Raw genomic sequence first — 115,343 nt, 5'->3', positions numbered from 1 at the left:
TATTGGTTTTGGGAATATCGTTTCTGCCAATAAAATTGTTGCCATTGTATCACCAGAATCAGCACCAATCAAAAGAATCATTCAGGAAGCCAGAGAACGTGGGATGCTGATTGATGCAACCTACGGCAGAAGAACCAGAGCAGTGATTGTGACGGATTCAGACCATATTATCCTGTCTGCTGTTCAACCAGAGACTGTCGCCCATAGACTTGAAACCAAAGAAGACGTGATTGATGAGGTAGGTATTGATGAGTAGAGGACTTCTCCTGGTGATATCAGGACCCTCAGGTGCAGGGAAAGGCACTGTTTGTGACGCATATAAAAAGCACTGTCAGAATCATGTATGGAATTCTGTGTCCATGACGACACGGGCACCGCGTGTAGGGGAAGTGCATGGGGAGAGCTATTTCTTTGTCTCCAAGGAAGAATTTCTAAAGAGAATTGAAGAGGATGCTTTTCTTGAATATGCTGAGGTATATGGCAATTATTACGGAACACCAAGAAAAGAAGTGGAGGAGAAGCTGGCAGAAGGATTTGATGTCATTCTTGAGATTGATATTCAGGGAGCACTGAATGTTCAGGAAAACACATCAGAAGGAATTTTTATTTTTATCCTGCCCCCTTCCATGAATGAACTGAAAAAGAGAATCATCGGAAGAGGCAGCGAAACTCCTGATTCTTTGCTTACAAGGTTCAAGTCTGCCTACAACGAGATCAACTATGTTTCCAAGTACAACTATGCCATCACCAATCACACGGTGGAACAGGCATACAGCGACCTCATGTGCATTGTTCGCGCAGAACGTTGCCGAGTTACCCGAGTAACCAATGAAATTTTAACCTTAAAGGAGGAAGAATTATAATGAGCTCATTAATTGAACCATCCGTAACAGAACTGCTGGAAAAGGTGGAGAACAGGTATAGACTTGTCACCCTAACATCCAAAAGAGCAAGACAGATCATCGATGGACAGGAACCACTGATTCCTGTGACCAGCGTGAATCCCCTTACTGTGGCTGTCAATGAAGTCAATGCGGGACTGATAGAATATGAAACCCTTAAAGACGGTGTGAAATAGTCATGAAAAATGTAGTGGTGGGTGTAACTGGTGGTATCGCCGCTTATAAAGCATTGGAGCTGGTCTCTTTGCTTCGTAAGCAAAACATCAATGTGGATGTGGCGATGACAAAATCCGCACAGGAGTTTGTCACACCTCTGTCTTTTCAGAGTCTCAGTCAGAATCCAGTCATCACAGATATGTTTGATGAACCAAAGGCATATGAAATTGCTCATATTTCTTTAGCAAAAAAAGCAGATGTGTTTGCTGTGGTTCCCGCTACAGCGAATATCATCGGTAAACTGGCCCATGGCATTTCAGATGATTTTATTTCCACATCTGTCATGGCTACCCGGGCAAAGGTTCTGATTGCACCAGCAATGAATACAAATATGTACAGCAATCCTATGGTTGTTGAAAATATGAACAAACTGAAATCTCTGGGCTACACTTTTGTCAGTCCAGGTCAGGGAAGGCTCGCATGCGGTGATGTGGGAGAAGGAAAACTCGCATTGGTTCAGGATATTTTCATGGAAATCATGGCGCTGCTGTATCCAAGGAAAGATTTCGCTGGGAAACGTGTGCTGGTGACCGCAGGCGGCACAGAAGCGCCACTGGACCCTGTGAGAGTTCTTACAAACAGATCCTCTGGGAAAATGGGGATTGCAATAGCAGAGGCCCTTCTTGAAAGAGGAGCGGAAGTCACTCTGATCCATGGTCATGTGACTGAGGAGCTGCCCCGAGGAGTTCAGTCTATAAAAGCACTGACAAATGAAGCCATGGCCAAGGCTCTTCAGGAAAGGTTTTCTGGTGCTGATGCTGTGATTATGGCGGCAGCGGTCTCAGATTACAAAGTGAAGCAATACGCTACAGAAAAGATCAAAAAATCTGGAGAAACGCTTCATCTTGAACTTATCAAGGATCTTGATATTCTGAAGAGTCTAGGAGAGCAGAAAGCTCAGCAGATTCTTGTTGGATTTGCAGCGGAATCTGAAGATATAGAAAAGAATGCTCTGGAAAAACTGAAGAAGAAGAATCTGGATCTTATCTGCGCCAATGATATTTCTCATGGAAAAGTATTTGGAGAAGATCAGAATGAGGTGACCCTTTACCATAAATCTGGCGATATTATCCCATTGGGAAAACTATCCAAAAGAGAGACCGCCGATCAGATTCTCGATGAGGTTCAAAAACTGTTTCACTAAATATCCGTGGAGCTGGAAAGCCTCATGGCAGCATACAGATGAAAGTATATGCTTTATATTAAAACACCCTCTGATTGAAAATCAATCAGAGGGTGTTTTTTATCCGCCCAAGTATGCTTTCCGGATTTCATCCATAGCCAGAAGATCTTTAGAAAACCCTTCCGTCTCTACGGTGCCAGTTTTTATGATATAGCTTCGTTTGGATATTTTTAGCGCAAGATTTGCATTTTGTTCTACCAAAAGAATGGTGGTGCCTTCCTCATTGATATTTTTGATAATCTCGAAGATCTCATGAACAATGATTGGGGCGAGACCCATGGATGGTTCGTCCAGAATGAGCAGCTGAGGTTTTGAGAGGAGGCCTCTTGCGATGGCGAGCATCTGCTGTTCTCCGCCTGAAAGAGTTCCTGCTATCTGGTGTTTTCTTTCGCGAAGTCTTGGAAACAGCAGATAAGCTTTTTCAAAATCCTTTTGAACCTGAATTTTATCTTTTCGTGTGATGGCTCCCAGTTCCAGGTTTTCTTCCACGGTCATTTTAGGGAAGACACGTCTTCCCTCAGGGATATGGGAGATGCCCTTTCGAACGATGGCAGAGGAAGATACTTTGGAAAGATCTTCGCCCAGAAGGAGGATATTTCCGGACGTCTTTTTTTCGAGGCCGGATATGGTCCGAAGAGTAGTGGTTTTCCCTGCACCGTTGGCACCGATGAGAGAAACGATTTCTCCTTTGTGGACTTCAAGAGACAGATTTTTCAGTGCTTCTATGGCACCATAATGCACAGAAAGATTTTCCAGCTTAAGCAATATTCTCACCTCCAAGATAGGCTTTGATCACTTCAGGATGGACCTGTATTTCAGCAGGTGTCCCTTGAGCAATGAGATTCCCATAGTCAAAAACAAACAGATCATCACAAAGATTCATCACAAGTGACATGTCATGCTCTATGAGGATGACAGAGAGCTGGAAGGTTTCCTTCACCCATTTGATGAGCTCGGTGAGTTCTTTTGTTTCTTGAGGGTTCATGCCTGCAGCAGGTTCGTCTAGAAGCAAAAGACTTGGTTTTGAAGCCATGGCACGTGCGATTTCCAGTCTTCTCTGATCTCCATAGGGAAGATTTTTAGCTTTTTCATCACATTTGTCTGCCAAGTTGAAAATTTTAAGAAGAGCCATTGCTTCTTCTACAGCTTTTTCTTCACCCGTGAAAAAAGGAGTAAGCCTGAAGAGGGCAGAAAAAACACTGTAGTTCAAGTTGGGATGGTTGCCAAGAAGAACATTCTCGAGAACTGTCATCTCCTTAAAAAGTCTGATGTTCTGAAATGTCCTTGCAATCCCGTGAGAAGGCATCTTCTGTGGTTGGATGGATTTCCCGGTAACAGTATCCTTCAGATGATATATAATCTTTCCGGAGGAGGGGGTGTAGATTCCTGTAAGCAGATTGAAAAAAGTGGTTTTTCCTGCACCATTCGGCCCGATGATTCCAGTAATGCTGTCTTTTCGGACGGAAAGGTTCACATCCTTTACGGCCTTGATGCCGCCAAATTCTTTTGTAAGACCTTGTACTTCCAAAATTTTCATTTTATGCCTCCTTCCATACTTTTCGAAACAGATTTTTCAGGATGTTCTGAGGTTTGTACACCATCATAATAAACAGAATCACGGCATATATCACCATTCTGAGTTCTGGGATTCCTTGTAAGGACAAGGAAAGAAGTGATAAAACCACAGCGCTGATCACGGAGCCTTTGATGCTGCCAAGACCCCCTAATACAACAATGACGAGAATATCAATAGACTTCATAAAGCCAAAAGAGTCGGGTCTGATGAAATAGAAATAATTTGCGTAAAGTGCTCCAGCAATGCCTGCGAAGAAAGCACCCATGGAAAATACAAGAATCTTATAACGGCTTACCGGAACGCCCATGGCAGTGGATGCCAGTTCATCTTCTTTGATCGAGAGGACAGCACGGCCGTGATAGGAATGGATGAAGTTGTGAATCACAAGGATGGTGAAAAGAACCATACTGTAGAGCCAGGGCCAGTTGGTATACCTTGGGATGTCATTGAGACCCATGGCACCTCCGATATATTTTGAATTTAGTCCCACAATACGCACAATTTCTCCGAATCCTAGAGTGGCGATGGCCAGATAGTCGCCTTTCAGCCGTAGAGTTGGTATGCCGATGAAAAGTCCTGCCGCAGCTGCTGATAAAGCTGCTCCAAGGATTCCCAGGGAAAAAGGCAAGTCAAACTTTACAGTAAGAATTCCAGATGCGTAGGCACCTATAGACATGAATGCAGCATGGCCCAGTGAGAACTGACCTGTGAATCCTGTGATGAGGTTCAAACTCACCGCAAGGATGATGTTGAGTCCAATACTGACAAGGTTCAGGAAAATATAGGAGTCAATGATTCCTGCTTTCATCAAAAGATCCACCAGAAGATATCCTGCGGCTATGAATGCTGCTGTGACCATATTTTTTTTCGTCATAATTTTTCTCATGTTATCACCTATACTTTCTCTTGTGTGTTTTTGCCAAGAAGCCCTGAGGGTTTTACCAACAAGAAAACAATAAGAATGAAGAAAGCCACAGCATCCTTGTACAAGGAACCTCCGAAAGCGCTCACTGCCGTCTCAACAATACCGAGGAAAAAACCTCCAAATACCGCTCCAGGAATAATGCCGATTCCGCCGATTACAGCAGATACAAAGGCTTTCAGCCCAGGAGTGGCTCCCATGAGGGGATTGATGGTACTGTAATATACACCAATGAGAACACCGGCAGCTCCTGCCAGAGAGGAACCGATGAAAAAAGTGTAGGAAATGGTCTGGTTCACATTAATGCCCATCAGTTCAGCTGCATCCCGATCCTGAGATAGAGCACGCATGGATTTTCCCATCTTTGTGAACTTCGTCAGGTACATCAGCAAAAGCATCATGATGAGGGTGATGAAGATGATGTAAAAACTCTTGATATCAATAAGGGCTCCTGTGGAGAAAAGATCGATTTGCTTCGATGGGAGGAGATCTTTATAGGTTCTGCTTTCAGGACCCACAAAATACATCATGCCATACTGCATAAACAGGGATACAGCAATGGCTGTAATGAGTGCTGAAATCCTTGTTCCGTTTCGCAATGGTTTGTAGGCAACCTTTTCAATGACCATACCCAGCACACCACTTAAGACCATTGCCAATAGAAGAGCTGGCAAAAAGGGAAGACCCAATACACTGGTGAGATAGAGGCCGATATACGCGCCGACCATGAGCACTTCACCATGAGCGAAGTTGATCAGGTTGATGACTCCATAGACCATGGTGTATCCTAATGCGATGAGCGCATAGATACTGCCAAGAGAAATGCCGTTGACTGCCTGTTGTAGTAATTGTTCCAAAATATTTCCCCCTTAGTGAAAAGACGCAAGCTGCCTAAAAAGGCAGCTTCAGCATCTGAATGTTTTTTATGGTTCCTGTTTCATCAAATAGGTTGGGACGCCATCTTTGACTTCAAGGATTGTAACTGCTTTGATTGGGTTATGGAACTCATCCATGCTGAGTGTACCAGTGATGCCTTTGAAGTCCTTTGTAGAAGCCAAAGCAGCTGTAAGTTTCTCACGGTCTGCCTCTCCAGCTCTTTCCAGTGCATCTGCTACCATATAGGCCATGTCATATCCAAGGGCATTGAATGCATCAGGATCTTTGCTGAATTCTTTGTTGAAGGCATTCTTGAATGTTACGACTTCTGGAGAGGTGTCACTAGAAGAGTAATGGTTTGAATAATAGGTTCCATTTAAGTTCTCTGCACCAGCAATTTCAACAAGCTTTGGTGAGTCAAAACCATCTGCGCCAAGCACAGGCACATCAAGACCCAATTCTCGAGCTTGTTTGATGATCAGACCTACTTCTTCATAATATCCTGGAACAAAAAGGACATCCGGATTTGCAGCTTTGATGTTGGTGAGCAGTGATTTAAAATCAGTTTCTTTCGCCTGGTAAGCTTCTTCTATCAGAATCTCTCCACCTAAGGCACTATAGGTATTGCTGAAAGCATCGGTGAGACCTTGGCTGTAATCGGAGGTATTGTCTCTTAATACAGCGGCCTTCAATAGACCCAGTTCTTTCGCAGCGAAGTTTGCCATAGTAACTCCCTGGAAGGAGTCGCTGAAACATGTTTTAAACACATACTGTCGCACACCGCCTTCTGCATTCAGTGTCACATCATCTGCGGTAGAAGAGGCAGAGATGAGTGGCACTTTGTTTTCTTCTGCGGCAGGCAGCGCTGATTTCACATTACCTGAAGTGGCAGGTCCCAGAATAGCTACAACCTTATCACGGGTGGCAAGTCTGGAAGAGACATTGGCAGCTTCTTCCCCTGAAGACTTGTTGTCTGCTTTTACCAGCTCAATTTGCTTTCCAAGGACTCCGCCATTGGCGTTGATTTCCTTCACGGCAAATTCGATTCCCTCCACAAGGCTTGTTCCATAGGTGGATACATTACCAGAGAGTTCATAGTTAAGACCTAGTTTAACGGTGTCGCCATCACTGGATGATCCACTGGCGGCACAGCCGGATAAGAATAATACGGATAAGAGCGATGCGGTAAATAACTTCAGTTCTTTTTTCATTTGTTTCCCTCCGAAATCATAATAAATTGTATAAAAAAACCTCTATCATGTCCTTTGACATAATAAAGGTGCTTTAGCACGGTACCACTTTACTTTTGCAGATTCCTCGCAGAGTCTGCCTCATCAGGTTCAAATAAACCCTAACCCTTTAACGCTGGTATGCGTCATTACTTAATAAGCTTACTGTTCGGTAATGAAATTCAGAAGTGATAAGCTGCTATAGAGGTTTGTATCGGCTTTCAGCATCCCCGACTCTCTGTGACAATTTCTATAGTGCAGTCTTCCTCAATATTTTTAAATTATTGATTTTTTTGTGAACTTGTAAGGATATTAACATTCTGATAACAACAAGTCAAATATAATTTCAAATTTTTTAAAGAACCAGAGGATTATTAACGATATAATGATGTTGAGTGTAATCGATTTGCATTCCAAAACAGAGAGTACAAACCTTTTCATTTTTCTGCAAATTAAAAACAATTTAAAATTATGAATGAAATATTAATAATGTCACATTTTTCGTTGAACCTGTTGTTTAGCTTCGCAACAAAGCAGCGAAATGGCTGTCGGTTTGGTGAAAAACTGGCATGACACTTTGAAACGCGCTGAGGAGGTGTGAGTTTCATGACTCGAAATCAGTCTCTTGAGAAGTTCTTCTATCAAGCAAAAAAACTCTCTAAAGATGCCCATGGGCTGCTCCTTCTGTGTCTGGAAGGAGATCAGTGGACGGAAGATGAGGATAAAATCCATGATTTAAGGGTGATTCTAAGGCAGCTCTTATCCATTCATGAATTCTATGAACCGATGCTTCGCTTAAAAGGCAATCAGAAAATAAAGAAAAACTACCAGCTTTTACTGAGGTCACTTGGACCCCGAAGAAAAGCAGATGTATTTACGAAGCTCTTTTGCGAATTTGAAGTGTACTGCGAAGAAAGCGGCAAGAAAATGGGAGATGAAGGAGAGAAGGAGAGAATACTTCTTTCTGTTTTACAGAACGCTCGAAAGAAGAAAGAACTTTATGAGGATACATTTCAGTTCAGAATGTTTTTCTACAGAACGGTCTCAGGGTATTACCTTAATTCACAGTCCATCGTGAAAAATAATAAAGGATCCATGGAGGACCGAGAGAAGGAGTTTATTGTGAAGCGTTTTGATCATCTTCTGAAAAAACAAAAAAAGCTTGAAAAACAAGCCAGAACAGGAGAAGATGAAAAAATCCATAAATTGAGATTAAATGGGAAGATCATCTCTTATAATATGATTTTTTACAAAGAGCTTCTTCCGCCAGAGAGGTTGAAGGAAGCGGACAGATTGAAAAAACTTCATGATGTCACAGGAAAACTCCACGACTTGGAAGAAATCCGTTTGGTGACAAATAAGATAAGGAAGAATAGAGGAAATCGGAAATACTTGGTGCAAATGCTGCGGTTCTACGAAGGAGAAAAAGAGAAGTATTTCATAAAATTCCTGAAACTACTAGAGAATTAAAAGTCCTGGTTTCCCAGGGCTTTGTCAATAAGAATCCGGATCCACAAGGATGATAGAGCTTGAAGTACCCTGTAAAGGGTAACTTTCACGGATGGGACCCGTGAAGACGACAAAAACGCGGTCGCCGCTTTTCAGTAGACCAGTATTGCTCTCCAGACCAAAGGGATAGTAGGAGCCCTCTGGAACTGAAACAAGGATTTCTGTATCCTGACCGTACCCTGGCAGATTGCCTTTGAGGTGGACTGTTCTGGTGATACCCTGACCTTGATCAAGAACGCCGATTACTTCAGCTTCCATGTTTAGAGGGAGATTTTGAGTATCCAGAACTCTGACTTTCAGCGCAGTACCTTGGGCAGGATAACTGGTTCTGATTTCGGGGCTGCTCTCAATTTCCACATACATGCCTCTCTGCAGTTCCGTGGGTTCGATCACTTGATCATTTTTTAGAATGCGAAGGTCTTTCGCTAGAGAGAATGCTGTCACAGCAGAGGACGACTCTTGTGATCGTTCAAACTGCCCATCCACCAGAAGTGTCATGAGTCCGTCATGGTGTGTATGGATGACAATCCCTCTATATATGATGGAATCATCAGGCCCCATCGCTCTAGAAACAGAATACAGTGTACCAAGGAGGAGAAGCAGAGAAAGAAGCATGTATTTTTTTGTGGCCTTTTTCATAATAACACTCCTCGTATCCTATATTTGACCCCATAGTGATCGATTCATAGTTCAATAGGGACATCCTGATGATTTCAGATGGTACTTCATTATACTCATAAAAATGCCAGGATGGAGTAACAGATTCTTTACAGACAGGAGAGAAGCAGAGGCGTTCTTAGAATCTTGGAACCATGAAGTGAAAGGTGTTATAATAGATGGGTTGAACAAGGGGGTGGGAAGTTGAAAGTAGCAGGAATTATCATCAATCATGAGGCGTTGGCTACAGATCGGATCTATACATACGGTATACCTGAAAAGGTGAATTTGAAAATCGGTCAGAAAGTGCGTATTCCCTTTGGGCTAGGCAATAGGAAACTGGAAGGCTTCGTTGTATCACTCAATGATGATGAAGATTTGGCATATGACAAGACAAAAATGAAAGAAATTTTTTCCGCAGAACCTGAGGTGTACTTTGAGGAAGAAGATCTTCAGATTATGGATGAAATCAGGAAGAACTATATGGCTACCTATCTGGATGTGATCAAACTGATGATTCCCCGAGGAATCCTTCAGGGGATGAAGCATAAAATGAGTGAGAATCTTTATACAATCTCCCCTTTGGGACCTAAATATCAAAAAAGTCCTTATATGGAGATTTATGCTGAAGTGGATAAACAGCCAGGGAAGTTTATAAAAGCGGATCTGGTTCGGCAAGGGTTCTCCTTGAGTTCCGTGAATACTCTGATCCGTCATGGTTATATGGCCGTTCTGAGTGAAAAAGACTACCGCTATAACGTAGAGGAATATGAGAATTATGAAGAACGAACCCTTAATGAAGAACAGAGGGTTGCTGTGGAGACCATAGATAAAAAAGAGGGAACCTACCTTCTTCATGGCATCACTGGATCTGGTAAAACAGAAGTGTTTATGGAGCTCATCCGAAGGTGTCTACTAAGAGGAGAGGATTCCATTGTTTTACTGCCGGAAATCAGTCTGACACCTCAAATGATAGAAAGATTCAAGGGGAGATTCGGAAAAGAGATTACCATCTTTCATTCCAGACTGAGTGATGGTGAACGATATGATGAATGGCACCGGGTGAGGGCTGGAAAGGTGAAAATCGCCATTGGAGCAAGATCTGCGCTGTTTCTTCCCTTCCGGAATCTCAAAATGGTTATTGTGGATGAAGAACATGAAACCACTTATAAATCTGAGATGAGTCCCAAGTATAATGCGAAAGAAGTAGCGAAACTCATGATGGAGAAGAAGGAAGGGCGGCTTGTACTGGCATCAGCCACACCTTCTGTGGAATCTTATTATCAGGCAAAAGAAAATAAACTGACTCTCATATCACTGACCAGACGCGCAACAGAAGGGGAGCTTCCAAAGATGGAAGTTGTGGATATGCGTGAAGAGCTTCTCAGTGGCAATCGGACTATTTTTTCCCGTACACTTACGAAAAAAATGGAAGAGGTTCTGGAGAGAAAGGAGCAAATGATTCTTTTCCTCAACCGAAGAGGATTCTCTACCTTTGTGTCCTGCAGATCCTGTGGGTATGTGTTCAAGTGCGGCAGCTGTGATATCAGCATGACCTATCACAAAGACAACTCTCTCATCTGCCATCAGTGCGGTGCCAGAAAGTATCTTCCTAAAACATGTCCCAGCTGTCAGTCCAAGTACATCAAGCAGTTTGGCACAGGTACTGAAAAAGTCGAGGAAGCCATTAGAAAAATGTTCCCAGAGGCCAAGGTGCTGAGAATGGACAGGGATACCACAAAACACAAAGCAGCCTATGAGAATATGTACCAGAATTTTAAAAACAATGATTGTGATATCCTCATTGGTACTCAGATGATCAGTAAAGGACTGGACTTTAAGGATGTGACCCTTGTGGGAATACTGGCAGCAGACCTTTCGCTGAATCTTCCTGATTTCCGCTCCTCGGAGAAAACTTTCCAGCTGATTACACAAGTGGCGGGACGAGCAGGAAGAGGAGATAAAAAGGGAGAAGTGGTGATTCAGACGTACAGTCCGGAGCATTTTGCGGTGGAACATGCAAAAACCCATGATTATGAAGGTTTCTATGAAAAAGAGATCCTCATGCGAGAAGCTCTGAAAAATCCACCATTCACGAAGATTTTTCATATGGTGTTTACCTCTGAAGATGAAAAACTTCTGAAGGAAAAAGTTATGGAGATCGGTGAACGTTTAAGAAATTTTTTGAAGAAATATGATACTATCATTTTACTGGGACCCAGTCCCTGTATGATATCAAAGATCAAAAACAGCTACAGATGGCAAATGATTCTGAAAGGTGATTTTTCGCCGGACAGTCAGGAAAGCATCAGGCTTTTCGTTCAGAATGAGATGAAATCTGTTTATAAAACAATTAAAGTCAGTTTGGATATCAATCCCAACAGTATGATGTAAAAAGGAGAAAAAAGATGGCATTACGAGAAGTTAGACATGTACCAGACAGTGTGTTAAGAAAGGTGGCAAAGCCAGTTACGGAAATGACCCCAAGACTGAAGACGCTGATAAAAGATATGTATAATACAATGGATTATGAGGATGGAATCGGATTGGCAGCACCACAGGTGGGAATTCTCAAGAGAATCTTCACCGTGGGCATTGGTGACATCCGGTTGGCTTTTGTGAATCCTGAAGTGCTGGAGTCAGAAGGAGAGTATCTGGATGTGGAGGGGTGTCTTTCCATACCGGGTGAAAACGGGGTAGTGAAGAGACCTACCTACGTGAAGGTGAAAGCCATGAATGAAGAGGGGAAGCATTTTATCATCGAAGCGAAGTATCTTCTTGCACGGTGTATTCTTCATGAACTGGATCATCTGAATGGTGTGCTTTTTACCGATAAACTGGAAGAGGTGGAGGAAGACTTCGAACCTGAAGAACAGGTAGAAGACCTTCTGATTTCTCTTACCTATTCCGATGGTGAGTAATATGATGAAGATCATTTTTATGGGCACGCCGGACTTTTCTGTTCCGTCTTTGAAAACTCTCGACGAAAGATATGGGGTCTCGCTGGTGGTGACACAGCCGGATAAGGAAAAAGGCAGAGGGAAGAAGGTCACATTTCCGCCAGTGAAAGAAGAAGCGGTGAAAAGAAACATTCCTGTAAGACAGCCTGTAAAGCTCAGAAATGACAGAGCGCTTATTGAGGAAATGAAAAGCATAGCACCGGATTTCATCATTGTGGTGGCATATGGACAAATTCTCAGTGAAGAGATTCTGGCGATTCCAAAGTATGGCTGCATCAATCTTCATGCAAGTTTATTGCCTAAGCTGAGAGGAGCAGCTCCTCTGAATTTTGCGCTCATTGAAGGACACAAGGAAAGCGGAGCGACAACGATGCTCATGAATAAAGGACTGGATACGGGGGATATGCTTCTCGTCCGCAAGGTAGATCTGTCAGAAAAGATGAATGTGGAGGAGCTCCATGACAGAATTTCCGAGATGGGGGGAGACCTCCTTGTGGAGACCATGGAAGGACTCCTGAGTGGCTTTGTGAAGCCACAGCCTCAAAAGCATGAGGAATCCACTTATGCGCCCCTCATAACTAAAGATCTTCAGCTGATTCAATGGGACAAACCCTCATATGCAGTTCACAACCTTGTAAGAGGCCTGTCGCCAGTTCCTGGAGCATTCTCCTATGTGGATGGACAGAAAGTGAAAATCCTTGAGACCGAAGTGATGGAGGGTGCAGAGGGTGCACCTGGAGAAATCCTGAAGGTGTCCAAAGAGGGAATCATTGTGGCAACGGGAGAAGGACAGATCAGAATAGTAAGGCTGCAGTATCCTGGAAAGAAACCCATGAATGTTCGCGATTTCTTAAATGGAAATACAATTTCTGAAAAATATTTTAAAAGGAGTGAAGACTGATGCCATTTACCTTTGGATTTGACCCAACATTTTTTCTGCTCATTCCAGCGATGATATTGACCATATATGCTCAAAGTAAAATACAGAGCACATACAATATATACAGACGGGAAGGTCTTAGAAGCGGAATGACAGGCGCTCAGGTTGCTAGAATTGTTCTGGACCGGTCAGGTCTTCAGAATGTTGATATTGAGATGGTGAGAGGAAATCTTACGGACCACTACGACCCAAGGTCGAAGGTGCTGAGGCTCAGTGAAGAAGTCTATTCAAAGCCTTCCATCGCTTCTGCTGGCGTAGCTGCCCATGAAGCGGGTCACGCCATTCAGGACCAGGAAGACTATGGTCCGCTGAGACTTCGTGCATTTATGGTGCCTTTTGCCTCCATTGGTTCCAGGTTCTCCATGATCATCATCTTAGCGGGACTGCTTTTTGAAATGTTCAGCCTTGTGGATCTGGGCATCGTTCTCTTTTCTCTCGTGGTTCTTTTTCAGCTTTTCACACTGCCAGTGGAGTTTAATGCCTCCAGCAGGGCCCTTGCGGTTCTTGGGGAGTATCACATCCTGGCGGAGGACGAGGTGCCTAAAGCCAAGAAGGTTCTGGATGCCGCAGCACTCACCTATGTGGCAGCTGCGTTCTCCTCTATCATGACACTGATCCGGCTTCTCGTAATCCGTGATCGAAGAAGGGATTAAGGAAACACTATGATGAATGTCAGAGAGACAGCAGTGGAGATTTTAGGGAAGGTTCTACACCAAGGAGCTTTTTCCAATCTTCTTCTGGACCGGGCGATTCAGTCTGGACAGGTGAAAGAAGAGGATATCGGACTGCTTACAGAAATTGTGTATGGGACGCTGAAATATTTGCTTACCATTGATGAAATTTTAAAGAGAAATACGAAGATTTCTTTATCAAAGACAGAACGCTATGTACTAGATGTTCTTCGCGTTTCAGTTTACCAGATGCATTTCCTGGACCGGATACCGCCATATGCCGTCATCAATGAAGCTGTGAATCTCACAAAGAAAAAAGCACCGAAAGCCTCCGGGTTTGTCAACGGGGTTCTTCGTGGATATCTCCGGAAAAAAGATGAGGTGTATACGTTCTATAAAAAGATGGATGAAGAGATATACGAGTATTCTTTTCCGGCTTGGATGATACAACTGTTTAAAAATCAGTATGGAGACAAGTATCTGGAGATCTTGAGCGGCTTGAATGAAAGACCAGTGATCACCTATCGGGTGAATACGCTGAAGATATCAAGGGATACCGCTCTTGAAGAGTTAAAAAAGCTTGGTTACAGTGCAGAAAAAACGACCATTTCGCCTTATGGTATAGAAGTAACAGGTGGCAAAAGTGTGATGCAGAACCCGCTGTTCAGAGAAGGGATTCTTACGGTGCAGGATGAAAGTTCCATGCTGGTTGCACCGCTTTTGGTAAGTGAAGGGTATGAATATCTTGATCTATGTTCTGCGCCTGGGGGGAAAACCATGCATCTTGCTGAACTCCTTCATGATCAGGTGCCGGTTCATGCCTTTGATATTTATGAAAGCAAGCTTCGTTTGATCAGAGAAAATCGGGACAGACTGGGCCTGACATCAGTAACCATCAGAAAAAACAATGGCCTTCATATTTTGCCTGAGTATGTGGAGAAAGCCCATGTGCTTCTGGATGCCCCTTGTTCAGGGCTTGGAATCATCAGGAAAAAGCCTGAGATCAAATATACAAAGACCCCTGAGGAGCTCATGGACCTCGTGAAACTCCAGCGAGATCTTCTGGAGACAGCAAGGAACTATATTCCGTCTGGTGGGACATTGGTGTATTCTACCTGTACGCTTAATCAAGCAGAGAATGAGGAGAATGTCAGATGGTTTCTGGAGCAGCACAAAGACTTCGAGGCTGTTCCGATTGATATTGGAGCAGGAGATCATCTTCAGTACTCTCCGGAAGGATTTCTCACCATCTTGCCCGGTAAAACCATGGATGGGTTCTTTATCAGCAAACTGAAAAGAATGTAATAACCTCTGTGACGGCCTTAATATGCCGTTCCGGAGGTTTTCTTCTGAAAATCTAAGAATAATTTAAAGAAATTTAACATAATTTATGATAAAATGTCCATGTTTATGAATGAAATCCGGAAGGATTCTGGAAAAGGATGTTAGCATGACAAATGTTTACGATTATTCTCTGGAAGAGCTGAGAGCCTGGCTGGTGAGTCAGGGAGAAAGTGCTTTTAGAGCCAAGCAAGTATATGACTATTTATATAAAGGGATTACGGATCCAGAACAGATGAAAACACTCAACAAGAGTACGAGGGACAAGCTGGAAGAACATTTCTTCATGGCACTGCCTCAAGTCCTTGAGAAGCGGGTATCAAAGGATGGAACCATAAAAATGCTCATGGTTCTGGAGGACCGGAATATCATCGAGACGGTAATCATGAAGTACCATTATGGTTATTCGGTATGCGTATCTTCTCAGATCGGATGTAAAATGGGGTGTACCTTCTGTGCTTCTACAAAAGATGGTATGGTAAGAAATCTGACACCGGGAGAAATTCTCTCTCAGATCATTGCAGCTTCTTTGGTGGTGGGAGAAAGAATTTCCCATGTGGTCCTTATGGGATCAGGAGAACCCCTTGATAATTTTGAAGCGGTACTGAAGTTTTTGAGTCTGGTGAATGCGAAAGAAGGCCTTCATCTGTCCCATAGAAACATTACAGTGTCTACCTGTGGACTGGTAAACAGAATCATTGAACTCGCAGATAAGAAGCTTCAGATTACGCTTGCGATTTCACTTCATGAGACTACGGATGAAGCAAGAAAGAAGATCATGCCCATTGCCAACAAATATAGTATTCAGGAGATATTAAATAGTGTAGAATATTATATGAGCAAAACAGGGAGAAGGGTCTCATTTGAGTATGCGTTGGTTCGTGGTTCCAATGACACCAGAGAAAATGCATACGCTCTTGCGAAACTTTTGGAAGGCATGAAGGTTCATGTGAACCTGATACCAGTCAATGCGATAAAGGAAATGCTGTATTTACCTTCAACCAATGAGTCTATCCAGGACTTTAAAGATATTCTGCTTCATTCTGGAATCGAAGCGACAATCCGAAGAGAAATGGGTGGAGATATTGACGCTGCGTGCGGGCAGCTGAGAAGAAGTTATTTGGAAAATAGAGCTGACCTGTGAGGAGAAACATATGATAGAAAGGATATCAGATATTGGCAATATCCGACAACTGAATGAAGACACCTATGGCATCCTGGAAGATGAAGCATTTAACCTTTTTCTGATATGCGATGGTATGGGAGGACACAATGCTGGAGAAGTAGCGAGTGCACTGGCTAAAGATACTGTGCTGAGTTTCATGAGAGGAATTCAGAAAGAGGAAGATCTTCTGCCCTCGCTGTTCAAAGCAATCACAAAAGCAAACCATGAAATTTATGCGTTATCTTCTAAAGAGAAGACCATGAGTGGCATGGGGACGACCATGACAGCTGCGCTGAGCCATCATGGAAGACTAGATGTGGCGCATGTGGGAGACAGCTCGCTTTATGTGGTGTACAATAATGAAATCAAGAAAATTACAAAAGACCACAGTTATGTCCAAGAACTTGTAGATCTTGGGAAAATTACTGAGGAGGATGCGAAGCATCATCCAAATAAAAACATCATTACTCGAGCCGTAGGCACCAATCTTCATGTGGAGATTGAATCTTATACGCGACAGACGGATCATGAGGAAATTTATCTGCTTTGCACGGATGGTCTTTCAGATTATCTCTCTGCACATGAGATCTTTGAAAAGCTTTCGGGTAGCCAGGATATGCATAAGTCCATGATGGAACTTGTGGACATGGCCAAAGAAAGAGGTGGAAGAGATAATATCACGCTAGTAATTTTTGGAGGAGAAGCGTTGAAATGATAGGAAAAATATTAGGGAACCGTTATGAAATCACTGAAAAAATTGCCCAAGGTGGCATGTCCGTTGTATATAAAGCACTGGATCTGAACCTGAACCGGTATGATGCAGTCAAAGTGCTGAAGAAGGAGTTTTCATCCAATAAGGATATTTTGGATAAGTTCAAGCAGGAAGCCAATGCGGTAGCTTTCCTGTCTCATCCCAATATTGTCAACATCTATAATGTCGGCAGTGAGGATCAGATCCATTATATTGTCATGGAGTATGTGAAGGGAAAAACACTGAAAGAAGTCATCAAAGCACAAGGAAAGCTGTCTGTGGAAGAAACGCTGAATTATTCTTATCAGATTGCCCGTGCCTTGGAGTCCGCGCATAACAGCAACATCATTCACCGTGATATAAAGCCTCAGAATATCATGCTCACAAAAGATGGGCTGATCAAAGTGACAGACTTTGGTATTGCAAAACATTCAGATTCTGTGACCATTACCAATTCAGGCAAAATCATCGGTTCAGCTCATTATTTCTCGCCAGAGCAAGCCAGAGGGAATATGACAGATGGAAGATCTGATATTTACTCCCTTGGTATTGTGATGTATGAAATGGTCACCGGTCAGGTGCCTTTTGATGCTGAAAGCCCAATTACCATCGCACTGAAGCATATGCAGGAACCTCTTCCTTCACCAAGGGCACTGAACCTTTCTGTCAGTGCTGGCTTGGAGAAAGTGATACTGAAAGCAACAGAGAAGAATCCGATAGATCGCTACCAGAGAATCGAAGACATGATGATGGATCTCCGTGCACTGATGAATGGAGAAAGACTGGAAACAAAAGAGAATATTAATACGGATCACACACAAGTCATGAACGCGGTAGTGCCGGAAAGGAAAACTATGAGAAACGACATTTATGATGATGAAAAGCCATCAAATAATAAAAAGAAGACACTGATTATTGGACTGGCCATGATTCTGGTTGTTGTACTTGGCGCACTCATTGGTGATGCGGTATTCAGCCGTGGCAACGGAAATGAGCCAGGAGAAGTTGTGGAAGAAGAAGTGAATATACCAGAAATCATGGGGCTTACCAAAGAGGAAGCAGAGGATGCCCTGGAAATGGTGGATCTTGTGCTTGAGGTTACTGGAACGGAGACATCAGATCAGCCTGAGAACACAGTAATTAAAGTGATTCCAGAAGAAGGAACTCCTGTAAAGAAGGGAGTCGCTGTTTCCGTAGTACTAAGCGCAGGACAGGAAAAACTCTATGTGCCTGATATCACAGGAAGTACCGTTGAGTCAGCAGAGATTATACTAGGCAATAACGGATTTATTATTGGAACTACTACAGAAGAGTTCAGTGAGACTATACCTGCCGGTGAAATCATCGGACAGGATCCTCTTGTGAATACCTCTATGCCTAAAGGCAGCGCCGTAAATGTAGTTGTGTCTAAAGGTCCTGAGATTGTATTATCTGTCGTTCCTGATATGAAGGGACGTACACAAAGAGAGGCGCAAGCTCTTCTGGAGGCTGTTGGCCTTACCATTGGCGAAGTGAAAAAGGTTCCTACTGGAGATGAAGCGCAAAGCGGACGTATCGTGGAACAAAGTCTTCCAGCTGCAACAGAAGTAAAGGAAGGAACCAAGGTCAATATCACGATTTATGAGTATACAGAAGTGAATATTCCCAAATTCAATTCAGGAGAACGGGTTAGGGATTTTGCTAATAGACTTACAGCGCTTGGACTTGTTCCTGAATTGATTGAAGATACTGAACCAAATGATATAATGTTAGAGGTTAGACAAGAAGGAAGAGGACCAGTTCCTTATGGAAGTAAGGTGCAACTCATTGGTGCGCCAGAACCAGATCCACAAGAACCAGTTCAAACACCATAGAATCATTGAATTATAAACAAGCAGCCAGCTCAAATTATTGAGCTGGTTGTTTGTTTTTTGGCGATTCTTTGGTAACAAACAGGTAGAAATAGATTATAATAGAACATAAAGAATAGAGTGGAAAGGACTGATGCAATGGAAGGGATTATTATCAAAGGGATTGCAGGATTCTACTATGTAAAAACTGAAGAGGGAATTTTAGAATGCAAAGCCCGAGGTATATTCAGAAAAAATAATATCACACCGATGGTCGGTGACCGGGTTTCCGTGGTATCAACACCAGAAGGAAATGTGGTGGATGAGATTCACAAAAGAACTTCTGAGCTTGTTCGACCATTTGTGGCCAATGTCAGCCAAGCGTATGTAGTGTTTGCCTTGAGAAATCCAGACATCAATTTTGAGCTTTTGAATAAATTCATCATCTCTTTGGAAAAGAGTGGTATTGAGCCAGTGCTCGTTTTCAATAAGAGCGATCTTGCCACAGAGAATGAGAAGATACAGTTAAAAGAGCTGTTCAAAGGAACAGGATATCAAATTCATTTTATCACCGCAAAAGACGGGGCAGGTCTTGAAGAGCTCCTCAAAGGGCTGAAGAATCAGATTACTGTATTATGCGGTCCATCGGGTGCGGGTAAATCGACTCTGCTCAATAAACTGGCAGGATCTGAAAAAATGGAGACTGGGATCATCTCAGAGAAGGTGAAAAGAGGAAAACATACGACGAGACACAGTGAGCTGATTGATGTGGAGGATGCGCTGCTTGTGGATACACCAGGTTTTTCAACTATGGAAATGACTATGGAAGCCAAAGAACTGAAGGATTATTTTCCGGAGTTTCATGTATATGAGGGCCAGTGCCGTTTTCAAGGGTGTAACCATGATAAGGAGCCAGGCTGCAGAGTGAAAGATGAGGTCGGTAAAACAATCTCGGTGGAGAGGTATAATTATTATGTCAAATATTATAATGAACTGTTAGAGGAGAATAAAAGAAAATGGTAAAAATAGCCCCATCAATCCTATCTGCTGATTTTGCGAATCTGGGCAGAGATATTACAAGAACAGACAAGGCTGGTGCTGACTGGATCCATATTGATGTGATGGACGGGTCTTATGTTCCGAATATCAGTTTCGGGCTTCCGGTGATCAAGGCAATCCGTCCTTACACAGAGAAGCTTTTTGATGTTCATCTGATGATTGTCAATCCAAGCAGCTATATAGATGCTTTTGCGGATGCCGGAGCAGACCTCATCAACTTTCACTATGAGGCTGAAGTTCATGTGGATCGCGCCATTGAGAAGATCAAGTCAAGAGGGCTGAAAGCTGGAATCACACTGAATCCCGCAACTCCAGTGGATGTGCTGAAACCGATACTTCATAAGCTGGATCTTGTGCTCATCATGTCTGTGAATCCTGGGTTTGGTGGTCAGAGTTTTATTCCATATACCCTGGATAAAGTGAAAGAACTGAAGAAGATGGCAGAAACCTTGAATCCGGATCTTCTCATTGAGATTGACGGTGGAATTGATGTCCATACAATCAAAATGGCTGTGGAAGCTGGATGCGATATAGTGGTCGCAGGTTCTGCAGTGTATAGGAATGGAGAAATTGAAAGCAATATCAGTGCACTCCGAAAAGCCAGTGATGAGTAAGGCGATTATTGTATCAGGCGGTAAAAAACCAAGCCGTTCCCTTTTTGAAAGACTTTACAAAGAGGATACTTATCTGATAGCGGTGGATAAAGGGGCTGAATTTTTTCGTGATGAGAAGATTGTCCCAAATCTTCTCGTTGGGGACTTCGATTCTATTTCGAAGGAGACCCTTTCATTTTTTAAAGATAAAACCGTCGTTAAAACTTATGACGAAGAAAAAGACTTCACTGATACAGAAGCGGCGCTGCATGAGGCTGTGCTCCTGGGAGTAGAAGAAATTGATTTTTTAGGATGCACAGGCAGCAGATTGGATCATTTCGTCGGGAATTTAGCCCTGCTGGATCAGTGCCTGGAAAAAGGCGTCAAAGCGTATATGTATGATGATCACAATAAAATCTTTCTACTGAGATCTCCTGGAGTCATTGAGAGAGGTTTTGGAAGATATATCTCTTTCCAGGGGTTTAGAGGCTCTGTGAAGGGTTTTGGTGTAAAAGGAGTAAAGTATCCACTATGGAACTATGAGCTTAAATTTGGGGACCCTAGAACCATTTCCAATGAGTTTATACAAGATAAGCTCTCGGTCACATTTACAGAAGGAACACTGCTGGTTTTTATGACGGAAGATTAATAAAAAAGGAAGTATAGAATGTGAAACATCACTTTTCCATACTTCCTGATTTATTCTGCTTAAAAAGTAAAATAGCCGATCCCATAAGGATCAGCTACAATTTCTTACTCTGTTATACCGCTCTTTCAACCTTACCGGAACGTAGGCATCTAGTACAAACGTTAACTCTCTGGGGAGTTCCGTTAACAACAGCACGTACTCTTTTTAGGTTTGGTGCCCATGTTCTCTTAGATTGTCTGTGTGAATGAGAATACTGTACACCAGCAACTACACCTTTATTACAGATATCGCATTTTCTTGCCATTAAAATACACCTCCTCCTGAGAGATACTACTCTTCTCAAAAGCTTATATTATTATTTGTTTTGAACAGATACCATTCTATCATAATATACGAAGAGAATGCAACATAATTTTAGACCAAAATTTCTTTATATTGAAGTCTTGATGAAAATATAATATCATTATAGGGATAACACGTGTGCTTATCAAGGCTTTTGCTGTAAGCGCACGCACTGAAGGTATACCGGGAGTGCAGAACGTACTGCCTGGATTGAGGAGGAAGTTTCATGATTGGATTAACAAATGAACTCGGACATATTTCATACTCTGAGGATGTCATCGCCAATGTGGTTGGATTGTCTACCATGGAGTGCTATGGAGTCGTCGGTATGGCTGCCAAGAATACCAAAGATGGACTGTGGGAACTGATTCGTGTGGAGCATCTGAATAAGGGTGTAAAGATCAATGCGAAGAACAATGAGCTTTCTATTGATCTCTTTGTGGTTGTGGAATATGGAACAAAGATTTCTGTCATTGCCAATAATATTATCCAAAAAGTTCGATACAATGTAGAAAACTATCTGGGACTCAAGGTGAACAGTATTGTTGTGAATATTGAAGGAGTGCGTTTCTAAAATCAAATCTTAAGTTTTTTTAAGAAATTGCCAGTAAAGTTTGATTTCAACATGCAACCTTTAGTATAATAGCAGATGGTATATTTTATTATAAAACCCTAGCAGTAGGGTTTTCTTATAATTTTAGTAGGATAATTGAGAAGTGGCATGGACATAGAGTGTATTGTCCATATTTTGCAGGAGGAATATTATATGAAATATAACAAGATTAATGGACAGCATTTTCTAAGCATGGTGACAAATGCATCCATCCGTTTGGAAAATGAAAAAGCATATGTGGATTCATTAAATGTTTTCCCTGTTCCAGATGGAGATACAGGCACAAACATGTCCATGACCTTTACGGCTGCAGTAGATGAGGTTAGAAACTCCAAATCCACATCCATTGGTGAAATTTCTAAAGTGCTTGCCAAGGGAGCTCTTATGGGGGCTAGAGGAAACTCTGGAGTTATTCTTTCCCAGATATTCAGAGGGATTGCCAAGGGACTGGAAGGAAAAGAGGAGGTCAATGCTTACGAGTTTGCCCTCAGTCTTCTTGAAGGGTCTAAGTCAGCCTACCGTGCTGTCATGAGACCTACAGAAGGAACGATTCTTACAGTAATTCGTGAAGTTGGTGAAAAAACCACAGAATACCATACAGATGACGTAACGGATCTTATGGAAAAAGTTGTGAGTTTTGCAGATGAATCCCTGGAGAAGACACCAGAACTTCTGCCACAGCTGAAAGCTGCGAATGTAGTGGATTCCGGTGGTATGGGGCTGCTTGTGATCCTGAAAGGGATGCATGAGGCCCTGAAGAGCGGATTTAAGATGGCGGAGAAAGTGGAGCAGAAATCCTTTGAGGAGTATGTTGCCGCAAGAGATACACACACCGAAATCACCTTTGGATACTGCACAGAATTTATTGTCCTAGCTAAACCAGAGAATGATTCCTTTAGAGACTATCTCGAATCCATGGGAGACTCCATCGTTTATGTGGCATTCGATGATATACTCAAAGTGCACGTACACACAGACAATCCTGGCCTTGTTCTGGCGGAAGCTGCTAAAATGGGTGAGCTTACAAAGATCAAGATCGAGAATATGAGAGAACAGCATAGAAATCTTCAGGACACACCTGATGTGCATATGGAAGCTCCAAAATCAGAACCAGTTGTGGAAGCAGTGAAAGAGAAATATGCGTTCATTTCTGTGTCCATGGGAGAAGGTATTCGTGAAGTATTCGAAGATCTGGGCGTGAACTATGTCATTTCAGGAGGACAGACCATGAATCCCTCCACGCAGGATATCGTGAAGGCAGTGGAAAGTGCAAATGCGGAACATGTTTTCATTCTGCCGAACAACAAGAATATCATCATGGCGGCAAACCAGGCCAAGGATATTTCGGGCAAAGATGTCTATGTGATCCCGACAAAGACAATTCCTCAGGGGGTTGCGGCGCTGACTGCATTTAACCCTGAAGCAAATGTAGAGACAAATTACGATGCGCTTCTTGCCAGCATCAGTACTGTTAAATCAGGATCTGTGACCTATGCGGTGCGTGATACTGAAATTGAAGGGATGGCTGTGAAGCAGGGAGATTATCTTGGACTTCTCGAAAGTAAAATAAAAGTAGTGAAAAGAGACCTCTATCCATTGGTGGATGAGCTCATAGATACAATGGTGGATGAGGACAGTTCCTCTATCACACTCTTCTATGGTGAAGATGTAAATGAAGAAGAGTTTGCTCTCTTCCTTTCTGAACTGGAAGAGAAGCATGAAGATCTTGATGTGATGAGTGTAGCTGGTAAACAGCCTCTTTACTACTTCATCATTGCAGTAGAATAGAAATCAAAAGAAGGCGGAGGCCTTCTTTTTTTACAAGGGGGAATAATTTTTGATCTACGATTCTGTATCTACCTTAAAAGGGGTTGGAGAAAAGACTAGAGAACAGCTGGAAAATATGGGAATCTATACACTGCTTGACTTGCTTCTTTATTTTCCGAGGGGATATGATACGTACAGAAATGCAGATGAGATGTATCTGAACGGAATGGATAAGATCAGGATAGAAGCTGAAGTGACAAAAATCTCCAAGCCTTTCCGTACGAGAACGGGAAAGACGATGGCAACCATTTGGTTCCATACAGAATTTGGTGCGCTGAAGGCAACTTATTTTAATATGCCATATATCACCAGCCAGTATAAGATTGGTGAGAAGTATCAGCTGAAAGGCAAGTTTGAGAAAAAGAGCAAGTTCATTGAGTCCATTAACCCCGTTCAGAACCGAGATACAGAAGAGATTGTTCCTGTGTATTCTTTAGAGGGGAAGGTTACAGGAACCCTGATTAAGAAGCTTGTCCGTCAAATTCTTGAAAAAGTGCATATAAATGAAAATTTTCCGGAGAGGATTCTCAAACAGGAGGATCTGATTGATCTCGATACAGCAGTAAGAAATCTTCACTTCCCCCAAGATGAGGAGCTTTTGCTTAAATCTCTGAAACGGATGAAATTTCATGAGATGTTTGCGTACTCCCTGAAAATAATGATATCCAGGAGCCGGAGACAAGAAGAAGAGCATGGTATTCGATTTTCAATGAGTCCAAGGCTGAAGCTTCTGAAAGAATCAATTCCTTTTGATATGACCGATGCCCAGAACAGAGTGATTCGTGAGATTCTTCTGGACCAGAAGAAACCGGCTCCGATGAACCGCCTCCTTCAAGGGGATGTTGGTTCGGGTAAAACCATCGTAGCGCTGGTTGCGTTATTCAATGTATTGGAGAATGGATACCAGGCTGCCTTTATGGCGCCTACAGAGATCCTTGCAAAACAGCATTTTCTGGAAGCAGAAAAACTTTTATCTCCATTTGGTGTTGCGGTTCACCTTCTGACTGGGTCTACGAAAAAGAAAGAGCGGGAGGGAATTATCGCTCAGCTTAAGGAAGGGAAGCCTCTGCTCATGGTAGGCACTCATGCGCTGATCGAAGAGAAGGTCCAGTTTAAGAAACTCGGGATGATCATTACTGATGAACAGCACAGGTTCGGTGTCAATCAGAGAGCAAAACTCATCCATAAAAATCAGATGTCTGAGGTCCTTGTGATGAGTGCTACTCCTATCCCGAGAACCATGGCACTGACCATTTATTCGGATCTGGATCTTTCTGTCATTGATGAACTGCCCCGGGGAAGAAAGGAAATAAAAACAGTTCTGATGGATCAGAGTAAGAGAGTTGCCTGCTATAAGAAAGTTCTGGATGAAGTTCAGAAAGGAAGGCAAGCCTATATTGTAACTCCTTTGATTGATCTCGATGAGGAGAGCGATCTGAATTCAGTGGTGGGACTCTTAGAAGAGTTGTCAAAGGGAACACTTAAAGGTATCCCAATGGCCTATCTGCATGGTAAAATGACATCAAAAGAGAAAGAACGAGTGATGGAGTCATTTAAGGCTGGAGACATAAAGGTGCTCATTTCCACCACAGTCATAGAGGTGGGAATCAACGTGCCTAATGCCAGCGTGATGGTCATTGAAAATGCAGAACGTTTTGGGCTAGCGCAGCTTCATCAGCTCCGTGGCCGTGTGGGTAGAGGAGAGTATCAGTCTTACTGTATTATGGTTGCACAGATGAAGAGCCAGTCCACAAGAGAAAGGCTGGAAATCATGGTAAAGAGCAATGACGGTTTTTATATTGCTGAAGAAGACTTGAAGCAAAGAGGAACAGGTCAGCTTTTTGGTGTCCATCAAAGTGGGCATTCCGGCTTGATGCTTTCTGATCTGGCGAGTGACTATGAACTCTTTCTCAAAGCAAATGCCTATGCCAAGACCGTTTATCTTGGAAAAACAGAAGAGCATCAGCAGATTAAAGAGCAGTTTCTTCATAAACTGTCTCAGAGTCTAAACTATATTTGTTTGAATTAAGGAGTCAATAATGAGAATTATTTCAGGAACTGCTAAAGGCAGAAAAATACTGTCACCAAAAAATGAAGGAAGAATCACAGAGAAAGGTGAAATTAAGGCGACAAGACCAACGCTGGACCGGGTGAAAGAATCCATGTTCAATATCTTAGGACACAAGGTGTATGATGCGGTGGTGCTTGATATGTTTGCAGGAACAGGAAGCTTAGGGCTTGAGTGTGCAAGCAGAGGGGCAAATAAAATTGTTTTTCTGGAGAGATTTAAAGAAACTTATGATATACTTTTAGAAAATGTGAATAACTTGGGATTTACCAGCGTATCTAAAGTTTATATGAAGGATTCATATGAATTCATAAAAAGTTTAGCTTCTTCAGGAGAAAAGTTCGATATAATATTTGTAGACCCACCTTATTTGAATCATATGGTGGACAGAGCAGTGAAGTTGATTGCGGAGTTTGATTTATTGAATGCGGATGGTGTGATAGTCACCAAGTATGACAAAGAAGAGCCAATCTTTAGACCTGAAGAAAAATATGAGCTGGTAGATGAACGCAAGTATGGCAATACAATCATTGCGTTCTATCAGTGTAGAGAATAAGGAGTTATAGATGAAAGTAGCAGTATACCCTGGGAGCTTTGACCCGATTACCTTAGGACATATGGATGTGATCCTGCGGTCTGCCGCTGTCTTTGAGAAGGTCGTTGTGGCTGTGCTTAAAAATGTGGACAAAAAAGGATTATTCTCCATCGAAGAAAGAGTTGAGATGATTCAAAAACTGGTTCAAAAGTATGATAATATTGAAGTGGTGAGTTTCGAGGGACTTTTGGTTGATTTTATGAAATCCATAGATGCCCATGTTATCGTGAAGGGTTTGAGAGTTGGCCTTGATTTTGACTATGAACTTCAGATGGCCCATATGAACCGAAAGCTTTCTGAAGAAAGAGTGGAAACTGTTTTGATGATGGCAAGCACCGAATACTCCTATATCAGTTCATCATCAGTAAGAGAGATTCTTCATTTTAAAGGTGATATCAGAGAGTTTGTACCTGAAGAAATTGTAGACGATATATATCAAAAAGTTGGAATTGTTTTGGAGGGAATGTGTAATGAAAGAAAATTATGAGGTGACATCACGAAGAATTGAGATTACCGGTCTTGTGGAAGTTCTGCAGGAAATTATTGAAGATGGTTCAAAAGTCCCGTTTTCCAAGAAAGTGCTTGTGGACAGAGAAGAAGTTGTCAACATTCTGGATGAGATTGTGCAGGTCATTCCTGAAGATCTGAGGACTGCCCAATGGGTTCTTGCTGAGAAAGACCGTATTCTGACGGAAGCAAAGACAGAGTATGAGAGAACAAAAGCAGAAGTGGACCGGATGATGCAGGAAAAGGTGAACAATCATGACATCGTCAAGGAAGCTACGATTAAAGCTCAAGAAATTCTGAACAAAGCTCAGACAGAAGCAAAACTTGTAAAACTTTCTGCGAGGGACTACGCGGATTCCCTGCTTTCTGACTTGGATACGGAAATTAAAGAAAGAAACCAGCAGATGATGATGAACTTCAAGAATCTTTTTGAAGGGTTTGTACAGGAGTATAACAAGAGTTTTCATACCACATCTGCAACGATCAAGGACAACATCAAAGAACTGAGAGAAATGAAATAACATTGTAAAAAACTCCGGAATCAGAGGTTCCGGAGTTTTTTAGTTTTGATTGAACTTATAGAAACATCACATAGTAAGTGATGTTTTCAAGGGACAAAAAAACAAGAAGGCAAGAATCAATGAACGCTTTCTTGGTGTGAGCGTTTATGTGCTTAAAAACGATCTGACTGTGATTATGAAAGAAAAATAGGTCAGCGGAAATATACTGATTACAGTAATGAAAATTCTATATGCATAGAGATCAGAACTGGCTTTAGAGCTTGATGAATTTCCAGAATTTTGTTTTTTATTGCCCAAGAAGTCCTCGCTTCTGAAGTGGGATGGTTCATGAAATTGGACATTTTCACGATTCTATGATATAATAATATATTGAATAAATAACAAGTATTAATATACAAATCGATAGTCAGTGTTGTGTTGATACATAGTATATGTTTACTCTGTTTTTGTGTTCAGAGCAATCTGTATAACGTGGAAGTTTGTTGAATGATGTGAGGAGGACGGATATGTTTATAAAAAATGATTATGTTATGTATGGACTGACTGGGGTATGCAAAGTTGCGGATATCAGGAAGGAATCGGCGGGGAATCAGCGAGGGGAAGAGTATTTTATTTTGCATCCAGTGAAGGATGAACATTCAAAAATAATGATACCAGTCTCAAGAGGAAAAGCCAGAATGAGACCACTTGTCAACAAAACTGAAGTGATGAAGTTCATGGAAGATATGAGAGAAAGTGATGATATCTGGGAGACAGATATGAAGGAACGCGGAAAAATGTTCCAAGAGAGATTGAAATCAGGATCTTTCTATCAGTGGCTCCTCCTGAGCAGTATCATTTGGCAGGAGAAAGAAAAGAAGAAAACTCTGGGTAAAAAAGTTTCAATGTCAGATGAACAGGTCTTCAAGAATGCTTGGAATTTGTTATGTGAGGAACTTGCTGTTTCGTTGGGCATGGACGAGGATGAGGTCATCTCAATGTTAGCAGAGCACTCCTCTATGGTAAGATAGGTAGAATTCTAAGAATAAAATGCAAAGTAAAAGGAACCATTTGTGGTTCCTTTTGCTTTGTCTAAATATGATAACGTCAATTAGAGTATCCGAATCTTCTCGTGAACATCCATCAAAGCATCCTTTAGCTGAAGTTCGATTTTTTTCAGTTCTTCGAGATACTGGTTCATGGCGCTGAGGTTTGTATCGATTTTGCCTCGGATGCTCCAGTCGCTGAAGATGTTGTCGAAGGCAATATCTAGGAATTGATCGCTTCCACTTACTGTTTCCAGGTTGTGTTCCAAAGTCATCTCCACATCCCGAAGTTCCTTTTTCATCTCTTTGGATGCGGCTGATATTCTGGAAATAGCTTTATTTGCTTCATCAAGTCTATTGTATTTAGCAAGGTCAGCAAGGAGCCCGCCACCGAAGAATGTATCGTATGTGGACCAGCCTCTGGCACTTAAGAATTCCTGGATGGCCATTTCTGCATATCCTTTTACATGTTGAACTGCATCAAGAGCCTCTTCCAACTCTCTTTGCAGATGAAATAGGTGTTCTTTTCTTTTTTCCAGTTCTTTTGAAAAAAGAATTCCTTCTGGGTAATCTTGAAGGAGACTTTCCTTCAAATCAGATGTCGCCTGATTGAGTTTCATCAATTCGCTTTGTAAGCGTTGCTCCTTCTTGTTCAGAAGCTCCAATTCATTTTTCTTGTCATCATAGTTGAGCTTTGCCTGTAGATACTCTTCCTGTTCTTTCACCAGTTTTTCTTCAAACTTTCCGGTTACCTTACTAAAGAGTGAAGATAAGGAAGATTGCTCTAGATTTTCCACGTCCTTTTCTTCTTTCTTCATCATAGAGAGAAATGTATGCAACTGAATGTTTTTTGCTTCCAGTTCTTTTGTGGTATCTTTCAATTTCTGTTCCAGTACTTTCTTTTCCTCAGTAAGCTGGAGCCAGCGATTGTAAGTTGTTTCGTATGTCATTGGTACCCCCTTTTTTTAATATTATACGGTTAATTATACCATATTTAAAGATAAAATAAACTTTAAATACGATGCCCTTTAAAATCCCATGAAGAGGCATAGCTTGTGTTTTTCAGTCCATATACTTCAGATGCTTTAAGGTCGAGTTCCTGATATGGATTGAGTGTGCGTCCAAAATTATGCAGGAGATCAATCTCTTTTTTCTTACGAAGACTTGCAAGGATTTCTTTCCCCAAATCGTTGCTTGCAAGTATTTTTACAGATGGGGGAGTCTCTTTGCGCATGGACTGCAGTGCGTATGAATCCATCCCAAGGAGAAACTGAAGGAGAATTCTTGATATTCTCGTTCTTGTATACCTTTTTGTTTTTATTTCATCTATATATTGATCTATGGAATCAAAGGCACATCTTCTAAAAATATCTTGGATTCTCTGATCCAAACCTTCACTGGCTTCAGGGATATTAGAAAGAGTATGGCCATTGGTAATCAGTCTGTATTTAAGAAGATCTTTAAAATCATCCAGGGAGACAAAAGGATACTTCTCTTGGGAAAGCCGTTTCATATACTGGTCCACTGGTTCAGGCACATGTCCGTGTAGAGGAATATTCTGGTAGAGGGTTTTCCGAAGCGCGGTTGCAGAAGCGAATACTTGATCCTCCAGTTCCTCATCATGGTAGCCTTTTCCAGCACGTTTTACTGTAAAAGGCTTCATGGATGAGTCTGTACGATAGAGTGCTTTCATATATTCTATGCCTAAAATATTATTGGGGCTCTGGATAAAGTCCATGGAGATATCAGGCAGAAGCTCCATCAGTGCCTCATTACGGGCTTTCGGAAATGAGTAACCTTCAGAGAGATGTTTTTTTAAGATGTTCTGGTATTCATAGGGTTCTGTTGCTAAGATTTTTGCAATTCTATCCAGTTTTAACAACTCTCCTTCTTCTGAACCAAAGGACAGAAGATCCACGCCATGAAGGCTGTTGAGAATCCTGACGGAACCTTCTGCAAAAAATTCCGCGGAGGATAGCGCATACACCACCGGAAGTTCCAGAACGAGATCTGCTCCTCCGAGCAGCGCCATTTCTGCTCGTCTATACTTATCGATGATGGCAGGAAGTCCTCTTTGGACAAAGTTGCCTGACATCAGGGCGATGATATGAGTAGCACCAGTTGCTTCACGTGTTTTTTCAATCTGATAGGCGTGGCCTTTGTGGAATGGATTATATTCTGAGATGATGGCGGCAATTTTCATAGATTGTCTCCTCACTGTATTTTTACTTCATTTTGGGTCGTTTGCCTTGAAAAGGATACATTAAAAGATGTATTATATTATAAGGTATGTTGTTTAAAAAGTAATGTATAAATTGAAAGGAGATTATTATGGATTTTGTATCCCAAATGAAGGAACTTGCAAAAAGTGACTTGAAGAAGATTGTACTTCCAGAGGGGAATGAAGAGAGAAACTTGAAAGCTGCAGAAATCATTCACAATGAGAACATTGCAGATGTGATCCTTGTGGGCAGCAGAAATGAAATTGAGGAAAATGCGAAAAAGTTTGGCGTCAATATTGAGGGCATTACCATTGAAGATCCTCAGACATCCGAAAGAACTAAGGCTTATGCCAACGAGCTTTATGAACTGAGAAAGAAGAAGGGTGTTACACAGACCATGGCTGAGAACATCATTCTTGATCCTATGTATTACGCAACCATGATGGTGAAAAATGATGATGCACATGGCATGGTGTCTGGCGCTGTGCACACTACTGGAGACCTTCTAAGACCTGGTCTTCAGATCATCAAGACAGCACCTGGCATCAGCGTCGTATCTTCTTTCTTTATCATGATTCTGAAAGACAAGACGTATGGCGAAAATGGACAGATGCTTTTCGCAGACTGTGCTGTGAATCCAAATCCAAATGCGGATGAACTGGCTGCTATTGCTGTGGCCACTGCTGAATCAGCGAAAAAACTTATGAAATTTGAGCCTAAAGTTGCTATGCTTTCTTTCTCTTCTTATGGAAGTGCGAAGCATGAACTGGTAAGCAAAGTGCAGGAAGCAACAAAGAAAGCACAGGAACTGAGACCTGACCTTTCCATTGACGGAGAACTTCAGCTGGATGCAGCGATTGTTGAGTCTGTAGGGCAGAAGAAAGCGGCTGCGTCACCTGTGGCTGGTAAAGCCAACGTACTGGTTTTCCCAGATCTTCAGGCAGGAAATATCGGATACAAGCTGGTGGAGAGAATTGCTGGAGCGGACGCCATTGGACCGATTTGCCAAGGCTTTGCTAAGCCAATCAATGATCTTTCCAGAGGCTGTAGTGTAGAGGATATCGTAAATGTGGTTGCAATAACTGCAGTACAGGCACAAAATCAATAATTCAAAATAAAAGATGATAAGGATGGAGTTAATTAGATGAAAGTATTAGTAATCAATTGTGGTAGTTCTTCACTGAAGTACCAGTTAATCAACATGGAGAACGAATCTTCATTGGCAACGGGTCTTGTGGAGAGAATTGCCATTGAAGGATCAAAGCTGACCCAGAAGGTGGATGGACGGGAAAAGTATGTACTGACTGTTCCAATGAAGAACCATAAGGAAGCGATTTCTCATGTGATCAATACATTGCTGGATGATGTTCAGGGAGTAATCAAATCCTCTGATGAAATCAGTGCAGTCGGCCATAGAGTCGTGCATGGTGGAGAAAAGTATTCCGCATCTGTAATCATCACTGATGAAGTGATGAAGGACCTGGAAGAGTTTTCACAGCTTGCACCACTTCATAACCCACCAAACATCATTGGTATCAATGCTTGTAAGGAACTGATGCCTAATACACCAATGGTGGCAGTATTTGATACAGCATTCCATCAGACCATGCCAGAAAAAGCATTCTTATATGGTCTTCCTTATGAGCTGTACAAAGAGAACCACATCAGAAAGTATGGTTTCCACGGAACCAGCCATAAGTATGTGTCTCAGAGAGCTGCTGAAATTCTAGGCGAGGATATCAAGGGTCTGAAGCTTGTTACTTGTCATCTTGGAAACGGATCTTCTGTTGCCGCTGTAAATGGCGGAATTTCAGTAGATACTTCCATGGGATTCACTCCTCTGGAAGGACTTCTTATGGGAACTAGATGTGGAGACATTGACCCTGCAATCATCCCATATTTGATGGATATGAAGGGATACAGCTATGAAGAAGTCAACAACATCATGAACAAAAAATCCGGTGTTTTAGGTCTGTCAGGCGTTTCATCTGACTTCAGAGATATTGAAGATGCTGCTGCACAGGGAAATGACAGAGCAAAGCTTGCTCTGGATGTCTTCCATTACAGAGTGAAGAAGTATATCGGGTATTTCATGGCAGCAATGAATGGCGTGGATGCGATAGTTTTCACAGCAGGACTAGGTGAAAATGGAGCAGAAACCAGAGAAGAAATCATTTCAGACATGGAATGGTTCGGAATCAAGCTGGATAAAGAAAAGAACAAAGTAAGAGGTCAGGAGAGAATTATCTCTACAGATGATTCTAAAGTGAAGATCATTATTATTCCTACCAACGAAGAATTGATGATTGCAAGAGACACACTGACTCTGCTGAAATAAGATGCAAATGAGAAGGTGCAGGATTTACCTGCGCTTTCTCTTTTTTTTATTGACATAAGCAAAAGAATTATGTTATATCTATCATGAAGCAAACAAAAAGTCTTTTTGTTTGAAAAAAATGGTGGAGATGAGGTTTATGTTTGAAGATATCGAAACTGAAACACATTGGATCTGTGGATTCTGCAGCAAGGAATATCACAAAGGTCAGGTCTTTCCGATTGGAGAAGAATTCTATAATGCAGAGTGGGCTTTCAAGTTGCACAAAGATGAGCATGATATTGTAGAAGAGATTCTGAAACTTCCGAGGACAGCAACTGGTCTTACAGAAGTTCAAGAAGCTTTGATTCCGCTGCTTCATGCAGGCCTGAAGGATGAGGAGATTGCATCAAGGATGAAGATATCTCAAAGTACGGTGAGAAACCACCGGTTCCGTCTGAGAGAAAAAGAGAAGCAAGCAAGAATGTTTCTTGCGGTTATGGAAAAGCTCCATCTGAAACACGGCGATGAAGTGGTGCCGCATAAAGGAGCAACTATGCTGGATGACCGATATCAGACAGATCTGAAGGAACAGGAGAAAATTCTAGAAACGTATTTTAACGATGAAGGTGCTTTAGTGTCATTTCCGGCCAGAGAGAAAAAGAAGATTGTTGTTCTTAGGAAAATCAGCACATATTTTAAAGAAGGTGCGACATATTCCGAAAAAGAGGTGAACAAAATTCTTTCCAGGGTTTATGAGGACTATGTTCTCTTGCGCAGATATCTCATTGAATATGGTTTTTTGGACAGAACCCGCGATGGGGCTGTTTACTTCTTGAAATAATTATCGTATACTTGAGAAATCAAAGGTCATCTGTCGGGTGTACTAAGAAAAACCTTGACTTTTGAAATTTGACTTTATATAATTATACGTGTTTGCTTGAGAAGTATAACTCGAACAAATGAACATCTGTAAAGCGCGGATGACAGGAGAATTCAAAATGGAAATAATACTGCAGGATTCAAACGTAAAATCCATAAGCAAGGATATCGATTTTGCCTACCACAAAGAGAATCTTGTTTATAACAACGAGACCATTGAAATTCTGAAACCCATCCAGATCAAAGGAAGCGTAAATGTACTACAGGGTGTTGCAGAACTTAAGCTGTCTGTATCAACCCGTCTTATGTACATCTGCTCCAGATGCCTCGAACCTTTTGAGGTGGACTTGGACCTTATGGTGGATGAAAAAGTTTCTAAAGATGAACAAGAAGGCGAGAACGTCGTCACCTTAGAGGAAGGAGATGTTCTCGATATAAGAGATGTTGTCATGAATAACATCTATTTGGCATTGCCTTTAAAAGCTCTATGTAAAGTAGACTGCAAAGGACTCTGCCAGGATTGTGGAAAAAACCTGAATGAGGGGCAGTGCAGCTGTACCCATGAAGAGGTGGATCCTCGATTATCAGCCCTCAAGGACATGTTTAAGGAGGTGTAATAATGGCAAATCCAGCTAGAAAATTTTCTAAAGGTAGAAGAGACCGTAGAAGAGCGTCAACATTCAAAGTAAGTGCACCTGGTATTGTTGAATGTCCACAGTGTCATGAAATGAAACTTGGACACAGAGTCTGCAAGCATTGCGGATACTACAACGGTAAGGAAGTTGTGGCAACTGAAGTTGAATAGGAAAGTCTTTGACTTTCCTTTTTTTATACCCGTTTTCTTTTTGAAGAAGACGGGTATTCTTGTTTATCAGCACTTTGATTCTCAAAGAGTTTAAATTTTTCTTAAGAGAATGCTGATATGATTCAGTATATTGATTTGAAGAGTAAGATAAAAGTAAAATAGTGTAATACTGGATGATACCAGTAATTGAAGGAGTGGTTTGTTTGATTATTGCTTTAGATGGAATGGGTGGGGATTTTGCACCACAAGAGTCCGTACAGGGAGCGGTAGAAGCGGTAAAAGAGTATGGTGTCAGTGTTATTCTGACAGGTCCAAAAGAAGTGCTTGAAGAAGAACTCAAGAAATACGAATATGACAAAGAGAAGATTGAAATTCTGGATGCCAGAGAAGTGATTACGCTTAATGAATCGCCTGTCCTTGGAATACGAAGAAAAAAAGACTCCTCTCTCCGACGGGCTATGGATCTTGTGAAAGAGGGGAAAGCAGATGCGGTGGTTTCAGCTGGCTCTACAGGAGCCATTCTTGCTGGTGGCCTTCTTGTCATAGGAAGAATCAAAGGAGTGGACCGTGCTGCCCTTGCTGCTCTAATGCCAGGTAAAAATGGTCCGTTCATGGTTATTGATCTGGGAGCCAATGCTGAAGTGAAGCCTTCTAATCTGGTGGAATTTGCGAAGATGGGAACTGCGTACTTTGAGTCTCTCAAAGGAATCAAGAATCCCAAAGTGGGTCTCATCAACATCGGTGGAGAAGAAGAGAAGGGGAATGAACTGACAAAGGCTGCTTATCAGCTGCTTAAGGCGGAAGAAGGAATTCATTTCGTTGGTAATGTAGAGCCAAGAGAAATTACAGATGGTGATGTAGAGATCCTTGTCTGTGATGGATTCACAGGAAACGTAGTGCTGAAAATGTATGAGGGGGTTGTAAAAAACCTCATGTCTATGATTAAAGGCGCTATGATGAGCACAACCAGAGGAAAGATTGGAGGAGCTCTTGTGAAACCCAGTCTAAAAGAATTCATGCGGAAGAATGACTACAAAGAAGAGGGTGGAGCTAGCCTTTTGGGTGTTGACGGTATTGTGATCAAGGCTCATGGGACTTCAGATGCAAGGGCTTTCAAAAATGCCATCAGGCAGGCTAAGAACTTTTATGACAGAAATTATCTGGAAAAGTTCAAGGAAAATCTGAAATAATATTTATTTTATGTTGCATCGGACGTACATTTCTACTATTATACAAATTGATGGAGGTGAATTGATATGATTTTTGAAAAGCTTAAAGCAATCGTTGTGGATAAACTAAGTGTTGATGAAAACGAAGTAACTATGGAAGCCACATTTGAGGATCTTGGCGCAGACTCCTTGGATATCGTTGAGATCGTGATGGCTCTAGAAGAAGAGTTTGACATTGAAATTTCTGATGATGAGGCAGAACAGGCTAAGACTGTTGGAGACGTTGTAAACTATCTTGTAACAGTAGTCGGTGAAGACTAATCATCCTGTTTACCGAGTCCCGTATAGAGGCTTCGCCTATATACGGGACTTTAATTTTTTTGTATAATAATAAGGATTACAAGTTTATTCGTGAGGCTTTATGAAGCTTGACGAATGAACTTCTATATAAAGGAGTTTGAGATGGAATTTGAGAAGAGAATTGGTGTGATTTTCCACAAGAAGGATTTGCTGGAAACAGCTTTGACACATTCATCCTATGCCAATCAGCATAAGAACATGCAGTATAATGAGAAATTGGAGTTTTTAGGAGATGCAGTATTACAGCTTGCTATTACAGAATATATCTATAAGAACTTTACGGACAAAACAGAAGGGGAGCTGACAAAACTCCGGGCACTGATCGTCTGTGAAGCATCACTTCATTTAGTTGCGGTGAAGTGGCATCTGGGAGAGCATATCAGAATGAGTAAAGGCGAGGAAATCACAGGAGGCCGAGAACGCGCAGCTTTACTTGCGGATGCGGTGGAAGCTGTGATTGCCGCTGTCTATCTGGATCGGGGAATGGATGAGGCTAAGAGCTTTGTACTTCAGCACTTCATGGAAATTGTTGATTTAGCGAATAAGAATGAGATTGTTCTGGATTATAAAACGAGCCTACAGGAGATACTTCAGGAGAACGGCGAAATTGAGATTAAATATGAACTCATTCGTTATGAGGGACCTCCACATCGCAGGAAGTTCTATTCAAAAGTTGTCATTGACAGCATCACCATGGGAAAAGGCGAAGGTTATTCCAAGAAAGAATCAGAACAGCTGGCGGCTAAAGATGCCCTGAAGAAATATGTCCGGGCTGAGGAAAGCCATGAATAGACATCGAATCATTCCGATTTTTATTCCACATGTGGGATGCCCTCATGACTGTATTTTCTGCAATCAGGCAAAAATCACAGGTCAGCTCAGAGAAGACTATAATAAAATTACTGGTAAATTTGTTGAAGAGACGATAGATGCTTATCTGGAAACCATAGACAGGGATCAAACGACTGTCGAGGTTTCTTTTTTCGGTGGCACATTTACAGCCATAGAACTCAGAAAACAGCAAGAGCTTCTTGAAGCGGCTCATCAAGCCAAACTGTGTGGCAAGGTGGATAAAATCAGATTGTCCACCAGACCGGACTATATTGATCTTGCGACGATGAAGCATCTTTCCAGGTATACTGTAGATGTTGTGGAACTGGGAATCCAGTCCATGGATGAGGAAGTGCTTCTTGCTTCGAATAGAGCCTATCCTAAAAAAAGTGTGAAACTTGCATCTGAACTTGTGAAAAAGTTCGGAATGTCCCTGGGGCATCAGCTTATGTTGGGATTGCCCTCTGATTCCAAAGAAAAGGATTTAAAATCATTAGAGGAAGTTCTTTTGCTGAAGCCTGATATGATGCGTATTTATCCTGCGCTGGTTCTGAAAGATACAGAGATGGCAGAGCTATACAAAGAAGGTCTCTATGTGCCATACACTCTGGAAGAGGCTGTGGAGACAGCGGCCCTTATGATGAAGAGATGCAGGGAGGAGAATGTTCTGGTGATTCGTGCGGGACTTCAGACCACGGAGGAGATCAATGAGGGTGGAGAAATCCTTGCAGGACCTTTCCATCCCGCGTTCAGAGAACTCTGCGAGTCCTATCTTCTCATGAAAAGAATTTTAGAAAAGCTAGAAGAATCACTTGAAATCACCATAGGTGAACGGGACCTGTCAAAGCTCTATGCTGGGAAAAAGAAGTATTTCAGAGAGGTTCAGGAAAAGAAAAAAGTGAAAGTGACCATAGTTCCAGATAAAGTGGAAGACATTATAGAAATCAGACCGCTTGGAAAGGGGTGCAGCACATGTATTTAAAGTCTATAGAGATCCGGGGATTCAAGTCTTTTGCAGACCGAACACTCCTCAACTTCAATAACGGGATTACTGCCGTCGTAGGACCCAATGGTTCGGGAAAGTCAAATATTTCTGATGCTGTCAGATGGGTGCTTGGGGAGCAGAAAGTGAAGTCTCTTCGTGGCGGTAAAATGGAGGATGTTATTTTTGCGGGTACGGATTTCAGAAAACCTCTGGGATTTGCAGAAGTCACACTCCTTCTTGACAACAGTGAGCGAAAGCTGCCCATTCCTTTCACTGAAGTCAGTGTCACAAGAAAACTCTTCCGTTCTGGTGAAAGTGAGTATTTGATCAATAATACCACCTGCAGGCTTAAAGACATCCACGAACTCTTCATGGATACGGGAATTGGTAAAGAAGGGTATTCTCTGATCGGCCAAGGAAAGATTGAAGCCATTCTAAGCGGGAAAATGGATGACAGAAGAGCTCTTCTTGAAGAGGCGGCTGGTATTGTGAAGTACAAGAGCAGAAAAGAAGAGTCTGAGAAGAAACTTGAAAATACAGAGCAGAACCTCCTTCGAGTTCAGGATATTCTTAATACCTATGAAGAGAGAATCGGTCCCTTGGAACGCGAAAAAGTAAAAGCGGAAAAGTTTCTGGTGCTCAGTAAAGAGCAGAGGAGCATACAGATTTCTCTGATTCTTTCAGATTTGGAAGAGTTTGAGAGTGAGAAAAAAGTACTAGAGGAGAGGACTCTTCTTGCTGAGAAGAACTTTACAGAGATCAGCAGAAAACGTGAAGAAGCTGTAGAGAAGCAAAATGCACTGGAATCATCCATGGATGAGAAAAAAGCGCTTGAAACAGAAAAGAAAGAAGTATTTTATCAAAAGAGAGAGGAAATGGATTCCTCAGAGAAAGAAATCTCGTTGCTGTCACAGCGTATAGAAGATAAGAAGTCTCTTCTGATGAAAAATGAGAAAGCAGTTGAACTGGCTAAGGAGAGAATCTCACTAGAAACTGCTCAGATAGAAGAGCTGTATCAAGAGTTGGATGGCAGTAAAAACCTCAAAGAAGAAGTGCGTTTAAGACTGGATGAGCAGCAGAGTAAAATCCGGGTTCTGGAAGAAAGTCTGAAACTCAGTGAGGATGCTCAGCGTGGTCTTCGTGAAGAAGAAGAGGATGCTGAGGAAAAAATCCGTTCTCTGCAGGAGGAATCTAAAGAACAGTACCGCCAGAGAGATATGCTGCAGGGCAGAATTGAACATACAGAATCTGTCATGGAGAGCTATGAGGCATCCAGAGTTATGAATGAAATGGCGAAATCAGAGACAGAAGCTGAGATTTTCGAACTGAAACAGAAGATTGAGCTTTATGAGAAAGACCTGATTGCACGAAAAGATGATACGATGAAAGTGACAGAAGAGATGGCAAAGCTGGAATCTGTCATCAAGAATATGGAGTACGAACTGAAGGGACAGGAGTCTCAGATGAATCTTCTCAAGAACTTAGAGGAGCATTATGAAGGCTATACAAAGTCAGTGAAGTCTCTTATGACTTTTTTGAAAGGATCTTCTCATAGACTGGCCTCAAAAGTGCATCTTGTCGGGGAGGTCATAAAACCAAAGGATGGATATGCACAAGCTCTGGAAGTGGCATTGGGTTCTCAGGTCAATAACATCATCACGCCAACAGACCAGGATGCCAAGGTGCTCATTGATCTGCTCCGGGCAAGGTCTTTTGGCCGGGCTACGTTTTTTCCGCTGAATGTAATCAAAGGGACGAAGGCAAAGGATCCTGTCCTGAAAAAAGGAAAACTTCTGGGCAATCTGTTGGATCTCGTTGAATTTGATGCTGGATTTATGGGGATTGCAGCGAATCTTCTTGGGCGGATTTTTGTTGCACGCAATATGGAAGACGCTTTAGCCTCTGCCAAGGAGATGGGGTATACCCACAGAATTGTCACCTTGGAAGGGGATATCATCAATGCGGGCGGTTCTATGACTGGAGGCAGTATTTATAAAAAATCCTCAGGAATCTTCTCCAGAAAGAAAGATCTCGAGGATCTCCAGGCTGCAAATTCGGAACTGAAGGAGAAGCGCCTCGAAGAACTTGCTGAAAAACAGGGGCTTGAAAAAATCTATCAGGAAAAGCTCAAGGCAGAACGTGAAGCTTCATATGTCATTCAGGATCTTCAGATGGAGAAGACAAAGCTCCAGGAAAGAAGAGAAGGGTTTGTGAAGGATCTTAACCGTCTTGCGGGTATTCTGAAAGAAGCAGAGAGAAGTTTGGCTTCTCAAAGAGAGGAACTTGTTCTTCTGGATGGAGAGCTTGAAAGAATTGAGGGGAAAATCAAGGAACATCTGACCCAAAGACTGAAAAGCAAGGATTATCTGAAAGAGCTGAAAGAAAAGCGTACAAAGGAATACAATGAATATGATCTGCTGAAGCAGGAAGTAATGGAAGCTTCTGTTCAGGAAGCGACGCTTATAGAAGCATACAAGGGAAAGCGTGAAGCGATAGATAAGCTGAAAGTCAGCCTCGAGACGCTGGAATCATCCAAATCAGAACTGGAAAAAGAAAATGGTGGACTTCTCATAGAGATCAAAGAGGGACAGAATGCTGTGGCTCTTCTGGAAAAAGCTGTGGAAGCGTTAAAGAGTGAGCTTCAGCACATGGAGAAAATCTTGGACGAAATGGCCATGGAAGAAATTCGGGACAAAGCTGAAATGAAGGATCTCAGCGCAACTGTCAGGACCTTGGATGAAGAGTATCATGTCATTGACAAGGAACTTTTCAAGGTGAAAGATGCACTGGAGAAATTGGAAAAAGAAAATCAGAGTCTCCTTAATAAAATCAATGATGAGCTCAATCTCACCTTGGCAGAAGCGAAAGAAGAGAGAATTCCCATGGAAGACAAGGATCTGTTCAGAAAGAAGTTAAATACTCTGCGCAGAGAAATTTCTTCGCTAGGACATGTGAATGTGGCGGCCATTGAAGAATTCAGAGAAGTCAGTGAGCATAGCACTTTCTTATCCAGCCAGAAGGAAGATCTGGAAAAAGCAAAGCTGGAACTAAAAGAAATCATCATGGATATGACTCTTAGAATGAGAACTCTGTTCACTGAAAATTTTAAGGTGATGAATGAGAATTTTAATGATACCTTCAGAAGGCTCTTCCAGGGAGGGAATGCGAAACTTATTCTAGGGGATGGAGATATACTCGAAGCGCCCATTGAGATCAGTGTGCAGCCACCCGGGAAAAAGCTTCAGAACATTACACTCATGAGTGGTGGAGAAAAAGTGCTTTCAGCCATCGCACTGACCTTCGCGATTCTGAGAATGAAACCTACACCGTTCTGTATTCTTGATGAGATTGAAGCTGCACTGGATGATGCAAATGTTTATCGGTTTGCAGAATTTTTAAGTGAGTTTGCTAGAGAAACACAATTTATACTGATAACGCATAGAAAAGGAACCATGGAGTCTGCCGATGCGCTATACGGAGTCACCATGGAGGAGAAGGGGATCTCGAAGATTGTTTCGATGGATCTGTCGGCTGCAAGGAGGGAAAATGGCTAATTTTTTTGAAAAACTGAAAAACGGACTCTCAAAAACACGTGAGAATATTACAGGAAAAATGAATGAGGTTTTAGGTCTTGCTATGACCATAGACGAGGACCTCTTTGAGGAACTGGAGGAAGTGCTTATCACATCAGACGTGGGATATGAAACTTCGATGGAACTTATTGAAAGGCTTCGGAAGAAAATCAGACTTCAGAAAGTAACAGAAGTGGAAAAAGTCAGAGATGTACTGAAAGAAGTGGTTTCAGAGTTCATGGAAGATGAAGAGAAGATCTTTGAGGTGAAAAAACCGACTATTCTTCTGATCATCGGAGTCAACGGGGTGGGAAAGACCACTTCCATTGGAAAGCTTGCTTACAAGTACAAGAATGAAGGGAAAAAAGTGATTCTCGCTGCTGCAGATACATTTAGAGCAGCAGCCATCGACCAGCTTGAAGTATGGGCCAAGAGGGCAGAGGTTGATATTGTGAGACATCAGGAAGGATCAGATCCTGCGGCAGTTGTCTATGATGCTCTGGAAGCTTTTAAAGCGAGAAATGCGGATGTTCTTTTATGTGACACTGCAGGCCGACTGCATAACAAGAAAAATCTGATGAATGAGTTGGAGAAAATCAGAAGGGTCATCGATAGAGAATTTGGAGACGCGAATATTTACTCTCTTTTGGTGCTGGATGGAACCAGTGGGCAAAATGCGGTGATTCAGGCGAAGGAGTTTCAGAAAGTGGCTCAACTCGACGGAATAATCCTCACAAAGCTTGATGGCACAGCGAAGGGTGGAGTTGTTCTGTCCATCAAAGAAAGTCTGAAAATACCAGTTGTCTATATTGGTGTTGGCGAGGCCATTGAGGATCTGCAAGACTTTGACGCAAAAGCGTTTGCGGATGCGCTGATTTAATTTGGATAGCGGATATTAAGTATCCTGACTCAAAACATAAAATAAATGAAATAAATTTCTGGCTGTTAAGTAAAAGTACTTGACAGCTAAAATCTTTTTCGGTAAACTAATGCATGTGGTAGGTGAGGTTATGGACGATCGTATTGAAATATCCTTGTTGATGGATTTTTATGGGAAGCTTCTGACGGAAAAACAAAGACTTATTTTAGATCAATACTATAATATGGATTTGTCATTGTCAGAGATTGCGGAAAATCAGAATACCAGCAGACAAGCGATACATGACCTGATCAAAAGGTGTTACAGAACTTTGACAGACTATGAAGAGAAGCTTAATCTTCTAGCCAATTCTATAAAAGATGAGGAAGTCAAAGACCAGCTGAGAACACTTTTAAATGAGAAGAATTGTTATTGCAGTGAAATTGAGAAACTCCTTGTGGAGTTATAAGGAGGGAATTACATGGCCTTCGACAGTTTAGCGGATAGGCTCCAGGAAGCGTTCAAAAAGCTTCGTGGAAAAGGTAAGCTGACAGAAAATGACATCAAAGAAGCCATGAGAGAAGTAAGGCTAGCCCTTCTGGAAGCGGACGTAAACTTCAAGGTTGTAAAAACCTTTGTGAAGAATGTCAGTGAAAAGGCTACTGGTTCAGAGGTTCTTGAGAGTCTCACACCAGGACAGCAGGTTGTCAAAATTGTCAACGAGGAACTGACCGCGCTTATGGGAGGCAGTGAGGCGAAACTTAGTTTTGACTCATCCATCACAGCATTCATGCTGGTTGGACTCCAGGGTGCAGGTAAAACCACAATGGCAGGAAAACTTGCACTTCATCTTCGAAAGAGGAACAGAAAGCCACTTCTTGTAGCAGCAGATATCTACAGGCCTGCGGCCATCAAACAGCTGCAGATTGTAGGAAAACAAATTGATATCCCGGTATTTGCCATGGGCGATAAAGTAAGCCCTGTGGACATTGCCAAAGCGTCCATGGAATATGCCCGTAAAGAAGGCTGTGATGTGGTGCTCATAGATACTGCGGGCCGACTGCATATCGATGAGACGCTCATGGATGAGCTGAAAGGCATTAAAACCGCTGTGAGACCAATGGAGACGCTCCTTGTTGTGGATGCCATGACTGGACAGGATGCTGTGAATGTAGCGCAGAGTTTTGATGATGCGCTGAATCTCACAGGTGTGATCCTGACTAAGCTTGATGGTGATACACGAGGCGGTGCAGCTCTTTCCATCCGGGAAGTGACTGGAAAACCGATTAAGTTCTCCGGTATCGGCGAAAAAATGAGCGATTTGGAAGTGTTCCATCCGGAACGTATGGCAAGCCGTATCCTCGGCATGGGTGATGTCCTGACTCTTATTGAGCAGGCTCAGTCCTCCATTGATGAAAAAGAGGCTAGGGAACTTGGTTCGAAGATGATGAGTAAGGAATTCAATTATGAAGATTATCTCAAAGCCTTTGAGCAAATGCAAAAACTTGGACCTTTAAATAAAATCATGGAAATGCTTCCTGGAATGAACAGCAAGGAAATGAAGGGGGTCAATCTGGAGGACGGAGAGAAAGAAATGCTGAAAACAAAAAGCATCATTCAATCCATGACTCAGAAAGAAAGACGTAATCCTAAACTTCTGGAGCATGCATCCCGGAAGAAGCGTATCGCTAAAGGTGCAGGCGTAACTATACAAGATGTCAATAAAGTCATCAAAGGCTTCGACAATATGAAGAAAATGATGAAACAAATGGGCGGTATGCAAAAAGGCGGCAAAAAAGGTCTTTTTGGTAAATTACCCTTTTAACAACCATAAAATTTGGAGGTGAATATATAATGGCAGTAAAGATTAGATTAAGAAGAATGGGAAGCAAGAAGGCTCCTTTCTACAGACTGGTAGTTGCAGATTCCAAGAGCCCAAGAGATGGTAAGTTCATCGAGGAGATCGGTTTCTACAATCCAGTAAGTGTACCAAAGGAAATCAAGATTGATGCTGAAAAGGCAACAGAATGGTTAAACAAGGGTGCACAACCTACAGATGTTGTAGCTAAACTATTTGACAAGGCTGGAATCAAGAAGTAATCGGAGGGAATGACGTGAAAGATTTAGTTCTGTTCATCGCTAAGGAATTAGTGAATCACCCCGAAGAAGTTTCCGTCACAGAAGTGGAGAAAGATGGTGCGCTTACCATGGAACTCCGTGTCCATCCAGAGGATATGGGGAAGGTTATCGGCAAGCAGGGTAAAATTGCCAAAGCCATCCGAACTGTCGTGAAAGCGGCTTCTATGAAGGAAAATAAAAAAGTTCATGTAGAAATAGTATAAAAGCTATTGCTTTTTAGCCTGCTTAGAAATAAGTAGGCTTTTGCACTATTTCTGCATATTTCATGCAATCAAAATGAGGTGTCTATGAAGAAGTTTCTAACCATAGGAGAAATCACAAAGCCGCATGGCATCAAGGGTGAAGTCAAAGTATTTCCTCTAACAGATGACATTCAGCGTTTTAAAAAATTAAAGAGAGTATTTATTGATGGACAGGAAGTCAAGATTTCATATGTGACTGTGGGTCATGACCGTGCGATTCTAAGACTGGAAGGTGTAGACAGTGTGGAGGATGCTGAGAAGCTGCGGAAGAAGCTTCTAGTTGTTCCTCGTGAGGAAGCTGTCAGGCTTGAAGAAGATGCCTATTTCATTGAGGACCTTAAAGACTGCACCGTATATGATGAAGAGGGGCTGGAACTGGGCAAAGTAGCTGAAGTGATCCAGACTGGAGCCAATGATGTGTATTGGATCAAGAAGCCCAAGGAGCTGCTCATTCCAGCTATAAGGGATGTGGTTCTTTCTGTAGACGTGGAAGCTGAGAAGATTATCATTAAGCCGATCAGGGTATGGTCCGATGAAGATTGATATTCTGACGTTGTTCCCTGAAATGTTTTCTCTCTTCAATGAAAGCATCATTGGACGTGCCAAAGAAAAGGGCCTTTTTGAAATAAATCCTGTGAACATCAGAGAGTATTCAAAAGATAAGCACAGGAAAGTGGATGATTACCCTTATGGTGGGGGAAGTGGTCTTGTGATGGGTGTACAGCCCATCCGAGATGCGCTGAAAGAAATAAAAAAGGCCAATGGTGGACCTGTGATTTTTCTTGGACCCAAGGGAAAGACTTTTGACCAGAATACAGCAAGGCGTCTGGCTAAAGAGGATCAGCTTATTTTTCTTTGTGGTCATTATGAAGGAATTGATGAGAGGCTGTATGAGGACATCGATGAGGAAATCTCTCTGGGGGATTTTATTCTCACCGGTGGAGAGATGGCAGCTATTCCCATCATTGACAGCATTTTGAGACTTCGGGAAGGTGTTCTTGGCAGAGATGAAAGTTCTGTGGAAGAAAGTTTTTCTGAGAACCTTCTGGAGTATCCACAGTATACACGACCTGAGGTGTATGAAGGCCAGCGGGTTCCTGATATCCTTCTTTCGGGGCATCATGAGAACATCAGGCAGTGGAGAAGATACCAGATGCTGATGATTACAAAAGAAAGAAGACCTGATCTTTATGCGAAACATCAGTTGTCTAAAGATGACTTGAAAATCATGAAAAAATTCACTAAAGATCAGGAAAAATAATGTTTTTTTACTTGTAACGGTATTGCTGTTTGTGGTAATATATAGTTTGTGCTAGTACGGGCGTTCCACTGGGAAGAAATGCTTCTGTATGAACGTCAATTTATCATTAGGAGGGAATGCACATGAATGAATTAATCAGAGCGATTGAAGCAGAGCAGTTGAGAGAGACTGCACTACCTAAGTTTAACGTAGGAGACACCGTTAAGGTCCACGTTAGAATCAAGGAAGGCGACAAGGAAAGAATCCAGGTATTCGAAGGCGCAGTAATCAAGGTTCAGAACGGTGGAGTACGTGAGACTTTCACAGTGAGAAGACTTGCTTATGGTGTTGGCGTAGAAAGAACTTTCCCTGTAAATTCACCATCTGTAGACAAGCTTGAAGTTGTCAGAAAGGGTAGAGTAAGAAGAGCTAAGCTGTTCTACCTAAGAGACAGAGTTGGTAAGGCTGCAAAGGTTAAAAACGCTAGATAAGATGATAAAAAAGAGGCTTTTAGTCTCTTTTTTGTTTTTATAGGAAGAAATAAGAAGAAAATCGCATATAATAGAAGTAAATGTATCTGGAGGGAAGCTCATGCTGCGGCTGTTAAAACCTGATGAGACCATGATGGAAGAGATTCTGAGATATAATGATGCATGGAAAGAGAGAGGTCTTAATCTTGTCCCTCATGCGGCGAAACTCGGGTCTTTGTCTTTCGGAGATTGGCTGAAGAATACAAGAGATCTTGAAACCGTAGCGGAAGAACCCTTTGTCACTCAAGAAGTATGGTTTTTGTTTAGCGGTGACACCATCGTTGGTGCCTGTACATTGAGACATTCTTTGAATGCTTATCTGCTTGCTGTTGGGGGGCAGATCGGTTATGGCGTTCATCCAGAAGAGAGAAAAAATGGATATGCCACATATATGCTTGAAAAAACTCTACGCTATGCAAAGTTAAAGGGACTTAAGAAGATTCTAGTCACTTGTACTGTAGGAAATACCGCATCAGAAAAGACCATAGAAAAGTGCGGTGGAATCTTTGAAAACATAATGGAAGACGGAGAGAACCGGGTTGCAAGATACTGGTTCCATCTCCAGTAAAGGAAGTGATCTTTATGGACATGAAAAAAATCAATTGGTTCCCCGGACATATGGTGAAAACCCGCCGGGAAATTTCTGCTAATCTGAAGCTTGTGGATGCAGTAATAGAGATTCGTGATGCGCGAATTGTTTCATCATCCACCAATCCGGAAATAGAAAAACTCGTGGAAGGAAAGCCCAGGATTATACTGCTCAATAAATCGGATATGGCTGAAGACCAGGTTACGAGGAAATGGAAAAAGGAGCTTGAAAATACCACAACGATGGTGCTGGAGGTCAATTCTCTCACAGGAAAAGGGTTGAATAATATCAAACCAGCACTGAATGAGCTTCTGAAAGAAAAGCTGGAGAGAAGCCGGGAACGTGGGATTGTGAACTATCACATCAGAGTGATGGTGGTCGGGATTCCTAATGTAGGAAAGAGCTCCTTCATCAACCGCATGGCGAAAAACGCCATCGCAAAGGTTGGGGATAGGCCTGGAGTAACGAAGAACAAACAGTGGATCAAGACCAAGGATGGTATCGAACTTCTGGATACACCTGGAATTCTATGGCCTAAATTTGAGGAAGAAACATCTCTTAATCTGGCTTTTACAGGAGCGATTAAAGATGAGATCATGGATATCGAAACCCTCGCCTTGAGACTGGTGGAAAAGCTTTCGAATCACTATGGGAAGAGGCTTATGGATCGTTATGGACTGGAGAGTCTTAGTGAAGAGCCTCTAGAGAATCTGGAGAAGATTGCGAGAATAAGAGGCTCTATCATTAAAGGCGGCGAAATTGATTATACAAGAGTAGCAGTGATGCTCCTGGATGAATTCAGAAGCGGCAAGCTAGGAAAAATCTCGTTGGAGTGGCCAGAGCATGAATAAACCGGAGATATTAAGTGAGAGCGCAGCAGCCATCAGAAAGTACGTGAAAGAACACTCAGAACTGGTTCTGGAAAATAGAGAAGAATGGATAGCTGCTCTTCTTGAAGACCATCGGAAAGCAGTTCAAGGGATAGGACTCAGTCTGAAAAAGTCCAAGGAAGCAGAAGAGAGAGAGAGACTGCGTGTAAAAGCTTTATATCAGCACGATCTTTCCTATGGTAAAATTGTCTGCGGAGTGGATGAAGTGGGAAGAGGACCCTTGGCAGGGCCTATCGTGGGCGCAGCGGTGATTCTGCCCATGGATGATACATTTACGGAAATGATTTTAGGGATCGATGACTCGAAAAAAATATCAAAGAAGAACCGGGAGATTCTTGCGGAAATTATTAAAGAAAAAGCGGTATCTTACAGCATCTATGAAATGAGCAATCTTGATATTGACCGCCTTGGGATTTCGTATTGCAATCATGAAGTGTTTCGTGGAGCGGTTCGTACCCTTTCTGTGGTACCGGAGCTGGTTCTTTCTGATGGATATAAGATCAAAGACTATCAGGGGCAAAACATTGCACTGGTGAAAGGGGACACAATCAGTGCCTCTATCGCTTGTGCATCCATCATTGCCAAGGTGCACCGGGACAGGCTGATGGAAAACTATGCGTTATATTATCCGCAATACGGATTTGATCATAATGCAGGCTATGGCAGCAAAGATCATCTGGATGCTTTGCAGGAGAAGGGAGCAACCCCTATACACAGGATTTCTTTTCTTTCGAATATCCTGAAATGACAGAACAGCAGTAAACTGAATAGAACTACAAACCTCCCCGATAATAGTAGTACTTGATACTATATTTATGTGGAGGTTTTATTATGGAACGTGAGCTTTATATGTCGCTGTCCAGAAAGCAGCGGCTCTTTGCGGCATTCTCCTTCGGTACCTATACGGAGAAAAGGAAAATGATGTTTGGGGATACGGTTTCTCCGGGGAATATACGTACTGGAGCTGAGCCTTTTCTCCTCATCGGAGATGAGGATTATCCAGAGAAGCTGTATGATTTATCAAATCCTCCTTTACTACTCTATTATCGAGGGGAAAAAAAGCTGCTGAAAGAAGCTGCTGTAGCTGTTGTAGGCTCAAGGGCTCCTTCTGCATATGGACTGAAAATAACGAAGAACATCGTAAGAGAGCTTTCTCTTTACAACATCACCATAATCAGTGGTGGAGCCAGAGGGGTTGATACAGCAGCCCACAGGACTGCTCTTCAAGATGGAAACACCACCATTTGTGTGCTGGGATGCGGCCTTGGGATTGACTACCCAAAAGAAAATGCGGAACTTTTCAAGAGTATTTCAACCAGTGGACTTCTGTTGTCTGAGTATCCTCGCGGGTTCAAACCTGAAAAATGGACATTTCCCATGAGAAACAGAATCATTGCTGCTTTATCAGAAGATATTGTTGTCACTGAAGCATCTATGAAAAGCGGTTCCTTGCATACAGCGACCTACGGTGTGGAGATCAACAGAGAGGTTCATGCTGTACCCCACCAAGCAGAATCTCCTTGGGGGCAGGGATGTAATCACCTCATAGAACTGGGAGCCGGCATACTATATAATAGTAGGGATTTTTCTGAGGATTTCAGAAAACGCCATAAAGGGACGGAGTGATTTGAAGAAATCTAGAGGGGGAAATGAGGTTTGTACGTGTTTTTGCTAAGGTATTCATGCTGTTCAGATAAATATTCTTTTGACATTTCAAATTTCATGGTATAGAATATGGAATTAATTCACAAAGTTCACCAGTAAGGTGAATAACTGGAATATGAATCGAGAATTTAGATATTCCATTAATATAGTGTATGAATATACCTTTAAGGGAGAATGTATGAGTCAGAAATTAGTAATCGTTGAATCACCAGCTAAAGCAAAAACCATCAAAAAGTATTTGGGAGCGGGATATACTGTGGAAGCATCCATGGGGCATATTCGGGATCTGCCAAAAAGCCAGCTTGGCGTAAATGTGGAGGATAATTTTGAGCCTAAATACATCACCATCAGGGGCAAGGGAGATCTGCTTGCTAAACTCAGAAAAGAGGCTAAAAAAGCAGACAAAGTTTATCTGGCAACTGACCCTGACCGTGAAGGAGAAGCCATAAGTTTCCATCTTGCTCAAATACTGAAGCTCAATCCAGAAGAGAACATCCGTATTGAATTCAATGAGATCACGAAGGATGCGGTCAAGAAATCCATCAAGAATGCGAGACCCATTAACCAGAAAGTGTTTGATGCCCAACAGGCGAGACGTGTTGTGGATAGGCTCGTTGGTTATGAAATCAGTCCTATTCTGTGGAGAAATGTCAAATGGGGACTTAGTGCAGGACGAGTCCAGTCCGTTGCACTTAAACTCATCTGTGACAGAGAGAAAGAAATTGAGAAGTTTGTTTCCAAAGAATATTGGAGTATTGAGGCGGACCTGTTAAAAGGAAAGAAGACCATCCGCACAAAACTCGCACAGTATAAGAACAAGAAAGTTGAAATCGAAACGGAGAAAGAGGCACAGAAGATTGAAAAGGATCTGAAGAGCGGTTCTTTTGTGGTTTCCAGCATAAAGAAGAGCACCAAACTAAAGAATCCACTGGCGCCTTTTATCACATCAACCCTGCAGCAGGAAGCATCTAAAAGACTGAATTATCAAACCCGAAGGACCATGAGTATTGCTCAGAAGCTTTATGAAGGTATGGAAGTGAAGGGGCATGGTTCGGTTGGTCTCATCACCTATATGAGAACAGATTCCACCAGAGTATCGGATGAAGCCCAGACTGCAGCAAAAGAGTTCATTGAAACGAATTTTGGAAAGAGCTATTATCCCAGCACACCAAGGGTGTATAAAGGAAAAAAGAATGCACAGGATGCTCATGAAGCCATCAGACCTTCCAATGTGCAGCTCACACCAGAACTAGTGAAAGACAGTCTGAAATCAGAGGAGTACAAGCTTTATAAGCTCATTTGGGAAAGATTTGTAGCCAGTCAGATGGCCAGCTGTAAGTTGAATACCATATCGCTGGAAGTCCTTAACGGTGATTATAAGTTCAGAGCCAGTGGTTCTTCCGTAGCCTTTGATGGATTTATGAAGCTTTATGATTACCAGAGTGAGGAGGAGGAGGAGAATACCGCAATACCAGAGCTAGATGAGAATGAAGTTCTCGACAGCAGGGAAATAAAGCTCAATCAGCACTTTACGCAGCCTCCGGCAAGATATACGGAAGCCAGTTTTGTTAAGACATTGGAAGAGCTTGGTATAGGCCGTCCTTCCACATATGCACCAACTATTTCGACTCTTCTGAACAGACTTTATGTGGAAAGAGACAAAAAGAGTCTGCTTCCTACAGATCTGGGAAAGATCGTCAATGATCTCATGAGCTCCTATTTTAAAGATATTGTGGATGTGGAGTTCACCGCAGATATGGAGTCCAGATTGGACCTGATTGAAGAGGGCAAGGAGACATGGAAAGAAGTTGTTGGAAGTTTCTATGCTCCACTGAAAAAAGATATTGATCACGCAGAGAGTACCGTCTCCAAAATTACCATTGAAGATGAGATTTCTGACGAACTCTGTGACAAGTGTGGCAAACATTTTGTCATAAAGAATGGAAGATTTGGGAAATTCCTGGCGTGTTCCGGTTATCCGGACTGTAAAAACACGAAAGCCATTGTGGAGAAGCTGGATGTTAAATGTCCCACCTGCCATGAAGGAGATGTTCTCCAGAGAAAATCCAGAAAAGGAAAGAAGTTTTTTGGCTGTTCCAGATATCCCGAATGTAATTATGTCAGCTGGTATGAACCAGTGAAAGAATCGTGTCCGCAGTGTAATGGTCTACTTTACAAAAAGTATTCCAAGAAAGACGGAACCTATTTGGATTGTGCGACAGAGGGATGCGGTTATAAGAAAAAAGTGGAAAAAGCAAGCGAAGAAGAATAATGAAGTCTTCGCCCAAAATGAAGGAAAAGGGAAAAGATGCATGAGAGCACCTTTTCCTTTTCTTATTGCTTTCGGTTTGGAAAGAGTATATACTTTATAAGTCTTTGTTTTTTGAAAATTTGTAAATTTATTTGAGAATACAATTCATCGGTTTTACAGAAATATTTATTTAATTCATTGTCTCGTAGGAAAATCATCATAGTTTCGAGAAACTTTGATTTTGTATCCTAAATTAATCAGATACTCATGAAGAGTCTTCATTGGAAATTATTATATATTCATCAAGAAGTCGAAAAAATAATCATTTTTATAAATGTTTGTCTCAAGAAAAAAGGATTTTGAATTGTGCAAAATTATTGAATAATCCTTTAATTTATGATATCATCTTGATGGACCGGTAACAATTCAAAATATTCACAATATTAGCATAGGAGTAAGGGGGATAACGATGTCATTATTAAATAAGACAAGAAAACTCAATAAGATCCTTCAAAAATCAGGAACTGAACCTGTTGTTTTTGATGATATTTGCGAAATCTTAAGCGAGGAGCTCCATTCCGATGTGTATGTGGTCAGCCGAAGAGGTAAGATCTTAGGTCATAAGTTCACATATCCATTCACAACAAAAGATGAGTATTCATCTGTATTGGAAGAGATGAAATACAGCGACGATTATAATGATACACTTCTCAAGATTGGTGAAACATTAGTGAATCTCAGTGCAGATGAACGGTATGTGCTGAACATTGAGAAGGAATATGAAGGCAAGGATAAGATTACGACCATCGTGCCTATAAACGGAAATCGCGAGCGGTTAGGTACACTGATTCTTGTATCTCTTGAAGGGGAATATACAGACGAGGATATCGTTCTTGCTGAGTATTCTGCAACAATCATCGGTCTTGAGATCCTCAGATCGAAACAGCTGGAAAGTGAAGAAGACCAGAGAAAGAATGATGTGGTGGATTTGGCGATTCAGACGCTCTCCTACAGTGAGAAGGAAGCCGTGAACCATATTTTCAGAGAACTGGATGGAGATGAGGGACTTCTTGTTGCATCTAGAATTGCTGATAAAGTCGGAATCACCAGGTCTGTTATTGTCAATGCGCTGAGAAAGCTGGAAAGTGCTGGTGTAATTAAATCCAGATCCCTAGGAATGAAGGGGACCAGAATCACAATTCTGAATGATAAACTTCTGGAAAAACTGGATATCCGTAAATAATCCTGTTGGTCTAACGAAGAAAAATTGAATTTTAGATAAAAACCAGTTTCAAACTGGTTTTTGTTGCTTCTGAAGGAAGCTTATGGTATACTACTTTAGGATAAAAATAATCACATTCACTGATTTCAGAGAGGTTGCCTGAAAGGGTTTCTCTGAGAAATGAAGTGGATGGAAGGTTAAAAACCAGGAGGTAAAAAAAATGGCAGTAATTTCAATGAAACAGCTTTTAGAAGCTGGTGTTCACTTTGGTCACCAGACCAGAAGATGGAACCCTAAGATGGCTCCATACATTTTCACAGAGAGAAACGGGATCTATATCATCGATCTTCAGAAGACTGTGAAGCTTATCGACGTAGCTTATGATTTCGTTAGAGAAGTCGCAGCTGAAGGTAAGGACATTCTTTTCGTTGGTACAAAGAAGCAGGCTCAGGAAGCAATTCAGGAAGAAGCGCTGAGAGCAAACATGCACTTTGTAAACAACAGATGGCTTGGCGGTATGCTGACAAACTTCGGCACCATCAAGAAGAGAATTGCTAGAATGGAAGAAATCCGCGTTATGCAGGAAGATGGTACTTTTGAAGTTCTTCCAAAGAAGGAAGTAGCAGCTCTTATGAATGAGCTTGAAAAACTCGAAAAGAACCTTGGCGGTATCAAGAATCTTGATGTAAACAACATTGGAGCAATCTTCATTGTTGACCCAAGAAAAGAAAGAATTGCAATTGCAGAAGCAAAAGCACTGAATATTCCAATCGTTGCTATCGTTGATACAAACTGCGATCCAGACGAAATTGATTACATCATTCCTGGAAACGATGATGCCATCAGAGCGGTTAAGCTGATTACAGCTAGACTGGGAGATGCCATTCTTGAAGCTAGACAGGGTGAAGAAATAGCAGAGTAAAAAGTGAAAGGTAGGTGGTTTTCCATTTACCTTTTCTTATAGAGTGACCAATATTTGAAATGAATTTTTAGGAGGAATAAACTGTGATTAGTGCACAAGCTGTAAAAGAATTAAGAGATAAGACCGGCGCTGGTATGATGGACTGTAAGAAGGCTCTGACCCAGGCTGAAGGAGATTTAGAAAAGGCTGTTGATATCCTGAGAGAAAAGGGACTTGCTTCCGCTGCGAAGAAGTCTGGAAGAGTAGCTGCTGAAGGTGTCATCGCAACATATGTATCCGATGATCTGAAGAATGCTTCTATTATAGAGCTGAACTGTGAAACAGACTTCGTATCGGCAAATGAAGCTTTTGTAGCTCTTGCTAATGATATTGCTAAAGCTGTAGCTGAAAGCAACGTAGACAGTCTGGAAGCTGTGAAAGCACTTCCATACGGCGACGCTACCATCCAGGATGCAATCACTGCGCTTATCGCTAAGCTAGGTGAAAACATGAACCTGAGAAGATATGAGAAGATGGAAGCTCCAGCAGGACTGGTATCCTCTTACATCCATATGGGCGGAAAGATTGGTGTTCTGGTTCAGGTTGACGCTGAAAATGCTTCACAGGAAGTTGCATCTGTAGCTAAGGATGTAGCAATGCACGTAGCTGCGCTGAATCCTCAGTTCCTTGACAACTCCTCTGTAGATGCAGATACCATTGAAAGAGAAAGAGAAATCTACCGGGTACAGGCACTGAACGAAGGTAAGCCAGAAAAGATCGTTGATAAGATGGTTGATGGAAGAATCAACAAGTTCTTCAAGGAAGTTTGTCTTGTGAATCAGATGTTCGTTAAGAACCCTGACCTCTCCATTGAGGCATTTGTAAAGGAAGAGTCCAAGAAGCTTGGAAACATCAAGCTTGTGAAGTTTGTGAGATTTGAGAAGGGCGAAGGAATCGAAAAAGAAGAAGTAGATTTTGCTGCAGAAGTAGCTGCTCAGATGGGACAAAACAAGTAAAAAGCAAAACAAGGATTCGAAAGAACGAAAAAGAGAACACCTTGGTGTTCTCTTTTTTTGAAATAATTGTTAGAATGGTACTATAACGCAATATACGGAGGTTATTATGAGTGAACCGAAATACAAACGAGTCATGCTGAAACTGTCTGGCGAATCATTGGCTGGTAAAAATGGATTTGGCATAGATTTTGCTGTAGCCAAAAGAATTGCCGAAGAAATCAAAGCTCTTGTGGATATGGGCGTTGAAGTGGGGGCAGTCATTGGCGCAGGAAACATTTGGAGAGGGCGTGAGGGAAGTGGAATGGATCGAGTGACAGCAGACAATATGGGAATGCTTGCCACTTGTATCAATGCACTTGCACTGCAAAACTCATTAGAAGACCTCGGCATTGAAACTAGAGTGCAGTCTGCCATTGAAATGCGGGAGATTGCGGAGCCTTTTATCAGAAGGCGTGCTGTCAGGCATCTGGAAAAAGGCCGGGTAGTGATCTTTGCGGCTGGTTCAGGAAACCCTTATTTCACAACTGACACGGCAGCAGCACTTCGTGCGGCGGAAATTGACGCAGAATGCATTCTTCTTGCGAAGAAAGTGGACGGAGTTTATGATATGGATCCCAACATTTATCCGGAAGCGGTTAAATTTGAAAAATTAACCTACCGTGATGTAATTGAGAAAGATCTTAAAGTCATGGATATTACAGCAATTACACTGTGCAAAGACAATGAAATTCCAATCATAGTCTTTGGTCTTGACGGAGAAGGAAATATTCTAAAAGCCATACTGGGTGAAGCCAATGGTACTATTATCGACTGTAAAGAATAACCAGAATAACAAATAATAGGAGGATCGACTATGTTTAAAGATTTAATGAAAACCATGGAAGAAAAGATGGGAAAGTCCATCAGCAATCTGGAGGCTGAACTTGCCACATTAAAAGCTGGACGGGCCAATCCTACCATGCTGGACCGAATCGAAGTGGAGTATTATGGAAGCATGGTTCCAATCAGCCAGGTAGGTAATGTATCATCACCAGAACCAAGAGTGCTTATGATCACACCTTGGGAAAAGTCTGCCTTGAAAGCCATTGAAAAAGCCATCAATATGTCCGAGCTGAACATCAATCCGAATAATGATGGATCAGTCATTCGTCTCATCGTGCCTGAACTGACAGAAGAAACCAGAAAGAATCTGGTAAAGGTAGTACATAAAAAAGGCGAAGAGGCAAAGATTGCCATCAGATCTATTAGAAGAGATGTCATTGAAAAGATCAAAGGAATGAAGAAAGAAGTCTCTGAAGATGAAGTGAAGAAGGGCGAAGAAGATGTTCAGAAAAAAGTGGATGATTTCATCAAGAAAGTAGACAAGATTCTGCAGAATAAAGAAAAAGAGATCATGACTGTATAGTTTCCATTTGAAAGAAGGTAAGACATGTTTAGTATTTTTAAGAAGACTGGTCCAGTGGAAGCGACCGAAGCAGTGCTGGATATGGAGAGAATCCCGAAGCATATTGGCATTATTATGGATGGCAATGGCAGGTGGGCAAAGAAGAGAAATCTGCCAAGAACCATGGGTCATAAGGCGGGAGTGGAGACTATAAGAAGAATACTAAAAGAATGCAATCGCTTAGGGGTCAGGTTCCTGACCCTCTATGCTTTTTCCACTGAAAACTGGAAACGGCCTAAAGATGAAGTGAATGCCCTGATGTCTCTTCTTATTGAATATCTGAAAAATGAGCTGAAAGAGCTTCATGAAAACAACGTCGTGGTGAACTATGTGGGGAATACGGACAGACTTCCCATAAAGGCTCAGGAGGCGCTGAAAGAAGCCAAGGAAATGACGCAGAACAACACAGGCGTACAGATGAACCTTGCGTTGAATTATGGTGGACGGGAAGAGATACTTCATGGTATCAGAGAACTTGTTCAAGCAGTAGAAGAGCGCAAGTTTTCTATGGAAGACCTTTCAGAGGAGTCTTTCAAAGAGTTTTTGTATACAAAAGGACAGCCAGACCCGGAACTGATCATAAGACCCAGTGGAGAACTCAGGCTGTCTAATTTTCTGCTCTATCAAGGCGCATACAGCGAACTATGGTTCAATCAGATTTTTTGGCCGGATTTCACTGAAGCACATCTGAGACAGGCAATTTCAGATTATCAGAAACGAGACCGCCGATTTGGGGGAGTAAAGGGTGAATAATCGATATATAGGAGCACTGATTCTGGCTCCATTTCTACTTCTGATTTTTTTGGGCGGATGGTATTTAAAAGCAGCAGTGCTTTTTCTGTCTTTCCGTGGACTGTTTGAATATTTTCATGTAGTCCGGAAGAAAGGTCATCATCCGTTATCCCTTATAGGATACGGTGCACTGATCTCCTATTATGCGGTGGTGCTGTTTGCTTCTGATCCGCTGGCACATGTGGGGGTTCTAGTGGCCCTTATGACGGCGCTTTTATTTATCTACATGGTCTTTGATGAAAAGATAAACATCACAGATGTTGGGATCACTGTCTCAGGATTTGTGTACACTGGGGTTTTATTCAGTTTTCTTTTGCTTCTGGGCGATAAAGAATACGGAATGTACTATGTTCCTCTTGTTTTTGTGATCTCATGGGGTTGTGATACCTTGGCCTACTATTCTGGAAGACTGTTTGGGAAACATAAGCTCAATGAGCGTGTGAGCCCCAAAAAGACTGTGGAAGGAGCGGTTGGCGGTTTACTTGGAGGAACCATTGGAGCTTTGATTCTCGGATATTTTATTTCAGCAGAATCTGGTGCAAATATTGTTCATTTTGCATTCATCGGCCTTGTTGGTGCGTTTTTTGGACAAATTGGAGATTTGGCAGCATCTGCAATCAAACGGTATGCAGGGGAGAAGGATTATCCTAAGCTGATTCCTGGACATGGTGGAGTACTTGACAGGTTTGATTCTATCTTATTTGTTGCCCTCATTGTGTATGTCTATACAACGTATGTTTTATAGAATGTGACGTGATGCCGTAGTTTCATGGCTGCACATCCTTGTATAAAAAAGAGTCATTCCTTTGGCATGGCTCTTTTTCATTTTGATACCAAAAAATTAAAGATGTTCATAAGAATTTTAAATAATATATATTGTATTGTCCCGAGGCAAGAGGTATAGTATATACAACAGTAAATTTGTCATATGTACAAAGAGGAGGGAGCTTATGAAAAAAGAGCCTAAAACCAAGATACTGTTTACATTACCAGTAGAACTGAAGGAAGAACTGTTGAAGGAAGCCGAAAAAGAGAACCGTTCGCTGAACAACTATATTCTGACCCTTCTGCTGAAAAGAACCAAATAATGACATTTTTGAATGACATGTAAAGAGTCCGAAGTTATCTTCGGACTCTTTTGATTTTATGAACTCGAAGCACAGAACGCTGTGTACGTTCAGAGTATCTTCATGGAGTGTAATGAAGATTTGTGTTAGAATAATAGAGCATCTGGAGTTGGTCTCGAGGTGATCTGATTCCAAGTATCATTTTTTTGTAGGAATTTCTTAATAATTCTCTAGTATAATAAATTCAACCAGATTTCGAAAAGAAAGGGGTTATCCCATTTGAAGAATATTGCGATTATTGGTGCATCCGGATCCATAGGAACACAAACGCTGGATGTCCTAAGAAAAGAAAAAGGTATTGTATTATCAGGGGTTACGGTACATAAAAACCTTTCGGTGTTGAAAGACATCATTGAGGAGTTCCATCCAAGTGCTGTGGCAGTGACAGATGAGTCGTTAAAAACGGAAGCGGAAGAGATGCTGAAATCCATAGGGTTTCAAGGAGAAGCGTCGTATGGTTCTGAGGGGCTCATCCATATCTCAACTCTTCCAGTCACAGATACTGTTGTGACTTCTTTGGTGGGTATGGTAGGGCTTAAACCAACCATTGCTGCCATTGAGAGTGGAAAAAATATCGCACTTGCGAATAAAGAAACCCTTGTTGCAGCTGGAGAACTTGTTATGCCGCTTGCTAAAAAGTATGGCGTGCGTATTCTACCAGTGGATTCTGAACACTCTGCAGTTTTTCAGAGTCTTCAGGGATCAAAACACAAAGAAATACAAAAGATTATCCTGACTGCTTCTGGTGGTCCCTTCAGAGGGAAAGATCAGGCATTTCTAAGAACTGTCACCCGCGAGATGGCTTTAAAACATCCGAACTGGGTGATGGGAGCTAAAATCACCATCGACTCCTCCACCCTTATGAACAAAGGGCTGGAGGTAATCGAAGCCAAATGGCTGTTTGATGTGGAATATGATCAGATCGAGGTTCTGGTGCATCCTGAAAGCATTATTCATTCCATGGTCGAGTTTGTGGACAACAGTGTCATTGCTCAGCTTGGAGCACCGGATATGAGACTGCCAATACAGTACGCGCTCAATTATCCCGATAGAACAAGCCCTGTTGCAAAACCATTGAACTTATTGGAGATATCAAAGCTGACCTTTGAGGCTCCGGACAGGAATACGTTCAGAGCGCTGGACTTGGCATATACAGCTGGTAAAAGAGGAGGCCTTCAGACTGCAGTAATGAACAGCGCCAATGAAGAAGCGGTTGCTTTATTCCTGGAGAATCAGATAAGGTATCATGAAATTGTAGAAGTAGTGGAACAGGCGATGGATGCCTATAGGGATCTGGGGGAAATCTCTCTTGAAAAAGTGATTTCTGCCCATGATGAAGTAAAAGCTTTTGTCCGAAACAAAATGAAGAGGTGAGAACATGTATTTAGCATTATCAATATTTGCCTTTGGGCTTCTGGTCCTTGGGCATGAATTCGGCCATTTTATCGTTGCCAGACTCAATGGCGTCACTGTAGAAGAGTTTTCTGTAGGTATGGGTCCCAGAATTTTCAAGAAGCAGGGAAAGAACACCCTGTATTCTTTAAAAATACTGCCCATCGGTGGTTCTGTGAAGATGTACGGAGAAACTGCAGATGAGGAAGGGGAGGGTTCCTTCTTCTCCAAAAGCCCTCTCAGGAAAATCAGTATTATTGCAGCGGGACCCATTATGAACATCATCATGGCTGTTTCAGTCCTCTTTGTCATCGTGATTTTCAACGGGTATTCCAGTAATGTGATTTCAGAAGTAATTCCTGGCTCTCCCGCTGAGGAAGCAGGCATTATGGCGGGTGACAAAATTGTTGGTGTCAATGGGGAAAAAGCTTATACATTTCAGGATGTTTCTACCTATATTGCTTATAACGGTTTACAAGATGTTACTCTTGAACTTGAGACAGCAAATGGCAGGGTCGTAAAGAAACTTACACCGATGGAATCTGAAGGAAGAGCTCTTGTAGGCGTTGTACCTGTTTCAGATACTGATCCAGGTGTTTTTGAAAGCATTGGTGCTGCGTTTAATCAGGGCAGATCATTGATTGCTCAAACAATATTTTCCTTAAAGGTGCTTTTCACTGGACGAGCTTCCATCAATGATTTTGGTGGTCCGGTCACAATCTTTAAAATCTCGACAGAAGTCGCGAGTGTTTCCTTGTGGAATCTGGCATCCTTTGCTGCATTCCTCAGCATTAATCTGGCGGTTCTGAACCTTATTCCATTTCCAGCACTGGATGGAGGATGGATCCTGATTCTTTTGGTGGAAATGGTCAGCAGAAGGAAAATTCCGGACAAGTTTGTCGGTGTATGGAACACCATCGGTTTTGCCATACTCATGAGTTTCATGCTGCTGATTACATTTAAGGATATCTTTTTACCAGGAGGCTTCTGATGATTGAACGTCGACCAACGAGAAAAATAAAAATTAAGAATATTTATGTGGGCGGAGACAGTAAGATCAGTGTACAGTCTATGACAAATACCGATACACGAAATATTGAAGCTACATTAGACCAGACAAGAGCTTTGATGGTGGCAGGGTGTGATATCATCCGTGTGGCTGTGCCAGATATGGAGGCAGCTGAAGCACTGAAGGAGATCACAAGGCAGCTTCCAATACCAGTTGTCGCAGATATTCACTTTGATTACCGTCTGGCGTTGAAGAGCATTGAAAACGGAATCTCAAAACTGAGAATTAATCCGGGAAACATCGGTGGGAAAGACAAAGTTCGTCTTCTGGCAGAAGTCTGTAAAGAAAAAGGGATTCCCATCCGAGTGGGAGTGAACTCAGGTTCGCTGGAGAAAGATCTTCTTGAAAAGTATGGTCATGTGACACCTGAAGCTTTGGTGGAGAGTGCGCTTCGTCATGTCGAGCTTCTGGAGGATGCCAATTTTTATGACACGATCATTTCGATAAAGTCCTCTGATGTCATGACCATGATGAACAGCTACCGTTTGCTCTCTAAAGAAGTGGACTATCCGCTCCATCTGGGCGTAACGGAAGCTGGGACACCTTGGAGAGGGACCATCAAAAGCTCTGTTGGTATCGGAGGCCTTCTGTCCGAGGGCATTGGGGATACCATAAGAGTATCCTTAACAGGTGACAGCATTGATGAAATAAAAGTTGGAAGAGAGATTCTAAAGTCTGTAGGGCATCTGAAAGATGGTATTGAATTTGTGTCTTGTCCTACTTGTGGAAGGACTCAAATTGATCTGATTGGAATTGCGAACCAAGTGGAAGATGCGCTAAAAGACAGCAAGAAAAATATTAAAGTCGCAGTTATGGGATGTGTGGTCAACGGACCTGGCGAAGCCAGAGAAGCAGATATCGGTATCGCTGGAGGAAACGGCATGGGACTGATATTCAAGAAGGGCCTCATTATACGAAGAGTGAAAGAAGAGGAGCTGGTAGCAGCTCTTTTAGAAGAAATTGACAAACTGTAAAGATCAGGAAAGGAGGAGGGCTTTGATTGGAAATTAATCACCTGCTCAGCAAAGAGTCCTCACTCTCTGCGTATAAGATTCAGGATGTGCTGAAAGTTGAGTATCTTAAAAAACAAAATCAGTTCAGAGTCTTTCTAAAATCATTCCGGGTTCTGGATCCAAAAGTAAAAGAGCCCATCGGTAATTTCATGAGGAATGTTACAGGACAGGAAAGTGATACCCTGATTGTCAATATCCTGGATAAGCTCACCCACGAGAATATCCAGGATGTTCTCATGGGGATTTTTTTGTCAGAACCGCTTCGGTATAATTTTTTAAAAGATGCAGATGTCCATCTGGCAGAAGGACATCTGAAAATCCAACATTACAGCCCAGCCCTCATTACGAATTTTAGGAGTCATGATGCGGTTAAACATATAGAAACACTGATTTCCCAATATTACGGACAGAGTGTCCATGCGGAAACGGTGCTGAATGTCGCTCTAACTCCTGTAAGGAAAGAACTTGATGTAAATAAAGAGCTTCAGGCAGCAAGACAAGATTCACAAGCCAGTGCAGAGCATAAGGTGGAAGCGCCGAAAATGGTGATGCCTGCCAGAAAAGCATCCTCTGATGAACCTGCAAGGGGGCAGAAAAAATCTCAAGATGAGAACGTCATCTTTGGAAAAGCTATTAAAGAGCCAAGTGTCAGAATCAAAGAACTGGATGACAATGCTGGGATTTGTGTCATAGATGGTGAGGTTTTCAAAACAGATGAGAAGAAACTGAGAAATGGGAAAACCCTTCTTGTACTGTATGTCACGGATTTTTCCAGCTCTATTGCTGTAAAAGTCTTCCTGAAAGAAGGCGAAGAACTTCCGATTAAGGCAGGCCAAGTTTTTCGGTTCAAAGGGAACGTCACACTGGATATGTACTCGAAAGAGCTGACGATGATCGCACGAGATATCTATAAAATGGAAAAAGTAAAGAGAAAAGATACGGCAGCTGAAAAAAGGGTAGAACTGCATCTGCATACCAATATGAGCAGTATGGATGCCCTGGCTTCAGCGAAGTCTGTTTTTTCACTAGCCAAAGATTTTGGGCACCGTGCTGTGGCCATTACAGATCACGGAGTTGTTCAGGCCTATCCTGAAGCCATGGATCAGGCGAAATCTACAGGGGTCAAAGCAATCTATGGTATGGAAGCCTATGTTGTCAATGACGAGATGAACATCATTGAGAACATAGATGAGACATTGAAAGATCTTGTGATATTCGACATTGAAACCACAGGGTTCTCTTCTATGAATGATAAGATCATCGAAATCGGAGCAGTAAAGGTGAGGGATGGTGAGGTCATTGATGAGTTCTCGGCTTTCATCAATCCAGAGCGGTCCATTCCATCTAAAATCACCGAACTGACTGGAATCACAGATACCATGGTGAAAGATGCTCCTCTTATTGGAGAGGTGATTCTTCAGTTCGAGGATTTCATCAGAAATTCTACGTTGGTTGCTCATAACGCATACTTTGATGTGGGCTTCATTCGGAAGAATCTGGCAGATGTAGGCCGCAGCATTGATAATCCCATTATGGATACAGTACCCATGGCGAGATTCCTCTACCCTGATCTGAAGAGACACCGGCTGGATGTTATTTCAAGACATCTGGGTATAGATATGGGGTCTCATCATAGAGCGGTGGATGATGCCAAGACCACGCACAGGATTCTTCAAAAGTCCATGGAAAAAATGGAAACCATGGGAATCCATTCCTTCAGGGAACTGAATGAGCGGAGCAAAAAAGAGATGGATTATAAAAAACTGCCGATGTATCATACAACAATTCTCGTGAAGAATCTTACTGGTCTTAAGCATTTGTATGAGATGGTCACGGAGTCCCATCTGAAGTCATTCCACATGAAGCCTAGAATCAGAAAAAGTGTTCTGGAACAAAAGAGGGAAGGACTTTTATTGGGATCCGCCTGTATCAATTCAGAGCTTGTACGATATATCATGGAGGGCCGAACGGAAGATGAGATTCTGACCATGGCCTCTTACTATGACTACATCGAAGTACAGCCCGTGGAAAACAATCTGGATCTTCTTAAGGACGGCCGTATTCAGGACATGGAAGGGTTAAGAGACCTAAATAGGAAACTGATCTCTCTTGGTGAATCTCAAGGTAAAATTGTGGTGGCCACTGGAGATGTCCATTACTTGAATAAAGAGGACAAGTTCTATCGGAAAATCCTCCTGGCATCTCAGGGGTACAACAATCAGAATGATGATCTGGATCTGTATTTCAGAAGCACAGATGAGATGCTGGCTTCGTTCTCCTATCTTGGCCGTGACAAAGCCTATGAGATTGTGGTGAAGAACACCAACCTCATTGCAGACAGTATCGAGGACTTTCTTCCCATCCCTAAGGGGACATTCCCACCCAAAATTGATGGGGCGGATGAGGAAATCAGGGAAATGACCATGACGGAAGCACATAAACTTTATGGCGATGTCTTGCCTGAAGTGGTGGAAAAACGTGTGACAAAGGAGCTGAACTCCATCATCAGCAATGGATATGCCGTTCTTTATCTCATTGCGCACAAACTGGTAGCAAAGTCACTTTCTGATGGATACCTGGTAGGATCGAGAGGTTCTGTCGGATCTTCTCTCGTGGCTACTTTTACAGGCATCACTGAAGTGAACGGCCTGCCACCCCATTATCGTTGTCCGTCTTGCAGACATAATGAATTTTTCCTGGATGGAAGTATTTCAAGTGGAGCTGATTTGCCGCTGAAAGACTGTCCTCAATGCGGAACTCCATATGTGAGGGATGGCCATGATATTCCTTTTGAGACCTTCCTTGGGTTTGAAGGAGATAAAGAACCTGATATCGATCTGAACTTCTCGGGAGAGTATCAGGCTGTAGTGCATAAATACACAGAGGAGCTCTTTGGGGAAGGTTATGTGTTTAAAGCAGGCACCATCGGCACGGTAGCGGATAAGACCGCGTATGCCTATGTTAAAAAGTATCTGGAGGAGCGTGAAATGCATCTTCCCACGGCGGAAGTCGAGCGGCTTTCCCTAGGTCTTGTAGGGGTGAAAAGAACCACAGGACAGCATCCTGGAGGCATCATGGTAGTGCCCAGGGACAATGATGTCCATAATTTCACTCCTGTTCAGAGGCCAGCGGATGATCAGTCGTCAGATATCACAACGACCCATTTCGATTATCACTCCATTTCAGGAAGGCTTCTGAAACTTGACATCCTTGGCCATGATGACCCAACCATGCTGAGAATGCTTCAGGACCTGACTGGTATAGACCCCAAATCTCTGCCTCTCAATGATGAGAAGGTCATCTCTCTGTTCACGTCTACAAAAGCCTTGGGGGTAACAGAAGAGGAGCTGGGGATTCCAGTGGGATCCTTAGGTCTTCCGGAATTCGGGACGAAGTTTGTCCGAGGGATGCTTCTGGATACCAGTCCTAAGTCTTTTGCGGACCTTGTGAGAATATCAGGACTTTCCCATGGTACGGATGTTTGGCTGAATAATGCCCAGTATTACATTAAAGAGGGATTCACAACGCTGAGCGAATGTATCAGTACTCGTGATGATATTATGGTGTATCTGATTTATAAAGGGTTACCAGCAAAACGTGCATTCACCATCATGGAGAGTGTTCGAAAAGGAAAAGGGCTCAAGGATGAGGACGAAGTCATCATGCGAGAGAACAATGTACCGGAATGGTATATCGAATCCTGCAAAAAAATCAAATACATGTTTCCAAAGGGGCATGCGGTAGCTTATGTCATGATGGCTATGCGTATCGCTTATTTCAAAGTCTACTATCCACTGGCTTATTATGCGGCTTATTATTCCACCAGAGCATCGGATTTTGATGGAGAGCTGATATTGAAAGGCGAAGTGGCTGTGAAGAAACAACTGGAAGAATACTATGAGCTTGGAAACAACATTTCAGCAAAAGAGAAAAACATGATCACGATACTAGAGATTGTTTATGAGATGTACAAGAGGGGGCTAAAGTTCAAACCAGTGGATCTTTACCTGTCTCATGGCTCTAAGTTTCTCATCGAAGAAGGTGAAATCAGACCGCCTCTGAGCTGTCTCGTGGGTGTGGGGGTGAATGCAGCCACGTCCATTTATGAGGAAGCCCAGAGAAGTCCTTTCATTTCTAAGGAGGATCTCCGATTACGCTGCAAGATTTCTAAAACAGTCATTGAAACGCTATCAAATTGTGGCGCTCTTGAAGGTATGGACGAGACAAACCAGCTCTCTCTCTTCAATCTGTAGGGGTTGAATTTCTCCAAATACTATGTTATTATTTATAAGAAGAATAACTTTGAACTTGAAGAGTGGGCAAAACCCGCTCTTTCGTTTTGTGTGGCGCAACTGTAATCTAGTTGCGTTTTTCATTAGGAAAAAACTTAAAACACAAAACAAAATTGTCAAATAATTATAATGGGGTGAGACCATGGAAAAATGGAAGGAACTGGAACCGCTATTCCAGAAAGAAATTGAAGCTTTGGGATATGGTATGTATCATATGGAATATGTCCATGAGGACGGAATGAACATTCTTCGATTCTATATTGAACATGAGAACGGAATTGCTCTTGCGGACTGCGAAGCAGTTTCCAGAAGGATCAGTGACATTCTGGATGAGAAGGATCCGATTTCTGAAGATTACAATCTGGAAGTTTCATCACCAGGAGTTTTCAGGACTTTATTCACTAAAGCTCATATGGAAGCAGCTGTGGGAGAAAAAGTTCAGATAAAAACGAAGAAACCGGTGGACGGTTCCAAGAAGTTCATTGGCGTCCTGAAGGAAGTTCAGAGTGGAGGGCTTCTTGTTGAAAAAGACAAAAAGTCATTGGAAGTTACATTTGAAAATCTTCGCAGTATCAATATTGAAGTAGATTTGTAAAAATTCTAAGGAGGATAAAATGGCAAAGGCAACTGTGAAAAAGAAAGATGAAGTTATTCTGGCATTAAAAGCCATCGCAGAGGAAAAGGGAATCAGTGAGGAGATGCTTTTTGAGACACTCGAAGATGCGATGATTGCAGCATATAAAAAAAATTATGTAAATTCCGGATCTCAGAACGTTAGAGTCAACATCGATAGAGAGACAGGTGAAATCAAGGTATTCTCTTTGAGAAGAATTGTAGAAGAAGTGATGGATCCGCAAGATGAGATTTCTCTGGAAGAAGCAAAAGAAATCGATCCTAGATATGAACTGCTGGATGTGGTGGAGAACGAAGTGACTCCTGCTAATTTTGCGCGTGTGGCCGCTCAGTCTGCGAAGCAGATTGTCACACAGAGAATTAAAGAAGCGGAAAGAAGCATTCTCTATAATCAGTATCATGAAAAAGAATTTGATGTGATCATGGGAACTGTTCAAAGAAAAGACAAGGGAAATATTTATATCGACCTTGGAAAGACAGAAACAGTTTTGACACCTCAGGAACAGATTCCTGGAGAGAATTATCAGTTCAATGACAAGATTCTGCTGTATATCGTGGAAGTGAAGCAGAATCCGAAGGGGCCGATGATTTCCGTATCTAGAACCCATCCTGGGCTGGTCAAAAGGCTTTTTGAAAAGGAAGTGCCTGAAATCTATGAAGGAATTGTAGAAATCAAGGCTATTTCCAGAGAAGCTGGTTCAAGAACAAAGATTGCTGTGTATTCAAATGATTCAGAAGTGGAGCCCATGGGTGCTTGTGTTGGGCCAAGAGGAACAAGAGTACAGAACATCGTGAATGAACTGAGAAATGAAAAAATCGACATCATCAAGTGGTCCAAGGACCCTAAAGAGTTCATTGCCAATGCTTTAAGCCCTGCTAAAGTTCTGGATGTTATCATCATGAATGAAGGAAACGCCTGCAAGGTAGTGGTGGAAGACAACCAGCTGTCTCTGGCCATTGGTAAAGAAGGTCAGAACGTAAGGCTTGCGGCAAAACTTACTGGATGGAAAATTGACATCAAGAGCAAGAAGCAGTATGAGCAGGAACTTCTGGAGAAAGCGGAACTGGAAGAAGATGTGGTAAGAACAGAAGAAATTCTAGTGGACGCAGTCACTGAAGAAGCTGAAACAGCTGAAACAGCATCTGAACTTATGGAGGATACTGATATCCAAGAGGAAGATTCAGAAGCTTAATTAAACTGGAAAGAGAGGTGTTTTACGTGAAGGTGAAAAAAATACCAATGAGAATGTGCACCGGCTGCATGGAGATGAAACCCAAAAAGGAACTGATTCGTGTGGTGAAGAACAAAGAAGGAGAAATTTCTCTGGATTTGGTTGGGAAAAAGCCCGGCAGAGGTGCATATGTTTGCAAGAGTACAGATTGTCTGGAAAAGGCCTTTAAGACCAAAAGACTGTCTAGAAACTTGGAAACCACGATCAGCCAGGAGATCTATGATGATCTTCGGAAGGCGGTGGAAGTTGGATAAAATGCTGTCCTTCCTGGGACTGACAAGAAAGTCCGGGAATTTGATCTTGGGATACAACAAGAACGAAGAAGCCATCAAGATGAGAAAGTTGTATCTTCTGATCTTGTCCAAAGGTGCTTCTGAGAATACGAAGGATAAGTTCAAAGGTTACTGTGAAAAGTATAAAGTGCCTTATATTGAGGATTTCACTCCTGATGAATTAGGATATGCATTGGGTTATGAAGGAATTGCAGTTGTAGGAGTTTCTGACCGGAACATGGCAAGAAAACTCGAAGAACAGTACAACAGCAAAGGAATGGAAGAATAAAAACGGAGGTGGTCCTATTGTCAAAAATCAGAGTGTATGAGCTTGCAAAGGAACTGGAGATATCAAGTAAAGAGTTGATCGCGTTATTAAAGGATGAATTTGGGATAGAGGTTAAGAATCATATGAGTGTTGTGGAAGAAGAAGATGCTGCACTCATCAAGGAACTTCTAGGGGATTCAGAGGGAAATAAGGAAGCGGTTAAGGAAGATTCCATGGATACTGAAGGTAAAGTTACGAAGAGTATCGTGGATGAATATGAGGAGATTCTTGAAGAAGAAGTTGTAAACCTCGCAAAGAAGAAGAAGAAAACAAGAAGAGAATTGGCACAGGAACAGCTTGAGGCGGAAGAAGCGGCTCTGGCGAATATGAAGGTTGAAATCGGAGAATTTATCACGGTCAAGGAGTTTGCTGACAAGCTCGGGAAGCCTGTGGCAGAAGTTATAAAGGCGCTGATTTTCACTGGAATCATGGCTGGTATCAATCAGGAAATCGACTTTGAGACAGCTGAGAAAGCTGCAAAACGTCTGGAAATCGATATTGTGAAGATTAAGGACGATGCATCAGGAATATCAGATGAAAAAGAAGAAGATCTGCTGGATGTGAATCTGGAAAAAAGACCTCCGATTGTTACGGTAATGGGTCACGTTGACCACGGTAAGACATCACTTCTGGATGCTATCCGTAAGGCGAAAGTAACGGAAAGCGAAGCTGGAGGTATTACTCAGCACATCGGAGCCTACACCATCACCATCAATGGCGAAAAGATCACGTTCCTGGATACCCCAGGCCATGAAGCCTTTACAGCCATGAGAGCAAGAGGAGCCCAGGTAACAGATATTGTTATCCTCGTTGTGGCAGCGGATGATGGTATCATGCCTCAAACCGCAGAAGCCATAAATCACTGTAAGGCAGCGAACGTTCCGATGATTGTTGCCATCAACAAGATTGATGTTGAAGGTGCAAACATTGACAGAGTGAAGCAGGAACTTACTGAATATGGTCTTGTGGCAGAAGAGTGGGGTGGAGACACCATCTGTGTACCTGTTTCTGCTAAGCAGAGAATTGGAATCGATGATCTTCTGGAAATGGTTCTTCTTACTGCTGAAGTTGAGGAGCTGAAAGCAGATTCAAACAGAAGAGCAGCAGGAACCGTTATTGAATCAGAACTTGATAAGGGCCGCGGACCTGTGGCAACACTTCTTGTGCAAAAAGGTACGCTTAATGTGGGAGATTCTATTCTTGTAGGAAGCACTTACGGCAGAATCCGTGCGATGTTTGATGACAAGGGTAAGAAGATCAAGAGTGCTGGACCATCTATACCAGTGGAAATTCTTGGACTTTCAGAAGTGCCTCAGGCAGGTGACAAGTTCCATGAAGTCAAGGACGAGAAGACAGCCAGAGGTATGGCGGAAGCGAGAAAGATCAAGGAAAAGAGTCTTCAGCAGAGTACGATGAGAGTATCTCTGGAAGATCTGTACAGCCAGGTGAAGGAAGGTAAGATTAAAGAACTTCCAATCATCATCAAGGCGGATGTGCAAGGTTCCATTGAAGCATTGAAGGGTACACTGGAGAAGCTTTCCACGGATGAGATCAAAGTACGTGTGATTCATGGTGGTGTTGGTGCAGTCACAGAGACAGATATATCCCTGGCGGCAGCATCCAATGCAGTGGTCATCGGGTTCAATGTCAGACCTGACAATAATGCGCAGGTTCTTGCAGAAAAGGAAAAAGTTTATGTGAAGACCTACAGAGTTATTTACCATGCAGTAGATGACATCAAGGCTGCCATGATCGGTATGCTTGCGCCAGAGATCAAAGAGGTTGTCCAGGGACGTGTGGAAATCAGACAGACCTATAAAGTATCTGCTATTGGTACCATCGCTGGATGTTATGTGCTGAATGGAAAAATCACAAGAAATTCTGAAATCAGACTTCTTAGAGATGGTGTGATTATCCATGAAGGAAAACTTGCTTCTCTTAAGAGATTCAAGGATGACGCGAAGGAAGTTCTGGCAGGATTTGAATGCGGGCTTTCTATTGAGAAATTCAATGAGATCAAAGAAGGCGATATCATCGAAGCTTATGTGATGGAGTCTATTGTACGTAAAGAACTGTAAGAAGCTTTTAGAGAGTGAGAAATGAGGTGAAAGTATGGCAAAATACAGAACGGGAAGAATCAACGAAGAGATGAAGAAAGAGATTTCTGCCATCATCATGAATGGACTGAAAGATCCCCGGATTACCGCCATGATTACCATTACAGATGTGGAAGTCACATCAGATCTGAGATATGCAAAAGTATATGCGAGCATTTTTGGGACAGAGAAGCAGAAAGAAGAATCATTCCTAGGACTGAAAAACTCTGCAGGATTTATCCGAAGAGAAGTGGGAAAGAGAATTCAGCTGCGCTATGTACCTGAACTGATTTTTGTGATGGATGACACCATCGACAAAGGAATGCATATAGATGAGCTGATCCGAAAAGCCAATGAGCAAAAAGGAAATTAAGTATGATATTGCGGGATATAGCAGATAAAATTCTCGAATTCAATAAAATTGCTGTGGTTGCCCATGCATCTCCCGATGGAGATGCTGTGGGTAGTACCTTGGGGTTGACCTTAGGGCTGAGAAGCATCGGCAAGGAAGTGGATGTGCTCTCAAAAGAACCAGGACCAGAAGTCCTGTCCTATCTTCCTCTTTATGAGGAGTATGGAGAGCTGAATGCATTGAGAGACGACCGGACATTGCTGATATGTCTTGATTGTGGCAACAAAGACCGTCTTTCCATGGAAAGAGATGGGTTTTCAGACATATTCAAAATAAATCTGGACCACCACGTTTCTAATGAAATGTATGGGAATCTCAATTATGTGGACAGCAAATCAGCCTCTACAGCGGAAATAGTATATGAGCTTCTGGGGGAACTTAATATTCCTGTGACTGAAGCCATGGCGGAATGCCTGTATACAGGGATTGTCATGGATACCGGAAGCTTCAGGTTTCCAAGTACGACATCGAAAACACTGTGCATCACATCAAAGCTACTGGAGACCGGCGTTAATTTCTCTAAAATTCAACGGATGCTCTTTGCCACGTCTCCGTTCAAGCAAGTAAAGCTTTTAGGGCGTGCACTGATGACTCTTGAGAGTCATTTTGAAGGCAGAGTGTCCATGATGAATTTGGAAGCCAATGACTTCAATGTTTTATCCATATCGGATCGGGATACTGGAGATATTGTGAATTACGGACTGGAACCGAAGGAAACTGAAGTGTCTATTCTTTTCAAAGAAGCGGAAGGGTTTTACCGGGTCAGTGTGAGAACAAAAGAGTATCTGGATGCCAGCGCATTATGTGCTGTGTTTGGTGGTGGTGGGCACGTCCGTGCAGCGGGGTGCAACATCGAAGCAGAAGATCTTGCACAGGCGAAAACCCGTATACTTGCTGAGATTGAAAGGATGATGACATCTTGAATGGTGTACTGAACATTTATAAAGAAAGAGGTATGACATCATTCCAGGTGGTGGCTTCGGTGAAACGTATCACCGGCATCAAAAAGGTTGGTCATACTGGAACTCTTGATCCGGAGGCAGAAGGGGTTCTTCCAGTTTGTGTTGGGAGAGCAACAAAGCTTGTGGATTACATAATGGACGGGGAAAAGATATACCGTGCTTCGTTTCAGTTTGGTAAAATATCAGATACGTTGGATGCTTTTGGGGAAGTTCAGGAAACTGGAGAACCTCTTCCAAAGCTGGCAAATGTTACTGAAGTGCTTCAGTCTTTTATGGGCACAACAAAACAGATTCCACCTATGTTCTCAGCGCTTAAAGTTCAAGGGAAAAGATTATATGAACTTGCTAGAGATGGGAAGGAAATCCCCCGTGAGGCACGTGTGATCCATGTATCTGAAATACACCTGATTGATTATGACGAAAGTTCAGGTGAAGGTTCATTTCTATTATGCTGCTCTAAGGGAACTTACGTTAGAAGCATCATTGATGATCTGGGACGAATGCTTGGTTCCGGTGCGATAATGACTGGTCTTGTCCGTGAAGCCACAGGTGGATTTCAGAAGGATGCATCTGTTACACTGAGCCGGCTTGAACAGGAAGGCGTAGAGAAATATCTGATCGGTATGGAGGAAGTTCTGAAGAGTTTTCCTGCATTGATCGTTCCGGATGTTTTCTTGAATCTTATCGTCAATGGTGTGAAAGTAAAAGATCAAAGATTGGTTTCTAGTATAAAGGCAGGACACTATAAGGGATTGGATGGTCAAGGCAAGCTTCTTGGAATCCTTGAACGGACGGAAGATATCCTCTATTTGAAACTAAATCTGATGTGAGGTTAAAAATGATTGTGATAGACGAAAATATCAAAGGGGAATTCAAAGAAGGGACGTATATTGCTTTGGGCAGTTTTGACGGACTGCATAAAGGGCATATGACACTGATCCATAAAGTGGTGGATGAGGCTATGGCTGATAGGCTTAAGAGTGCGGTCTATACCTTCAAGAACCATCCTTTGACTGTAGCAAAACCGGAGCTTGCACCAAAGCTTCTTATGGATAACCAGCAGAAGATCCACTTGTTAAAAGCTAAGGGGGTGGACGCGACAATCTTTGTCTCCTTCACCATGGAATATATGCAAACAGAAGCGGAAGAATTTATTCTGAGTCTCATTCATGACTTTAATGCAAAGGGCTTCGTTGTAGGATTCAACTATAAGTATGGATACCAGAACAAAGGGAATGTTGATACATTAAGAGAAATGTCTGAACGATATGGATTTAAACTATTTGTCATGGATGCCGCTCTGAGTAATGATGATATCATCAGCAGCACAAGAATCAGAAACCTCATTTTGAAAGGACAGATCAAAGAGGCCAATGAACTTCTCTTTGAGCCGTTTATGCTGAGAGGGACTGTGATCGGTGGGAAAAAACTAGGGCGGAAAATCGGTTTTCCAACAGCAAATATGAGTTATGACACCAAATATGTGATTCCCAAGACTGGGGTTTATTATACGAATCTCATGCTGGATGGGACTTTGCATAAAAGCATAACATCAGTGGGATACAATCCAACTGTGGACGGAAAGTCCTTAAGTATTGAAACCTTTATTCTCGATTTTGACCGTGAGATCTACGGAGAAGAAGTGAAGCTCTATTTTGTAGAGTATATGCGGGATGAAGAGAAGTATGCAAGTTTAGATGAGCTGGTGGAACAGCTTAAGAAAGATGAGGATTATGCAAGAAATCAGGTGCTTTCTACATTATTGTAATTGAAGTATAAGTTCTGATATGGTATAATACCTAACGAACCATGAACTACGTGATTAGGGTTGCTATCTTTTTTCGTGGTCATAGGGGATAAAATTTAGGAGGTACAGCAAAATGGATAAGGCAAGAAAGCTTGAAATCATCCAGGAACACGCAAGACATGAAGGGGACACTGGTTCACCAGAAGTGCAGATCGCACTGCTTACAGAGAGAATCAACTCTTTGACAGGGCATCTGAAGTTCCATAAGAAGGATCACCATTCCAGAAGAGGTCTTCTGATGATGGTAGGTCAAAGAAGAGGTCTTCTGAACTATCTGATGGCTGAAGATATTGAAAGATACAGAGATATCATTGCTAAGCTTGGAATCAGAAGATAATTAAAAAATGTGCTCTGAGCCTGCTTTTCTAAAGCAGGCTTTTAGTATATACTGGTCTTAAAGCTTTATATTAAGTGAACATGCTACAATGAGCCGGAGAAGCTTATTATAGAAGAATATCTGAAGTTTTTTAAAAATCAAAGAATACGACAGTGTTGATTTTTTGATTTTTAAAAAATCTATCGGATTGAAATCTTTAGTGCTTTTCTTCAGCTCTTTGGGCAAAGAAAAGGAGATGAATTCATGCAAATTAAAAAAGAAATCCAAGTAGCTGGAAGAAATTTCGGTATTGAATTTGGAGAGAGAGGAATGCTGTCTGATGCGGCAATCTTCATGAATTACGGTGAAACAGTGGTTATGGTCAACGCCAATGCTTCTGAAAAGCCAAGAGACGGTATCGATTTTTTCCCATTGGCAGTGGATTATGAAGAAAAAATGTATGCCGTAGGTAAAATCCCTGGCGGTTTTATCAAAAGAGAAGGAAGACCTACAGAAAAGGCGATTCTTTCAGGCAGAGCCATTGACAGACCACTGCGTCCGTTGTTCCCAAAGGGATACAGAAATGACGTACAGGTTGTCTGTTCAGTTCTTTCTGTAGAAAATGACAACTTGCCGGAGATACTTGCAATTAATGGTGCAGCTTTTGCTCTTCTGATTTCTTCAGTTCCATACACAACACCTTTGGCGGCTGTTATGGTAGGACTTGTGGATGGAGAGTTTATCTTGAATCCAACGTCCAAAGAAAGAGAAGAAAGCTTACTGAGCTTAACCGTCTGTGCCACAGAACACCGTGTCATGATGATTGAGGCAGGAGCGAAAGAAATTGATGAGGACACCATGATCGCAGCCATCGACTTCGGGTTCAAGGCATGTCAGCCGATCATAGCGATGCAGAAAGAAATCACTGCTGCATACGGAAAAGAAAAGAAAGTTCCTGTACTTTATACATTGAATCAGGATCTTGAACAGGAAGTAAGAGCTTTTGCAAAGGATCTGATTTCTGAAGCAATGCACATGGTAGACAAGGATGAAAGAAGCAAGAAGATTGACGAAGTCAAGACCAAGGTTGCTGAAGCATTCAATGAAAAATATCCAGAAGGAAAGAGCGATATTGCTGAAACACTATATCTTCTTCAGAAGGAAACCGTGCGCGATATGGCGATTCTGGAACATAAGAGAATAGATGGAAGAGCATTTGATGAAATCCGTCCATTGGCAGCAGAAGTTGCAGTTCTTCCAAGAACCCATGGTTCAGGAATTTTCTCAAGAGGTTCAACACAAGTTATGGCCGTAACCACCTTAGGTGCCATCGGTGATATCCAGATTCTTGATGGAGTCAGTGAAGAAGAAAGCAAGAGATACATTCATCACTATAACTTCCCATCTTACTCTGTTGGTGAAACAAGACCAATGAGAGGGCCTGGAAGAAGAGAAATTGGACATGGAGCTCTTGCTGAAAAAGCATTGGAGCCGCTGATACCAAATGAAGTAGACTTCCCATACACCATCCGTGTTGTTTCTGAAGTTCTATCATCCAATGGTTCCACATCACAGGCTTCTGTATGTGCGTCCACCTTGGCACTTCTTGATGCTGGTGTTCCACTAAAGAGACCTGCTGCAGGTATTGCTATGGGTCTGTTTACAACAGATGATCTTTCCATGGAAGAGATCGTGACAGATATTCAGGGTGTGGAAGATTTCTTCGGAGATATGGACTTCAAGGTAGCTGGAACATCAAAGGGAATCACTGCCATTCAGGTAGATACAAAGATTGCTGGTCTTTCTCCTGCATGTATTGAAAAATCCATCAGAGATGCAAAAACCGCAAGATTTGAAATTCTTGAAGTGATGGAGAGCGCCATTGTAGAACCAAGACCAGAAGTTTCAAAATATGCACCAAAGATCACTACACTTCAGATTAATCCAGACAAGATCAGAGATGTCATCGGAAGCGGTGGTAAGGTGATCAATAAGATCATTGCTGAAACCGGCGTGAAGATCGATATCGATGATACTGGAAAGGTATTCGTCGGCGGACCAGACATCGAAATGGTGAAAAAGGCCGTTGCGATTATTGAAGGTATCGTGAAGGAAGTAGTACCTGGTGAGATATACTTAGGTAAAGTAATCAAGATTATGCCATTCGGCGCATTTATCGAGATTCTTCCAAACAAAGAAGGGCTTTGCCATATTTCAAAACTTGATATGAAGAGAGTGGAGAAAGTGGAAGATGTTGTAGAGATTGGAGACGAAATTCTGGTTAAAGTTACAGAAATTGATCAGCAAGGCAGAATCAATCTTTCAAGAAGAGATGCTCTTATTGAAATGGAAAAGAAAGAAAAAGAAGCAAAAGAAGTAGAATAACAGACAAAGGGACAGGCTGAATGCCTGTCCCTTCTTAATAGGGTAGAGTGTGCACAGGTGTAACCACAGGTTTTCCGTCCTGGCCCAGAAGAACGGTTAATCCCGCTCCGTATCCTGCTGAGTGATACAGATAATTGACACCCGTTTCTTTATCCACCCAGATTTCCATCACGTTGAGTTTTCCTTGGCTGAAAGTCTTAATGAACCGATCGTCTGTTTTCATGATATTCCTCTCCTTAATCTGCTCTATTTTTGAAAGTATATCATAGAGTGGATGAAGATAAAACAATTGTTTGATTTCTGCCGTTTCCTGATTTCAAATAAAGAGATGATTGTGATAGAATATAGATGATATCGAATTTACAGAGATTACGGAGGTAGTTTTTTTGAAAGAAACAACCACAGAACAGAAGACTGCTTCTGTCAGAAAAAAGAGTACAAATAGTTCTGCGAAAAAAACTGGAACTGTCAGAAAACAGGCAGCAACCAAGACGAAAAGAACCCCGCAGAGAAAAGGAAGCCGTAAAACGGCGAATGACAAGCAAAAAGATTTTTATCATGAACTTATTGGTCTAGCGCTCCTTGGTGTCGGCATTTTCTCGCTGATATCTATGCTGTCAACAAGTGTAGGCATATTAGGGGAAACCATACGAGACATGCTGGTCTCTACTTTAGGTGCCATGGCTTATGTGTTCCCTCTTTTAGTAATGCTCATGGGTTCATCACTGATTCTAAGGAAGCCGCAATTGTTCTCCAATAAGAAGACCTATGGAGTGCTTCTGATCGCAGTGATTACTGCAATGCTCCTTTCACTGAACAGAATGGAGTCGGTGCATCGGGAAGGGTTCCTGGTGACGCTTAAGAATCTCATGAACATTGATGATGTGAATCATGGTGGGATTTTTGGTCTGATTCTTGCAGTTCCTCTCTACAGACTGATTGGACCTTTTGGTACCTATATTGTAGCGGGATGCCTTTATGTTGTTGCGCTGGTGCTGATTTTCAACACCACCATTTATGATTTCTTAAGAAAGACCAATGAGCAGAGAAGAACCGCCAAGGGAAAACTGGAAATCAGAAGAGAAGAAAAGAAGAGATACAGAGCTCAAAAGCAAGAACAGAAGCAAGAATTGAAGAATGAAGAGAAAATCGTTGAAGAGAAGCTGAAGATACTGGAAATGATGAACAGTAATGAAGAGCGGACGATTGATGCGGTGGATCAGGAGACCAAGTCGCCTTTTGTCCACCTGGATGTGGAGGACTCCGAAGGTCTCCTCAAGACCGTTCTAAAGGAAGATGATTTATCAAAGGAATTATTGGTTGAGAAATCTGATACACCTGAGACTTTATCAGAAATCACAGTTGAAATGTCATCTGAAAAATCTCAGGACCAGCGGGATGAAGACACGGCTCAAAAAGAACAGCTGGAAAAGCCTAAGATCACCAGAGAAAAAAGGAAGACGACGTCTCCTCTAGAAGAAATTGCAGGTGAACAGATGGGGCTTGAAGAACTTGAGAAGCCAACTTACGAGTTTCCGGAAATTGCGCTGCTGAAACAAAACATCAAAGGTATGCTGGCAAATGAAGACCGGGATGAAATTCTGGAGAATGCAAAAAAACTGGAAGACACCCTGATGTCATTTGGGGTAGAAGCAAGAGTGATTCATGTTTCAAAAGGTCCTTCGGTTACCAGATATGAACTTCAGCCAAAAGCAGGCGTAAAGGTTTCTCGGATCGTGAACTTGTCTGATGATATTGCGTTAGCCCTCGCTGCAAGAGGAGTACGTATCGAAGCGCCGATTCCAGGAAAAGCTGCAGTTGGTATTGAAATTCCGAATAAGGAGACCACTGCGGTCTATTTGAGAGAAGTAATTGAAGACTCGAAGTTCCAACGAAGCACAAGTAAAATTTCGGTTGCTTTGGGGAAGGATATATCGGGTGAGGCCATTATCGGTGACTTATCGAAAATGCCTCATGTCCTGATTGCTGGAGCCACCGGATCAGGAAAAAGTGTGTGCATAAATTCACTGATCATCTCGATTCTATACAAGTACGATCCAGAGCATGTTCGGCTTCTTATGGTGGATCCAAAAGTGGTGGAGCTCAATGTCTATAATGGCATTCCTCATCTTCTTATTCCTGTTGTGACAGATCCGAAGAAGGCCGCTGGAGCACTGAATTGGGCAGTGAATGAAATGACGAGAAGATACCAGTCCTTCGCCGAATATGGTGTGCGTAACATTGAAGGATTCAATGAGCTGACAAAAAAGAACAAAGAACTGAAAAGCCTCCCTTATATTGTAATTATCGTTGATGAGCTGGCTGATCTTATGATGGTTTCCGCCAACGAAGTGGAAGACTATATTGCAAGACTTGCCCAAATGGCTAGAGCTGCCGGTATGCATCTGGTGATTGCTACACAAAGGCCATCTGTAGATGTTATTACTGGTGTGATTAAAGCGAACATCCCATCGAGAATTTCATTTGCGGTGTCCAGTGCCATTGATTCCAGAACGATTCTTGATTCTGGTGGAGCGGAAAAGCTGTTAGGAAAAGGCGATATGCTTTACTATCCTGTGGGCGAACAGAAACCCAAGAGAATACAGGGAGCATTCATCTCGGAAGAAGAAGTTGAAGCAATTGTATCCAGGATTAAGGTTCAGAAAGATCAGCTTCTTTATGACCAGGAAATTATGGAGCATATTGAAAAAGGTCGAAGTGAGCAAGATGACAGCGAAGAAGGGGATGAGCTCTATCAGGAAGCGGTTAAAGTTGTGGTTGAGAACCAGCAGGCTTCAACATCCTTTTTACAGCGGAAAATGAGAATTGGATATAATAGAGCTGCAAGAATTATGGACCAGCTGGAGGAGCGAGGGGTCATCTCACAGCGGGACGGCTCAAAACCAAGGCAGGTTCTCATGTCAGAGTATCAGTTACGGGATGAGTAGTTCTTGTGAAATGTATTAGAATATGAGATGATATAGCTAGAATTAAAGTTTTTGGTATAAACTTATCAGTAGTAAAAATAAAGAAATGAGACAATACGAAAGTTGGAGTGGATAATATGAATTTACCAAATAAGCTGACATTATTTAGAATGATTTTAGTTCCTGTTTTTTTAGTCCTAATCTCCGTGAAAGCAATTCCATTTAATTTTACTTTAGCCACTGTGATTTTTATCGTGGCTGCCTACACCGATCATTTAGATGGTAAGATTGCAAGGAGAGATAATCTCATCACAAATTTTGGGAAATTCATGGACCCATTGGCAGACAAACTTCTTGTCACATCGGCACTGATCGCGCTTGTTGAATACAATCAGATTGGCGCTTGGGTCGCAGTTGTGGTAATTTCAAGAGAGTTTGCAGTATCAGGATTAAGAACCATTGCAGCGAATGAAGGGGTTGTCATTGCCGCGAGTATATGGGGCAAAATCAAAACAACAACTCAGATCATTGCAATCGTATCTATGCTGATACAGCTGATTTCCACTCATGAGGAGTATTTGATTGAACTTTTCAAGTCTGCGCCTTTCTTGGGCTCATTCTTCAGTATTTTCCCACCTGTGGCAATGTATGTTGCGGTGTTCTTTACGATCATGTCAGGATTGGATTACTTTAAAAACGGATGGGCATATATTGATACCAATAAGTAGCAGATGGATTTACGGTCACAGGATTGTGGCCGTTTTTTTATTTCTTCAAGTTCTGATTCAATAAAGGAAGTATCACTTATGTACACCTTATAGACATATAGTAAAAAAGATGTAATGTTTCCATGTCGTTTTTTTGAAAATTATGAATGGAAATGCATGGAAATACGCGAACATGGAACATTGTGAAAACAGTTGAAAACACTAGTTTAGAATCGTTGACGCGGTACTTTCGATAAAGCTATAATAACCTCAAGATTACAAGAAGTGATCAAACTCATTTATCTAAGGAGGTATTATAACATGCCAGAAGTTACAAATATTATTGTATGGTTGATACTCGGTGGAGTATCAGGATGGATTGCCAGTATGATTGCCGGGAAGGATGCCAAGATGGGCGTTCTTGCAAATATTATTGTCGGTATCATTGGTGCATTTATTGGCGGATGGGTCGCAGGTCTTCTAGGGCTTGGACCAGCAACAGGACTCAATATCTGGAGTTTTATTGTATCAGTCATTGGCGCATTGATTCTATTGTGGATCATCGGTCTAGTGAGCAAGAGATAGCATAAGGAGGTAAAAGTTATGCCAGAAGTATCAAATATTATTGTATGGATTATATTAGGTGGAGTATCCGGATGGATTGCCAGCATGATAGCAGGGAAAGATGCCAAGATGGGTATCCTAGCAAATATCATTGTGGGTATTATCGGTGCATTTATCGGTGGATGGGTCGCAGGTCTTCTAGGACTTGGGCCAGCAACTGGGCTTAACATCTGGAGTTTCATAGTATCTGTTGTAGGCGCATTGATTCTATTGTGGATCATTGGTATGGTCAGCAAAAGATAAGGTCATACAAAAAAAAGGAGCGGGAATCCCGCTCCTTTTTCGTGTATAAAAAGATTATTGAACATCAGGCATTGATTCAGCAAACATGAGAAAATCCTTATAAGTGCCTTCATGGTCAGCAGTGTATTCGAGGCTTTTCCGGTTGAGAAGATGGTTTGTGATGAGATACGTTGTTATTCCCAAAGCGCCTGCAGCAAGGTCTTCCTCAGCATCGTTTCCGACCATCATACATTCCTGGGGGTTCTTTCCAATGGTTTCCAGAATCTCGCTGTAGTATTCGACGTTGGGTTTGCAGTAATGACTGTCTTCAAAGTAGGTGATATGTGAAAAATCCTCATGAACAAGCTCTGCCCATTGGATTCTCTGATCTATCGCAAATTTTGGGAATAGGGGATTGGTAGCAATGACCAGCTCATATCCTTTTTCTTTCAGTATTTTCAGCGCTTCCAGCATATCAGTGTTTTTGTTTACCGCATCCCGCAGGACAGAAAAATCATTTTCATAGTAGTGGATGAAGTGCTTTTGAAAAGCTGGCAGCTCCTCTCCGACATGTTCTTTCATGACACTCATAAATACTTCTTCATTGGTACGATTCTCCTTGTTTTTCACCATGGCTTTCACAGAGCTGTAAAGCATCGCCAGGAACTTATCGGGCGCAATGATGGACTTAAAAACGTTAGATAGACTGGTATAATAGATTTCTTCAAATTCTTTCATATCAATGGAAAGCAGCGTGCCGTCCAAATCAAATAATATTGTAGTTATTTTTTTCAAAATGGATCCTCCTAAGCATTATAGACAATCAGCGCATTTTTATTGCTGTCTTTTTCTGAATAGCAGATTTCAATCACCTGCTCTTTTTTTATGTGATACTTATTTAAAGTTTCCTGGACCTTTTTTTCGATGTCTTCATTCTTGTTGACATAAACAAGTTTAGTTCTTTTCATGCATGACCCTCCGCTTGAACAGATAATAGATTTTCATCAGTGTGAACACCATAAGAATCCCAATTGCCAGTGCCCCAGAAGCCATAATCGTTGTAATTCCTTCTCTGAGAGCACCATTATAGTCACCTTCCAGAGATTTGAGCATGGTATGGTAAAGGCCGCTTCCTGGAACCAGGGGAATGAGCCCTGGTGTTATATAACTGGTGACAGGTGTTCTCATTTTTCGGGCCATGAGCTCACCGTAATAGGTAAAAGCCACCGCTCCGAAAAAGAAGGCTACATTTGGATCGCTGAAGTAGCTGAGAGACTCACTGTAGAAGAGCCAGCCCAGAGAACCGCCAAATGCTGAGAGAAAAGCAGTTTTTCTGTTGAGATTGAAGATGTAAGCAAAACTGAGTGAGGCCATATAGGCCATAATAAGCTCAACCAACATCTTACACACCTCCCAAAAGCGCCAGTACTGTTCCAGCACCTATAGCAATACCTACAGCGATAAGAAATGCTTCCATTCCTTTTGAGACCCCAGAGAGGTAGTCTCCCATCAGAATGTCCCGGATTGCATTTGTGAAAGCAATTCCTGGGACCAGAAGCATGATGGATCCAATGGTTATAATATCTTTATTGGGGGATAGAGGTATGGTTCTTGTAAACAGGTGAACCAGAAGAGCCACAAGAGCACCACCGATGATGTTGATGAAAATTCCGTTCAGTTTTATTTCTCTGGTTCCCAGCTGCAGAAGCCTGACGCAGATTCCGATGACCAGTGCAATGAGAGAATCGATGAATGTTCCACCAAACAGTACAGTAAAAGAGAACCCGCACATAGCAGCCATGATCAGCTGGAAGAATATGCTGTAAGGTCTCTTGTCTGAAATTTCCTGGAGTCTTTTTTCAAGTGAATCCAGAGGGATCTGTTTCTCCATGAGTTCTCTCGATAAAGAGTTTACCAGTGCAACTTTTTCTAAATCAATATTGCTTTTTTGTACGCGGCGTATGAGAGATACAATGGTACCATCTTCTTCTGTAAGGGATACCATGATGCCAGTAGGAGTCACAAAACTCTCCGCATCTAGTTTATTATAGGATTTTAGAATCATACGGATTGTTTCTTCTACTCTGTAGATTTCACCACCGGATTCTAAAATGATCTGTCCTGCCATTGTGGCAAGTTTGATTAATCTTTGATTGTCCATTCATTACCACCTCATTAGTCTTCTTCCATTATAAAGGAACGTCCTGTGATTTCAAACAAAAGATGGTAAATCTCTTACGGAGATAAATTCGCCCTGAATCCAGGTGAAAATATGATCTGTTTTTGAAATAAATGCTAAGAAAACCATTACATATAAGACACGAATACTGTCATCTTCGTAATTCGTGTTTTTCAATGGATTTTCAATATACAAAAAGAGCATGGATTGATATGATTAAACCGTATGAGTCATTAAATTCAAACAAATATCATTCCAGGGGGTAGAAATGAACAGCAGGTATTTAAAAGAACAGGATGCAGAAATCTTCGAACTCATCGAAGAGGAAGAACAGAGACAGGAGTATAACATTGAACTCATCGCTTCAGAGAATTTCACATCAAAAGCAGTGATGGAAGCCATGGGAACTGCACTGACCAACAAATATGCAGAAGGATATCCGAACAAGAGATACTACGGCGGATGCCATGTGGTGGATAAAATTGAAACCTTGGCCATCGAGAGAATGAAAGAGCTGTTTCACGCAGAACATGCAAATGTGCAGCCTCATTCAGGAAGCCAGGCGAATATGGCAGTATATATGGCGGTTCTGGAGCCAGGGGATAAAATACTCGGAATGGACCTTTCCCACGGCGGGCATTTGACCCATGGAAGTCCAGTGAACTTCTCAGGGAAGCTATATCACTTTATTTCCTATGGAGTGGATCAGAATGATGAGAAAATTGACTATGATGCATTAAGAGAACTTGCTTTGAAAGAAAAGCCAAAGATGATTGTTGCAGGAGCTTCTGCTTATCCAAGAGCAATAGACTTTGAGAGAATCGAAAAGATTGCAAGAGAAGTTGATGCTTATTTTATGGTGGATATGGCACATATTGCAGGTCTCATCGCAACGGGCCACCATATGAGTCCTGTACCTTATGCGGATTTTGTGACAACTACAACTCACAAAACACTGCGTGGACCTAGAGGTGGGGCAATCCTATGTAAAGAAAAATATGCAAAAGCAGTAGATAAATCTGTTTTCCCAGGAATGCAGGGCGGACCTCTGGAGCATGTGATAGCGGCGAAAGCAGTATGTTTTAAAGAAGCTATGGGAGAAGACTTTAAAGTTTACATGTCCCAGGTTCTCAAAAACACACAAACACTTGCAGAAAGTCTTACCGCGAAGGGATACAGGCTTGTATCCGGAGGTACAGACAATCACCTGGTTCTGGTGGATTTGAACAACAAAGACATCACGGGTAAAGATGCAGAGAAGCTTTTGGATTCCATCGGCATCACAACAAATAAAAACACCATTCCTTTTGAGACAAGGAGTCCATTTGTGACCTCTGGATTAAGAATGGGCTGCGCCGCGGTGACAACTCGAGGATTTAAGGAAGAGGAAATCAGACAAATGGTGGAATATATGGATTATGCCATCACACATCGAGAAGAGGATCTAACATCCATTAAAGAAAAAGTAGCAGATTTGTGCAAAAAGCACCCACTGTACTAATTAATTGTAAAATTTAATTGTGTAATCGTAAAAAGCCTGAAATCCTTGTGTTTTGGGCTTTTTCATTTTTTTGTCAATGATATTTTTATAAAGAAATGGGTTTCTAAGGTTGACGAACCAGACTGAAGAGGTTAAAATGGAAAACAGGTAATATCAGATAAAAATGCTCAGAATTGAAGGAGAGTTAGAATGTCAGAAATGTTAAGAATTACTGGTCTTAAAAGCCAAGTGAATGAAAAAGAAATCTTAAAAGGTCTTGACCTTGTAGTCAACAAAGGAGAAGTTCATGTCATCATGGGACCCAATGGTGCTGGAAAATCAACATTGGCAAACGTGATTATGGGCAGCCCCAAGTATGAAGTGACCGAAGGCAGCATCGTGTTTGAGAATGAAGACATCACCGAAGATGCTGTTGATGAAAGAGCAAAAAAAGGAATCTTTCTGTCTTTCCAGGCACCTCAGGAAATACCTGGAATTACCGTTGAAAACTTTTTGAGAGCAGCTAAATCACAGATCACTGGTGAGAATGTAAAAGCCATTCAGTTCAAGAAGGAACTGAAGGAGAAGATGTCCCAATTGGATATTGACCGTTCTTATGCACAGAGATACCTCAATATGGGATACTCAGGCGGGGAAAAGAAGAAGAATGAAATTCTTCAGATGAGAATTCTAAATCCGAAGCTGGCTATTCTGGACGAAACAGATTCAGGTCTTGACGTGGATGCTGTCAGAGTCGTTTCCAAGGGTGTGATCGATTTTAAGAGTGCAGACAATGCCATCCTCATCATCACGCACCACAACAATATTCTGGATTATCTGAATCCGGATGTGGTCCATGTCATGGTGGATGGAAAAATCGTCGAGACTGGTGATATATCCCTTGCAAAAGAAATTGAGAAGAATGGATATGTCAAGTACAGGGAAGCGAAAGGTGAGACAGAATGGAAAAAAGAAATAAAACTTATATAGAAGATCTGGACAGAGGCGTTTACGACATAAAGAATGATTTCAATTATGACTATAAATCTCAGTCAGGTCTGACGGAAGAGATCATCCGTGAAATTTCCGCAAAGAAGAATGAGCCGGAATGGATGCTGAACTTCAGACTGGAATCTTTGAAGATTTATCACAAACTGGATGTGCCAACATGGGCACCAGATATATCTGATCTTGATATTGAAAACATTGTTACTTATGTAAAACCGAAAACAAATCTGAACAGTTCCTGGGATGATGTTCCACAGGAAATCAAGGACACCTTCGAGCGTCTTGGAATCCCGGAAGCTGAGAGAAAATCTCTAGCAGGTGTCGGGGCACAGTACGATTCTGAAGTGGTATATCATTCCATTAAGGAAGAGCTTGTAAAACAGGGTGTTGTGTATACCGATATCGAAACAGCGCTAAGAGAATATGAGGATATTGTAAAAGAATACTTCATGAAGCTTATTCCAAATACAGACCACAAATTTGCAGCTCTGCATGGTGCTGTATGGTCTGGTGGTTCTTTTGTGTATGTTCCAGAAGGTGTGAAGCTGGATATTCCGCTTCAGTCCTATTTCAGACTGAATGCTCCAGGAGCTGGTCAGTTTGAACATACACTGATCATTGTCGAGAAGAATGCATACTGCCATTTTATTGAAGGATGTTCAGCACCAAAGTATTCTGTAAACAATCTTCATGCAGGCGCAGTGGAGCTTTATGTGAAAGAGGGAGCAACGTTACGTTACTCCACCATTGAGAACTGGTCTAAGAATATGTACAATCTCAACACCAAACGTTCTGTTGTGGATAAGGACGGAACCATCGAGTGGGTATCCGGGTCCTTCGGATCCAAAGTATCCATGCTTTATCCTATGAGTATTCTTAGAGGTGAGCGTGCTAGAGCTGAGTTCACAGGAGTTACTTTCGCAGGAAAGGGCCAGCTTCTTGATACAGGCTCCAAGGTTGTTCATGCAGCACCTTACACCACTTCTACCGTAAACTCCAAATCCATCTCAAAATCAGGCGGACAGGCAATTTACAGAGGACTTCTAAGAGTTGCACCTAACGCTCATGGATCAAAGTCTACGGTTACCTGTGAATCTCTCATGCTGGATAATATTTCCAGATCAGACACCATTCCTGTCATTGACATCCAGAATGATGATGTGGATCTGGGACATGAAGCAAAGATCGGAAGAATCTCTGAAGAAGCCATTTTCTATCTGATGACGAGAGGAATCTCTGAAGAAGAAGCAAAGGCCATGATTGTAAGAGGATTTGTTGAGCCTATATCCAAGGAGCTTCCTCTGGAATATGCAGTAGAAATGAACAATCTGATTACACTGGAACTAGAAGGAACGATAGGATAGAGGTGGATTGATGAGCGTAATGAAAGAAACATATAATGTACTGCCCAGACTGTCTTTCAGATGGGTTAAAGCCAATGAGCTGCTCCTGAATCCACTAGAAGTGGAACGGGAGAAAGCCTATGAATACAAGTCAATACTTGGGGATTCTTATTCTCCGTTGACCAATGAAGATCTCCCTCTTTCACCGGACTTCAAGGGTGTAAATCTTGATATGGTGGCCATGGCTGAAAACAGCCATAATGCAGGGGTGTTCATTCATGTTGGTGAAGATGAAACAAAGGAAATGCATATCACTCATGTTCTGACTGAAGAAAACAGCACTTTGATCGAAAAGAACGTTATTGTTCTCGAGAAGGGTGCAAAAATGAATCTCGTCATGGACTATTCTTCAGATGAAAGTGTGACATATTCTAACATTCTAAATAAAATCAGCGTGGCAGAAGGGGCTGAACTGAATCTCATCAAGATTCAGCGACTGAATTCCCATTCAAGACACCTGGAGTCCAGATTCTCAACAGTGGAGGAGTCTGGTAAGGTAAACTATATTTCTGTGGAAATCGGTGGCAAGGAAGCTGTTGTAAATTATATGACAGACCTTAAAGGCGATGAGGCAGAAGGACATGTGAAGAGTGTATATCTTGGTTTTGGAGAGAGAATACTCGATCTTTCCCATCATATGAACCATTTTGGCAAGAGAACAAACTCTGACATGATTTTTAAAGGTGCACTGAAGGACCGAGCAAGGAAAGCCTTTAGAGGAACACTGGATTTCAAGAACGGTTCCACACATTCCGAGGGGAATGAGGAAGAGTTCACAATACTTCTCAGCCCAAAGGTGAAATCTTATGCGATTCCGCTTCTCTTATGCCGTGAAGACGATGTTATCGGAAATCACGCAGCTTCCAATGGACAAATTGATGAAGAAAAGTTATTCTATATTATGTCCAGAGGAATGAGCGAAGCCGAAGCAAAGAAGATCATCATCGAGTCTCATATCAGACCGATCATTGATCTTATTCCTGTAGAATCCATCAAAGACATCGTTCTGAATGCTGTGGAAAATGAATTAACAGGTGAGTAAGTTGAGAAATTTTAGAGAAGATTTTCCTATTCTTAATGAGGAAGTCCGTGGTCAGAAGCTGATCTACTTGGATAGCGCAGCCACATCTCAAAGACCTCTTCAAGTATTAGAGGCCGTTATGAAATATGATAAAGAAGAGAATGGGAATCCCCACAGGGGTTCCCATACCTTGAGTTTAAGAGCAACTGAGGCATTTGAATCTGTACGTGAAAAAGTGCGTGGATTCTTGAACGCCCGCTCCACCAAGGAGATCATCTTTACAAAAAATGCAACAGAAGCCATCAATCTGGTGGCTTACAGCTATGCGCTCAATGAAGTGCGAAAAGGTGACAATATGGTTATTACCATAGCAGAGCATCATGCCAATCTTGTCACATGGCAGCAGGTAGCAAAAAAAACTGGGGCAGAACTGCGCTTCATGTACGTGGATGATCAAGGCAGACTTCCACTGGAAGAACTTCATAAAATTGATCAGAAAACCAAAATAGTGGCATGTACACACATGTCCAATGTTCTTGGAAGCATATTTCCAGTTAGAGAAATCATTAAAAGAGCTCATGAAGTAGAGGCGAAGGTTCTCATAGACGGTGCTCAGGCAGTACCTCATATGCCTGTGGATCTTGAGGAGCTGGATTGTGATTTCTATGTGTTCTCAGGCCATAAGATGTACAGTCTTATGGGGGTGGGCGTACTGTACGGGAAAGAAGAAATCTTAGAGAATATGGAGCCCTTTCTTTTTGGAGGGGATATGATTGAGTATGTTTATGAAGAAGAAACTTCCTTCAATGAACTGCCTTACAAGTTTGAGGCTGGTACTCAGGGAGTTGAAGCAATTGTATCGCTGGGGGCGGCTATAGACTATATGAGAGAAGTGACCTATCCGGTAATCCATGAAAGAGAGATGGAACTTACCGCTTATGCCCTGCAAAAGCTTACAGCACTACCCTACATCAAAATTCTAGGACCTGCTGATATGGAAGACCGGGGAGCTGTCGTAAGTTTTGTGGTGGATGGAGTGCATCCTCATGATGTATCGATGATACTGGATCATTATGGAGTTGGTGTTCGTGCAGGCCATCACTGCGCACAGCCACTTCTTCGTTATCTGAAAGTGTTTTCCTGTTCCAGAGCCAGCTTTGCTTTTTACAATACGAAAGCAGAAATTGATATTTTCGTGGAAAAACTGGATGAAGTAAGGAGGGTAATGGGATATGGACCTAAATAATCTCTATACAGAAGTAATTCTGGAACACAATAAGGAAACCAAAAATAGACGGGAAATCGAAGGATATACCCATAAAGAGCGAGGGCACAACCCCAGCTGTGGGGATGATATTACAGTAGAAGCAAAGATTGAGAATGGTGTTATAATTGACCTTGCTTATAATGGGCATGGCTGTTCCATCAGTCAGGCTTCAGCTTCCATGATGACAGATCTTCTTACTGGAAAAACGGTGGAAGAGGCCATGGAGCTTATCCGGATTTTTCTTGGCATGATCAAAAGAGAGATACAGGATATGGATTATCTGGAAGATGTGCTGGATGAGGCATCCATACTGCAAGGCATTTCCAATCTTCCTGCCCGTGTGAAATGTGCCGTATTAGCTTGGCATACGCTAAAGGAAGCAATAGAACACAAGAATTGATCTGTGGACCAGTCGAAGGTTTTGGCTGGTTCATTTTTATATATGCGACAGAAGAATGGCTGATTCCAGCCATAATTGTAGATTTTTTATTAATAATTATATATTTTACCCAATTGATTTGGGGATAAGGTATAATGAAAGAAGAATTGATATATTTGGAGGTTTTTAGTTATGGCAGTTGAATTCATCCGTTATTTGGATAAGAGCATCAAGTATCTGCACAGGCAAGGCGCGTTCCTGACGGTGAAAAAGGGAGATGAAATCAATGTGAGCACCATCAGCTGGGGCAACATCGGTTTTGAATGGGGGCGTCCTGTCTTCACGATTCTGGTTAGGAGCTCAAGACATAATCATACACTGCTGCAGGACAACACTGAATTTACAGTATCAATACCCACCACATCCACAATGAAGAAAGCGCTCAATGCTGTGGGAACTGTTTCGGGTAGAGATACAGATAAGTGGTCCATTGCGAACATTACACAGTATAAAGCCAAAACAATGGAGACTCCTGTAGTAAAGGAAGCAAATATCTTCTACGAATGTAAAATTATTTACAATCATAAAGTGGATCCTAAGCTTCTTCGTGGGGATGTTGATACCACCAGCTACATGGACGGGGACTATCACGAGATATTTTACGGAGAAATTGTTTCTTCGTACACAAAAGATGATCTGTAAATCAAAGGATGAGTATAAATGATTTTTGATACACATATGCACACTGAGTTTTCTTTTGATTCCAGTGAGAAAATAGAAAAACTTCTGGAAACTTCAGAAAAGAAAAATTTGGGCATTATCACCACAGAACACAAGGACCTGAACTACGAGGAAGTGGGTGGGTTTCCCATCGACTTCAACGTGGATGAGTATTTTAAAGCCTATGAAAAACACAGAAGTGACCGGTATCTCATGGGGATTGAAATGGGGTTGGACCACCGCTATACGGGAGAACTCAAAAAGATTGCAGACTCTTACGAGTTTGATATGGTCATTGGGTCCCTCCACACCATGAAAGGGTTCAATCTTTCTTCCAGAAAGTATTTGAAATCTATGGAAGAGCGAGCTTTTTATAGAGAATATCTGCTTTATACAAAAGAAATGGTCGAGGAGAATTCTTTCATCAACTCCTTAGCACATTTTGATTATCCGACAAGGTATTCACCCTATAAAGAGCTGAAGTATGAAGACTATCTAGAGGAGTTCAATGCGCTTTTCCAATCCATGGTCCAACAGGACGTCACTTTGGAGATGAATTTGAAGCGGCCATTGGCAGGGGATGTTCTTGACTCTTTCAGAAGTGTTTATAAAGGCTATTATGATTGTGGCGGGCGTTTTGTCACATTAGCATCTGATGCGCATACAGCTGAGGATATCGGGAGAAATTTTGAAGAAGCTCAGCAGCTGCTGGATGATATTGGTCTGAAGATTTGTTATTATAAAAGAAGAAAGCGGATAACAGACTAGAATTTGAGCAAAATGGAAAAAGAAGGTGAATCGCATCAAACAAAGCAAAATTGTCTTAAATGAGTTATTAGTGGATCTGTTTCATGACATCCTTGAGATTGAGGAAAAATCTCTCCGGGATAATGGCAGTGATTTGACCATGACTGAAATGCATACCATCCATGCGGTGGGACATGACCGTCCTAGAACTATGTCAGAGGTCGCAAAGGATCTGAATATTACCATGGGTACACTGACGACGGGAATCGATAAGCTGATCAAGAAAGGGTATGTGATCCGAAAGAGGACTGAAGAAGACAAAAGAGTAGTTCTTGTGGAGCTGACCGAAAAAGGCATCGAAGCAAAGAAAATGCACGATGAATTTCACCAGGATATGATACGCAGTGTCATAGACAGCTTGAATGGTGACGAAGAGAGAATACTCACCGAAGCGCTGAAGAAACTGATACAGTTTTTTCAGGAGAAATACCATTGATAAGAATATTGAAGTAAAGGGTAGTAGGGAAAAGCACGCTTTTCCCTATTGTTATAGGGAGGTTATTATTTGGAAATTATTTTTGTAAGGCATGGGGAGTCAGAAGCAAATCTTTTGGAGCTGATGTATGGTTCCAGTGATTATGGACTCACTGAAAAAGGGAAAACTCAGGCAAGAAAAGCGGGAGAAATTTTGGGGTCCATGGGATATCAGCCGGACCGCATTATTGTATCTTCTTTAAAAAGAACCCATGAAACACTAGAGAGTATGGGTTTTTCTGTAGATGAAGCGGTCAGGGACAGCCGTCTTGATGAAAGACATCTGGGAGACTTGGAGGGACTTGAATTCAGGCACATCCATAAAGAGTATCCGAATCTCTTCAAAGAATGGAATGAAGACTGGCTTCATTATAAGCCCGGAGGAGGAGAAAGCCATCTGGAGTTCCAGACAAGAGTGCGCTCATTTCTGACGGAGCTTTTGGATACCCACAAAGAGGGAGAAAAAATACTTGCAGTGTGCCATGGGGGTACCATGAAGACGATTTTTTCCGAGATCTTTCAATATGAAGAAGAACATTTCTTTACGCTGGAAGTCTATAACTGCTCCCTGATGAGATTCAGGAAAGGGGAAAAAGGTCTGATCTTTGATGCCCTTTACAACGTGGATGACTTCTGCCAAAGAACTGCGAAAAATTCATGAAAAGCAGATCATGTGGAAATATAGTATTCGAAGATGGCAGCTTTCATATATGTGCAACTCTGACCTCTGGAACGATTCAGCATCTGAAAAAGGATCTTCAAGTTCTTGCAATAACTGAGCCTGCTGTCATTGAGTGGCGAGCGGACTATTTAAAAGAAAACCTCACAGAAGAGAATATTAAAGCAGGATTGAAGCTGATTCGAAACAGCTACTCCAGTACTCCACTGATTTTCACCTTAAGAAAAGAGAGTGAAGGGGGCGCATGGAGTCTTTTAGAAGAAGATCTTTATCGGCTGCGGCTTTGCGCTGCTGAGACCGGGCTTTTGGATCTCATGGATATTGAGCTGTCCTCACTACTGACAGAGCATGAGAAGTTGTTCTTATACGAATCTTTGATAAGATCCATGAAGGCAAGCGGAAAACTTCTCATTCTTTCTTTTCATGATTTTACGGGAGCACCAGCTGAGAATACGCTGATTGGTACTGTGTTGAAAATGATGAAAGAAGGCGCTGACATTGCGAAGATTGCAGTGATGGTTTCGGAAAAAGAGGAACTGAACCTCTTGAAAGGTTTATCAGCAAAGCTTAGAGAAGAACTTGGACTGCCGCATATTCTGATTGGTATGGGAGAGCTTGGGGTGGAAACCCGATACAATAAGAAAGACTTTTTCAGTGCAATCACCTATGCTTCTACTGGAGAAAAATCAGCGCCGGGGCAGCTTTCAATAAAAGATCTGAAGAGACTTTTAGAGAATCAGTAAAGGAGAATGATATGAGTACGATCCAAGACCTTTTACAGAAGATGACTTTAAAGGAAAAAATCAGTATCACCAGCGGATTTGATACGTGGAGGCTGAAGGGGTTTCAAACACTTGGCATACCCAAGATCACAGTGTGTGATGGACCTCACGGACTGAGGCACCAGGAGGAGGGACAGGACCACCTGGGCATCAATGAAAGCAACCCTTCCACCTGTTTTCCCCCTGCCTGTCTATCTGCAGCTTCCTTCGATGAAGAGCTTCTGTTTGAAATGGGGCAGGCCATCGGATTCGAAGCGCTTTGTCAGAATGTGCAGGTGGTGCTTGGTCCAGGTGTGAATATAAAAAGGAATCCGCTTTGCGGGAGGAATTTTGAGTATTTTTCTGAGGATCCTGTACTTGCTGGGAAAATGGCTTCAGGGTGGATCAAAGGTGTGCAGTCTATGGGTGTAGGGACAAGTCTTAAGCACTTTGCTTTGAACAGTCAAGAACTGAACCGGATGAAGTCTGACAGTATTGCAGATGAGAAAGCGAAGTTTGACATCTATCTGAAAGCCTTTGAGATTCCACTGAAAACAGCGGAGCCCATGACAGTGATGGGATCCTATAACCTGGTGGATGGTATCTATGCGAGTGAGAACAAGTGGCTTATGGAAGAGGTGCTGAGAAATAAATATGGGTTTCAAGGTCTGCTTATGACGGACTGGGGAGCGATGAATGATAAGATTTCTTCCATGAAAGCAGGACTTGATCTTGAGATGCCAGGCAGCCTCGGTTATTTTGATGAGGAAGTGGAAGAAGCCATCAAAGACGGAAGGCTTCCAGAAGCGTTTCTTGACACAGCGGTCAGAAGAATTCTTCAGCTCATTACGACTGTAACAGAAGAAAGAGAAAAGGCTCTAAAGTCCCTAGGTCCAGTGGCGAAATCATCTGTTGATATAGAGAAACACCATAGCCTTGCAAAGAAAACCGCCATGGAGTCAATGATTCTTCTTAAGAATGACAGAAAAACACTTCCAGTTTCTGAGAATATGGACAGAACGATTTATCTGGTGGGTGCACTTTCAAAATATCCAAGGTATCAAGGGGCTGGCAGTTCTCACATCAATCCCTATAAGGTCACATCTCTTCTGGAAAGCCTCGAGAAAGAATCACTCAAAATGCAGTATTTTGAAGGATACTCCCTTGAATCAGATGAAATTCCTGATGAAACGGAAGAACTGCTCCAAACACTCAAGAAAGAGGATGTAGTGATTATTGCAGCGGGATTGCCAGACTCCTATGAGTCAGAAGGATTTGACCGAAAGCATATGAGACTGCCTGAAAATCAGAACGTGCTGATCAGATCCATTGCAGCGAAGTCAGACCATGTGGTTGTAGTTCTTTTTGGCGGTTCACCAGTGGAAATGCCTTGGCTGGATGATGTTTCTTCTTTACTGCATGCTTATCTTCCAGGGCAAGCTGGAGGAGAAGCCGTGGCTGATCTATTATTAGGGCGCCACAACCCTTCAGGAAAGCTTCCAGAAACATATCCCGTCCGGTATGAAGATCACATCACCTCACCCTATTATGGGAAGGATCCTTATCTTGCTCCTTATCTTGAAGGTATTTACGTAGGGTACCGGTATTTTGACAAAGCCAATAGGAGGGTTCAGTTTCCGTTTGGATATGGTTTATCCTATACAACATTCAGTTTTTCCAGGTTGTCTATAAACCGGTCTAGTTTTGATTTTAAAAAAGACAAAGCAGTGGAAGTGCGTTTTTATGTGAAGAATACAGGGGATATGACTGGTAAAGAGGTCTGTCAGCTGTATCTTTCGAGGAAGGGAGGACCATCCTACAAGGTTGAAAAAGCCCTGAAAGGGTTCTCCAAAGTAAAACTGGAACCTGGGGAAGAGAAAGAAATCGTGATGGAGCTCCAGGAAGAGGCGTTCAAGGAATTCGACCTGAATCTGAAGAAAGAGGTCCTTTATGGCGGTGAGTATATTCTTTATGTCGGCAGTTCTTCTCAGGATCTTCCATTAAGGGCTTCTTTTGAAATCGAAAGTTCTGTTTTGGATACTTTCAAAGCGCCTGCCTTCTATACAGATGTGAAAGGTGTGCCAGAACCTGAACAGTTTGAGATGCTTATTGGGAGGAAACTTCCGGTAAAGGAGCTTACTAGGCCCTTTACCGTCAACCATACACTGGAGGAAATGAAAGATGTTCCTCAGATGAAGTATCTCATAAGAAAATTGGAAGGCGTCCTACGGAAGGCTTCCGGGGTCAGCAGTGACAATGATGATGCGTACCGTGTAATGCATGCTATGTTTATGCAGACACCAATCAAAAGGTTATCTCTTGTGGCTCCGGATAAAATGCCGAAGCATCTGGGAGAAACTCTGGTGCATGTCGCCAATGGGCGCTATCTGAGAGGACTCCAGTCTGCTTTGAAAAGAAAAGCTCCAATGGGTCATCCATAAAAAAACAGTCATCGCCAGATCATGGACGATGACTGTTTTTATTCTTTGGGCTGATCTGGAGGTATGCTGCTTTCACTTCCAGGTTCCTGATGCTCCTCTTTGAACTTCTTTGCTTCTCTGGCTAGTTCAATAGCTTTTCTACGGGCTTCCTTCATTTCTTTTCTCTTTTTTTTCTGATGATCTATATTTGGTTTGTAAACCAGGTATAATCCTGAAACAGCACCTATATAGATCAAAAAACCTACCAGCAGCGCTACATAAAATTTGGTTTCCATGGGAATCACCTTACAGAATGATCCTATAGCAATCACTACGGTCATCCATCCTTTCTTTATTGTTCTTGCGTCGTGGTAAAAATGTTACTTCACAGCAGGGGTTTCTTGCCTTATTATAACACTGTTTTCCAGTGCTGATGAAGTCCATTATTAAAGAAACATGGTATAATCTGATGAGGTGGTGAGTATTTTTATGGAACCTTTAGCAAGTCTTTTGAGACCTAAAACCTTAGGGGAAGTATTGGGCCAGAGTCACCTGATTGGAGAAGGAAAACTTCTGACCAGTATGGTGAAGAGCAATACGTTGATGAATATGATATTTTACGGACCTCCTGGAATAGGAAAAACAACCGTAGCAAGACTGCTTGCTGATCTGACAGACAGGAAGTTTATTGCGCTGAACGCTTCGACGGATTCTCTGAAAGATGTGAAGAACGCTCTTGAAGAGCTGAATATGTTTATGGGCCAAAAAGGTCTTTTGCTGTATATTGATGAAATTCATCTTTTCAACCGGAGAAATCAGCAGATTCTCCTGGATTACATGGAAAGCGGAAGGGTGGTTCTAATCGGGTCGACAACAGAAAACCCACATTTTGCAGTTTTTAAAGCCCTTGTGAGTAGATCTATTATTGTGGAATTCAAACCACTATCCTTTCTGGAGATCGTAGAAGGTCTTGAGAGAGGGATTTCATTTTATCAGGAAAACCATAAGGTGGAGTCTATAGAAGTCTCTGAAGGTGTTTTAAGAGCATTGGCGAGCCTTTCAGGTGGAGACATGAGGAAAGGACTGAACAATCTTGAACTTCTTTTCCTGGCCAAAGAACGATTGAATCAGAAAGTGCTTCAGATAACAGAAGAAGATGCCGAAAGAATTCTGCAGCGGAAGATGATCAACTTTGATTTGGATGGAGATGAGCATTACGATCTTCTCAGTGCATTTCAGAAGTCTATACGGGGCAGTGATGAAAATGCAGCACTGCTTTACCTTGCAATGCTTCTGAAAGGTGGAGATCTGATTTCTGTAAACCGAAGACTTCTTGTCATTGCAGCAGAAGACATTGGCCTTGCGAATCCTCAGGCAATTGCCATTGTGAAGGCCTGTACAGATGCAGCTCTTGTGCTGGGTCTTCCGGAGGCGCGGATTCCACTGGCACAAGCAGTCTTGCTCCTTGCTACGTCACCAAAGTCCAATTCCGTCGTGACTGCTGTGGATGCAGCCAATCAGGCACTGGAGTCCGCAACATCCCTGGAGATTCCGGCTCATTTGAGGGATGGACATTATGAAGGAGCCAAGGCCATGGGAAGAATGCAGAAATATAAGTATCCTCATGCATTTAAGAATAATTATGTGAAGCAGGAGTATTTGCCAAAAGAACTGCGTCATAAGCAGTTTTATGAGCCTGGAGCCAATAAATACGAAGAGGCTACAAGAATCTACTGGAAGCAGATCAAGGAGGAAAAGTGATCTTTTAAAAAGTTGACACTTTTAGTCGGAATTGATACAATTTATGGATGATAAGCCTTGGAGGTGTTACATTGAAACTTTCAACAAAAGGAAGATACGGAGTTAAAGCGATGATGGATCTGGCGGTTCATTATGGTGAATTGCCAACGTCAATTAAAAGCATCTCAGAACGCCAGGGGATTTCTGAGTATTATCTGGAGCAGCTTTTTGCGCCTTTAAGAAGAGCAAAACTCGTGAAGAGTGTACGAGGCGCACAAGGAGGGTATATCCTCAATAAACTGCCTAAAGACATCACGATTCTGGAAATCATGGATGTTCTGGAGGGACCGGTGGAGATTTCCGATTGTCTCACCAATGATGAGTGTGATTATCTGGATATTTGCGCAACAAGAGTATTGTGGAGAAAAATAAGAGATTCCATCAATTCTGTCATGGCGGGCATCACACTTCAGGATATGCTGAATGACTATAAATCCATGCAGGCAACGCCGATTAATGAGAGGATATTAATCCATGAACAATAAACATATCTATCTGGACAATGCAGCAACAACGAAATTGGATATGGATGTCTTTCATGCTATGACGCCATACTTGACAGAGCATTATGGGAATCCGTCTTCAGTATACTCCTTCGCAAGAGAGAATAAGTCCGCAATGAAAAGGACCAGAGACTCTGCTGCAAAAATCATTCATGCGAAGGCAAAGGACATCTATTTTACTTCTGGTGGTACAGAAGCCATCAACTGGGCACTGAAAGGCGTCTTTTTCTCCCAAAGAGATAAAGGAAACCATATTATTTCGGTAAAAACAGAGCATCATGCAACACTCCATGCTCTGGAATTTCTCGAGAAGATGGGCGCTCGTGTAACATATCTTGATGTTAACGAGGACGGCACTATTGATCTAAAGAGCCTCAAGGATGCTATGGGGAGCGAAACAATCCTTGTAAGCATCATGGCAGCGAATAATGAGATAGGCACCATGATGCCCTTAAAAGAAATCGGCTGTCTCTGTAAAGAGAAGGGGATTATCTTCCATACAGATGCTGTACAGGCCATTGGGGCTATGAACATCGATGTGAATGAGATGCATATTGATTTTTTATCGGCTTCCGCTCATAAATTTCATGGGCCAAAAGGGACAGGATTTCTCTATGCCAGAAGCGGTATTGTTTTTGAGAACCTGATTCATGGCGGTAATCAGGAACGAGGAAGACGTTCAGGCACGGAAAATGTTGCAGGGATTGTTGGCATGGGGAAGGCTTTAGAAATTCTTATGGCCGAAATGGATGAAAAAAATGAGAAACTGAAGAAATTACGGGATCGGCTTTTGGATGAGCTTCTCCTGATTGAAGATTCAATACTGAACGGCCCGGAAAAATCTGGAAGACTCCCCAATAACGTGAATGTTTCATTTAAAGATGTGGATGGGGAGAGTCTGCTTCTTAATCTGGATTTGGCAGGGATTCTTGCATCCTCAGGCAGTGCCTGTACATCAGGAGCTATTGACGCGTCTCATGTTCTCCAGGCAATAAATGTGCCGCAGGAGTATATACATGGCAGTCTGAGACTTTCAGTATCAAAATACAATACAGAAGATGAAATAAAGGATGCGGGAGAGAAAATCCGTGAGACGGTGATAAGACTCCGAAAATTAAATCGGAGATGATCCTTGTTCGTGTGTGGCTAAAGTAAGAAAAAAGGTGAAGAAATGAAAAAAAGAGTAGTACTTGGTATGTCTGGTGGAGTAGATTCTGCTGTTGCGGCATACCTTTTAAGAGAACAGGGTTATGAGGTCATCGGTGTCACCATGCAGGTGTGGCAGGATGACAACGGATTTAAGGAAAGGGAAGGAGGCTGCTGCTCCCTTTCTGCCGTGGATGATGCAAGGATGGTGGCGGATACACTGGATATACCTTTCTATGTGATGAATTTCAAAGAAGTGTTCCGTGAGAAAGTCATTGATTATTTCATGGAAGAATATATTGATGGCAGAACACCCAATCCGTGTATCGCCTGCAACAAATATATCAAGTTTGATGAGCTTCTCCATAGAGCTGAAACCTTAGGTGCAGATTATGTGGCGACGGGTCATTATGCAAAGATTTATGAAAAAGACGGAAGAATGGTCATCGAGAAAGCTGAGGATGATACGAAAGATCAGACGTATGCTCTCTATAATCTAACTCAGGAGCAGCTGAGGAAAACACTGATGCCTTGCGGAGAATACCGAAAGACCAGAATCCGTGAGATAGCAAAAGAAATGGATCTTGGTGTTCATAATAAAAAAGACTCACAGGAAATCTGCTTCATTGATGACAATAATCATGGGCGATATATTTATGAAAAGAAACCTGAACTTAGGGTTCCAGGAAATTTTGTGGATCCGGATGGAAATGTTCTTGGGCAGCATAAAGGAATCGCTTATTATACCATCGGTCAGAGAAAAGGCTTGGGACTCTCTATCGGGAGACCGGTATTCATTTCTTCTATCAACAAGGATACTCATGAGATCGTTCTGACAGATGAGTCAGCGCTCTTTAAGAGCACCCTTGTGGCAGACCAGGTGAATTGGGTTTCTATAGAACAGATCAGAGAACCTTATAAAGCAACCGCAAAGATCCGGTATTCTGCGAAACCAGCTGCTTGTACCATCTATCCATTAGAAGGCAACAGGGTAAAAGTAGTATTTGAGGAGAAGCAGAGAGCCATGACCAAAGGACAGGCAGTTGTGTTCTATGAAGACAATCTTGTTCTCGGTGGAGGCACCATTTACGAAGTGGAAGAGTAATGTAGGGAGATGTGTGAAAACGCATCTCTTTTTTATTGCTTCTGTTGACCCTGTTGTTGATTTTGAATTATGATAGAAATATAGAAGTATATGAAGAAAAATAAGATATATAGAGGAGATGGGACATGAGTATTACAAAAAGATTCTGGCTGCCCTATGCATCCTATGATATGGTAAATATTAAAAACTGGCTGGAGGAGAAAGCGGAAGATGGATATATCCTAAAAAAGATGAAATCAAATTTCCCGGTGTTTCTGGAAGTGGAACGGGGATCGTCTATCAAGTATCATCTGGAGCCGACGGTAAAGGATCGCAGCAAACCTCCTGAAGAAATTATAGAGACACGAAAACAGCGGGGGTGGCAGTATGCAGGGACACTACCGGATTTTTTTCATGTCTATTATGCGGATAAGTCAACAAGTGAGTTTAATCATCAGCCTGAGGATATCGCCCACAAACTCAAAGAGAAGCTGAGAAGCGATAAGAAATCACTTCTTCTTCAAATACCGTTATCGCTTCTAATCGTTTTAAGCGATATGATCAATGCCTTCAGATCTGAGGAACCTCTATTATGGTTTTATATAAACTTCACATGGTTTCATATAGTGATTCTGTTGATATTTATACTATCTAATTCATTTAAAATTCTAGCATATCTAAAACTGAAAGAGTTCGTAAAGCCTTCTGAAGAAAGGAAGGAGAATGGAGAGACTTCTTCTGTGATAAAAATCCTTGGGTATGCTGGGGATGCTCTGATCATGCTCTTTCTGCTTATTTTTGCTTATGAGGCACTTTGGGGAGATTTGAGCAAGGATGGTGCATATACAGTTGAGCAGCAGCAGGGTTATCCAATGCAGGTGCTGCAGCTCACAGAGGATTATTATCATGCGCAGCATTCTGAGGAAAATGATGGAAGAAGTCCTTATGTCTGGACAAGAAGCAGTTTGCTTTTGAATAAACAGTTGTATTCATCCTATTTGTCTTATGAGTATTATAGATATAACGAATTCTCAGTGGAGTATTATCGTGGAGTAACAGAAGATATACGAGAAAGTTTTCAGAGAGAGCTGGTTGAGGGTATCCAAAAAACTGAGAAGGGTTCTTTATCCTCAGAAGATATAGATGGGATGAGGGTACTATTTTTGAAGACACATGAGCTGGTTTATTCCTTTTATGCTTTTGAGGAACATCTAATATTTATGAGGACGCCAATGGATTTTTGGAGTGTTGAATACAGCGCCTCATACTTCGAAGCGTTTCAGGAGGATCTGAAAACCTTGGAAAAAGGAGAATAGGAAAGGATGGAGTATAAAATGAAACAGAGAACTTTAGGGATAATACTGTTGTTCCTTGCCGTTGTTCTTTTCTATTATTATGTTTTTACAAATGATACGTTCCTGATATTTGCTATCATGCTGATTATGGTTCTGTGGCTCCAGCTCTCTGGCGGTTGGAAGCCGAAAAGAAAACGCAAAAAAAAATAAGAAAAAGCTCAGGGTGCCTGAGCTTTTTACTTTATATAAACTTAGAACTGGTCGGTATCACGAAGGTTTCTGTCCAGTTCATAGGGTTTTTCGGCTTCATAGGGATTATTTTCCTCTACATCTAGTGCGTGTTCATGAACTATGTGATCTTTGTTTTCCGGATAAAGAGGATCCTTCACCTGTGGATTCTCAGATCCAGTTACTTCACGTTGGAATTTATCACGGTTCAGGCTTTCGTTTCTATAGTAGCTGTCATATACTGCTTCTCGCCTGTTGTCGTCCTCGTCTACTAGAATAAGAATATCGCCAGCATTCAGATGGTCCTCATATTCCTTTGCTTCAACTTCAGAGACACCGGCATCCATGAGAGCACCTGCAACGCCTCCAACAGCGCCACCAGCAAGAGCACCCGTGATGGCTCCTACAATTGGCCCAGCAGCAATGATTGGTCCAGCGCCAGGGATGGCTAGAGCGCCAAGGCCTAATAGAAGTCCTCCGAATCCACCGATTGCTCCACCTGTTGCAGCACCTGCTGCAAGACCGCTGTCATCTGGGTTTTCTATGACCGCATCGTCAACACGGTTTTTCAGAGCATCATACTTTATTTCATCTTTTGTGATCACCGAAATTTCTTCTGGTGCATATCCTGCATTTTTCAGACTTTCGATGGTATTAAGAGCAAGCTCTTCTGATTTGAATATTCCTATGAGTTTTTTCATGTGTTACCTCCTGATAGTTTGATTTGTTTTAGGTATGAGTCTAGTATAGTTCGCGTCTACGAACAAACCATGTCGACTTTTTGAATGCCCTTGAAACGTTCCTATAATAAACTCTGAAGAGGTTCATAGAATGGCTAGACTAGTCTGCACTTTATGAAAGGTGAGAATAGAGTGTAACAGCCGTGTTGATAAAAAAAGTACGAAGGTATAGGACATTTGCAACGCTCTTTACTGAAAAGAGATCTATCTGTTGCAGCTGGAAAGGTTTGGCAGATTGGTGATTTTATTTTGAAGGAGATCAAGAGTGCCTTGACAAGGATTTGTTTCCTCCGTATAATTTGAAGATGAAAACAAAATAGATGGCGTAGAAGGGGAGGAGTACTCCGGAATAGAACCTGTAGAGAGAAGACGGCTGGTGAAAGTCTTTGGGATATTCGGATGAAGCTGCCTTGGAGCTATAGTGTGAAAGTGATGAATGCATGCATTCATAACTAGGGTGGTACCGCGGAAGTGCAGCTTTCGTCCCTTGGAGGGATGAGGGCTTTTTTTATTGCAAAAAATAGGGAGGGTTATTATGGAAAAAATGACGACCAATGAAATTAGAAAAAAATATCTAACATTCTTCAATGAGAAGGCGCATCTTGTTATGGACAGCTTCCCGCTGGTCCCAAAAGACGACAAATCATTGCTGCTGATCAATGCGGGAATGGCTCCGTTGAAACCTTACTTTACAGGGGTTAAAGTTCCCCCATCCAAAAGAGTGGCGACATGCCAGAAATGTATCAGAACCGGAGATATTGACAACGTGGGCAGAACAAAGCGTCATGCCACATTTTTTGAAATGCTCGGAAACTTTTCATTTGGAGATTATTTCAAGAATGAGATTATTCCATGGGCATGGGAGTTTGTGACAGAAGAGCTCAAAATCGATAAATCCAAGCTTTATGCCACTGTATACCTAGAAGACGATGAGGCCTTTGATCTTTGGAAAGAAAAGACAGACATTGATCCAACTCATATCTTCAGATTAGGAAAAGAAGATAATTTCTGGGAAATCGGTGTTGGACCCTGTGGACCCTGTTCGGAAATCCACTATTATAAAGGAACTGACAAGATTACCACCAGCGAGGAATTTGTTGCAGCTTCCGACCGGGACGAGATGACAGAGTTCTGGAACCTTGTTTTCACACAATTTGATAAAGATGAGAATGGTGTATATCATCCTCTGGCAAATCCCAATATTGATACAGGTATGGGACTTGAAAGAATGGCGACCATCATGCAAGGAGTAGACTCTATTTTTGAAATTGACATTCTGAAGAATATCCTTGGAAGAGTATCAGAAGTCACGGGCAGAGCCTATGGGGAGAGCAAGGAAGCGGATGTTTCCATGAGAATCATCGCAGATCATAGCAAGAGCATTGCATTTCTTATTGGGGATGGTGTGCTTCCTTCTAATGAAGGAAGAGGATATGTGCTAAGAAGGCTGCTTCGAAGAGCCGCTCGTCACGGAAGGGTTCTAGGTCACGAGAAGCAGTTCCTGAATAGAATTGTGGATGCTGTGATGGCAAGTTATGGAGAAGCTTATCCTGATTTACTGGAGAGACGCGAGTACATTGAAAAAATAGTGGATCTGGAAGAAAAGAAGTTCCATGAGACACTTGATGCTGGAATGGAGCTTCTGATCTCTTTCTTGAAGGAAATGGAAGGCGATGTGTTTAGTGGAGAGCATGCATTCAAGCTATATGATACCTATGGATTCCCATTGGAACTCACAGAAGAAATTCTGGATGAGAAAGGAATCAAACTTGATAAAGAAGCGTTCAAAAAGGAAATGGAAAGCCAGAGACAGCGTGCGAGAGCAGCGCGTGGAGAAAGCTCTTACATGGGGTCTGAAAATACAGGAGTGGATGTGCTGCAGGAAGAAATAGTGACAGTTTTCACTGGATATGGCAGCCTAACTGAAGAGGCAGAGATTCTACGCGTGTATGATGATGAGGCTTTAAGAGAAACTCTTGAAGAAGGTCAGGAAGGATATGTAGTATCTGACAGAACGCCATTTTATGCTGAAATGGGTGGACAGGTTGGCGATGTAGGCATGATCTCTTCTGATGTGTTTGAAGCTGTGGTGCTGGATACCAGAAAGAGCAAAAATGGGAATACTGTGCATAAAGTACTGGTGAAAAAAGGAACACTTTCACCTGGGACAGCCCTTTTTACGGTAGAAGCAAATGTTAGAAAGAGTACAGAAAGAAACCATACTGCAACACATCTGCTGCATAAAGCCCTGAAGATGGTGCTGGGAAATCATGTGAATCAGGCTGGTTCCATTGTGCTTCCAGACAAGCTTAGATTTGACTTCAATCATTTCCAGCCCATGACGAAAGATGAGCTGAAAAAAGTGGAAGATATTGTGAACAGTGAAGTGCTTATGGCAACTCCGGTGATCACTGAAGTTATGTCCATGAGCGAAGCAAAGTCATCAGGAGCCATGGCTCTTTTTGATGAAAAGTATGGTGAAGAGGTTCGAGTGCTTTCTGTGGGTGAATTTTCAAAGGAACTTTGTGGTGGCACCCATGTGAAGAACTCGGGAGAAATTGGCCTCTTCAGAATCACCTCTGAAGCTGGAATTGCATCTGGCGTAAGAAGAATAGAAGCGGTTACAGGATTCAATGCCATCAGGCTGATGAACGAGAGAGAAAGAATGCTCGATGAAGTTCAGGAACTGGTGAAAGCAACAAAGAATGATATTGTACAGAAAGTGTCGCAGCATCTTCAGGAAGAGAAAACTCTTCAGAAGGAGCTGGATGAAATGCGTAAAGCGCAGTCCCTATCTTTTGTAGACGATCTTCTGGCTCAGAAAGAGGTGCTTGAAGGGATGAATCTTGTCCGTGGTGAAGTATTCCAGGTGGAAGCTTCAGAACTTCGTGAACTGACCGAGAAGGTCCTTGACAAACTGCAGTCTGGAGTTGTTGTGCTTGGAACCAAAGGAGAGGGAAAAGTAAGCTTCTCTGTGATGATTTCTAAGGACTTGGTCAAGAAAGGCCTTCATGCGGGGAAACTCATTAAAGACGTTGCAGCCATTGCTGGCGGTGGCGGAGGTGGAAGACCCGATATGGCACAAGCAGGCGGGAAAAACCCAGAAAAGCTGCAAGAGGCTTTGGATAAAGTTTCTGAACTGCTTCAATCCATGGTTTAATTTCTAAGTTGTCTATACAATTTCAAAAGAATCCCTTATAATGTAGATAGTGACGTACTATTTTTAAGGGGGTGAAGCTGCATTTGCAGCAATATTATGAACAATAAAGATCACACCATGCAATTTGACTTTGAGAAAGACAAGAAAGATCTTACCAAAGCGATTCTTGAAGAAGTGTACAATGCGCTGAACGAAAAGGGATACAATCCAGTGAATCAGCTGGTAGGATACATCATCTCGGGTGATCCAACCTATATCACCAACTATAATGGTGCGAGAGCTCTTGTCAGAAAGCTCGAGCGGGATGAAATCCTCGAAGAGGTTCTAAAGTCCTATTTGAACATTAAATAGTGGGGGGGATACCTGAGAATGGTATCCCTATTGCTTTTATGCGCAAGTTGTGTAAGAATGGTACGATAAAACCTAAAGGTTTTTTAAAGAAAGTTTGATACAATAGTATTGTGTCACAAATGAAAGGATTTAAATGAATTGATGAGGTATATAGGACTGGATGTGGGCGATAGGACCATTGGAGTCGCAGTGAGCGATCCACTCAACTATACAGCTCAGGGCATAACTACGGTAAGAAGAAAGTCTCTGGAGAAGGATTTGGAAAATCTCCATGAGATCTTTGATTCTTATGAAATTCAGGAAATTATTGTAGGGTTACCAAAGAATATGAATGGAACCATCGGACCGCAGGCTGAAAAAGCCATGGAGTTCGGTGCTGTTCTGGAAAAAGAATTTGGCCTTACAGTGGTATTCTGGGACGAGCGGTTGACCACCATGGCTGCAACAAGAGCCATGCTCGAAGCGGATATGTCCAGAAAGAAGAGAAAAGGGTTGGTCGATAAAATCGCAGCCACTTATATACTTCAAGGTTATTTAGATAAATTAAGCAGCACAAAATAAACAAAGAGGTGAAAATTATGGAAGATATGACAGACTTAATTGTACTGACTGATGATGAAGGAAATGAAGTCGAGGTTGAGGTAGTAACAAGACTTGAAATTGAAGATGTGGAGTATTTCATTGTATCTCCAGTAGAAAGTGATGAGGAGGAGCCTGTATTCACTGCTCTGAAAGTTGTATACGACGAAGAAGGCAATGAATTCTTTGAGACAGTTGATGATGACGTGGAAATCGCAATGATTGAAGAAGCGTACAGCGTTATTTTCGACGAAGACGGGCTGAACTGATATGACTCCAACATGTACCAGTGAGGATATTCAAAGAATTATAAACAAGCTCAAAAAGAGCGGTTATAAGCTGACTCCCCAAAGACAGGCAATTGTGGATACAATTCTTGACAGTGTGGGAAAGCATTTAACAGTAGAAGAGATCTTTGACATCGTAAAAAAGAAAAGGCCGGAAATTGGACTAGCAACTGTCTACAGAACTGTAGTGCTCATGCACGAGGAAAATCTTATCACAAGATTGGACTTAAAAGATGGAACTGCGAGATACGAGCTGACCAGAGAGGATGAGCATCATACGCATCATCATCTGGTATGCATCAAGTGCAGTCAAGTTCTGGAGTTTATGGACGACCTCCTGGATCCCATCGAGGAAGAAATTGGCAAGAAGTACAATTTCAAAGTTCTCGATCATAGCTTAAAATTTTACGGTATTTGTAATGAGTGCGCTAAAGAGGAAACATTTAAGGAGGAAACTGAATATGACAAAAGAGAAGGATAATGTGAAAATTATACCTCTTGGCGGAACCAATGAAATCGGCAAAAATATGACAGTAGTAGAGTACAAGGATGAAATCATCGTGGTGGACAGTGGTCTGAAATTCCCGGATGATGACATGCTTGGTATTGACGTAGTAATCCCAGATGTAAGCTATCTGGTGAAAAATAAGGATAGAATCAAGGGGATTTTTATCACCCATGGTCATGAGGACCATATAGGTGCACTCCCTTATGTGCTGAAACAGGTGAATGTTCCTGTATATGCAACAAAGCTTACAGCAGCACTGATCAATCTAAAACTTACCGAACACAGAATTCAAGATGTGGTCACCGTGAATATTGTGAAGGCTAAGGATACAATCAAACTGGAAAAGATGTCAGTGGAGTTTATTAAAGTAAATCACTCCATCGCAGATTCCTGCGCGCTGGCCATCCATACTCCCCTGGGAGCAGTTATCCATACAGGAGACTTTAAAGTGGATTTCACCCCTGTGGATGGAGAAGTTATTGACCTGCAAAGATTCGCAGAGCTTGGAAAACGTGGAGTGCTTGCACTACTTTGTGATTCAACAAATGTGGAAAGAGAAGGATATACCATTTCTGAGTCTACCGTAGGGGAGAGTTTCAAGAGGATATTCCATGGTGTACGAGGCAGAATTATCATTTCAACCTTTGCATCCAATGTACATAGAATCCAGCAGATTATTGAAGCTGGGGTGGCTCAGGGAAGAAAAATTGCTGTTTCCGGACGTTCCATGGAAAATATCATTCCTATCGCATTGGATCTTGGATATCTTAGTGTAGACGAGAAGCATCTTATTCCAATTGATGATATTAAAAAGTATCCTGATAACCAAGTGCTGATCATCACTACGGGAAGCCAGGGAGAGCCCATGGCTGCTCTTTCCAGAATGGCAAACAACATGCATAGAAAAATCCAGGTGAAACCTGGTGATACGATCGTATTCTCATCTTCACCGATTCCGGGAAATGAGAAACCGATCTTCAGAACCATAGACAGACTGTCCAGACTCGGTGCAGAAGTAGTATATGGAAAGCTTGAATCCATTCATGTTTCAGGACATGCATGCAAAGAAGAAATCAAGCTGATTCACACACTGACCAAACCAAGACACTTAGTACCGCTCCATGGAGAATTCAGAATGCTGAAAGAGCACAGGGATCTTGCCATTAAAATGGGGATGAATCCGTCTAATATTGTTCTCCCAGAAAATGGAGATGTCATTGAAGTGCATCGAAGAGGCATTAAAAAGACTGGAACAGTGAACTCCGGACATGTGCTGATCGATGGATTAGGTGTAGGAGATGTTGGGCGGATTGTGCTTCGAGACAGAAAGCATTTATCTGAAGACGGAATCATCACTGTGGTGGTGACCATGGATAAAGAGAGCGCTTCCGTTGTAGCAGGTCCAGATATCATTACAAGAGGATTTGTCTATGTGAAAGAAGCAGAAGCGCTAATGGAAAGTTCCAGAAAAGTTGTGGCGCAAGCACTGTATGAGTGTGAAGACAAGCAGATAACGGACTGGAATGTATTAAAGAATATTATCAAAGACACACTGAAGAATCATCTGTATGAAAAGACCATGAGAAGACCGATGATTCTGCCAATCATCATGGAAGTATAAAGGAGGAACAGACGTTGAATATTTATGACAAGTTCAATGAACTGGCAGCAGAACTAAAAATTCATCCAGATGTGGTGGCTTTTCGGGAGGCTGCGTTAAAAATTCAAGCGGATGAGACTAAGTCTAAAATGCTGGAGGATTTCAGAAAAATCCAAATTGCAGCCTATACAGAATCCATGGAAACTGGAAAAGTCACTGATGAAACCACGGAAAAGATGCAGAATTTTGCATCGGTCATCCAGACCAATCCAGATATCAATGAATATCTGCAGGCGGAAGTGAGATTTTCCATACTTTTTGAGGATATGATGAAAATCATCAATGATGCCGTAGGCGTGGATGTCATTGGTGCTGGCAAGTAGAATAAGCGTTGAGAAGCAGTGAGGGTAAAAGCTCGCTGCTTTTTTCAGAAAAAAATCAGAAGTTTAATCGGTTACATCTGGAACTCTCTGGAAGAAACCCTACATACTCAAGGATTTTGTGCTATAATAACTTGTTAGATATAGAAACTGGAGGAATAAGATGTCATATAAAAGAGAAAATGTGCGAAATATCGCCATCATAGCTCACGTTGACCATGGTAAGACGACCCTGGTGGATGCGATGCTAAGACAATCCAATACATTTAGAGCCAATGAGAAAGTGGAAGAAAGAGTTATGGATTCCAATGATCTGGAAAAAGAACGAGGAATCACCATATTATCCAAGAACACTTCAATTCATTACAAAGGGTATAGAATAAACATTGTTGACACCCCAGGCCATGCTGATTTTGGTGGTGAAGTGGAACGAGTCCTAATGATGGTGGATTCCGTGCTGCTGGTGGTGGATTCCAATGAAGGAGCCATGCCACAGACAAAGTTTGTGCTGAAGAAAGCCTTAGAAGCTGGATTGAGCCCTATGGTTGTTGTCAACAAGATTGACAAGAAGGATGCCAGACCTGAAGAAGTCATCGATGAGATCTTTGACCTGTTTGTGGAGCTCGGAGCCACCGATGAGCAGTGTGACTTCCCAATCATCTATGCATCCGCCAGAGATGGTTACGCCGGAGATGATCCAAGCGACGATATGGTAGATATGATTCCGCTTCTTGAAAAAATCATCGAGTATGTGAAGCCACCAGAGGGCGATATCGCTGGACCATTACAGATGCTGATTACAACACTGGACCACAATAATTTTGTCGGCAAGATTGCCATTGGTAAGATTACCAGAGGAATTGCCAAGAGAAATCAGGCCATTGCGGTTATAGATATTGAGGGAAATATCAAAAAAACAACCATTTCCAATCTTTATCTTTATGATGGACTGAAAAGAGTTGATACAGATGAAGCAGCTATTGGAGATATCGTAGCGATTTCAGGTATTGGTGATGTTCATATCGGAGATACCGTTACAGATGCGAACGCACCTGAAGCATTGCCTTTCGTTCACATAGATGAACCTACTCTTTCGATGAATTTTATGGTCAATGATTCACCCTTCGCTGGACAAGACGGAAAATTCATTACATCAAGACATCTTAGAGACAGACTGATGAAAGAACTTGAAACCAATGTTTCTCTTCGAGTTACAGAACTTACACCAGATACCTTTGAAGTATCAGGAAGAGGAGAACTTCATCTATCCATTCTAATCGAAACCATGAGAAGAGAAGGATATGAAGTTCAGGTTTCCAAGCCAAGAGTAATCAACAAAGAAATTGATGGGGTTCTCATGGAGCCTATGGAGTTTTTAACCATCGATGTACCAGAAGAGTTCATGGGTACAGTCATGGAGAAACTCGGACCAAGAAAAGCGGAAATGGTCAATATGACATCTGCAGTCAATGGATATACCAGACTGGAGTTTGTGATTCCTGCTAGAGGCCTGATTGGTTTTAGAAACGAATTCATGACAGATACAAGAGGAAATGGAATCATGAACCATGTGTTCCAGGGATACGACAAAGTTAAGGGTGAAATGCCTGGCAGAAGCCGTGGTTCTCTGGTAGTATTTGAAACAGGCGACGCAATCACCTATGGACTGTACAATGCTCAAGAAAGAGGAACCCTCTTTATTGAAGCTGGTACTCCTGTCTACGCAGGTATGGTTTGCGGCGAGTGTTCCAGAGCAGAAGATATCGACGTGAATGTCTGCAAGAAAAAGCAGTTGACCAATACAAGAAGCTCAGGAGCAGATGATGCGCTTAAGCTTGTACCAGTGAAAAAAATGACACTGGAAAACTATCTGGAGTTTGCGGCTGAAGACGAAATTGTTGAAGTGACACCGCTGAACATCAGACTTCGTAAGAAGTATCTCGACCATACACAGAGAAAGCGTGCAGCGCGTAATAAATAATTTGAACAATCTAGAGCAGGGGGGACTATCTTGAAAAAGTTTTTATTCATTTTGCTTTTATTTGCACTGATCCTTGCAGGGACAGGCCTTGTGGGATATGCTTATTACAACAGTGTGGGAGAAAAACCACTGAATACGGATGAAGAGATCATTGAAATCAATGTGGAACCCAATGACAACTTCAGCAGAGTTCTGACTCGTCTCGATAAAGAGGGACTTCTTAGGAATCTTCTTTTGACCAGAGTCTATTTCAGATTCAATCCGGTTGAGACAGCGCTGAAGCCAGGAACGTTCAAAATTAATGCTCAGGGTTCTCTCCATGAAATCATTCAGCAGCTGAATGAAGGAGAGGATATTTATGAGGTTACAGTAACCATTCCAGAAGGATTCACCATTGAAAGAATGGGAGAAGCTTTTGAAGAAAAAGGACTGTTTTCCAAAGAAGCGTTTATCCAGGCGGTAAAGAATTATATCGTGCCAAGCTGGCTGGAAAATACGGATGAAAGACATTATGTGCTGGAAGGATATCTTGCACCAGCAACCTATAAGTTCAGAAAAGGTCAGACACCAAGCTTTGTGGTGGATACGATGTATAAAGCATTTGTCAACAGAATGTATGCAGTGCTGAAAGAAACTGGAGAGGAACTTCCCACGTCCGAGTGGAATGAACTGATTACCATCGCTTCTATGATTGAGAGAGAAGCAGCCAGTGTCGAAGAGATGCCTCGAGTCGCTTCAGTAATCTACAACAGATTATCCCGTGGAGACAAACTTCAGCTGGATGCTACCGTTGTATATGCTCTAGGTCTGAATGCGAAAGACAAGGTGACATTAGAGGACCTGAAAGTGGAGTCTCCTTATAATACATATTATGTTCGGGCTCTCCCCATCGGTCCCATCGCAAGCCCTGGTGCGGCAGCGATAAAAGCTGCGATCAATCCTGAAATCACAGAGTATCTTTATTATGTGTTGGATCCAAGCATCAGGCAGCATTATTTCACCAGCGATTACAATGAGTTCCTCCAGAAGAAAAGAGAGTTTCAGGGGAACTAGTTCTTTACACAAAGATGAAGCCTCTAATCCTTAGGATTGGGGGTTTCTTTTTCGAAATGAGAAGGAAGGAAGTGGAAGCAAATGATGATGAATGAAGAAGTAAAACTGCAGAAAAAAGAGCTTAGAGGCAAATTGATTGAGAAACAGCGCAATCTGGATGCCCAGTACCGTGAATCGGCATCCAAAGAAATTCTGGAAGTACTGAAAAAACAGAAAGACTATTTGCTTGCAGGGACAATATTCATATATGTGGGACAGGAAACAGAAGTGAATACTACGCTGATCATTCAGGATGCGCTGGCAAAAGGCAAGAGAGTTCTGGTGCCGAAGACTGTATCCTTAGGTCATATGGAAGCCTGTGAGATTGACTCTATGGAAGATCTTTCTCCAGGAATCCATGGGATTCTAGAACCGAAAGATCTGGCCTATCAGATGGAACCAGGGAAAATAGACATTGCCTTTGTTCCATGTGTCGCATTCACAAAAGATGGCTTCCGATTGGGATATGGCGGCGGTTTCTATGATAGATTTCTCCCTAGAGGAAGGTTTAAAAGGATCCTTGTAGCATTTTCTGAAATGGAAGAGGATGTGCTTCCTCATGATGTTTTTGATGAGAAAGTTCATGGCATACTTACAGAAAAAGGATACAGCAATCTGTGGTAGAGCACTTCTAGTTTCATAGGAGTGAAATGTGTATTCCCAGAGGTTTGATAAGTATTGTCAAATCTTATATAATAGTATAGGAAATTTTAATGAATGAAGTATCAGGTGTAGGTGGAGAAATGAGTGGAATCGTCCATAAGAAAGTTACTGAGTACATAGAGGATTTTGGAGGTATTCAGGAACTGCAGGATTTAGAACTTTATGCGAAAGAAAATTATGTGCCCATTGTGATGAAAGATGCCGCAAGATTCTTAGGGTTCATGATTGCTGCAAATAAGCCCCAGGCCATTCTTGAGCTTGGAACAGCCATTGGTTATTCGGCTCTTGTGATGGCGATGCATGGAGATGGGCAGATTACTTCTGTGGAAAGAGATGAAGCCATGCAAAATATCGCACTGGACAATATAAAAAAGAAGGGATATGAGAATAGAATCCATGTTGTTCTGGATGATTGTGCAGCTTTTTTAAAAAAGAGCGACCAGGTCTATGATTTCATCTTCATGGATGCGGGAAAGTCTCATTACCGGGAATATCTGGACTTATCACTGCCAAGACTCTCCCAGGAAGGCATGATTCTCTGTGACAATGTCCTATACAAGGGATTGGTGGCAGAAGAAGAAGTGGCTAGAAAACATAGGACAAATATCGTAAATCTTAAGGATTTTATCCGATATGTCCACGAAAGAGAAGACCTTGTTGTCTCGCTGCTCAGTATCAGCGATGGAATGTTGTTAATCAGGAGGAAAAATAAAAATGTTTAAACCGGAACTATTAGCCCCTGCGGGTAATCTCAGTAAGTTGAAAACTGCAATCGACTATGGTGCTGATGCGGTATTCATGGGAGGAGCAAGATTAAATCTTCGTGCATTTTCGGACAACTTCACCAATGAAGAAATGGCAGAAGGATTGAAGTATGCCCATGACCGTGGCAAGAAGGTCTATGTGACCATCAATGTGTTTCCCCATGAAAGTGATATGAAAGGTCTTGAAGAGTATCTGATCAGCCTGGAAGACATGGGCGTAGATGCCATCATTGTATCGGATCCTGGGATTATAATGACTGCAAGAGAAGTAGTTCCAAATATGGAACTTCATCTGTCCACACAGGCGAACAATGTGAACTCCAGGTCGGCTATTTTCTGGCATAAGATGGGCGTTCAGCGTGTTATTCTTGCTAGAGAGCTGACGATGAAAGAAATTCATGCAATACGGGAGAATATTCCGGAAGAGCTGGAGCTTGAGGCCTTCGTCCATGGTTCCATGTGTATGGCCTATTCAGGACGTTGTCTTCTCTCCAACTACATGACTGGCCGTGATGCGAATAGGGGAGCATGTGCTCAGCCTTGCAGATACAAATATTATCTGATGGAAGAAAAGCGTCCAGGTGAACTGATGGAGATTACAGAAGACGAAAAAGGCACATACATTATGAACTCTAAGGACATGTGTATGATAGAGCACATTCCGGAACTGATCCAGTCTGGCCTACAGTCTCTTAAGATTGAAGGACGTATGAAGTCAGAATTCTATGTGGCGGCCATTGTGAAGGCGTACCGTGCGGCCATTGATGCCTATATGGAAAATCCGGAAGCATACCAGTATGATCAGAAATGGATGGATATTCTCAGTATGGTCAGCCATCGGGAGTACTATACAGGTTTCTATTTTGGCAGAGGGAATTCTCAGGTCTATGGATCCAGTTCTTATGTGAGAACTCATGAACTTGTGGGTATTGTCAAAGAGGATCTAGGACAAGGTAGGTATCTCATTGGTCAGAAAAACAGATTGTTTCCAGGTGATAAAATCAAGATAATGAGACCATCTGATGATATAATAGAAACTGTAATCACAGAGTTCATGGATGAGGATGGCAATATAATAGATGTGGCCAATAAAGCAGCAATGGATTTCAGCGCTTACTCAGAAGTGAAGCTTCAGCCAAATGATATACTGATAATAGAGAAGGATGATGTAGAATGAGAAAACCGATACTTATTGGTATTACCGGAGGAACCGGGTCTGGTAAAAGCACAGTAGCAAAATCCATTTATAGGAACTTCAAAAAAGAGAGTATTGCAATCATCATGCAAGACTCCTATTACAAAGACCAGAGTCATTTGACGTT

The 115,343-nt window shown here is 42.1% G+C and carries 119 protein-coding genes and 2 other annotated features (2 of these 121 cut by a window edge); of the genes, 103 read left to right on the top strand and 16 right to left on the bottom strand.

The window, feature by feature from the left end:
- The 4 genes in view from remA to coaBC are tightly spaced (at most 2 nt apart) and all read left to right on the top strand, a layout consistent with a single transcriptional unit that may run on beyond the window.
- Positions 1–256, top strand: the 3' portion of a protein-coding gene (gene remA, locus T487_RS0100870; protein ID WP_031572863.1) for an extracellular matrix/biofilm regulator RemA. The gene continues 20 nt to the left of window position 1, outside the view; only the last 256 of its 276 coding nucleotides appear in the window; its start codon lies off the left edge, out of view; the stop codon is at positions 254–256.
- The gene (gmk, locus tag T487_RS0100865) at positions 246–863 is read left to right on the top strand and encodes a guanylate kinase (protein ID WP_176758067.1); all 618 of its coding nucleotides are present in this window, start codon (positions 246–248) and stop codon (positions 861–863) included. Before remA ends, gmk begins: the two co-directional genes overlap by 11 nt.
- Positions 863–1,078: a DNA-directed RNA polymerase subunit omega gene (rpoZ, locus tag T487_RS0100860; RefSeq protein WP_376751687.1), complete on the top strand. Its 216-nt coding sequence runs from the start codon at positions 863–865 to the stop codon at positions 1,076–1,078. The genes gmk and rpoZ overlap by 1 nt, the downstream gene beginning before the upstream one ends.
- Positions 1,079–1,080: 2 nt before the next feature.
- The gene (gene coaBC / locus T487_RS0100855) at positions 1,081–2,262 is read left to right on the top strand and encodes a bifunctional phosphopantothenoylcysteine decarboxylase/phosphopantothenate--cysteine ligase CoaBC (RefSeq protein ID WP_031572857.1); all 1,182 of its coding nucleotides are present in this window, start codon (positions 1,081–1,083) and stop codon (positions 2,260–2,262) included.
- A 99-nt stretch (positions 2,263–2,361) separates the two neighbouring features.
- On the opposite strand, the gene T487_RS0100850 is transcribed toward coaBC, so the two are convergent.
- From T487_RS0100850 to T487_RS0100830, 5 genes are all read right to left on the bottom strand, one after another.
- Positions 2,362–3,066, bottom strand: a complete 705-nt coding sequence (locus tag T487_RS0100850; RefSeq protein WP_031572856.1) for an ABC transporter ATP-binding protein — start codon at positions 3,064–3,066, stop codon at positions 2,362–2,364.
- The gene (locus T487_RS0100845; RefSeq protein WP_031572854.1) at positions 3,059–3,838 is read right to left on the bottom strand and encodes an ABC transporter ATP-binding protein; all 780 of its coding nucleotides are present in this window, start codon (positions 3,836–3,838) and stop codon (positions 3,059–3,061) included. The genes T487_RS0100850 and T487_RS0100845 overlap by 8 nt, the downstream gene beginning before the upstream one ends.
- A gap of 1 nt (position 3,839) precedes the next feature.
- The gene (locus tag T487_RS0100840) at positions 3,840–4,751 is read right to left on the bottom strand and encodes a branched-chain amino acid ABC transporter permease (RefSeq protein WP_242847995.1); all 912 of its coding nucleotides are present in this window, start codon (positions 4,749–4,751) and stop codon (positions 3,840–3,842) included.
- A gap of 20 nt (positions 4,752–4,771) precedes the next feature.
- Positions 4,772–5,656, bottom strand: a complete 885-nt coding sequence (locus T487_RS0100835; protein WP_031572848.1) for a branched-chain amino acid ABC transporter permease — start codon at positions 5,654–5,656, stop codon at positions 4,772–4,774.
- 66 nt (positions 5,657–5,722) lie between these two features.
- A complete protein-coding gene (locus T487_RS0100830) occupies positions 5,723–6,886 on the bottom strand; it encodes an ABC transporter substrate-binding protein (RefSeq protein WP_031572845.1) in 1,164 nt (387 codons plus the stop codon).
- Between the two features lie 61 nt (positions 6,887–6,947).
- Positions 6,948–7,184, bottom strand: a binding site (T-box leader).
- 326 nt (positions 7,185–7,510) lie between these two features.
- Here T487_RS0100830 and T487_RS0100825 point away from each other — a divergent pair.
- Positions 7,511–8,374, top strand: a complete 864-nt coding sequence (locus T487_RS0100825; RefSeq protein WP_031572843.1) for a CHAD domain-containing protein — start codon at positions 7,511–7,513, stop codon at positions 8,372–8,374.
- 24 nt (positions 8,375–8,398) lie between these two features.
- Here the strand turns inward: T487_RS0100825 and T487_RS0100820 are convergent, their stop codons facing one another.
- Positions 8,399–9,052, bottom strand: a complete 654-nt coding sequence (locus T487_RS0100820; RefSeq protein WP_031572841.1) for a hypothetical protein — start codon at positions 9,050–9,052, stop codon at positions 8,399–8,401.
- Between the two features lie 222 nt (positions 9,053–9,274).
- On the opposite strand from T487_RS0100820, the gene priA reads away from it, so the two are divergent.
- The 11 genes from priA to T487_RS0100765 all read left to right on the top strand — a co-directional run bounded on the left by priA (position 9,275) and on the right by T487_RS0100765 (position 21,028).
- On the top strand, positions 9,275–11,464 hold the full coding sequence (priA, locus tag T487_RS0100815; RefSeq protein ID WP_031572839.1) for a primosomal protein N': 2,190 nt from the start codon (positions 9,275–9,277) through the stop codon (positions 11,462–11,464).
- 14 nt (positions 11,465–11,478) lie between these two features.
- Positions 11,479–11,991 carry a peptide deformylase gene (gene def / locus T487_RS0100810; RefSeq protein ID WP_051651414.1) on the top strand — a complete coding sequence of 171 codons (513 nt, stop codon included), beginning with the start codon at positions 11,479–11,481 and terminating at the stop codon, positions 11,989–11,991.
- Between the two features lies 1 nt (position 11,992).
- Positions 11,993–12,931: a methionyl-tRNA formyltransferase gene (gene fmt / locus T487_RS0100805; RefSeq protein ID WP_176758066.1), complete on the top strand. Its 939-nt coding sequence runs from the start codon at positions 11,993–11,995 to the stop codon at positions 12,929–12,931.
- Positions 12,931–13,623: a zinc metallopeptidase gene (locus T487_RS0100800; protein ID WP_031572831.1), complete on the top strand. Its 693-nt coding sequence runs from the start codon at positions 12,931–12,933 to the stop codon at positions 13,621–13,623. Before fmt ends, T487_RS0100800 begins: the two co-directional genes overlap by 1 nt.
- A gap of 9 nt (positions 13,624–13,632) precedes the next feature.
- Entirely contained in the window at positions 13,633–14,946 is a 1,314-nt protein-coding gene (rsmB, locus tag T487_RS0100795; RefSeq protein WP_036909024.1) for a 16S rRNA (cytosine(967)-C(5))-methyltransferase RsmB, read from the top strand.
- A gap of 145 nt (positions 14,947–15,091) precedes the next feature.
- Complete coding sequence (rlmN, locus tag T487_RS0100790) at positions 15,092–16,126, top strand: dual-specificity RNA methyltransferase RlmN (RefSeq protein ID WP_031572827.1); 1,035 nt, start codon at positions 15,092–15,094, stop codon at positions 16,124–16,126.
- 10 nt (positions 16,127–16,136) lie between these two features.
- Positions 16,137–16,862 (top strand): Stp1/IreP family PP2C-type Ser/Thr phosphatase, encoded by a 726-nt coding sequence (locus T487_RS0100785; protein WP_031572826.1) that lies wholly within the window; start codon positions 16,137–16,139, stop codon positions 16,860–16,862.
- The gene (pknB, locus tag T487_RS0100780) at positions 16,859–18,751 is read left to right on the top strand and encodes a Stk1 family PASTA domain-containing Ser/Thr kinase (protein ID WP_051651413.1); all 1,893 of its coding nucleotides are present in this window, start codon (positions 16,859–16,861) and stop codon (positions 18,749–18,751) included. The genes T487_RS0100785 and pknB overlap by 4 nt, the downstream gene beginning before the upstream one ends.
- A 135-nt stretch (positions 18,752–18,886) precedes the next feature.
- Positions 18,887–19,750, top strand: a complete 864-nt coding sequence (rsgA, locus tag T487_RS0100775) for a ribosome small subunit-dependent GTPase A (RefSeq protein ID WP_031572820.1) — start codon at positions 18,887–18,889, stop codon at positions 19,748–19,750.
- Positions 19,744–20,400 (top strand): ribulose-phosphate 3-epimerase, encoded by a 657-nt coding sequence (rpe, locus tag T487_RS0100770; protein WP_031572817.1) that lies wholly within the window; start codon positions 19,744–19,746, stop codon positions 20,398–20,400. Before rsgA ends, rpe begins: the two co-directional genes overlap by 7 nt.
- A complete protein-coding gene (locus T487_RS0100765; RefSeq protein ID WP_051651412.1) occupies positions 20,357–21,028 on the top strand; it encodes a thiamine diphosphokinase in 672 nt (223 codons plus the stop codon). Before rpe ends, T487_RS0100765 begins: the two co-directional genes overlap by 44 nt.
- A gap of 112 nt (positions 21,029–21,140) precedes the next feature.
- Here the strand turns inward: T487_RS0100765 and rpmB are convergent, their stop codons facing one another.
- Positions 21,141–21,332: a 50S ribosomal protein L28 gene (rpmB, locus tag T487_RS0100760; protein WP_031572812.1), complete on the bottom strand. Its 192-nt coding sequence runs from the start codon at positions 21,330–21,332 to the stop codon at positions 21,141–21,143.
- Between the two features lie 264 nt (positions 21,333–21,596).
- On the opposite strand from rpmB, the gene T487_RS0100755 reads away from it, so the two are divergent.
- From T487_RS0100755 to T487_RS0100725, 7 genes are all read left to right on the top strand, one after another.
- Positions 21,597–21,944, top strand: a complete 348-nt coding sequence (locus tag T487_RS0100755) for an Asp23/Gls24 family envelope stress response protein (protein ID WP_031572809.1) — start codon at positions 21,597–21,599, stop codon at positions 21,942–21,944.
- A gap of 192 nt (positions 21,945–22,136) precedes the next feature.
- Positions 22,137–23,771 carry a DAK2 domain-containing protein gene (locus tag T487_RS0100750; protein WP_031572808.1) on the top strand — a complete coding sequence of 545 codons (1,635 nt, stop codon included), beginning with the start codon at positions 22,137–22,139 and terminating at the stop codon, positions 23,769–23,771.
- 49 nt (positions 23,772–23,820) lie between these two features.
- On the top strand, positions 23,821–25,839 hold the full coding sequence (gene recG, locus T487_RS0100745) for an ATP-dependent DNA helicase RecG (protein ID WP_031572805.1): 2,019 nt from the start codon (positions 23,821–23,823) through the stop codon (positions 25,837–25,839).
- Between the two features lie 10 nt (positions 25,840–25,849).
- Entirely contained in the window at positions 25,850–26,434 is a 585-nt protein-coding gene (gene rsmD, locus T487_RS0100740) for a 16S rRNA (guanine(966)-N(2))-methyltransferase RsmD (protein ID WP_031572801.1), read from the top strand.
- 10 nt (positions 26,435–26,444) lie between these two features.
- Complete coding sequence (gene coaD, locus T487_RS0100735; RefSeq protein ID WP_031572799.1) at positions 26,445–26,960, top strand: pantetheine-phosphate adenylyltransferase; 516 nt, start codon at positions 26,445–26,447, stop codon at positions 26,958–26,960.
- Positions 26,944–27,501: a hypothetical protein gene (locus T487_RS0100730; protein ID WP_031572797.1), complete on the top strand. Its 558-nt coding sequence runs from the start codon at positions 26,944–26,946 to the stop codon at positions 27,499–27,501. Before coaD ends, T487_RS0100730 begins: the two co-directional genes overlap by 17 nt.
- Before the next feature lie 506 nt (positions 27,502–28,007).
- The gene (locus tag T487_RS0100725) at positions 28,008–28,511 is read left to right on the top strand and encodes a CarD family transcriptional regulator (protein ID WP_031572795.1); all 504 of its coding nucleotides are present in this window, start codon (positions 28,008–28,010) and stop codon (positions 28,509–28,511) included.
- 80 nt (positions 28,512–28,591) lie between these two features.
- On the opposite strand, the gene T487_RS0100720 is transcribed toward T487_RS0100725, so the two are convergent.
- Positions 28,592–29,476 (bottom strand): hypothetical protein, encoded by an 885-nt coding sequence (locus tag T487_RS0100720; RefSeq protein ID WP_031572793.1) that lies wholly within the window; start codon positions 29,474–29,476, stop codon positions 28,592–28,594.
- A gap of 62 nt (positions 29,477–29,538) precedes the next feature.
- Positions 29,539–30,729 (bottom strand): nucleotidyltransferase, encoded by a 1,191-nt coding sequence (locus T487_RS0100715; protein ID WP_031572790.1) that lies wholly within the window; start codon positions 30,727–30,729, stop codon positions 29,539–29,541.
- 128 nt (positions 30,730–30,857) lie between these two features.
- Here T487_RS0100715 and pta point away from each other — a divergent pair, with 128 nt between their 5' ends.
- The 46 genes from pta (at position 30,858) to T487_RS0100485 (ending at position 76,782) form a co-directional block, all read left to right on the top strand.
- Entirely contained in the window at positions 30,858–31,856 is a 999-nt protein-coding gene (pta, locus tag T487_RS0100710; RefSeq protein WP_031572787.1) for a phosphate acetyltransferase, read from the top strand.
- 36 nt (positions 31,857–31,892) lie between these two features.
- Positions 31,893–33,086 (top strand): acetate/propionate family kinase, encoded by a 1,194-nt coding sequence (locus tag T487_RS0100705; RefSeq protein ID WP_031572785.1) that lies wholly within the window; start codon positions 31,893–31,895, stop codon positions 33,084–33,086.
- A gap of 136 nt (positions 33,087–33,222) precedes the next feature.
- Positions 33,223–33,906, top strand: coding sequence for a DUF2087 domain-containing protein (locus T487_RS0100700; protein WP_051651411.1), 684 nt, complete (start codon positions 33,223–33,225; stop codon positions 33,904–33,906).
- Positions 33,907–34,063: 157 nt separating this feature from the next.
- Complete coding sequence (locus T487_RS0100695; protein WP_031572781.1) at positions 34,064–34,561, top strand: YceD family protein; 498 nt, start codon at positions 34,064–34,066, stop codon at positions 34,559–34,561.
- Positions 34,562–34,563: 2 nt separating this feature from the next.
- The gene (gene rpmF / locus T487_RS0100690; RefSeq protein ID WP_031572780.1) at positions 34,564–34,749 is read left to right on the top strand and encodes a 50S ribosomal protein L32; all 186 of its coding nucleotides are present in this window, start codon (positions 34,564–34,566) and stop codon (positions 34,747–34,749) included.
- A gap of 203 nt (positions 34,750–34,952) precedes the next feature.
- The gene (gene plsX / locus T487_RS0100685; protein WP_031572779.1) at positions 34,953–35,939 is read left to right on the top strand and encodes a phosphate acyltransferase PlsX; all 987 of its coding nucleotides are present in this window, start codon (positions 34,953–34,955) and stop codon (positions 35,937–35,939) included.
- Between the two features lie 66 nt (positions 35,940–36,005).
- Complete coding sequence (gene acpP, locus T487_RS0100680) at positions 36,006–36,239, top strand: acyl carrier protein (protein ID WP_031572777.1); 234 nt, start codon at positions 36,006–36,008, stop codon at positions 36,237–36,239.
- A gap of 141 nt (positions 36,240–36,380) precedes the next feature.
- The gene (gene rnc / locus T487_RS0100675; RefSeq protein ID WP_376751688.1) at positions 36,381–37,070 is read left to right on the top strand and encodes a ribonuclease III; all 690 of its coding nucleotides are present in this window, start codon (positions 36,381–36,383) and stop codon (positions 37,068–37,070) included.
- Positions 37,063–38,091 (top strand): elongator complex protein 3, encoded by a 1,029-nt coding sequence (locus T487_RS0100670; protein WP_031572773.1) that lies wholly within the window; start codon positions 37,063–37,065, stop codon positions 38,089–38,091. The genes rnc and T487_RS0100670 overlap by 8 nt, the downstream gene beginning before the upstream one ends.
- Positions 38,082–41,648: a chromosome segregation protein SMC gene (gene smc, locus T487_RS0100665; RefSeq protein WP_031572770.1), complete on the top strand. Its 3,567-nt coding sequence runs from the start codon at positions 38,082–38,084 to the stop codon at positions 41,646–41,648. Before T487_RS0100670 ends, smc begins: the two co-directional genes overlap by 10 nt.
- Complete coding sequence (gene ftsY, locus T487_RS0100660) at positions 41,641–42,546, top strand: signal recognition particle-docking protein FtsY (RefSeq protein ID WP_031572766.1); 906 nt, start codon at positions 41,641–41,643, stop codon at positions 42,544–42,546. The genes smc and ftsY overlap by 8 nt, the downstream gene beginning before the upstream one ends.
- A 130-nt stretch (positions 42,547–42,676) precedes the next feature.
- Positions 42,677–42,994 (top strand): putative DNA-binding protein, encoded by a 318-nt coding sequence (locus T487_RS0100655; protein WP_031572763.1) that lies wholly within the window; start codon positions 42,677–42,679, stop codon positions 42,992–42,994.
- A gap of 12 nt (positions 42,995–43,006) precedes the next feature.
- The gene (gene ffh / locus T487_RS0100650) at positions 43,007–44,350 is read left to right on the top strand and encodes a signal recognition particle protein (RefSeq protein ID WP_031572760.1); all 1,344 of its coding nucleotides are present in this window, start codon (positions 43,007–43,009) and stop codon (positions 44,348–44,350) included.
- A gap of 29 nt (positions 44,351–44,379) precedes the next feature.
- Positions 44,380–44,625 carry a 30S ribosomal protein S16 gene (gene rpsP, locus T487_RS0100645; protein WP_031572758.1) on the top strand — a complete coding sequence of 82 codons (246 nt, stop codon included), beginning with the start codon at positions 44,380–44,382 and terminating at the stop codon, positions 44,623–44,625.
- 14 nt (positions 44,626–44,639) lie between these two features.
- Entirely contained in the window at positions 44,640–44,867 is a 228-nt protein-coding gene (locus tag T487_RS0100640) for a KH domain-containing protein (protein WP_031572755.1), read from the top strand.
- 84 nt (positions 44,868–44,951) lie between these two features.
- A complete protein-coding gene (rimM, locus tag T487_RS0100635) occupies positions 44,952–45,449 on the top strand; it encodes a ribosome maturation factor RimM (protein WP_031572752.1) in 498 nt (165 codons plus the stop codon).
- On the top strand, positions 45,439–46,167 hold the full coding sequence (gene trmD / locus T487_RS0100630) for a tRNA (guanosine(37)-N1)-methyltransferase TrmD (protein ID WP_031572750.1): 729 nt from the start codon (positions 45,439–45,441) through the stop codon (positions 46,165–46,167). The genes rimM and trmD overlap by 11 nt, the downstream gene beginning before the upstream one ends.
- Positions 46,168–46,289: 122 nt before the next feature.
- Positions 46,290–46,637: a 50S ribosomal protein L19 gene (gene rplS / locus T487_RS0100625; protein ID WP_031572746.1), complete on the top strand. Its 348-nt coding sequence runs from the start codon at positions 46,290–46,292 to the stop codon at positions 46,635–46,637.
- Between the two features lie 100 nt (positions 46,638–46,737).
- Positions 46,738–47,244 carry a GNAT family N-acetyltransferase gene (locus T487_RS0100620; protein WP_051651410.1) on the top strand — a complete coding sequence of 169 codons (507 nt, stop codon included), beginning with the start codon at positions 46,738–46,740 and terminating at the stop codon, positions 47,242–47,244.
- Positions 47,245–47,264: 20 nt separating this feature from the next.
- The gene (gene ylqF / locus T487_RS0100615) at positions 47,265–48,116 is read left to right on the top strand and encodes a ribosome biogenesis GTPase YlqF (protein ID WP_031572741.1); all 852 of its coding nucleotides are present in this window, start codon (positions 47,265–47,267) and stop codon (positions 48,114–48,116) included.
- Positions 48,109–48,903, top strand: a complete 795-nt coding sequence (locus T487_RS0100610; RefSeq protein WP_051651409.1) for a ribonuclease HII — start codon at positions 48,109–48,111, stop codon at positions 48,901–48,903. The genes ylqF and T487_RS0100610 overlap by 8 nt, the downstream gene beginning before the upstream one ends.
- 83 nt (positions 48,904–48,986) lie before the next feature.
- Positions 48,987–49,781: a DNA-processing protein DprA gene (gene dprA / locus T487_RS0100605; protein ID WP_051651408.1), complete on the top strand. Its 795-nt coding sequence runs from the start codon at positions 48,987–48,989 to the stop codon at positions 49,779–49,781.
- A gap of 217 nt (positions 49,782–49,998) precedes the next feature.
- Positions 49,999–52,092 (top strand): type I DNA topoisomerase, encoded by a 2,094-nt coding sequence (gene topA / locus T487_RS0100600; RefSeq protein WP_031572738.1) that lies wholly within the window; start codon positions 49,999–50,001, stop codon positions 52,090–52,092.
- Between the two features lie 448 nt (positions 52,093–52,540).
- Positions 52,541–53,314, top strand: coding sequence for a GTP-sensing pleiotropic transcriptional regulator CodY (codY, locus tag T487_RS0100595; RefSeq protein WP_031572736.1), 774 nt, complete (start codon positions 52,541–52,543; stop codon positions 53,312–53,314).
- 199 nt (positions 53,315–53,513) lie between these two features.
- A complete protein-coding gene (gene rpsB, locus T487_RS0100590) occupies positions 53,514–54,215 on the top strand; it encodes a 30S ribosomal protein S2 (RefSeq protein WP_031572733.1) in 702 nt (233 codons plus the stop codon).
- Positions 54,216–54,298: 83 nt separating this feature from the next.
- Positions 54,299–55,210, top strand: coding sequence for a translation elongation factor Ts (gene tsf, locus T487_RS0100585; RefSeq protein ID WP_031572730.1), 912 nt, complete (start codon positions 54,299–54,301; stop codon positions 55,208–55,210).
- Positions 55,211–55,316: 106 nt separating this feature from the next.
- On the top strand, positions 55,317–56,033 hold the full coding sequence (gene pyrH / locus T487_RS0100580) for a UMP kinase (RefSeq protein ID WP_031572727.1): 717 nt from the start codon (positions 55,317–55,319) through the stop codon (positions 56,031–56,033).
- Positions 56,034–56,063: 30 nt separating this feature from the next.
- Entirely contained in the window at positions 56,064–56,615 is a 552-nt protein-coding gene (gene frr, locus T487_RS0100575) for a ribosome recycling factor (RefSeq protein ID WP_031572724.1), read from the top strand.
- A gap of 24 nt (positions 56,616–56,639) precedes the next feature.
- The gene (locus T487_RS0100570; protein WP_031572720.1) at positions 56,640–57,407 is read left to right on the top strand and encodes an isoprenyl transferase; all 768 of its coding nucleotides are present in this window, start codon (positions 56,640–56,642) and stop codon (positions 57,405–57,407) included.
- Positions 57,400–58,191 carry a phosphatidate cytidylyltransferase gene (locus T487_RS0100565; RefSeq protein ID WP_031572717.1) on the top strand — a complete coding sequence of 264 codons (792 nt, stop codon included), beginning with the start codon at positions 57,400–57,402 and terminating at the stop codon, positions 58,189–58,191. The genes T487_RS0100570 and T487_RS0100565 overlap by 8 nt, the downstream gene beginning before the upstream one ends.
- A gap of 205 nt (positions 58,192–58,396) precedes the next feature.
- The gene (locus tag T487_RS16595) at positions 58,397–58,534 is read left to right on the top strand and encodes a hypothetical protein (RefSeq protein ID WP_169738433.1); all 138 of its coding nucleotides are present in this window, start codon (positions 58,397–58,399) and stop codon (positions 58,532–58,534) included.
- Positions 58,535–58,792: 258 nt separating this feature from the next.
- Positions 58,793–59,947 carry a 1-deoxy-D-xylulose-5-phosphate reductoisomerase gene (locus tag T487_RS0100555; protein ID WP_031572715.1) on the top strand — a complete coding sequence of 385 codons (1,155 nt, stop codon included), beginning with the start codon at positions 58,793–58,795 and terminating at the stop codon, positions 59,945–59,947.
- A 4-nt stretch (positions 59,948–59,951) separates the two neighbouring features.
- Complete coding sequence (rseP, locus tag T487_RS0100550) at positions 59,952–60,956, top strand: RIP metalloprotease RseP (protein WP_031572713.1); 1,005 nt, start codon at positions 59,952–59,954, stop codon at positions 60,954–60,956.
- 2 nt (positions 60,957–60,958) lie between these two features.
- Positions 60,959–62,008, top strand: coding sequence for a flavodoxin-dependent (E)-4-hydroxy-3-methylbut-2-enyl-diphosphate synthase (gene ispG, locus T487_RS0100545; protein ID WP_031572711.1), 1,050 nt, complete (start codon positions 60,959–60,961; stop codon positions 62,006–62,008).
- Positions 62,009–62,034: 26 nt separating this feature from the next.
- Positions 62,035–66,300: a PolC-type DNA polymerase III gene (locus tag T487_RS0100540; RefSeq protein ID WP_031572708.1), complete on the top strand. Its 4,266-nt coding sequence runs from the start codon at positions 62,035–62,037 to the stop codon at positions 66,298–66,300.
- Positions 66,301–66,481: 181 nt separating this feature from the next.
- On the top strand, positions 66,482–66,934 hold the full coding sequence (locus T487_RS0100535; protein ID WP_031572707.1) for a ribosome maturation factor RimP: 453 nt from the start codon (positions 66,482–66,484) through the stop codon (positions 66,932–66,934).
- 19 nt (positions 66,935–66,953) lie between these two features.
- A complete protein-coding gene (nusA, locus tag T487_RS0100530; RefSeq protein ID WP_031572705.1) occupies positions 66,954–68,165 on the top strand; it encodes a transcription termination factor NusA in 1,212 nt (403 codons plus the stop codon).
- A gap of 26 nt (positions 68,166–68,191) precedes the next feature.
- Positions 68,192–68,458, top strand: a complete 267-nt coding sequence (rnpM, locus tag T487_RS0100525) for an RNase P modulator RnpM (protein WP_031572703.1) — start codon at positions 68,192–68,194, stop codon at positions 68,456–68,458.
- Position 68,459: 1 nt separating this feature from the next.
- Entirely contained in the window at positions 68,460–68,765 is a 306-nt protein-coding gene (locus tag T487_RS0100520) for a ribosomal L7Ae/L30e/S12e/Gadd45 family protein (RefSeq protein WP_341349273.1), read from the top strand.
- A 17-nt stretch (positions 68,766–68,782) separates the two neighbouring features.
- Positions 68,783–70,882, top strand: coding sequence for a translation initiation factor IF-2 (gene infB, locus T487_RS0100515; RefSeq protein WP_031572700.1), 2,100 nt, complete (start codon positions 68,783–68,785; stop codon positions 70,880–70,882).
- A gap of 34 nt (positions 70,883–70,916) precedes the next feature.
- Positions 70,917–71,273: a 30S ribosome-binding factor RbfA gene (gene rbfA / locus T487_RS0100510; RefSeq protein ID WP_031572698.1), complete on the top strand. Its 357-nt coding sequence runs from the start codon at positions 70,917–70,919 to the stop codon at positions 71,271–71,273.
- 2 nt (positions 71,274–71,275) lie between these two features.
- Positions 71,276–72,235, top strand: a complete 960-nt coding sequence (locus tag T487_RS0100505) for a DHH family phosphoesterase (protein WP_031572696.1) — start codon at positions 71,276–71,278, stop codon at positions 72,233–72,235.
- Positions 72,232–73,104: a tRNA pseudouridine(55) synthase TruB gene (gene truB, locus T487_RS0100500; RefSeq protein WP_031572695.1), complete on the top strand. Its 873-nt coding sequence runs from the start codon at positions 72,232–72,234 to the stop codon at positions 73,102–73,104. Before T487_RS0100505 ends, truB begins: the two co-directional genes overlap by 4 nt.
- An 8-nt stretch (positions 73,105–73,112) precedes the next feature.
- Positions 73,113–74,042, top strand: a complete 930-nt coding sequence (locus T487_RS0100495; protein ID WP_031572693.1) for a bifunctional riboflavin kinase/FAD synthetase — start codon at positions 73,113–73,115, stop codon at positions 74,040–74,042.
- Between the two features lie 112 nt (positions 74,043–74,154).
- Positions 74,155–74,418, top strand: coding sequence for a 30S ribosomal protein S15 (gene rpsO, locus T487_RS0100490; RefSeq protein ID WP_031572691.1), 264 nt, complete (start codon positions 74,155–74,157; stop codon positions 74,416–74,418).
- A gap of 243 nt (positions 74,419–74,661) precedes the next feature.
- On the top strand, positions 74,662–76,782 hold the full coding sequence (locus T487_RS0100485; RefSeq protein WP_031572690.1) for a polyribonucleotide nucleotidyltransferase: 2,121 nt from the start codon (positions 74,662–74,664) through the stop codon (positions 76,780–76,782).
- A gap of 34 nt (positions 76,783–76,816) precedes the next feature.
- Here T487_RS0100485 and T487_RS0100480 read toward each other — a convergent pair whose 3' ends face one another.
- The gene (locus tag T487_RS0100480) at positions 76,817–77,005 is read right to left on the bottom strand and encodes a DUF6440 family protein (RefSeq protein WP_031572688.1); all 189 of its coding nucleotides are present in this window, start codon (positions 77,003–77,005) and stop codon (positions 76,817–76,819) included.
- 163 nt (positions 77,006–77,168) lie between these two features.
- Here T487_RS0100480 and T487_RS15250 point away from each other — a divergent pair, with 163 nt between their 5' ends.
- The 4 genes from T487_RS15250 (at position 77,169) to T487_RS0100460 (ending at position 81,283) form a co-directional block, all read left to right on the top strand.
- Positions 77,169–79,730 (top strand): FtsK/SpoIIIE family DNA translocase, encoded by a 2,562-nt coding sequence (locus T487_RS15250; protein WP_423219159.1) that lies wholly within the window; start codon positions 77,169–77,171, stop codon positions 79,728–79,730.
- A 116-nt stretch (positions 79,731–79,846) separates the two neighbouring features.
- A complete protein-coding gene (pgsA, locus tag T487_RS0100470) occupies positions 79,847–80,437 on the top strand; it encodes a CDP-diacylglycerol--glycerol-3-phosphate 3-phosphatidyltransferase (protein WP_031572684.1) in 591 nt (196 codons plus the stop codon).
- A 300-nt stretch (positions 80,438–80,737) separates the two neighbouring features.
- Positions 80,738–81,001, top strand: coding sequence for a GlsB/YeaQ/YmgE family stress response membrane protein (locus T487_RS0100465; protein WP_031572682.1), 264 nt, complete (start codon positions 80,738–80,740; stop codon positions 80,999–81,001).
- Between the two features lie 18 nt (positions 81,002–81,019).
- A complete protein-coding gene (locus tag T487_RS0100460) occupies positions 81,020–81,283 on the top strand; it encodes a GlsB/YeaQ/YmgE family stress response membrane protein (protein ID WP_031572680.1) in 264 nt (87 codons plus the stop codon).
- Between the two features lie 54 nt (positions 81,284–81,337).
- Here T487_RS0100460 and T487_RS0100455 read toward each other — a convergent pair whose 3' ends face one another.
- From T487_RS0100455 to T487_RS0100440, 4 genes are read right to left on the bottom strand one after another with little or no spacing between them, the layout of a single operon-like run.
- Complete coding sequence (locus T487_RS0100455; protein ID WP_051651407.1) at positions 81,338–82,057, bottom strand: HAD family hydrolase; 720 nt, start codon at positions 82,055–82,057, stop codon at positions 81,338–81,340.
- An 11-nt stretch (positions 82,058–82,068) separates the two neighbouring features.
- Entirely contained in the window at positions 82,069–82,230 is a 162-nt protein-coding gene (locus T487_RS16355; RefSeq protein ID WP_155953230.1) for a hypothetical protein, read from the bottom strand.
- Entirely contained in the window at positions 82,217–82,663 is a 447-nt protein-coding gene (locus T487_RS0100445) for a threonine/serine exporter family protein (protein ID WP_031572676.1), read from the bottom strand. Before T487_RS0100445 ends, T487_RS16355 begins: the two co-directional genes overlap by 14 nt.
- A gap of 1 nt (position 82,664) precedes the next feature.
- Entirely contained in the window at positions 82,665–83,423 is a 759-nt protein-coding gene (locus T487_RS0100440) for a threonine/serine exporter family protein (RefSeq protein ID WP_031572674.1), read from the bottom strand.
- A gap of 286 nt (positions 83,424–83,709) precedes the next feature.
- On the opposite strand from T487_RS0100440, the gene glyA reads away from it, so the two are divergent.
- The 12 genes from glyA (at position 83,710) to T487_RS0100380 (ending at position 95,881) form a co-directional block, all read left to right on the top strand.
- Positions 83,710–84,942 carry a serine hydroxymethyltransferase gene (gene glyA / locus T487_RS0100435; RefSeq protein ID WP_031572671.1) on the top strand — a complete coding sequence of 411 codons (1,233 nt, stop codon included), beginning with the start codon at positions 83,710–83,712 and terminating at the stop codon, positions 84,940–84,942.
- A gap of 189 nt (positions 84,943–85,131) precedes the next feature.
- Complete coding sequence (gene sufC / locus T487_RS0100430; protein ID WP_031572668.1) at positions 85,132–85,911, top strand: Fe-S cluster assembly ATPase SufC; 780 nt, start codon at positions 85,132–85,134, stop codon at positions 85,909–85,911.
- Positions 85,884–87,293: a Fe-S cluster assembly protein SufB gene (gene sufB / locus T487_RS0100425; protein ID WP_031572666.1), complete on the top strand. Its 1,410-nt coding sequence runs from the start codon at positions 85,884–85,886 to the stop codon at positions 87,291–87,293. The genes sufC and sufB overlap by 28 nt, the downstream gene beginning before the upstream one ends.
- 19 nt (positions 87,294–87,312) lie before the next feature.
- On the top strand, positions 87,313–88,374 hold the full coding sequence (sufD, locus tag T487_RS0100420) for a Fe-S cluster assembly protein SufD (RefSeq protein WP_162178200.1): 1,062 nt from the start codon (positions 87,313–87,315) through the stop codon (positions 88,372–88,374).
- A gap of 1 nt (position 88,375) precedes the next feature.
- Positions 88,376–89,599: a cysteine desulfurase gene (locus T487_RS0100415; protein ID WP_031572661.1), complete on the top strand. Its 1,224-nt coding sequence runs from the start codon at positions 88,376–88,378 to the stop codon at positions 89,597–89,599.
- Positions 89,586–90,020, top strand: coding sequence for a Fe-S cluster assembly sulfur transfer protein SufU (gene sufU, locus T487_RS0100410; protein WP_031572658.1), 435 nt, complete (start codon positions 89,586–89,588; stop codon positions 90,018–90,020). Before T487_RS0100415 ends, sufU begins: the two co-directional genes overlap by 14 nt.
- A gap of 171 nt (positions 90,021–90,191) precedes the next feature.
- Positions 90,192–90,701 (top strand): flavin reductase family protein, encoded by a 510-nt coding sequence (locus T487_RS0100405; protein WP_031572655.1) that lies wholly within the window; start codon positions 90,192–90,194, stop codon positions 90,699–90,701.
- Positions 90,702–90,719: 18 nt separating this feature from the next.
- Entirely contained in the window at positions 90,720–91,487 is a 768-nt protein-coding gene (locus T487_RS0100400; RefSeq protein ID WP_031572652.1) for a PHP domain-containing protein, read from the top strand.
- Between the two features lie 34 nt (positions 91,488–91,521).
- The gene (locus tag T487_RS0100395; protein ID WP_031572650.1) at positions 91,522–91,962 is read left to right on the top strand and encodes a MarR family winged helix-turn-helix transcriptional regulator; all 441 of its coding nucleotides are present in this window, start codon (positions 91,522–91,524) and stop codon (positions 91,960–91,962) included.
- 69 nt (positions 91,963–92,031) lie between these two features.
- Positions 92,032–92,661, top strand: a complete 630-nt coding sequence (locus T487_RS0100390) for a histidine phosphatase family protein (RefSeq protein ID WP_031572647.1) — start codon at positions 92,032–92,034, stop codon at positions 92,659–92,661.
- Positions 92,658–93,422 (top strand): type I 3-dehydroquinate dehydratase, encoded by a 765-nt coding sequence (gene aroD / locus T487_RS0100385; RefSeq protein ID WP_031572644.1) that lies wholly within the window; start codon positions 92,658–92,660, stop codon positions 93,420–93,422. The genes T487_RS0100390 and aroD overlap by 4 nt, the downstream gene beginning before the upstream one ends.
- An 11-nt stretch (positions 93,423–93,433) precedes the next feature.
- The gene (locus T487_RS0100380) at positions 93,434–95,881 is read left to right on the top strand and encodes a beta-glucosidase (protein WP_031572642.1); all 2,448 of its coding nucleotides are present in this window, start codon (positions 93,434–93,436) and stop codon (positions 95,879–95,881) included.
- A 38-nt stretch (positions 95,882–95,919) separates the two neighbouring features.
- Here the strand turns inward: T487_RS0100380 and T487_RS0100375 are convergent, their stop codons facing one another.
- Positions 95,920–96,156 (bottom strand): PepSY domain-containing protein, encoded by a 237-nt coding sequence (locus tag T487_RS0100375; protein WP_031572640.1) that lies wholly within the window; start codon positions 96,154–96,156, stop codon positions 95,920–95,922.
- 193 nt (positions 96,157–96,349) lie between these two features.
- Between T487_RS0100375 and T487_RS0100370 the strand changes: the two genes are divergently transcribed.
- The 5 genes from T487_RS0100370 (at position 96,350) to T487_RS0100350 (ending at position 101,709) form a co-directional block, all read left to right on the top strand.
- Entirely contained in the window at positions 96,350–97,621 is a 1,272-nt protein-coding gene (locus T487_RS0100370) for a replication-associated recombination protein A (RefSeq protein ID WP_031572638.1), read from the top strand.
- A 71-nt stretch (positions 97,622–97,692) separates the two neighbouring features.
- Positions 97,693–98,145, top strand: coding sequence for an RrF2 family transcriptional regulator (locus T487_RS0100365; RefSeq protein WP_031572635.1), 453 nt, complete (start codon positions 97,693–97,695; stop codon positions 98,143–98,145).
- Positions 98,135–99,292 (top strand): cysteine desulfurase family protein, encoded by a 1,158-nt coding sequence (locus T487_RS0100360; protein ID WP_031572632.1) that lies wholly within the window; start codon positions 98,135–98,137, stop codon positions 99,290–99,292. Before T487_RS0100365 ends, T487_RS0100360 begins: the two co-directional genes overlap by 11 nt.
- Before the next feature lie 42 nt (positions 99,293–99,334).
- Entirely contained in the window at positions 99,335–100,414 is a 1,080-nt protein-coding gene (gene mnmA / locus T487_RS0100355) for a tRNA 2-thiouridine(34) synthase MnmA (RefSeq protein ID WP_031572628.1), read from the top strand.
- A 125-nt stretch (positions 100,415–100,539) separates the two neighbouring features.
- The gene (locus tag T487_RS0100350; protein WP_031572626.1) at positions 100,540–101,709 is read left to right on the top strand and encodes a DUF2812 domain-containing protein; all 1,170 of its coding nucleotides are present in this window, start codon (positions 100,540–100,542) and stop codon (positions 101,707–101,709) included.
- A gap of 230 nt (positions 101,710–101,939) precedes the next feature.
- On the opposite strand, the gene T487_RS0100340 is transcribed toward T487_RS0100350, so the two are convergent.
- Positions 101,940–102,617, bottom strand: a complete 678-nt coding sequence (locus T487_RS0100340) for a general stress protein (RefSeq protein WP_051651405.1) — start codon at positions 102,615–102,617, stop codon at positions 101,940–101,942.
- 356 nt (positions 102,618–102,973) lie between these two features.
- Positions 102,974–103,147, top strand: a binding site (T-box leader).
- A 44-nt stretch (positions 103,148–103,191) separates the two neighbouring features.
- On the opposite strand from T487_RS0100340, the gene alaS reads away from it, so the two are divergent.
- From alaS to udk, 13 genes are all read left to right on the top strand, one after another.
- Entirely contained in the window at positions 103,192–105,816 is a 2,625-nt protein-coding gene (gene alaS / locus T487_RS0100335; RefSeq protein ID WP_031572615.1) for an alanine--tRNA ligase, read from the top strand.
- A 93-nt stretch (positions 105,817–105,909) separates the two neighbouring features.
- The gene (locus T487_RS0100330; protein WP_031572612.1) at positions 105,910–106,167 is read left to right on the top strand and encodes an IreB family regulatory phosphoprotein; all 258 of its coding nucleotides are present in this window, start codon (positions 105,910–105,912) and stop codon (positions 106,165–106,167) included.
- A 141-nt stretch (positions 106,168–106,308) separates the two neighbouring features.
- Positions 106,309–106,728: a Holliday junction resolvase RuvX gene (gene ruvX / locus T487_RS0100325; protein ID WP_031572610.1), complete on the top strand. Its 420-nt coding sequence runs from the start codon at positions 106,309–106,311 to the stop codon at positions 106,726–106,728.
- A gap of 17 nt (positions 106,729–106,745) precedes the next feature.
- The gene (locus tag T487_RS0100320; protein ID WP_031572607.1) at positions 106,746–107,015 is read left to right on the top strand and encodes a DUF1292 domain-containing protein; all 270 of its coding nucleotides are present in this window, start codon (positions 106,746–106,748) and stop codon (positions 107,013–107,015) included.
- Position 107,016: 1 nt separating this feature from the next.
- A complete protein-coding gene (locus tag T487_RS0100315; protein WP_051651404.1) occupies positions 107,017–107,514 on the top strand; it encodes a Fur family transcriptional regulator in 498 nt (165 codons plus the stop codon).
- Positions 107,495–109,162, top strand: coding sequence for a ribonuclease J (locus T487_RS0100310; RefSeq protein ID WP_031572601.1), 1,668 nt, complete (start codon positions 107,495–107,497; stop codon positions 109,160–109,162). Before T487_RS0100315 ends, T487_RS0100310 begins: the two co-directional genes overlap by 20 nt.
- Before the next feature lie 14 nt (positions 109,163–109,176).
- Positions 109,177–109,524, top strand: a complete 348-nt coding sequence (locus T487_RS0100305; protein WP_031572598.1) for a YlbF family regulator — start codon at positions 109,177–109,179, stop codon at positions 109,522–109,524.
- 160 nt (positions 109,525–109,684) lie between these two features.
- Positions 109,685–111,502, top strand: a complete 1,818-nt coding sequence (gene typA, locus T487_RS0100300; RefSeq protein WP_031572595.1) for a translational GTPase TypA — start codon at positions 109,685–109,687, stop codon at positions 111,500–111,502.
- Positions 111,503–111,532: 30 nt separating this feature from the next.
- Positions 111,533–112,555 carry an endolytic transglycosylase MltG gene (gene mltG, locus T487_RS0100295; RefSeq protein ID WP_051651403.1) on the top strand — a complete coding sequence of 341 codons (1,023 nt, stop codon included), beginning with the start codon at positions 111,533–111,535 and terminating at the stop codon, positions 112,553–112,555.
- Positions 112,556–112,636: 81 nt separating this feature from the next.
- Complete coding sequence (locus tag T487_RS0100290; protein ID WP_051651402.1) at positions 112,637–113,218, top strand: 5-formyltetrahydrofolate cyclo-ligase; 582 nt, start codon at positions 112,637–112,639, stop codon at positions 113,216–113,218.
- 89 nt (positions 113,219–113,307) lie between these two features.
- Positions 113,308–113,979: an O-methyltransferase gene (locus tag T487_RS0100285; RefSeq protein ID WP_081827491.1), complete on the top strand. Its 672-nt coding sequence runs from the start codon at positions 113,308–113,310 to the stop codon at positions 113,977–113,979.
- Positions 113,972–115,198 (top strand): peptidase U32 family protein, encoded by a 1,227-nt coding sequence (locus tag T487_RS0100280; RefSeq protein WP_031572584.1) that lies wholly within the window; start codon positions 113,972–113,974, stop codon positions 115,196–115,198. Before T487_RS0100285 ends, T487_RS0100280 begins: the two co-directional genes overlap by 8 nt.
- A protein-coding gene (gene udk / locus T487_RS0100275) for a uridine kinase (protein ID WP_051651401.1) crosses the window boundary here: on the top strand, positions 115,195–115,343 show its start. It continues 529 nt past the right edge of the window; the window shows 149 of its 678 coding nt (coding positions 1–149); its start codon is at positions 115,195–115,197; its stop codon lies beyond the right edge, outside the window. Before T487_RS0100280 ends, udk begins: the two co-directional genes overlap by 4 nt.

The organism is Proteiniclasticum ruminis DSM 24773 (assembly GCF_000701905.1).
GTDB classification, from domain to species: domain Bacteria; phylum Bacillota; class Clostridia; order Clostridiales; family Clostridiaceae; genus Proteiniclasticum; species Proteiniclasticum ruminis.
The sequence above is the reverse complement of the archived record's forward strand: the minus strand, read 5'-3'. Positions and strand labels throughout refer to the sequence as shown.

Excerpts from the sequence above, each read along its gene's own strand:
- rplS (WP_031572746.1), top strand. The coding sequence starts at position 46,290 with ATGAATGAATTAATCAGAGCGATTGAAGCAGAGCAGTTGAGAGAGACT.
- typA (WP_031572595.1), top strand. The coding sequence starts at position 109,685 with ATGTCATATAAAAGAGAAAATGTGCGAAATATCGCCATCATAGCTCAC.
- sufB (WP_031572666.1), top strand. The coding sequence starts at position 85,884 with ATGGAAAAAAGAAATAAAACTTATATAGAAGATCTGGACAGAGGCGTT.
- rsgA (WP_031572820.1), top strand. The coding sequence starts at position 18,887 with ATGGAAGGGATTATTATCAAAGGGATTGCAGGATTCTACTATGTAAAA.
- def (WP_051651414.1), top strand. The coding sequence starts at position 11,479 with ATGGCATTACGAGAAGTTAGACATGTACCAGACAGTGTGTTAAGAAAG.
- codY (WP_031572736.1), top strand. The coding sequence starts at position 52,541 with ATGTCATTATTAAATAAGACAAGAAAACTCAATAAGATCCTTCAAAAA.
- trmD (WP_031572750.1), top strand. The coding sequence starts at position 45,439 with ATGAAGATTGATATTCTGACGTTGTTCCCTGAAATGTTTTCTCTCTTC.
- T487_RS0100440 (WP_031572674.1), bottom strand. The coding sequence starts at position 83,423 with ATGGACAATCAAAGATTAATCAAACTTGCCACAATGGCAGGACAGATC.
- rpmF (WP_031572780.1), top strand. The coding sequence starts at position 34,564 with ATGGCAAATCCAGCTAGAAAATTTTCTAAAGGTAGAAGAGACCGTAGA.
- T487_RS0100845 (WP_031572854.1), bottom strand. The coding sequence starts at position 3,838 with ATGAAAATTTTGGAAGTACAAGGTCTTACAAAAGAATTTGGCGGCATC.
- T487_RS0100570 (WP_031572720.1), top strand. The coding sequence starts at position 56,640 with ATGTTTAGTATTTTTAAGAAGACTGGTCCAGTGGAAGCGACCGAAGCA.
- T487_RS0100380 (WP_031572642.1), top strand. The coding sequence starts at position 93,434 with ATGAGTACGATCCAAGACCTTTTACAGAAGATGACTTTAAAGGAAAAA.
- T487_RS0100715 (WP_031572790.1), bottom strand. The coding sequence starts at position 30,729 with ATGAAAATTGCCGCCATCATCTCAGAATATAATCCATTCCACAAAGGC.
- T487_RS0100480 (WP_031572688.1), bottom strand. The coding sequence starts at position 77,005 with ATGAAAACAGACGATCGGTTCATTAAGACTTTCAGCCAAGGAAAACTC.
- rimM (WP_031572752.1), top strand. The coding sequence starts at position 44,952 with ATGAAGAAGTTTCTAACCATAGGAGAAATCACAAAGCCGCATGGCATC.
- T487_RS0100720 (WP_031572793.1), bottom strand. The coding sequence starts at position 29,476 with ATGACATACGAAACAACTTACAATCGCTGGCTCCAGCTTACTGAGGAA.
- T487_RS0100830 (WP_031572845.1), bottom strand. The coding sequence starts at position 6,886 with ATGAAAAAAGAACTGAAGTTATTTACCGCATCGCTCTTATCCGTATTA.
- rpsP (WP_031572758.1), top strand. The coding sequence starts at position 44,380 with ATGGCAGTAAAGATTAGATTAAGAAGAATGGGAAGCAAGAAGGCTCCT.
- glyA (WP_031572671.1), top strand. The coding sequence starts at position 83,710 with ATGAACAGCAGGTATTTAAAAGAACAGGATGCAGAAATCTTCGAACTC.
- sufC (WP_031572668.1), top strand. The coding sequence starts at position 85,132 with ATGTCAGAAATGTTAAGAATTACTGGTCTTAAAAGCCAAGTGAATGAA.
- T487_RS0100340 (WP_051651405.1), bottom strand. The coding sequence starts at position 102,617 with ATGAAAAAACTCATAGGAATATTCAAATCAGAAGAGCTTGCTCTTAAT.
- T487_RS0100725 (WP_031572795.1), top strand. The coding sequence starts at position 28,008 with ATGTTTATAAAAAATGATTATGTTATGTATGGACTGACTGGGGTATGC.
- rpsO (WP_031572691.1), top strand. The coding sequence starts at position 74,155 with ATGGATAAGGCAAGAAAGCTTGAAATCATCCAGGAACACGCAAGACAT.
- rbfA (WP_031572698.1), top strand. The coding sequence starts at position 70,917 with ATGGCAAAATACAGAACGGGAAGAATCAACGAAGAGATGAAGAAAGAG.
- rsmB (WP_036909024.1), top strand. The coding sequence starts at position 13,633 with ATGATGAATGTCAGAGAGACAGCAGTGGAGATTTTAGGGAAGGTTCTA.
- frr (WP_031572724.1), top strand. The coding sequence starts at position 56,064 with ATGTTTAAAGATTTAATGAAAACCATGGAAGAAAAGATGGGAAAGTCC.
- alaS (WP_031572615.1), top strand. The coding sequence starts at position 103,192 with ATGGAAAAAATGACGACCAATGAAATTAGAAAAAAATATCTAACATTC.
- rseP (WP_031572713.1), top strand. The coding sequence starts at position 59,952 with ATGTATTTAGCATTATCAATATTTGCCTTTGGGCTTCTGGTCCTTGGG.
- T487_RS0100505 (WP_031572696.1), top strand. The coding sequence starts at position 71,276 with ATGATATTGCGGGATATAGCAGATAAAATTCTCGAATTCAATAAAATT.
- T487_RS0100280 (WP_031572584.1), top strand. The coding sequence starts at position 113,972 with ATGTTTAAACCGGAACTATTAGCCCCTGCGGGTAATCTCAGTAAGTTG.
- T487_RS0100460 (WP_031572680.1), top strand. The coding sequence starts at position 81,020 with ATGCCAGAAGTATCAAATATTATTGTATGGATTATATTAGGTGGAGTA.
- T487_RS0100405 (WP_031572655.1), top strand. The coding sequence starts at position 90,192 with ATGGCAGTTGAATTCATCCGTTATTTGGATAAGAGCATCAAGTATCTG.
- T487_RS0100315 (WP_051651404.1), top strand. The coding sequence starts at position 107,017 with ATGACTCCAACATGTACCAGTGAGGATATTCAAAGAATTATAAACAAG.
- rsmD (WP_031572801.1), top strand. The coding sequence starts at position 25,850 with ATGAGAATTATTTCAGGAACTGCTAAAGGCAGAAAAATACTGTCACCA.
- dprA (WP_051651408.1), top strand. The coding sequence starts at position 48,987 with ATGGAACGTGAGCTTTATATGTCGCTGTCCAGAAAGCAGCGGCTCTTT.
- T487_RS0100750 (WP_031572808.1), top strand. The coding sequence starts at position 22,137 with ATGAAATATAACAAGATTAATGGACAGCATTTTCTAAGCATGGTGACA.
- T487_RS0100785 (WP_031572826.1), top strand. The coding sequence starts at position 16,137 with ATGATAGAAAGGATATCAGATATTGGCAATATCCGACAACTGAATGAA.
- T487_RS0100840 (WP_242847995.1), bottom strand. The coding sequence starts at position 4,751 with ATGACGAAAAAAAATATGGTCACAGCAGCATTCATAGCCGCAGGATAT.
- T487_RS0100825 (WP_031572843.1), top strand. The coding sequence starts at position 7,511 with ATGACTCGAAATCAGTCTCTTGAGAAGTTCTTCTATCAAGCAAAAAAA.
- T487_RS0100375 (WP_031572640.1), bottom strand. The coding sequence starts at position 96,156 with ATGGAAACCAAATTTTATGTAGCGCTGCTGGTAGGTTTTTTGATCTAT.
- T487_RS16355 (WP_155953230.1), bottom strand. The coding sequence starts at position 82,230 with ATGAAAAGAACTAAACTTGTTTATGTCAACAAGAATGAAGACATCGAA.
- ylqF (WP_031572741.1), top strand. The coding sequence starts at position 47,265 with ATGAAAAAAATCAATTGGTTCCCCGGACATATGGTGAAAACCCGCCGG.
- fmt (WP_176758066.1), top strand. The coding sequence starts at position 11,993 with ATGATGAAGATCATTTTTATGGGCACGCCGGACTTTTCTGTTCCGTCT.
- T487_RS0100610 (WP_051651409.1), top strand. The coding sequence starts at position 48,109 with ATGAATAAACCGGAGATATTAAGTGAGAGCGCAGCAGCCATCAGAAAG.
- sufD (WP_162178200.1), top strand. The coding sequence starts at position 87,313 with ATGAAAGAAACATATAATGTACTGCCCAGACTGTCTTTCAGATGGGTT.
- pta (WP_031572787.1), top strand. The coding sequence starts at position 30,858 with ATGGATTTTGTATCCCAAATGAAGGAACTTGCAAAAAGTGACTTGAAG.
- sufU (WP_031572658.1), top strand. The coding sequence starts at position 89,586 with ATGGACCTAAATAATCTCTATACAGAAGTAATTCTGGAACACAATAAG.
- rpsB (WP_031572733.1), top strand. The coding sequence starts at position 53,514 with ATGGCAGTAATTTCAATGAAACAGCTTTTAGAAGCTGGTGTTCACTTT.
- T487_RS0100350 (WP_031572626.1), top strand. The coding sequence starts at position 100,540 with ATGAGTATTACAAAAAGATTCTGGCTGCCCTATGCATCCTATGATATG.
- rpe (WP_031572817.1), top strand. The coding sequence starts at position 19,744 with ATGGTAAAAATAGCCCCATCAATCCTATCTGCTGATTTTGCGAATCTG.
- mnmA (WP_031572628.1), top strand. The coding sequence starts at position 99,335 with ATGAAAAAAAGAGTAGTACTTGGTATGTCTGGTGGAGTAGATTCTGCT.
- T487_RS0100800 (WP_031572831.1), top strand. The coding sequence starts at position 12,931 with ATGCCATTTACCTTTGGATTTGACCCAACATTTTTTCTGCTCATTCCA.
- aroD (WP_031572644.1), top strand. The coding sequence starts at position 92,658 with ATGAAAAGCAGATCATGTGGAAATATAGTATTCGAAGATGGCAGCTTT.
- T487_RS0100495 (WP_031572693.1), top strand. The coding sequence starts at position 73,113 with ATGATTGTGATAGACGAAAATATCAAAGGGGAATTCAAAGAAGGGACG.
- rlmN (WP_031572827.1), top strand. The coding sequence starts at position 15,092 with ATGACAAATGTTTACGATTATTCTCTGGAAGAGCTGAGAGCCTGGCTG.
- pknB (WP_051651413.1), top strand. The coding sequence starts at position 16,859 with ATGATAGGAAAAATATTAGGGAACCGTTATGAAATCACTGAAAAAATT.
- coaBC (WP_031572857.1), top strand. The coding sequence starts at position 1,081 with ATGAAAAATGTAGTGGTGGGTGTAACTGGTGGTATCGCCGCTTATAAA.
- rpmB (WP_031572812.1), bottom strand. The coding sequence starts at position 21,332 with ATGGCAAGAAAATGCGATATCTGTAATAAAGGTGTAGTTGCTGGTGTA.
- T487_RS0100320 (WP_031572607.1), top strand. The coding sequence starts at position 106,746 with ATGGAAGATATGACAGACTTAATTGTACTGACTGATGATGAAGGAAAT.
- T487_RS0100670 (WP_031572773.1), top strand. The coding sequence starts at position 37,063 with ATGAATAGACATCGAATCATTCCGATTTTTATTCCACATGTGGGATGC.
- T487_RS0100655 (WP_031572763.1), top strand. The coding sequence starts at position 42,677 with ATGGACGATCGTATTGAAATATCCTTGTTGATGGATTTTTATGGGAAG.
- T487_RS0100695 (WP_031572781.1), top strand. The coding sequence starts at position 34,064 with ATGGAAATAATACTGCAGGATTCAAACGTAAAATCCATAAGCAAGGAT.
- T487_RS0100290 (WP_051651402.1), top strand. The coding sequence starts at position 112,637 with ATGATGATGAATGAAGAAGTAAAACTGCAGAAAAAAGAGCTTAGAGGC.
- T487_RS0100465 (WP_031572682.1), top strand. The coding sequence starts at position 80,738 with ATGCCAGAAGTTACAAATATTATTGTATGGTTGATACTCGGTGGAGTA.
- T487_RS0100370 (WP_031572638.1), top strand. The coding sequence starts at position 96,350 with ATGGAACCTTTAGCAAGTCTTTTGAGACCTAAAACCTTAGGGGAAGTA.
- T487_RS0100620 (WP_051651410.1), top strand. The coding sequence starts at position 46,738 with ATGCTGCGGCTGTTAAAACCTGATGAGACCATGATGGAAGAGATTCTG.
- T487_RS0100700 (WP_051651411.1), top strand. The coding sequence starts at position 33,223 with ATGTTTGAAGATATCGAAACTGAAACACATTGGATCTGTGGATTCTGC.
- coaD (WP_031572799.1), top strand. The coding sequence starts at position 26,445 with ATGAAAGTAGCAGTATACCCTGGGAGCTTTGACCCGATTACCTTAGGA.
- nusA (WP_031572705.1), top strand. The coding sequence starts at position 66,954 with ATGGCAAAGGCAACTGTGAAAAAGAAAGATGAAGTTATTCTGGCATTA.
- rnc (WP_376751688.1), top strand. The coding sequence starts at position 36,381 with ATGGAATTTGAGAAGAGAATTGGTGTGATTTTCCACAAGAAGGATTTG.
- T487_RS0100360 (WP_031572632.1), top strand. The coding sequence starts at position 98,135 with ATGAACAATAAACATATCTATCTGGACAATGCAGCAACAACGAAATTG.
- pyrH (WP_031572727.1), top strand. The coding sequence starts at position 55,317 with ATGAGTGAACCGAAATACAAACGAGTCATGCTGAAACTGTCTGGCGAA.
- T487_RS0100820 (WP_031572841.1), bottom strand. The coding sequence starts at position 9,052 with ATGAAAAAGGCCACAAAAAAATACATGCTTCTTTCTCTGCTTCTCCTC.
- T487_RS0100400 (WP_031572652.1), top strand. The coding sequence starts at position 90,720 with ATGATTTTTGATACACATATGCACACTGAGTTTTCTTTTGATTCCAGT.
- T487_RS16595 (WP_169738433.1), top strand. The coding sequence starts at position 58,397 with ATGAAAAAAGAGCCTAAAACCAAGATACTGTTTACATTACCAGTAGAA.
- T487_RS0100445 (WP_031572676.1), bottom strand. The coding sequence starts at position 82,663 with ATGTTGGTTGAGCTTATTATGGCCTATATGGCCTCACTCAGTTTTGCT.
- topA (WP_031572738.1), top strand. The coding sequence starts at position 49,999 with ATGAGTCAGAAATTAGTAATCGTTGAATCACCAGCTAAAGCAAAAACC.
- T487_RS0100285 (WP_081827491.1), top strand. The coding sequence starts at position 113,308 with ATGAATGAAGTATCAGGTGTAGGTGGAGAAATGAGTGGAATCGTCCAT.
- T487_RS0100730 (WP_031572797.1), top strand. The coding sequence starts at position 26,944 with ATGAAAGAAAATTATGAGGTGACATCACGAAGAATTGAGATTACCGGT.
- T487_RS0100705 (WP_031572785.1), top strand. The coding sequence starts at position 31,893 with ATGAAAGTATTAGTAATCAATTGTGGTAGTTCTTCACTGAAGTACCAG.
- T487_RS0100520 (WP_341349273.1), top strand. The coding sequence starts at position 68,460 with ATGCTGTCCTTCCTGGGACTGACAAGAAAGTCCGGGAATTTGATCTTG.
- rpoZ (WP_376751687.1), top strand. The coding sequence starts at position 863 with ATGAGCTCATTAATTGAACCATCCGTAACAGAACTGCTGGAAAAGGTG.
- acpP (WP_031572777.1), top strand. The coding sequence starts at position 36,006 with ATGATTTTTGAAAAGCTTAAAGCAATCGTTGTGGATAAACTAAGTGTT.
- T487_RS0100485 (WP_031572690.1), top strand. The coding sequence starts at position 74,662 with ATGCAAATTAAAAAAGAAATCCAAGTAGCTGGAAGAAATTTCGGTATT.
- ffh (WP_031572760.1), top strand. The coding sequence starts at position 43,007 with ATGGCCTTCGACAGTTTAGCGGATAGGCTCCAGGAAGCGTTCAAAAAG.
- T487_RS0100535 (WP_031572707.1), top strand. The coding sequence starts at position 66,482 with ATGGAAAAATGGAAGGAACTGGAACCGCTATTCCAGAAAGAAATTGAA.
- smc (WP_031572770.1), top strand. The coding sequence starts at position 38,082 with ATGTATTTAAAGTCTATAGAGATCCGGGGATTCAAGTCTTTTGCAGAC.
- T487_RS0100755 (WP_031572809.1), top strand. The coding sequence starts at position 21,597 with ATGATTGGATTAACAAATGAACTCGGACATATTTCATACTCTGAGGAT.
- ftsY (WP_031572766.1), top strand. The coding sequence starts at position 41,641 with ATGGCTAATTTTTTTGAAAAACTGAAAAACGGACTCTCAAAAACACGT.
- ruvX (WP_031572610.1), top strand. The coding sequence starts at position 106,309 with ATGAGGTATATAGGACTGGATGTGGGCGATAGGACCATTGGAGTCGCA.
- pgsA (WP_031572684.1), top strand. The coding sequence starts at position 79,847 with ATGAATTTACCAAATAAGCTGACATTATTTAGAATGATTTTAGTTCCT.
- T487_RS0100310 (WP_031572601.1), top strand. The coding sequence starts at position 107,495 with ATGACAAAAGAGAAGGATAATGTGAAAATTATACCTCTTGGCGGAACC.